Origin of the sequence: Segatella copri, assembly GCF_003465495.1 — a bacterium.
Lineage (GTDB): Bacteria > Bacteroidota > Bacteroidia > Bacteroidales > Bacteroidaceae > Prevotella > Prevotella copri_G.
The window spans coordinates 1-90,295 of sequence record NZ_QSAV01000011.1; the positions used below are offsets into that span (position 1 = coordinate 1).

Below are 90,295 nucleotides of genomic sequence, written 5' to 3' on the forward strand. Positions count from 1 at the left end.
TTTACGATAAAGGGCAAGGTATAAACGCGGAGCCGCTTACAAATCCGTGGCAATAGGTGGCAATAGGTGACAATAAGAATACGTCTTATTGCCACCCATTTCTTTCTGTGTATCAATTACTTACAATCTGCGTGGCAGATGTGGCAATAAAATAGAAAAACTTTTTCCTACATATACTGCAAAATCATATCAACCATCGTTTCCAGATAGCCTTTATCATCCTTAAACAGCACATGATTCTTTTGGAATTCACCTTTCTCAAATGGATTCTTCAACCAAAACTCAACCTGCTCCATTGGCGTATTGCTGATAATGAAACTGTTCAACATCAGATGAGCGTTGCCCAACTGAGAAGCCACTTCTGTCTGTAAATACTTGAAGAGTTGAATCTTATCATCCTCCAATCCTTTAAGATTGCGAATACCTTTCGGGTCGATGAAGGTGATGTATTGCTTCTCTCCATCCAATATCCATAAGATAAAATCAGGATAGAAGTTGTTTGCTTCAAAGAAACCTAATCCCCTCTTGCTCTCATTGCGAAGCAGATAAACCTGCTTACCAGCCAGCACATCGTCTTGATGACCCTTACAATATTCACGGAAGGAAGTAACAAAGTTCTGTTCTCCCAAGTTTAATGCCACAGGAGACACCTTCAACGTAGGCTCACCAGTTACAACATCCACATAAGGACGATTACCATTGGTATCTTTCTCTGCAAGGAAGACCAAAGGCTTATACAGATGTTCCTCCACATTCAATGCCTTGAAATAAGGAGCATCAAGAACTAAGTCTTCACCAAATTCATTGGCCTCCACCTGCGCCTGCAATGTTTTCAAATAATCTACCACATTATACAGGTCGTTACGAACCTCTATTTCATATTCATCAGGCATACCTATATTATAATAAGTAACGCGTGTCTCCTTCAGATGCTTTTGCTCTTCCTTCGACTTGGCCTTCTTGTAAGCCATATCCATATAGCCTCGAAGCAGACTGATTGTAACATCCTGCCACAACTCCACATTCTTTCCGAAATCATGAAAGTTCAAATGGTCTTCAGGAATAGACAATTCGTACCAGGAAGGATTTGCCATCAGATACTTCAAGTCTTCCAATCGCAACTCCAGATTATACCAACCACGCTCCGCCTTCATACCTTGCAAGGCAAAGAACACTTCCGTCCAGTCTATCCAATTCAGATGCTCCTGTCCCAAAACACCTATATAGCGACTTGCAGCATTAGCAGTTTGGACATTCTTGCTTCTCAGCAAATCCACCTTTGGATATTTGTCCAGTTTTACATTCACCTTTTTCATCAGGCTTTCGTCGGCAGGTTTCACGACGGCAGACTTCTTGAAATTATAGCCATCCACAACTTTAGGCAATGAGAGATGAAGAGCGTCTAAATCAACAGACTTAATGGTTTTGATGACAATCTTCTCATAGTCTATCTCATTGGTTGGCAAACCTTCATCCTCCAAATATGCCTTGAAGGCTTCCATATAATCAGCCCGCACGCCAAAGATATTCAGAGTCTCTATGGTTGACAAATTCTTTGGAATCATCTCGTCCTGATAGCAGGCATCCAGCATCTTGCTTCGCTTCAGCGAATACTTGTATCCCTTCAGACGAACGCCACGACCGAAAAGCTGAATTATCTCAGAACCTTCGCTGCGTCCCACATTCATCAGACCCATCACGGAAACTCGCCAACAGCTCCATCCCTCAGTAAACTTCTTGGATCCAATCAGGATGTTAACGGTTGAATCTTGAGAATTGATATTGTTGAAGAGGCTGGAAGTTCCGAAAGCTTTCGTTTCGCAAAGGAATCCTTTATCCTGCAAGAGTTTCAGCAATTCCTTACCATCTCCCACATTAATGACTCCGAAATAATCCTTAGTACTTCCTACTCTCAATCCAATCTCCTCAAAACCTCCTTTTTGAAGATCGATATGAAGTTGGGCACCATGGATATTGGAGTGGAAAAGATTCCGCAAGATAGCATCGTAGATGTTCTCGGCAAACTTCTGTTTGTCATCTTCTACGAGATAACCACCTTTAAGCGCCAGAAAAGAGTTGCCAAATACAGAATAACCATTCTTTGTTTTCAATCCATCTTCCGAACTGAGCAAACGACGGATATAACCTGAAAACTCTGTACGATTCCGGATAAAATCCTGCAAGAACAAGAGTATCTGAGTTACATCCGATACCTGATTCTTATTTTCCTTGCTCACAGCCTTTACGCTACTTCCCACAAATATTCCCAAAGGCTTTTCCACCAGAAACCTGTTATGAATCCGCACATCACTCTGATAGATTTTTGTCTGCTCATAAAGACATAGCAAATATGCCGTGAGATACATATTGAGCAAATCATCATCATTCCAGTCGTTCATATTCATGATACGGTAATCCTTGCCATATCCATCGGCATAGAAATAACGATAGGAATAATCAAAAAGTGTTGCCTTACCATATTGGTCGAACATCGCCTTCCGGTCTTTGGCATTACTTTTTGCAGAAATGGCTTGACCAAAGGTAGCGGAATACTCAAAAGAGAAGCCTTCCTCAGTCAACTTCTGGCGATACCCCATCCAGACATCACCACTGGAACCTTTGTGACCTTCATCTACCAATACCAGGTTGTTTCCCTCGAAAGCCTCAACAGCTACCGTTTTATCTCCATCCTTATCTGCCAATTTATTGATGTCAATGATTTCTACTGCCTTGCCTTGAAACAAACCACCAACACCTTGCTTGCTGAACATAGCAACATCCATATTAGAAGCCTTCAACTCTTCATAATGCTGACGGCTCAATCCTTCATTCGGAGTCAATACGATGATGCGGTTGAGTTTCTTGGCATGATGAATCCTGGCATACTCCTGATATTGCTTGATGTTGACATGCATCAGCAGAGTCTTGCCCGAACCTGTTGCATTCCAATAAGCCAACTTATTCAAGTCATCAACCGTAAAGTCGGGCAACTCGTGCCAGGTTTCTGCACGATGATTGAAGTCATCATGCAGAAAACGATTTAAGTTGTCGCAAAGAGCCTGCGGATTACTGAAATACTGGTCGAGATAGATTTCCGTGAACAAGAGGGATAGATACTGGAAGTACTTCCACTTGATAGGTTCACTTCGCTTCTCGTTAATCTCATCAGTAAACTTCACGATATGCTGGTCGTAAAAGTACAACTGTTCTATGGATAAAGGACCTGTAGCATAGAGCTTATGACAAAGCTCATGATAGAGTTTTGACTCGTGGTCATCATTCAATCCTTCGTATGCAGGATCCTTGAGGTCACGAGACAAAGCCTCCAAGTCCTTACAGCCAAACAGCTGCAAGATATAATGAAACAGGACCAGTGCCTGCTGCAGTTTTCCTTTTTTCTGTATTTTCTTAGCCATAATAAGACCTATTCAAACATTCTCTTCTTAAATTCTTCCTCAATGAGTACTACTTTCCAATGCTCCTCATCCGTCTTGATATTCGGTAATGTATTATCACCATTTACATAAATCTTATCGAACTCTGAGTCTGTGGTGCAGTAGGCTTGCTTACGGAAGAATTCATTCAAGTCTTCGTTGTTCACCTTGTTGCAGTTTCTCCAAATCACGAGAGTTCGCTCATTGCCGATATGGGTAGTTCCTTCCACCACACAGTAGCCATCCTTAGGATAACGGAGCGTCTCTACATTCAGACCGATAAGGTAGTTGAAGGTTTCCACCATATCAACATGGGTATCTATCAACTCATTATCCTTGGTTGTCTTGATAGACATGGCAAACGGATTCTTAAACCATTCCAGGTTGAAGAGATCTCCCTTGGTTTCTGTATCGAGCATATAACGGAGGAAATAGGTTTCCTCGAAATCTCCCTTGCCATTCTCGTTATCGAAGTCGAGTCGCTGGTTCTTTGGCTGCAAATTATTTAGGGTATCCTCGTATTGCTCCAGACGGATGTACTTGAAGCATTGAGAAATGCCTTTACGGGAAACAGGCTTGCCATCCTTCCAATCCTCGGAATAGATTACTTTTTCGATGCGAGGCTTGGTTACAGGAACAAAATACTCTGCCATCTCACAGAGGATATATTTTCGATTACCTTTGTCTTCTCGATTCAGATTGATTACTGCATGACCAGTTGTTCCTGATCCTGCAAAAAAATCTAAGACTGTATTTGAATAATCTCTGTTTGTAACTTGAACAACACCTTTTACCAATTCAATTGGCTTAGGGTTGCTAAACTTATTTTTCACTCCAAACAAATTCGTCATTAATGCATTTGCACCTTGATTAGAACCAAACAATTCGTGAGTCCACCAATTTGTAGCACATTGTCCCTCCTCTTCTCTTTCGGATTTAAAGTATTTCTTTCTTGGAGAACCTTTTCCATTATTTGGAAAATATATACGATTATCCTCTAATAATGATTTGTATGTTTTTTCTTCACCCAACCATTCTTCATCATATTTAACACCAGTTGGGGTTACAATACCATAACGACATCCCGATTGATCCGAACCTGCTTTCCAAGGTTTACTTGCCCAAGGACCTCTTACATCATTATCAGGATTTGAGAAATCACCAGTTAATGCAAGTTTTCCTACGCCTTCTGCTTTATTTCTCTCAAAAGACTTTGCATAGGAAAGAATATGTTCTGCAACAAGACCTATCATTTTTGTTTTATCATTTGGTTGATTAGACCTTCTACGCCAATGAATATGTCCTTCAAAATTATCTTTTCCAAAGACATCTTTAAGCAAAACTTTCAACTCACCAACTTCATTATCATCAATAGAAGAGAATAATACTCCAGATTGATTCATTATATTTTTACAAGCATTCAATCTGTCAAGCATCATTGTTAACCAAGAAGATCCCATAAAACTATCCTTATAGATAAAATCATTATCTCCTGTATTATATGGCGGATCAATGTACACGCATTTCACCGCCTCTCTATACTTCTCCTGCAACAATTCAAGAGCTTGGAAGTTCTCACTATTAATCAGCAATCCATTACACTCCTCATCTACTTTCTCCATACTTCCCACGAGCTTATGCTTGAACTCGGCACTAAAGAACTTAGTGTCAAGCACAAGGAAAGGATTGTCTTCTAGGAACTTTTCTGTTAATGGCTCACTATAACCATCTGTCATCATATCCCCTTTGATTTCATCGATGGCAAAGAGGCGAACCCATTCTTTACGCTGCTCATCATTAGCAATAATCTCTGGGTAAAGGGTACGAGGAATGCGGTCGAGCGTGATACAATAATCACAACCGACTACAAACTTTTTCTTGAGCCACAACTTCTTTTGGAAGTCTTCGAGCTGGGCAAGGAAGGTGATGATTTTCTCTCCTACCTGCTTGATGGCTTTCACTTGTGCCAAATGCTCCATGATATGAGTGGCATCCAAATCATCCAAGAACATCACCTCGTTTTTGATATAGAAATCAAGTTCTCTACGAAGGAAACCACCCAGGTCTTTGTGGATGAAATAATCAAAATTGTTCTTTGCCGTATAGTCTTGCAGATGCTTCATCAGCAAAGTACGATCCTTGTTTTTTTCAGTTGGTACCTTCTCATTGACCAACTCTGCAAAGTCGGTATATTTTCCTTCTGCAAACGAAGAAATAATCTTAGCCTCAGCATCCTTGATAAGTGCATCCTGCTTGGTAGTCTTCGGCATCAGCTCATAAGTAAAGAAGATGTATAGTTCACCATCTTCCTCTGCGATACAGTCCTCTTCGCAAAGTTGGAAACGGCGCTCCATATTGTAGGCAGCCTTGTTGTTGTTCTGCTCTGTATCCGCATCACGAAGAACAAAGTGTACCTTACGACGGCTGGTCGGCAACACGAACGAGTAATTCTTGAAATATTCAGAAGTCTTGATGTAATACTGGTCGGCATTTGCCCAATACAACTTCACTTCCTCACCACTATAAGGAATGGCATAGGCATCGTCCTTATAGCGACGTTTAGAGATAAAATCGCCACCCTCATAATAACGGCTAAAAAATTTAGCCAAATGAGAAAACACCTCATTCTCCATGGCAGAAATATCAGTTCCTGCAGCAGTTTGAGCCTTCAAAATCTTTGTAACTTCAGGAACAAGGCGATTGTTCAAGAACGCCTCGATATCCTTACGCTTCTGATTCATGATGCGATATATACCAAAGTCGAGTTCGGCTTGGTCGAGTTGCAGTATTTCTGCAAGTATATCTCTAAATTTCTGTTCGTATTGTGTCATTGTTTATATTATTGGTTATGTTATCTTGCTTTAATTCCGTTTCATTTCTTTAAAGTCCAATGCACGCAGAAGAGTTCTTCTTCCGTAATATGCTGCTGTATAAATGCCTTTACTTTGTCTATCATTCCGTCTCGCTTCTCCTCTATCTCATCTTCCAGATTAAAGATTTCGGCTCGCTTACGCTTCTGCTGACGAGTAAGGGTATTCAATTCCTTTTCCAGGGTCAATGTTTGCTGTGCATTCTCCGAACGACTCAAAAGTCTTTTCTTCTCCTTAATTTTAGCCTTGATGTCTTTCAGTTCATTCTCCAAAGTGAGCTGCTGGTCTTCTGCCCATTTCTCGATATGCTGGATTTCAGTATCAAGCAAAGCCTTGTTTCGTTCTTCTATCTGAACGGTCAAGGCTGCTCGCCGGTTATCATACAGGAAAGCTAACTTCTGGCTTGCTTCCTCCTGCACACAAACTTTTCCCGTACATTCCGATGGTATATTCAATAGCTTTTCAGCAAACTCCTGACCTAAAGCCGTTCCATCTTCCGCAAGTGCCATCAGCACAATGTGCTGTTCCTGTTGTCCTTCGGATATAAAAGAAACAAGATGAGCCTGTAGCCATCCACTTTCATAAGCACATTGTTCTATATCTGCCACTTTATAACGGTATAGGCTATAATCGAAGAGGAGATTCTGCTGGCTTTGTATATTCTGCTTACACAAAGCAATGACCTTTTGAGCCAAAGGATGCGACAAACGATAATTGATGTATTGCGATTGCAGCGTAGTTATCTGATACATGCCGCATTCTGCTGCCACATCAGGATAAGGATTGTGCTTCAAGCGAAAGACGAGATTGGTTTCATCTACCACTTCTACATTCTCCTTACCAAGCGTAGCAATGGTTATCGTCCAAAGCCAGCGATGGAACTTATTCAGATTTCCCATATCCTTGCCTTGGCGAATCTTCAGCAGTCCCACCACATCCTCATCAAAGTTTTCAAGCAGTTGCTTGCGCGTATCTTGCATCGTTGCCTTGATACTCGCATCCATCTCTTGCTGAATCTGGTCGAAGGCTGCATTGATTTCTTCGGGAGTACGACACTGCTGATAGATGTTGAGCATTCGCTTCTCGAAGTCAACACCCGACTCGATGCTGCCCAACACCTCATCACTGGAACCGAAGACACCATCAAAGAGATGGAACTTTTCTGATAGCAATTGGAACACTCGCACATCGGCAGCATTTGCCTTGTTGATGAAGTTGAAAACCACCACATCATTCTTCTGTCCATAACGATGGCATCTACCAATGCGCTGTTCCACCCGCTGAGGATTCCACGGCAAATCATAATTCACGATAAGTGAACAAAACTGAAGGTTGATACCTTCTGATGCCGCCTCGGTAGCAATCATGATTTCGGCTTTGTCTCTGAAATAATCTACAATAGCCTGGCGCTTGTTTGCCGACAAAGAAGGGGTAAAGGCTGATGTGCCTATATTCCGCTCTTTCCATGCCTTATATATCTTCCGGGAAGTTTCATCATTGTTGGAACCATTGAAGAGGACTATCTTGCCCATATACCCATTCTCCTCTAAAAGCTGTTTCAGATAGAGCTGGGTACGGGTACTTTCCGTGAATATCAATGCTTTGCGGTTGGCTCCCAACTCTTCCATCTTCTGAAAGCCGGTATGGAGTGCCGACAAGAGGCAATCACCTTTTTTATTGCTACTGATACTATTGGCTAGATCATATAGACGTTGGAGTTCCTTGATTTCATCCTTGATACCTTCTATCTCATCGGAAGTAAGGATTTCTCCTTCCTGTTCGTTCTCATCCTGCTCATTCCATTCATCCCAATCATCGCCCAACATATCTTCAGCAACCATAGCAATTTTTCCATCTTCCCCATACCAGCCTTGCGGTTTATCGGCAGAATATGGAGCAATTTTGGTCTGCAAACGGTCGATAAGCGTTTTGAGCGTATAGCCGATGGCAAAGGTAGATGAAGACATGAGTTTGCGGAATATCAGCGTAATCAACTGACGTTGACTGGTGGGTAATCCGTAAGTATCATCCCGACGAAGATACTCGCTGATTTGATTATAGAGTTTCTGCTCTTCAACGGCAGGATAATATTCCTGCGCCATCGGGATACGGGAAGTATATTTTACATACTCCGTAACCTGTTTGCGAAGCGTGCGATGCACGATGGGGCGAAGACGCCTGCGAAGATCACCAAAAGCAATATCATCGTTTTTATTACTATAGCAATACTGAGCTTTGAAACTCTTCAAGTCACCAAAGTAATGGTCATCGATGATACTTACCAGACCATATAATTCCTCAATGTTATTCTGAAGCGGAGTGGCGGTAAGGAGGAGTTTATGACTATCAGAAAAAGCGGATTTCAGACGGGAAGCCATCGAAGGGGTTGACTTATAAACGTTACGCAGTTTATGAGCCTCATCATAAACCACCAGGTCCCAATGAGTGCGCGACAAAATTTCGGCTTGTCTGGAAGCAAACTGATAAGAGCAGATATAGATTTGCTTGCCATCGGAAAGATGGTCTAAAGAAATCCCTTTTTTCTTTTCGAGAATAAAAGAATCCAGAAAGAACTTTTCCTCCAGCTCCATGCTCCACTGTCGGCGAAGGGTAGCTGGAGCAACGATGAGGATACGACGCTTACGTTCAGCCCAAAACTGGCTGATAACAATACCAGCCTCTATTGTTTTTCCCAATCCCACCTCATCGGCAAGGATAACACCTTTGGAGAAAGGAGATTGGAATGCAAAAAGAGCCGCCATCACCTGATGGGGGTTCAGATCGACACGTGCCTCCGACAAGACACCCGTCAATTTATCATCATCCGCACCGCCCCTATTGCGTGACAACTGCCAGGCATAATACAAGAGCTGCGCAGATGAATAAGGGATTTCCTGTTTCATCGTCGCTATAGAAAAAAATGAGCGTTGAACTTTATTCTGGAAGTACGAGCCACAAGCAAAAAATACCTGAGAGCATGATACAAAAGAAGCGTGAGCTTCACTTATCATACTCTCAGGCATTTGGCGTGGCCCGTAAAACCGATAAGTTCCGCCCACGCTATAGCGCAGGCGTTCACTTAATCTCGGTTTTACATCTTTTAATCGCCAAATTTCGAGAGTATTCCGAATATCGTAAACGCTTTGTATATTAATATGTTATATGTCTAAAGTTTATTCTTTCTGTTTCTTATTATTCTATTTTATTTGTTCAACTTATGTTACAAGGGAGCAGCCGCCTGCGGCAACCTCTCCCCTTTCGAGGGCAAAGTTACAAAAAATAAATGAAATATGCAACTTAATACCTCAAAATATCTTTTATCGAGTAAATTTTACTTGAAGCATCAAAGGAGAAATACTGGTCCCATAATCATATAATCCTCTCTCTGCTTCTTGCTCAGACTCTTAATGAATCTATACGACACATATCAAATCAGCTGAAGATAACTTATAGCCTTCTCTGTACCGAAAAAATACTGGCGATTCAGCTTTCTGTAGGTCAACTCTTTTGCCAGTTGCTCTAAAGTCATTCCTCCATACAAATATCTTTCCAACTGAAAAGCGACACCATCATCAGCAACGGGACCTACCACTATATCATAGTCATGAACAAATTTTTCCTTACTTCTTTTACGGTTAGCTAAGATAAATTTTGCCCATTCTATTGATGGACTATCAAAAGTCAACACTTTCAGACTTCCATCAATCAACAGTTTCTCGTCAAACAAGAATTTTGTTACGACAGGAGAACCTGAGCCAACAATACGAGTTCGCTTGATTGCCATCTCCATTGCCTGCGGAAAAATATCCGTCAGATAAAAACCTTGTCCAAAATCCTTATAAGGCTTACACTTAGTAAAATCAATCTTGTCTATAAACAGATTGGATCCATGATACAACTCTATCATACCAATGCCCCTCCATGCCTATGGCAAATGACTGACAAATCATCCACTGCATCATCTAAAGAAAGAAGATGCTCCGCTCCATAACATTCATACAAAAAATCCAATCCCTTATGCCTTTTCAGATAAGCATAGGATTGCTTCAAAGATATGCCAAACCGCTGTGCAAATTGGCTCACACAATATATAATGTAATAAGTCTTATTTTCTAATTCCATAATTCTCAACCTACCTTTCCATATTTAATTTCCTCCTTCAGCAACTCATAGTTGTAGCCAGAACTCTGATAATATAGCCCTGTCTCTAAATCCTGAAGTTTCTCGAATAACTCTGAATTATAAACACAATCTAAAGCTTCTTCAAGAGAATACTTGAAGTCTTCCATCAGCCACATTGCCATATCTTTGATACGGGCATTAATCAATATGCCTATCTGTCCGGCTGAAAGTTTTGTTTGTCCTTCCATAATTATATATTTTTCTTTTGTGGGCAAATTTACAAAGAAATATCGAGAATACCACATATTTTATATATAAAAGTTTGGAGAATACAAAGAAAACTTGTAATTTTGCCTGAAAGAATGGATTTTTAGTGACACGAACAAAATAAACAGAAGAAATCATGATAAACGACAGAAGACAACTGGCTGACGTATATCAGCAAACTATAGATATTGTACTGGATGGACATTACACCTCTGAGAATGGGGAGGAAGTGAAACTGCCCGACAACACGAAGATGTTGAAGGGAAGCAGATTCTATACCAAGCCACTGGATGCTTCAAACATACCTACCCTTGCAGATGGTTCTACCAAGATTATCGTGAAGAATGACGACAGCATTCATTGCGGTCATCTGTTGCAACAGGAAGGATACAATCCCGTGGTTCTCAACCTGGCAAGCCGTCGCAACCCGGGCGGTGGAGTGAAGAACGGAAGCCGGGCTCAGGAGGAGAGCCTCTTCCGCAGCACCAACCTCTTTCTCTCTATGTATCGCTATGCGGAATATGCCGAGGATTACGGTCTGGAGAAAAGCAAGTTCCAATATCCGATGCCTGTGAGATTCGGAGGCATCTATGTGCCAGATGCTACCGTGTTCAGAGCTGGAGCTAAGGATGACTTTGCCTTGCTCGATACTCCTTATTATATGTCGTTCGTGGCAGTAGCTGCCATCAATCATCCAGATTTAGATAGAGATGGAAACATCTGTGAAGAAGATGCCGCATTGACGAAAAACAAAATGAGAACGATGCTGCGCATCGGTTTGCTGAACGGACACGACAGCATCGTGCTCGGTGCATTCGGTTGCGGTGCCTTCCACAATCCTCCGAAACATATCGCAAGACTGTTTCACGAAGTCATCGACGAGAAGGAGTTCATGGACAAGTACAAGCTCATCGCCTTCGCCATCCTTGAAGACCATAACTCGCCAAGAGGTGGAAACCTGCAACCCTTCATCGAGGAATTCAAGTCATAAACTCCCACTGATTTGGCTTTCCCTTCGGCCGCCGATTTTCAATTCACAGATTCACACAGATGGGGCTTGATTAGCAGTAATCAATGCCTCGTTTCTCACACTCTCCTCGCAGGGCGGCGAGGAAGTAGCTGCGCTCGCTGCCCCAACCACGAACCTTGCGCTCGTGATCCACGGTCTGCTTCAAACGCTCATCGCTGTAAGCGGCAAAACGGGCTGCATACTCTGAAATTCTTGACTCGGCATAACCTGCACCAACAGTTGATGACTCGGCATTAGCTGCCTTAATTGTTGATGACTCGGCATTAGCTGCCATTACATTCTCATTGTTCTTTAAATCTGAATTTGGATTCATAAAGATAATTATTTTAAGTTGTTAAACACTTACACATTCTTTTACCACCGTGGTTATCTCTATGTGAAACTCGGTTGGTGTGCCACAACTGGGCAACTCTTAATGCTTGATTTCGGTTGCAAAAGTACATCATTATTCTGAAACCACCAAATTTTTTCGGGATTATTTTTTCTATTTTTTCCCTTCTTCTAAAGAAGAAGATTTTTCGGGGTAGCAGATAGTAAGGAAGAGAAATCCTTTAATGGTTAAACTTTCCTATATTTGCATTATAATAGCATTATAATAATAAAATTATAATTACCTTTGTAAATTGACAATCAGAAAGATACAAACAATTGAAATATAAAAACAAAGAATGATATGATACAGCAAGTAGAATTTTCATTGCGTCCGCTTCCTCGCGGCTTTCACCTCGTAACCAACGAGGTGATGAGGAACCTGCCAGCGCTGCCTAAGACAGGGATTCTGAATCTCTTCGTAAGACATACCAGTTGCGGATTGTCGCTGAACGAGAACTTCGACCCAGATGTGAGACATGACTTGAAGGGTATCTTCGAAAGACTGGTTCCGGATGGCGACCCAAGATACCTGCACCAGGATGAAGGACCGACGGATATGTCGGCTCATGCCAAATCGAGCATGGTGGGTGTATCGCTCACCATTCCCATTACCAACGGCAGATTAAACCTCGGAACATGGCAGGGAATTTACCTCTGCGAATTCAGAGAGGGAGGCGGAAGCCGACACCTCATCGCAACGATTATCGGGGAATAAAGATAAAAACGAGGATGTTCGCACATCCTCGTTTTTACGTTAACATCATCATTTATTCTATCGCGTCCAATTCCGCTTCATCCTCTTCCTTCTCCTCTTTCTTTCCGAAATTAGGGTCAATCTTCAGGAAAGCAGTAACCATGAAGGTGATGGCGCAACATGCCATCACGATGATGAAGAACATGCGGTAACCTACCATATCCTTCAGATATCCAGAAACCATGCCCGGCAGCATCAATCCGAGATAGGAGATGCCCGTACAGATAGAATAATGGGAGGTCTTGAACTTTCCCTGACTGTAGAACAGCATGTAGAGGGTAAGAACCGTGAAGCCCAGACCATAACCCAACTGCTCGACAAAAAGACAGCTGGAAACCACGATGAGGTTGCTGTTGAGCGAATAACTCAGATAGATGTAAACCACATCAGGCAAGGTAATGGCGCAAACCAGAGGCCAGAGCCATTTCTTCATTCCATCCCTGCTCACCAGAATACCACCAAGAATTCCACCCAGCAGCAAACCTATCAATCCCACAGTACCATTGGCAAAGCCATATTCCTGCGGCGACAAGCCTAATCCGCCCTGCGAATTAGGACGGAGGATGAAGGTCTTGGTCATGGTGTTCAGAAGTGCCTCTGGGAATCGGTAGAACAGGAGAAAGAGCATCACACAGACGGTTTCACCCAATCCGAACTTCACGAAGAAGGTGCGGAACATGTTCTTCAGTTCATGAGCCACTTCACCCACCGTTCTGTCGGTCTGCATATCATCCTTCGGGCGAGGCATGAAGCGGCTGTGGTAGAGCCACAAACCGATGAAGATACCTGCCAGTCCGTAAAAGATAAGCGCCCATGAGAAGCGAATCTGGTTGCGGAAGAGAACCTGAAGCACACCTGCCAGCATCACCAGAAAACCATTCACAAAGATGATGGCGAGGCGGTAGAAGGTATTTCGCAAGCCTACAAACTTAGTCTGCGTGTGCTCATCCAGCTCAATCATATAGAAACCATCTGCCGAAATGTCGTGGGTGGCACTACAGAAAGCGATGAGGAAGAAGAAGCACATCGTTGCCTGAAACCAGAAGGCGGTAGGCAGCGAGAAGGCGATGCCGGCAAGGGCAGCTCCGATGAGAGCCTGCATGGTGAGCACCCACCAGCGCTTAGTCTTCAGCAAATCTATGAACGGACTCCACAAGGGCTTGATGACCCAGGGAAGGGCGAGCCATCCGGTATAGAGACCCACCTCAGCATCGGTCAGCCCCAACTGCATGTACATCACCACAGAGAGGGCGGTTACGATGACGTTGGGGAGTCCTTCGGCAAAATAAAGGGTCGGAATCCATGCCCATGGACTCCGACTGTTTTTCTTTGTTACCATTTTACATCACTATTTATAAAGTTTCTTGATTTCAGCACCCTGATAGTAGTGCAGCAGGATGGCATCATAATGATAACCCTGCTCGCCCATCACGGCAGCACCAATCTGGCAGAGGCCTACTCCGTGCCCCCAACCGGCTCCGATGAGTTCGAAACGCTGAGGCACTCCCTGTTCATCCTTATCATACTTATCCACCACAAAGGCAGAACTCAGCAGATGACTGTCGCTCAGCGTACGGCGGATTTCAAGTTCCTTACCGATGGTAAAGGTCTTCTCTGTTCCGATGATCTGGAGTTTGCTGATTCTTCCACTCTTTCCGCGCTCCACGGCCTTCATGTCTAGGATGGCACCCAGGTCCATCTTCAGTTTGTCGGCGATGAGCTGCTGCAACTTCTCCTGGCTGAGCGTTTCCTTCCAGCGGTAGAAATTGACGGTTTCCTGATCATAGTCGTTGAGCACTTCTGACAGGATTTTCTTGTCCTGCGTGTTGCAGAAAGCTGGCGGATTGAAGCGGATCCATTTCTCTGCCTCTTCCTCATTGGTCAGATTAGGCAGTGTATGTTCCACGCCCAGGGCAATGTCGCGAACCGCCGTAAGATAAGTCTTCGGCGTATCCTCCCAGCAATACTGGAATTCCTCGGTTATTCCGCCGCAGCATTTCGAGAATCTTGCATCGCAGATTTCTTCGCCGTCCATCAGAATCTGTCCCTTAGTCTGGCGGATGGCTTCAGCTACATGGGGCGATGTTTCCTTGGTGATACCCTGGTAGCGCTGGCAGTGGTCGTCGGCACATACATCAAAGAGGGTGTGGTCTTCGCGGTCGTACCAGCGAATGAGCGTATCTTCCTTCTTGGTGAAGGAGAAGAAGTTGTTGCCGCTCTCAGCCACCTCTCGGCGCTTCTTCATCTGTGCCAGGAGCCATGAACGGGAGATGACGGCGTGCGCCTTCAGGAGTTCGAGACTCGAAGTGGCACTCATCTCACTGCTGATGACGCTCTCCAGATATTTCTCTACAGGCAACTCATTGATTGCCACAATCTTATCCGATTCTACCACAAAGCGGAGCGTTCCCAGGAAGGTTTGAGTTTCCTTGCGCTCCCAGTGGAAGTTGACACCGATGGTTACGTCGCTCAGCGAAAACGAGGCGTCGGCACTCTGCGGATGGAAGGTGAGCTGGCTGTACTGGTTGCCGTTCCAGAGCACACCGCCCTCTGAGAATTCTACCACCTGTTCGCCCAGCACCTTTTCGCCCTTGGCAAGATAAGGTTTGTTGAGCGAGAAATGAATCTTCTGCGCACTCACGATGCCCACCGTTACGTCGGGCTGCTTACCTTTATTATATAAGGTGGAAGAGGCTTCGGCTGCATCCTCGGCATCCTTAGATGCCTTCAGTTTGGCGATGATGGCGTTCATCTTTTCTTCCGAAACGCCACATTCCTGCAGCAGCGAGAGGGCTTTCTCCTCGGTCAGCTTTCGGAAATCTTCCTCACGAGGGGTGATGATGAGTCCGCTCATATCCAGTGCTCCCGGCGAAACCACAAACTGGGCGTCGCCTTCGGCAAAATAGGCTTCCGGACGGTGCTTTTCTCTCGGAATGACCACGCTGATGAATTCCTCGCCCTTGCGCCAGGAGATGATGTTCATCATCGGTTCGGTTTCGTCGCCACGCTGAGGCATTGCCTTGTAGAGACGGCGGAAGAGGGCCTCATCGCTCTCAGCACTCTTCGAGATGATGACGAAGGCGGGAACGATGAAGTCGCGAACCACTGAGATTTTCTCCTCATCATTGAGAGAGATGATGTCGGTCAAGTTGCGGGAGAGACGCTGCCAGTTGGTCTGAAGAGGAAGGATGCCGTTGGTTCCTGCCTGGAAATGAAGATGGTCTGGAGCCGATGCACCACACTTCGGACCGTTGTAGAACACCATCAGGTCGCTGTGCAGACTGATGAAGCGGTGCATCTCGCCGTAATTCTTGTAGATGAGCTGAGGCTGATGCTTGCGTGCCGGAATGGTGAAGTGGACTGGCAGAATCGGGAACGGATTCACCAGAAGATGGAATTTTTCGTCTATCTGCTTCGACATCTGTTCCTTAGGACGGTTCTTGTCGCAAAGGAAACAAGGGCGCTCGCCCAGGGTTTTCTTATCTATCTTGGCGCCCGTACTTACGATGCGGGCTGGGTTCCACTGCAGTTTCAGTTGGTCGGAGAACTGGCGGGTTTCTACATGCTTGAGGTCGCGGAAACGGTGGCGCGCATCGGTCCAAACCTCCAGCTGACGGTTGAAGAAACGCGAGATGCTGCTGTCTTCCATAATGTCGGCCTTGCCCTGCAGCAGGTGCTGGCGTGCCTTCAGTTCCATGGTGCGCAGGCGGTCCTTATACAGGTTGTTGGCGTTCACCTTCTCTACGCTGAGGGCTGCATCGCTGTTACCTCCCCAGCGGCGGCAGAGGTAGAGTTCGTCGTAGATTCTGCCGATGCGGTAACGGCGCGAAAATGCCAAGCCGAGCGCATAATCCTCACCATACGAGGTGTTAGGAAACTGGATCTGTCTGACCAGCGGTGTGAAAAAGGCGCGCGGAGCACCCAATCCGTTGATACGCAGCGCATTGTTGCATCCGTTTTCATCGGTCCACTCCTTGTGGTCTATCAGTCCCGGTGGCAGGGTGTTGAGGTCGAAGTCGCACATGCGGTACGAGCCGATAATCATGGCTGCCTTCTGCTTGTAGAAGGCATCTACTATCTTCTGGAGTGTCTTTGGTGAAGAATAGAGGTCATCGCTGTCAAGCTGTACGGCAAACTTTCCGCAGAAACTGCTGTTGATGGCTTCGTTCCAGCATCCGCCTATTCCCAGGTCGGTTCTCTCCGGCACAATCTGTATCAGGTTGTCGGCTTTAAGTTCATCCAGAATTTCGCCGGTGCGGTCGGTAGAATGGTTGTTCACCACGATGACGTTAAACTTGAAGTTGGCCTTCTGTCCCAGCGCACTCTTCACGGCATCAGCCACCGTCTTTTCGCGGTTGAAGACGGGGATGATGACAGATGCCTCGTATTCAAAATCCTGCTCACCGAAGTCGGGCTGGCGGTAGAAGGTGGTGTCTATCAGGGCGCCCACCTTGCCCAGATGCTGGGTGCATGCCTTTTCCATCTCAATCTGCACCTCGCGGTTGCGCGGGTTTACATAGTCAAACTGCTTCTCGCCGCTCTTACGGGTGTCGAGTTCGGCTTCAGAATAGAGGAATTCGTTGAGATGGAAGATTTCACCCACACGGCTCAGATAGAGACGGAGGTCGTAGAGGGCGGCAAACTGATACTCTTCGCGGTCGGATTGGGCGATGTAGTCGGCCAGCGCCTGTGCCTTGATGCACCAGAGGCTTCCAAAGTCGAAGTCATCTCGCAAAGAACCTGACTGGTAGTCAATTACCGGATGTTTCTCCATTTTGCCTTCCACCATCTTGTAGTGGTCGGCGTAAACCATGACGGCATCCGTATCATCTGCCACTCTGAGGAATCGCTCCAGCGTGTTGTTTCCCCATCCTATGGTGGTGTGGCGGGTACAGATCATCACGTAGTCGGCATCTGTATTTTCAGCGATGCTGACAATGGTGTTACTGCTTTCCAGGCGGTCGGTGATGACAAACGTACATCCTTCGGGCACCTGATGATGAGCGGCAAAATCAGCACTCACCATGAAGTGGATATGCTGTACAGTCTTGTACTCATGAAGCACCGACAAGGCATTCTGCGCATCGTCGATGTATTCGCAAGGCAAGAAAAGGTCTATTTTTTCTCTCATTTTCTTACGTTATTTTTGTTCACTTCAGCCCTTTTCGGGGGGCTAAATCTGTGTTTTTTATCTTTATTTTATCTTATTATATTAAAATATGTGGCAAAGATACTAATTTTTCGGCAAAAAACACTATCTTTGCAGTATGAATAATGAAAAAAAATATCTTTTGGGCCTTACACTTGCCGAATTGAAGCAGGTAGCAAAGGACTTAGGCATGCCCGCCTTCACCGGTGGGCAGATGGCGAAGTGGCTCTATGAGCAGCATGTGAAGAGCATTGATGAGATGACCAACATCTCGAAGGCGAACCGTGCCAAACTCGCTGCCGAATACGAAATAGGATGCTTCGGATATTCCGATGCACAACATTCGGTGGATGGTACCATCAAGTACCTCTTCCCTACCCGAAGCGGCAAATTTGTCGAGACGGTTTACATCCCCGACAAAGACCGCGCCACGCTGTGCGTTTCTTCGCAGGTGGGATGCAAGATGAACTGCCTGTTCTGCCAAACCGGCAAGCAGGGGTTTGAGGGCAGTTTGCCTGCAGGCGACATTCTGAACCAGATTTACTCGCTGCCGGAGGTGGACAAGCTTACCAACATCGTGTTCATGGGTCAGGGCGAGCCGATGGATAATCTCGACAATGTGCTGCGCGCCACAGAGATTCTCACCGCCGACTACGGCTGGGCATGGAGCCCGAAGCGCATCACGGTAAGTTCGGTGGGCGTGAAGAACAAGCTGAAGCGGTTTCTGGAAGAGAGCGACTGCCATGTGGCCATCAGCATGCACGACCCTATCCCTTCTGAGCGCGCTGAACTGATGCCTGCCGAAAGGGGCATGGGCATTGAGCAGGTAGTAGAACTGCTGAGGAACTATGATTTCTCTCATCAACGCCGCCTGAGTTTCGAATACATCGTGTTTAAGGGCGTAAACGACAGTATGCAGCATGCCAAGGCCATCATCAAACTGGTGAAGGGACTTGACTGCCGCTTCAACCTGATTCGTTTCCACCAAATTCCAGACATTTCTCTGCAAGGTGTGGATGATGAGAAGATGGAGCAGTTCCGTGATTATCTCACCCAGCATGGTGTCTTCACCACCATCCGTGCCAGCCGCGGCCAGGACATCTACGCCGCCTGCGGTCTGCTCAGCACCTCGAAGAAAATCGGAGAAATCCGTGAGCACGAGGATGAAGAGAAGATGAATAAGTAAGGAAAGGTGGGGGAAAAATGGTTAGAGCATCTTTAAAGATCCTACTTGCCGGCTGTCTTTTGTTCCTTTTTCTGGCAAGTTGCAGCCTGGGAGGAGGAAGAAACAGAAAACTGCCCAAGAGCACAGGACAGCCTTACGAGGTGGTGCTCGAGGGAGATACCGACAGCATCGTGACGAAGATACTGACGGAAGAGGTGCCTGCCCTGCCCCAACCCGAACCGCTCTGCCGGCTCATCCAGGTTAAGAAGGGCAAGATCCACGGCAGCTACCTGCTCGTAAGAACTCGCATCGTAGTGAACATCCCGGCAGCGGAATTCTCAGTCAGGCTGAGCCGCAACGAGAATGCTTCACCGCAGACCGTCATCCGCATCTCTGCACGCTCGCCGCAGCAACTCAGAGAGAAACTCAACCCCGAGAAACTGCGCCAGCTCGTAGATGAGACTGAACTGGAGCACCTCGCCTCCATCATCTCCACCAACCCGAGCAGGCAGAACCACGAGATGCAGCAGCTGGTAAAGAAGAACTTCGGCATCAGCATGATCATCCCTGCCGAAATGCAGGCAAGCAAGAAGGCCGGGAACTTCATTTGGATTTCAAACAACGCCAGTTCGGGCATGAAGAACCTCATCCTCATGAAAGTGAAGAGGGAAGAAAGAAGAGGGAAAGCCAATTCTAATGCTTTTCCTGCTCAAGAGAAGCAGCAGATTGACAGCATGCTCCGCACAAACATGCCCGGCGAAACCGACAGCATGTACATGATAATCCCGGTCCTTTCAGAAAAAGGACTCTGGGAGATGAAGGGCGACGCCATGGGAGGCCCCTACGTGATGAGGTGCATCCGCTTGAGAAAAACGGGGGATGAAATCATCATCATCGGCTTCGTCTATGCGCCCGAAATGAAAAAGAAAATATTAATCAAGCAGCTAGAAGCTGCGATTTCTACTATAAAATAAAACGATAAATGGACAGCAAAAAGATTAGAGTGGCCATCACTCACGGAGATACCAACGGTATCGGATACGAACTCATTTTTAAGGCATTCAGTGAACCAGAGATGTTGGAGTATTGTACCCCTATCATCTACGGTTCGCCTAAAGTGGCAGCTTATTACCGCAAGGCGATGAATCTGCCTGCCCAGTTCTCCATCATCCAGAAAGCAGAAGATGCTGAAGACGGAAGAATCAACCTCCTGCCAGCCGTAGACGAGGAGGTAAAGGTTGACATGGGCATGCCTACTCAGGAATCGGGTACGGCAGCCATCAAGGCACTTGACCGAGCCATGACCGACTACCGCGACGAGCTCTTCGACGTGCTCGTTACTGCACCGGTAAACAACCAGAACGCACAATTTGAGGGCTTCCAGTTCAAGGGCCACAAGGAATACATAGAAACTTGCCTGGGCGAAGGTGCCAAGGGCCTTTCCATCCTCTGCGGCGGCGACCTCCGCATCGCATCCGTAACCGGAAAGACTCCGCTCAAGGACGTGCCGGCAGCTATCACCCAGGAGCTCATCATCGAGAAGGTGAAGCAGATGCACACATCACTGAAGCGAGACTTCATGATTACCAACCCGCGCATCGCCGTGCTCGCCCTGAATCCTAGCAACAACGGTGAGGAGAGCTGCGGACCAGAGGAAGCCAGCATCATCATCCCAGCCATTGACCAGCTTGCCGAGCAGAAAATACAAGCTTTTGGTCCTTACCCTACTGACGAGTTCTTCGGCAACGGCCATTTCGTAGAATTCGACGGCATCATGGCCATGTATCATGATCAGGCTACTACCCCGTTCCATTCACTCTACACCGAGGATGGCGTACTCTTTACTGCCGGTCTGCCACTCGTGCACACCGCCGCCAACACCACTCCTTGCTACAGCATCACGGGCTGCAACGAAGCCGATGCAATCTCCTTCCGCCACGCCATCTACTTGGCGCTGGATGCCTTCTGCAACCGCGAAGACTATGATGAGGCCTACGAGAATCCACTGCCTAAACTCTACCACGAGAAGCGTGACGAGAGCGAGAAGGTAAGATTCTCCATCCCTAAGAAAAAGGGATAAGAGAAAGATTCCCTATTCCCGAGAAAAAGCGGAATAAAGAAAGATTCGGGAGGGCAGATGACGCAAAAAAGGCAAATCTGCCCTGTAATCAGACCTTCCGAACGTTAAAATTAAAAAAAAATGCAGATAATTCAGAAAAAATGAGTAATTTTGGCAGCTAAATGGATACTTCCGAACTACAAAAGATAAAACAACGCTACAATATCGTCGGTAACAGCGACGGATTGAACCATGCGCTCGACGTAGCCCTACAGGTAGCGCCGACCGATCTCTCCGTGCTCATCATCGGCGAGAGCGGTGTGGGTAAGGAAATCATTCCAAGGGTGATTCACGACAATTCGCCACGCCGCAGAGAGAAATATTTCGCCATCAACTGTGGAAGCATTCCGGAGGGAACCATTGACAGCGAACTCTTCGGACATGAGAAGGGTTCCTTCACTGGAGCCATAGGCGAAAGCGAAGGATACTTCGGTATTGCCAACAAGGGTACCATCTTCCTCGACGAGGTGGGCGAACTCCCGATACAGACGCAGGCAAGACTGCTGCGCGTGCTCGAAACGGGAGAATACATCCGCGTGGGTGGAACTGAGATAAGGAAAACGGATGTCCGCATCGTGGCAGCCACCAACGTAAACATGCGCAAGGCTGTGAGCGAAGGCCGCTTTCGCGAGGACCTCTACTACCGCCTCAACACCATCCCGATACAGATGCCTGCATTGAGAGAGCGTGGAGACGACATCCTCCTGCTCTTCCGCCTCTTCGCCATGCAGATGGCCGAAAAATACCGTCTGCCTAAGATTTCACTCTCAGATGAGGCTAAGCAGATCATGCTGAAATACAAGTGGCCGGGAAATGTGAGACAGCTCAAGAACATTACCGAACAGATGTCAGTGCTGAGCCGAGAAAGAGAAATCGATGCACAGACTCTCACCCAGTTTATTCCGAGAGATGAGGAGTCTACACAGCTCGCCACCATACAGAAGGATGGCAAGGACGACCATAGCTACGCCAGCGAGCGCGAACTGCTATACAAAATTCTCTACGAACTGAGGGGCAACGTGAGCGACCTGAGACGAGAGATGAACAGCCTGCGCAAGCAACTCGATGAGGCCCGCCAGTTGGGCGGTACAGGCGGATATGTTTCTCCGGTTCAGCCGAATACCCAGGTAGCTCCAGTATCATCTGTATCTCCGGTTTCATCGGTTTCTCCGGTTCCGTCCGTATCATCCGTTCCATCGGTTTCTCCGGTATCTTCCGTACCTCCGATTACCGATCTCGACGAGCTACAACACATCCGTCAGGAAATAGCTACAGGAGGCATTAGGGGCACTTACAAACCCGAAGCCGAGGATGCTGAGATTGAGGAGATCAAGGAAGAAAACGAGAATCTGAACCTCAGCGACCTTAGCAAGCAGATGATAGAAAAGGCACTGGAGAGAAACAACGGAAACCGCAAGAAAGCGGCAGAAGAATTGGGAATCTCCGACAGAACTCTGTACAGAAAGATTAACAAATATAAGTTATGAAGCATATACGCGCGTACCTATATATAATAGGAGTCACACTGATGGTGGCGGTCATGGCAGCATGCTCCGTGAGCTACAAGTTCAACGGTGCCAGCATCGACTACACCAAAACCAAGACCATACAGATAGCCGACTTCCCTATCAGAAGTTCGTATGTATGGGGGCCGATGGGTCCGATGTTCAACAACGAACTCAAGGATAAGTTTGCCAGCAACACCCAGCTCATACAGGTGTCACGCAACGGAGACCTGAAGATAGAGGGCGAAATCACCCAATATTCTCAGCGCAACAAGTCGGTTAGTTCTGAGGGATACTCAGCACAGACCGAGCTCAGTATCACCGTAAACGTACGTTTCACCAACACCAAGAACCATGCCGAGGACTTTGAAAAGCAGTTTACATCTGCCAAGACCTACGACACCACTCAGAGCCTTGCCTCGGTGCAGGAAGAACTGGTAACCCAGATTATCAAAGACCTGGTAGACCAGATATTCAACGCTACGGTAGCTAACTGGTAAAGTAAGTGAAGAACGAAAAGTGAAGAGTTAAGAATTCAACGGCTTTACTAATCATAAAGTTCAAAACTCAATGTTCAAAGTTCAAAGTAAAATAAAGTAAAGTAAAAATATCGTGGAATTAAGCAGATTGATACAACACCCGGAGGAAATGAACCGAGAGACGCTCTACGACTTGCGCGCCCTCTTGGCCTTATATCCGTATTATCAGACGGCACGCCTGCTGATGTTGAAGAATCTGTACCTGCTCCACGACCCGAGTTTCGACGAAGAACTGCGCCGTGCAGCCATCTACATCACCGACCGTAAGATTATCTTCGAGATGGTAGAGGCAGCCCACTATCAGATAAAAAACGCCCCTGAAGAGACTGAATCCGACAAGCAGCAAGGCGTAAGAGGAATAGGAGCAGAAAAACACGGGGACCGTACTAGCGACCTCATCGACCACTTCCTGGGATCCATTCCTATGGAAGAAGACGAAGAAGAGAAGAAGGAGAAACGTAAGCCTACACCTGCTGACGCGGCTGTAGACTATGTGGCTTATCTCATGGAGACCGAAGACCAGCAGGAGCCAGAAGATACTTCGCGCACCATGAGTCTCATCGACGACTTTATGGAGGATGGCGGTTTCAAACTGCCTAAAATCCAGCAGGACGAAGATTACAAACCAGAATTTACTCCCGAACTTCAGACCGATTCCGGCAAGGATGGCGAAGAGGAAAACAGCGGTGTATTCACCGAAACCCTCGCCCGCATCTACATCAAGCAGGGCAAGTATCAGAGGGCTTACGAAATCATCAGCCGCCTGCATCAGCAGCATCCTGACAAGAACGGATATTATGTTGACCAGCTCAGATTCCTTGAGAAACTGATGCTGAACAGCAAGAAGAAATAAAGAAGAATAATAAATAAATAAAACTAGTTTTAAAAAATGGCTTACACATTATTAGTAGTATTAATCGTCCTGGTAGCTATCCTGATGATTTTCATCGTGCTCATCCAGGAGTCAAAGGGAGGTGGACTTGCAAGTAACTTCTCTTCAACCAACTCAATCATGGGTGTTCGCAAGACCACTGACATTGTTGAGAAATTAACATGGGGCCTCGCTGCAGCCTTGGTTGTCATCAGCGTGGCATGTGCTTATGTAGCCCCTCAGGCAGCTGGCGAAAGCAGTGTTTTGGAGGGAGCCACTCAGGAGCAGACCGCTCTTCCTGCAATGCCAGGTGCTAGCAAGGATGCAGCAGCAGGTGCTCAGAAGGCTGTTCCTACAGCTGGTGCAGATGCCCAGAAGGCAGCTCCAGTTGTTCCAACAAGCCCTGCAAAATAAAAAATAAGAAAAAAGGTACGAAAAAATTTGGTAGAACCATTTTTTTTTCGTACCTTTGCACCCGCTTAACAAGAATATGGTGGACGTAGTTCAGTTGGTTAGAGCGTCAGATTGTGGTTCTGAATGTCGTGGGTTCGAGTCCCACCTTCCACCCAACTATTTTTGAAAAAGCAAAACATAACCAATATGGTGGACGTAGTTCAGTTGGTTAGAGCGTCAGATTGTGGTTCTGAATGTCGTGGGTTCGAGTCCCACCTTCCACCCAAGATAAACCCTGCAAGATTCATTTCTTGCAGGGTTTCTTGTTATATATCCGTATTGAGCGGAAATTCTTTTTTGTCATATAAACGAATTGCAATAGTACTTCGTTAAGTATATTATAGACTGAAAACATACAAAAAAGCCTGCTAAGGGAAGAAAATATCCCTCTAGCAGGCATTTCATATAAGGATGAATTGAAAACTTATCTGATTACTTTCACTTCACCATCCTTAGCAATCTTAACGATGCTGGAAGTCTGATGAGGTTTATGCTCCTGACGACGGCTCCAGCAAACATAATCTACAGCATTGAGGATTTCCTCGGAGATGTCGCGATAATTCTGTGCAGCAGGCTCACCACTCACATTAGCACTTGTACTTACAATAGGCTTCTGAAAACGGTAACAGAGTTGTTTGGAGAAAGGCTCATAGGTTATACGCATCGCCAGACTTCCATCCTCTGCTACCAGATTATTAGCCACTCCACTCGCATCATCAAGAATAACCGTAGTAGGCTTTACAGGCATGGCAGCATCGATGAAATCCCATGCTACCTGTGGCACATTGCGGAAATAACGCGCCATGCGGTCAGCAGAATCTATCAGGCAGATAAGCGCCTTAGAATCGTCACGTTTCTTTATTTCATAAACTTTCTTTACCGCTTCAGGGTTGGTGGCGTCGCATCCTATGCCCCATACGGTATCTGTAGGATAGAGTATCACTCCACCCTTTCGCATGCACTCTATAGCACGCTTGATGTCTTCTTCTACAGTCATAATACTATAAAACTAAAAATCAAAAATCTTTTGAATCTTAAAAATCGTCACTAACATCTTTCTTCAAACACTCATAATAAGCTATGTCCTTCATACCATTGAGAAAAGCAGAAGCATCCATACGTTTCTTGCCACTGAGCTGCAACTCCTGAATAATGAGCCATTCGTCAAGGCAGGCTACTTGTAACGACTTTCCCTCAACGCGGAACGATCCCACAGGCGCATCACCACGCTTCATACATGAAAGACGGGTAGAAAATATCTTAAGTACCTGAATTTTCTGTGTACTCTGCTTATGGGATGGATGAGTTGTAGGCTCAGGGAACCTCACATGATCATCATCTCCCTTAGGATCGTCAAAGAATACTACTGTCTCCTTCTTCTTAATTTCGGTCCATGCACCAGGGTATGGAGAAAGACCGCGGATAAAATCATACACCTTCTTGGCTGGCTGGTGGAAGTCGATGCGGCAGGTATCCTTGAAGATTTTCGGAGCCGGCTTGAGTTCGGCACCCTGTCCTATCATTTCGCTCTGAGGAATGGAACCGATATTGCCATCGGCAGCGATGAGCGCATCAATGGTTTCCAGCGCCAGTTCAGCACCAAGATGCATCAACCCGTCGTAAACATACTCCACATTTGCCGTCTCCGGAATAGGAAAACGTTTCTGCAGAATGATGCGACCGGTATCAATATCGTGGTCGAGGAAGAAGGTGGTAACACCCGTCTCCTTCTCGCCATTAATCACTGCCCAGTTGATAGGCGCCGCACCGCGATACTGCGGAAGGAGGGCTGCATGTACATTAAAAGTACCATATTTCGGCATCGCCCAAACCACCTCTGGCAGCATGCGGAAAGCAACTACCACCTGCAAGTCAGCCTGATAAGAACGCAACTGCTCCACAAAGTCAGGGTCCTTCATCTTTACAGGCTGCAGCACCGGTAAACCATGCTCTACGGCATACTGCTTAACCTGCGAAGGTTGCAGCGTATCCTGATGTCTGCCCACCGGTTTATCAGGCTGCGTAACCACAGCCACCACGTTGTAACCGCCCTCTACCAGGCACTTGAGGGATTCTACCGCAAACTCCGGTGTTCCCATGAAAACAATTCTCAAATCCTTCTTCTCCATAAAACACTAATATTTTAAAATAAAACCAGCAAAGCCGTTGAATTCTTCACTCTTCGTTCTTCACTCTTCACTTAAAACTCCTACTCTGCCGACATATCCGCTACAATCTGCCTGTACATGGAATAGATTCTAGTACGGCTGATGTAACCCTTCAGTACGCCTGCCACATCAATCACTGGCAGCTGGGCGGCATCGGTTTTATCAAATTTCTGCATCACCTCGTCCATACTGTCATGTTCGGTAAGAACGGCAGAAGGCTGCATCATCAGCTGACGCACGGTGAAATGCTGATACAGTTCGGTGCGGAAGATGATGTGGCGAATCTTCGTAATATCTATTACTCCCAACAGCACACCCGCCTGATCCAAAACAGGCAGAAAGTTGTTGTTACTGCGACTTATCTCACTCACCAGCTTGCTCATCGGCAGATCCGGACCTACCGGATGATAATCTTTCTCAATGACATCCTGCATGCCCAGCAGGGTGAGCGCAGCCTTGTCAATATGGTGGGTGAGCAGCTTACCCTCTCTAGCCAGACGCAGGGCGTAGATGCTGTGACTCTCAAAGATGCTGATGGTGAGCAGCGAAGAGATGCACACTATCATCAGCGGCATGAAGAGCTGGTAGCCGCCCGTGAGTTCGGCGATGAGGAAGATGCCCGTAAGCGGGGCATGCATCACACCCGTAATGAGGCCCGCCATGCCCAAGAGTGTAAAGTTTTGCTCAGGAATGTAGACGCCCACCTGGTTCACATTCCAGAGACGCGCAAAGAGGAAACCAGCAAAACCGCCAATGATGAGCGAAGGGGCAAAGGTACCACCGCATCCGCCACTGCCGTTGGTTGCCGAGGTGGCAAAAACCTTGGTAAAGGTTACCAGAGCGATGTAGAGGATGAGCAGCTGGTTGTGCCCGTAGAAGAGCGAACGGCTCATCACCTGCCCCCAGTCTTCCACATTCTGCCCCTTCAGCAGCACGTTGACTGCCGTATAGCCTTCGCCGTAGAGCGAAGGGAAGAGGAAGATGAGCGAACTCAGAATCAGTCCTCCAAACAGCAGTTTTACGTAGGGATAAGGCGAAAGCTTGGCAAAGAAGCCCTCGCACGCCGACATGGTGCGCATGAAATAAAGGCTCACCAAGCCGCAGAAAATGCCCAGCAAAAGGCAGGCAGGCACGCGGTCGAGCGCCCACGGACTGGTAAGCGTAAAATCGAAAAGACTCTTGGAGCCCATCAGGATGTAGGTAAAGCAAGTAGCTGTTACACAACTGATAAGGATAGGCAGCAAGGAAGCCATGCTCAAGTCTACCATCAGCACCTCAAGCGTAAACACGAGTCCGGCAATAGGCGCCTTAAAGATTCCAGCAATGGCTGCAGAGGCGCCACAGCCCACCAACAGAATCATGGTTTTCTTGTCCATGCGGAAGATTTGTCCCAGGTTTGAGCCGATGGCCGAACCCGTGAGCACAATAGGAGCCTCGGCTCCCACGGAACCACCGAAACCGATGGTGATACCTGATGCCACCACCGATGACCAGCAGTTGTGGGCCTTGAGCTTGGAATTTTTGGTAGAAATGGCGTAAAGCACACGGGTGATACCGTGGGAAATATTATCTCTGACCACATATTTAATAAAGAGCATGGTGAGGTAAATGCCCACAATCGGGAAGAGCAGGAAGAGCAGGTTATAGGTGCCCTTGTTAAATCCCGAAGTGAGCAGCAACTGTATTTCGTGCACAATGCCGTGCAGGAAATATCCTGCCACCGACGCCAGAAGGCCGATGATAAAAGCCAGGATAAGGGTCATCTGGCGGTCAGAAATATGTTTTTTCTGCCAATCCACCATCTTACTGACCCATCCCTCTTTCTGCTCGTTGTAATCTAGAATTTCTTCATCCATCTTTTTTACATTGATTTAGAATTCCGATGTGAAATGGAACTTGATGTGTTCAAAATCCTGCTGCGCCATGCTCAACACGTAGCCCGAATCGGCAAGAAAGACATCGCGCCCCTCAATATCCTTGGCCATGTACTGGTACTTGCGCTTCTTGAAGTTCTCGAGTTCCTTCTCGTCATCTGCCTCTATCCAGCAAGCCTTGTGAAGATGCACTGGCTCCCAGCGGCACTTGGCATTGTACTCGTTCTCCAGGCGGTACTGGATAACCTCGAACTGCAGCTGACCCACGGTGCCCACGATGCGGCGGCCGTTGAACTGGTTGACGAAGAGCTGCGCCACACCCTCGTTCATGAGCTGCTCCAATCCCTTCTGGAACTGCTTGCTCTTCATCGGGTCATCATTCTCGATGTACTTGAAAAGGAGTGGAGAGAAGCTTGGCAAACCGCGAAAATGCATCTTCTCTCCCTCCGTCAACGTATCTCCTATCTTGAAAATACCGTTGTCTGGCAAACCTACAATGTCACCCGGATAAGCCTCGTCAATGGTACTCTTGCGCTGTGCCATGAACTGGGTAGGCGAAGAGAAACGCACGTTTTTATCCAAGCGCACGTGGTAATATGGCTGATTTCTCACAAACTTGCCCGAGCATATCTTACAGAAAGCGATGCAGGAGCGGTGGTTTGGATCAATATTGGCTGTAATCTTGAAGATGAAACCACTGAACTTAGGTTCTTCCGGCTTCACCAGTCGCTCCTCTGCCTGGGTGGGTCTAGGAGATGGAGCAATATGAACAAAACAGTCGAGGAGTTCCTGAACACCAAAATTGTTCAGTGCCGAACCGAAGAACACAGGTGCTACCTCGGCCGAACGGTAGGTTTCTTCCTCAAACTCAGGGTAAACACCATCTACCAGTTCCAGTTCCTCACGCAGTTGTGCAGCCTCACGTTCACCAACCCGCTCGTCGAGTTCTGAACTTTGGATGTCTACCTCTACCTTCTCGGCAACTCGCTGTTTGTTAGGGGTAAAGAGGTTCAGCTGATGCTCGTAAATGTTGTAAACGCCCTTGAAACGGGCGCCCTGACCGATAGGCCAGCTCAGCGGGCGAACCTTGATTTTGAGCTCTGCTTCCAACTCGTCGAGCACATCAAACGGGTCGCGTCCCTCACGGTCCATCTTGTTGATGAAGATGATTACCGGGGTATTTCTCATGCGGCACACCTCCATGAGTTTGCGGGTCTGTGCCTCCACACCCTTGGCAGAGTCAACCACGATGATGGCTGAATCTACGGCAGTAAGTGTGCGGTAGGTATCCTCGCAGAAGTCCTGGTGACCTGGCGTATCCAGGATATTCACCTTATAAGGTTCTCCCTCCTGTCCGGCAGGGAGATAATCAAATTCCATTACAGATGTAGATACCGAGATACCACGCTGTTTCTCAATATCCATCCAGTCAGAAGTCGCAGTTTTGCGAATCTTGTTATTTTTTACGGCACCTGCCACCTGAATCTGTCCACCGAAAAGCAGAAACTTCTCGGTCAATGTTGTCTTACCAGCATCCGGGTGAGAGATAATGGCAAATGTTCTTCTTCTTTCTATTTCGTTCATCCTGTTGTAAATATATAATAATGTATATTCTTAAAAAGTAATCACTAATAACTAATCACTACATGTCGTCATCATCAAACTTGAGTCCCTCGGTTCGGTCTTTGATGTAATAATCGCTGAGCAGACCTATGAAGACGGTAATCTCCTTGATGGCCCTTTCGGTTTCGGGCGTAATTTCCTTCTTCTGCAGGCGCAACATCATCACACCATAGAGGGCATCGAGGCAGGTTTCAATCTCGTTGAGATCCTTGTCGCCCCGCTGGCGCAGCTCTACGATGAAAGGCAGCACCTTGTAATATTCGGCATTGTAGATAGGAAACTTGGTGCTCTGCAGCAGCATGCCGTGCAGGTCAATGACGTCCTTGAGTATCACCTTATTAATATTAAGGTGTCCTCCCTCGCGCTTTCCCTCCTCGTTCATCATGCGAATCAGGTTGCCAAACCAGTCGAGTTCTTCCTCGCGCTGCTCAGGTGTAAAGTCGAACCGGTCTACATAATTTTTCTTGATGACAGGCAGCGAGCATCCGTAAGCTCGGATGATGTCCTCAATCTGCCACATATATAATAAGTATTCTGCGATACTTTTCTTTCTTAATTCTTGTGCTACAAACATAAACTTTGAACTGTTAACTTTTGAACTTTATGCTTTGCCTTCTTCTGATTGAAGGGGTGTTTAAAGACCTGTTTAAGGACTTTTAAAATTCCGGCAGATGATACAGATTGAAAATCGTGCCGAAGAGAGCGATCATGGAGAAGATGATGACCACGCTTCCTATTACCTTATTGATAATGACGATGCCGTTGGTATCAAACTTGTTCCTAATCTTGTCGACGAGCCAGGTGAGTCCGAACCACCACAGCAGGGCTCCGAAGACGATGCTGAGATACCCTACTCCCATTTCTACCGGCATATCCGGTACGACGAAAGCAAACTGCGCGAAGGTGGCCATGAAGAGGAACACGATGAGCGGATTGGAGAGTGTTACGAGGAACGCCGTGATGCCGTTGTGCATCAGGGTACCCTGCTTGTTACTCGACTTGTGCATGTTCTTCATCGGGTCGCTTTTGAAGCAGTAGATTCCGAACACGAGGAGCATCAGACTGCCGAAAATCTGAAGATAGAACTTGTTCTCGGAGTTGCTCACAAAATCCATCACAAAACTCATGCCCAAGCCTGTAAACAGAGCATATACAATGTCGCTGCATGCGGCACCCACACCTGTTACAAACCCATACCAGCGACCCTTGTTGAGTGTACGCTGGATGCAAAGGATGCCTACCGGCCCCATAGGGGCTGAGGCAAGAACACCGATGACAATTCCTTTGAATATGAAGTCAAGGATGTTTATCTCAATTGGAAATGCTAAATTCATCTTAGTATCGTTACAATTTCTAACAGTCGGCAAAGTTACAAAATTTCGGGCACAAAGCACAATTTTTTCGCCTAAAAGTTCATTTTATATCCGTTTTTTATATTTTCGGGCACGGATTACACGGATTATGCGGATGTTCTGCATGAATATAAACAGGATTTAGGGCAACAGAGAAACTTCGGACAGCAAATCGTCTGGCAGAAAAAAAGAAAATTAAAATTTTTTATATTTAAAAATAAACGAGATTCAAAAGTTTTCAGTATCTTTGCCGAGAAATAAAATAATTCTAACTAATTTTAAATAATTAACATGACAGATAATACACTTAAACCGTACGTAATAGGCCTTGACCTCGGCGGTACAAATTCAGTTTTCGGCATCGTAGATGCTCGCGGAGAGATCAAAGCAACAACTGCCATCAAGACAGGCGGTTACAAAAAGGTTGAAGACTATGTGAAGGCAGCCGTAGAAGCTCTCCAGCCTATCATTGATACGGTAGGCGGCATTGACAAGATTAAGGCAATGGGTATCGGTGCGCCAAACGCAAACTATTATAATGGAACCATTGAATTCGCTCCAAATCTTCCTTGGGCACACGACGGAGTGGTACCATTGGCCAACTTGTTCAGCAAAGCCATCGGCGGCTTGCCTGTAGGTATGACCAATGATGCCAACGCTGCTGCGCTCGGCGAGATGACATATGGTGTAGCAAGAGGCATGAAAAACTTCATCGACGTTACACTCGGTACAGGCGTAGGTTCTGGTATCGTTATCAACGGACAGATGGTTTACGGCTGCGACGGATTCGCAGGCGAATTGGGTCACGTTACCATGGTACGTGGCAAAGAGGGTCGTATCTGCGGATGCGGCCGTACAGGATGTCTCGAAGCTTACTGCTCTGCCACTGGTGTGGCTCGCACAGCACGTGAGTTCCTCGAGAAGAGCGATGAGCCTTCATTGCTCCGCGAGTTGAATCCTGAGGATATTACATCTTATGATGTGAGCGTTGCTGCAGGCAAGGGCGACAAGCTGGCACTGCGTGTATACGAGTTTACCGGCAAGATGCTCGGTGAGGCTTGTGCTGATTTCGCAGCCTTCTCTTCACCAGAGGCTTTCGTCTTCTTCGGTGGTCTGACCAAGGCTGGCGACCTCATCATGAAACCTATCCAGAAGGCTTATGATGAGCACGTGCTCCGCACCTTCAAGGGTAAGGCTAAATTCCTTGTTTCTACCCTTGATGGTAGTTCTGCTGCCGTACTCGGTGCGAGTGCTGTGGCTTGGGATATGTAAATATTTTTAAAGATTAAGAAGGTTATTAGAGACCTTTCCTTTATTGGGAAAGGTACTCTTTCAGGTTAGATTCCACTCGTGAAACTCGTGAGAGGATTGTAGCGAGAATTAAAATTGTTAATTGTAAAAGCCTGGCACTCGAGAGAGCGTCAGGCTTTGCTTTTTCTTATCATAAAACAAAAAAAACTCAACAACCACCATGCGGTCATGGTGGTCATTAAGGTCATTGGTCATTAAGGTCATTAAGCTTTTTCCAACCAGTTTCTCACTATCTTCTTGCCGTCTGGCGTCAGCACGCTTTCCGGATGAAACTGGATACCATGAATATCATAGTTCTTATGCTTCAGACCCATGATGCAACCATCATCACTTACTGCCGTAACGTCCAAGCAGTCAGGGAATCCCGAGCGGTCTACCACCCAAGAGTGGTATCTGCCAATCTCTATGCGCTTGTCCAACCCGTCGAAAATAACATCGTTGCCAAACTGGGTGCAAGGGGTTGCCACTCCATGATACACCTCAGAAAGATTGGTAAGCTTGGCTCCAAACGCCTCGCCTATGGCCTGATGACCCAGACATACGCCCAGCATCGGCTTGCGGCCTGCATACTTGCGGATAACATCCATCAGCAGTCCCGCCTCCGACGGAATGCCCGGACCCGGACTCAGAATGATCTTGTCGAAGCGCTCCAGCTCCGGCAACTGGAACTGGTCGTTGCGGAACACCGTAACGTCAGCTCCCAACTCCTTTACCAGATGGGCCAGATTATAGGTAAAGGAATCGTAATTATCTATGATTACTACTTTCATCTTTTGTTATTTATTATTGATTAGTGAGTACAATCAGCGAGAAATAATCACTAATAATTAATCACTATTACAACTCTTCAGCAATGTGAATCGCCTTGGTCAGCGCACCGAGCTTGTTGTTACACTCTTCCAGCTCATACTCATCATTGCTCTTTGCCACTACTCCACTACCCGCCTGGAACCAGAGTTCGCCGTTTCGGCTAATGAAGGTACGTATCACGATGGCCTGATTCAGGTCGCCGTTCAGACCGATAAAACCGATACAGCCTCCGTAGGCACCGCGGTTGTGAGGCTCCAGCTCTGATATAATCTGCATCGCTCTCACCTTAGGCGCACCGCTCAGCGTGCCGGCAGGGAAGGTATCAATAAACTCCTTGATGTGGTCGGCATGCTCATCCAACTCTCCGCTCACACGGCTCACGAGATGGATAACATGACTGTAGAACTGCATGTCCTTGTAGAAATCTACTTTCACCCCATGACAGTTGCGGCTCAGATCATTGCGCGCCAGGTCTACCAGCATCACGTGCTCGGCATTCTCCTTCGGGTCGTTGCGCAGGAATTCGGCAGCCTTGCGGTCCTGCTCCATATCTCCTGTGCGTCGGGTGGTTCCGGCAATCGGGTCGATGAACGCCTTGTTGCCCACGATGCGGTTATGGGTTTCAGGCGAAGAACCGAAGATGCGGAAACCGCCGAAGTCGAAATAGAAGAGGTAAGGCGAAGGGTTGATGCTGCGCAACGCACGGTAGAGTTTGAAATCATCGCCCTCATATTTCTGTACGAAGCGGCGACTCACCACAATTTGGAATACATCTCCGCGCAGGCAGTGCAGTATGCATCGGCGTATGTTTGCCTTGTGCTCCTCATCGGTGAGCGTAGAGGTGGTATCGCCTACCGGGTGGAAATCGTAAGGCTTCACATTTGCCTTGTTCACCGCCTTGAGCAGTTCGTCGAGCTCTGGAAGTGAAGAGTGAGGATCTTCACTTTCCTGGAGCGCAATGAGCTCCATGGTGTTGTTGAAATGGTCGAAGACGATGATGTCCTTATACATGATGTAATAGATGTCGGGCGCATCATTCTTCTCCATGGTGGTATCCTTGACTGGGATGTTCTCAAAATATCTCACCGCATTGAAGGTGGTGAATCCGTAGAGTCCGCAGAAGTCCTTGCTCTCGCCCTCTACATGGAAGGAAGAGATGAAGTCGTTGATACTCTTTGAGATGGCGAGTTTGCACTCCTCGCCCTGACCAGCACCGAAGGCAGGAAGCTGCTCTTTCTCTACTCTTCCGTCGGGATAGGTCTTGATGACCTCACCATGACTCACGGCGATGCTTGCCAGCGGATGCACCCCGATGAAGGAGCGCGAATTCTCGGAACCATGATAGTCGGAACTCTCCATCAGAGCCGACTGCGGATAAATATCTCTCAGTCGCATGTAGACTCCCACCGGCGTATAGAGGTCGGCGAGAATCTTGCGGGTAACTGTCTTGTAACTAAACTTCATTTAATTTATAATTTACTGTATATAGTTTACAGCTTACTGTTTATAACATGAACCGCTTTGACAATCGTGCTCAACGGCGCAGCCTCTGTTAACTATTAACTATAAACTATTAACTATTTAAAAATTGCCGTATTCTCCCGCCATTTCCTTGTGCGCGAGATAGGTTTCTACATCCTTGTCGCCACGGCCTGATACGGTGAGCACCACCACATCATCCTTCTTGAACTTCATCTTCTTCAGGGCTGCCACGGCGTGCGCACTCTCAATAGCCGGAATGATGCCCTCCATGCGGGTGAGCTCGTAACCGGCGTAGATAGCCTCATCGTCCTTGATGGCGAGCACATGGCTCCTGCCCGATGTGGCAAGGTCGGCGTGCATAGGGCCGATGCCCGGATAGTCGAGACCGGCACTGATGGTAAAGGCTTCCTCTATCTGTCCGTCCTCGGTCTGCATCACGAGGGTACGGGCTCCGTGGATGATGCCTTCTGTGCCGCAGTGCATGGTGGCAGCGGTATAGTCGGTATCTATTCCGTGACCGGCAGCCTCAGCTAGGTAAATCTTCACGCGGTCATCATCAATGTAGTGGTAGATGGTTCCGGCAGCATTGCTTCCGCCACCCACACAGGCGATGAGGTAATCAGGATAGTCGCGGCCAATCTTCTCCTCAAGCTGCCATTTCAGTTCTTCAGAGATTACGCTCTGCATCTTGGCAACAATGTCTGGATAAGGGTGCGGACCCATGGTAGAACCTACGATGTAGAAGGTATCCTGTGGGTGGCAGCACCAGTCGCGTATGGCCTCAGAGCAGGCATCGCTCAAGGTCATGTTGCCGGTGCGCACAGGGTTCACCTTGGCTCCCAGCATCTTCATACGCTCTACGTTGGTATGCTGGCGTTCCACATCGGTGGCACCCATGAAAATTTCGCACTTCATGTTCATCAGGGCGCATACCGTAGCTGTAGCCACACCGTGCTGTCCGGCTCCGGTTTCGGCAATGATGCGGGTCTTGCCCATCTTCTTGGCCATGAGAATCTGACCGATGGTGTTGTTAATTTTGTGTGCACCGGTATGGTTCAGGTCCTCGCGCTTCAGATAGAGCTGGCATCCGTACTTCTCGCTCATGCGCTTGGCATAATAAAGAGGTGAAGGACGGCCCACATAATCTTTGAGCAGCGCACGGTATTCCTTCTTGAACTCCTCGCTCTCAATGATTGGCTTGTAAGCCTGCTGCAACTCGGTTACACATTTATATAATATCTCAGGAACATAAGCTCCTCCGAATTTTCCAAAAAATCCTTTTTCGTCAACTTGATACATAATACTTAGTTTATAATTTATTATTTATAGTTTATAGAGCAAGCCTGCTATACGGCGAAGCCGCTGTTACCAATCAACTACTTTTCGAGGCACTCAAAAAGCCCATCTAAAGCCTTATCCGGATCACCGGTTTCATTGAGCAGGGTTACAAACTTGCTGCCGATGATGGCTCCCGCCGCATTATCCTGCGCACTGGTAAGGGTCTGCTTGTTGCTGATGCCGAAACCTATCATGCGTGGGTTGCGCAGATTCATGCCGTTGATGTGGTTGAAATAAGCCAGCTTGGCATCGCCGAAACTGCTCTGGGCGCCCGTGATACTTGCCGAACTGACCATGTAGATGAATCCATCGGTATGCTCATCGATGAAACGGATGCGCTCCTCGCTGGTTTCAGGGGTAATCATCATGATGACACGGATGTCATACTTGTCAGCTATGGGTTTTACCACCTTCAGATAATCATCAAAGGGAAGGTCTGGGATGATGGTGCCGCTCACTCCGCTCTCTACGCAGCTCTTGAAGAAAGCCTCTATGCCGTAGTGCATGATAGGGTTCAGATAACCCATCAGCACGAATGGAAGCTGCACTTCATCCTTGATTTCCTTCAGCTGGGCGAAGAGTTTCTTCACCGTCATTCCGTTATTCAGAGCCACGGTTCCGGCACTCTGGATAACAGGACCATCAGCCAACGGATCACTGAAAGGGATTCCTACCTCAATCATATCTATCCCCTTGCGCTCCATCGCCTTAATTACATCACCGGTACCTTCCAAAGTTGGGCATCCGGCGCAGAAATACAAGCTCAAAAGCTTGCGGTCTTTATTGTTTGCAAATAATGCATTTATCTTATTCATTTTTTTTTACTTTTTTATTTTTTTACCTTTAAAAGGAATTCCTTGAGTTTCTCTACATCCTTCAGTCCCGGTTCTATCTCAAACCTGGAGTTGAGGTCGATTCCTACGCATCGGGGATGATGGAAAGACAGGATACGGGAAGCATCTTCCGGACCGATGCCGCCACTCAACAGGAATGGAACATCGCCATCATATTCATCCAGTACCTGCCAGTCAAACTGCTGACCACTTCCGCCCACCGTCTTACATTTGGTGTCGAAAAGGAAATAGTCAACAGCGCCTACATACTCCTTATATTTCTGAATGTCCCCGGCAGTGGAAACACTAATGGCTTTGATTATCTTCATATTCCCCTTTGCTGCACGCAGCTGCTCACACAGTTCCCTGCTCTCGCTTCCATGCATCTGCACCGCATTCAGAGAGAATGAATGAATCTTATCCAACATATTGGAAATGGAATCATTTACGAAGACTCCCACTCGGCACACATTGCGGTCAGCATCAGAGCGACCCACCACATGACTGGCATACCGTGGAGACTTAGGATAGAAGATAAATCCCATCATATCAACGCCGAGTTGCGCAACCTGCTTTACATTACCAGGTTCACGCATTCCACAAACCTTTACTAACATTTTCTTTATTGTTTCAACTGCTTAATAAACTCTTGAAGCGCCACGCCCGGGTCAGCCTGTTTCATGAACTGTTCGCCCATCAGGAAACCTCTGAAGCCGCCTTCTTCTCTCAACCGGAGAACCGTCTGCGGGTTGGAGATGCCACTCTCGCTCACCCTGCACACATCCTTCGGAAGTTTCTCTGCCAATCTGAAGCTGTTCTCCACATCAGTAAAGAAGGTTCCGAGATTTCGGTTGTTGATGCCGTACATATCCGGTTCCAGTTCAGCATACTCGAAGTCGCGCTCATTATGCATCTCGAGCAGTACCTCCATGCCCAGCTGGTGTGCCATGTTCATGAGTTGCTTACACTCCTCCTTGGTCAGGCAGGCCGCAATGAGCAGCACGGCAGAAGCTCCGCAGTATCTCGCCTGCAGCAGCTGGTATTCCTCTACCACGAAGTTCTTATATAAGATAGGTAGGGTAACGCCCACATGGCGCGCCTCCTGAATATACTCATCATATCCTCCGAAGTAATCAATGTCGGTGAGGATGCTGAGCGCCGAGGCTCCGTTCTGCTGGTAGGCGAGCGGGATGATGCTCGGCTTACCTTCCTGTTTGATCCAGCCCTTAGAAGGCGATTTGCGCTTGAATTCAGCAATGATTCCTGTTTCCGAGTTCATCAGCGACTCCTTCATGCTTCCGCCCGGCACCTTTCCCCCATCTTCCTGCATTTTCTGCTCGGTGAGGGTTATCATCTGCCGTGGCTGGATAAAGCGCTTGCGCTGCTCAATCTCTATTCTTTTATGAGCCACAATTTCCTCTAAAATATCAGCCATTTTTTTCGTTTTTTTATTTAAGATAAAGACTTGGGGAACCAGCGATGGAATCGCTGGGAACGGGGGGGGGACAAAGGGGTTAAGGCTCTTTTTACCTTTTTACCCTTTTACTTTTAAAAGCCCTTTTTACCTTTAACTGTTGATCTCTACGAATTTCTTGAAGGTAGCGAGCGCCTTACCCGAGTCAATGCTCTCTCTTGCTATCTCCACACATTCCTCTATGCTCTTCTGTCCCTTCTCCATTACCTGGATGCCGAAGGCTGCATTGGCGAGAACGATGTTCTTCTGGGCTGGGAGGGCACGGTTTTCAAGTACTGCATCAAAGATATCCTTAGCCTCTTCCTCGGTTGCTCCGCCTCGCACCTCTTCCGGTTTGGCTATCTCGAAACCGAGACCCTGAGGCTTGAAGAGCTTCTCATAGTTGTTGGTGGTTACCTTGAAGTCGCCGGTGAGTGAAATTTCATCATATCCGTCGATGCTGTTAACAATGCCGAAATCAATGCCTAGTTTCTGGTAAACCTGATTGTAAAGGCGCATCTGGTCGAGATTGGCTACACCCAGCAACTGGCACTTAGGCTGACTAGGATTAACAAGAGGACCTAACAGGTTGAACACGGTAGGAAACTGCAAAGCCTTGCGGATAGGACCTACAAACTTCATTGCCTTGGCGAAGAGCTGGGCATGAAGATAAACGATGCCTGCCTCGTTGATGCTGCGGTTCAGCTTGTCTATATCATCGGTAAACTGGACACCGTGGTTCTTGATGACGTTGCTAGCACCGCTCACCGAAGTAGCCGCATAGTTGCCGTGCTTTGCCACCTTGTAACCCGCACCCGCAATGACGAAGCAGGAAGTAGTAGAAATGTTAAAGGTGTTCTTGCGGTCGCCACCGGTTCCCACCACGTCAATGTAGCGGTCGCAATCCAGGATGGCTGGCACGCCTGTGGCAAGAATTCCGTCACGGAAACCGAGCAGTTCATCTACCGTTACGCCTCTCATCTGCAAACCGGTGAGCAGGGCTGTAATCTGTTCCTCAGGAAATTCACTCTTGGTGATTCCTACAATGATGTCTCGGGTTTCCTCACGGGAAAGTTCCTCATGGTTCAACATTCTGTTCAAAATGTCCTTCATTTCCATAGTTAATATCTCCTATATTTTTTGTTTTTATTTTTCGTTGTAAAAGAAAAGGGGCCTGTCGTAAGTTACGGCAGACCCCTAGTATATTATGTTGTTCACATCCACATACAGCGTCTCGACTCACGACTTCTGGAATCTTGAGTTACGCCACCACCATGATGTAGATACGAATGTATTCATATTGCTTTTTCTTTTAATTGTTTGTTACTACCAAAAACGAGGCGTTTCTTTCTTTTTAACGAAAAGATTCTCCTTCGTTCTTCATTTCTACTACAAAAGTACAGTTTTTCTTTTAAACTACAAACTTTTTATCGAGAAATTTTGAGATTTAACACTATTTTATCATCCAGCGCCCCTTTTTCTCCACTTTCGTCTCACGTTTTCTCCACTATACCTTATTACATATAGGGAGAAAGAAAAAATATTTCGCCGGAATGTAATAAATTTCCCAATACGCCGTTATTTATTTAGAGAACAGGTTACGGAAAGAGGAAAACTCATCCTCAAGGCATGCCCGTTCTAAAAACAAATAACAAGAAGTATTATTCAAATAAAAAGATTCACGCCTATGAAGCAAGTATTTACACCAAAGAAAATGAGACCTTCGGCTCAGACCATCTACTTCATCAAGCAGATAGCCTACTCCTATCATACCATGGTGCAAAATGGGAAGCTAAAGGTGTGCTATCCTAACTAAAAGAAGAAGAAAGATGAAAACAATGGTATCCCCTTCATTGCTCTCAGCCAACTTCATTGACCTGAAGAGTGATATAGAGATGATTAACAAGAGTGAGGCCGACTGGCTCCACCTCGATGTGATGGATGGTGTCTTCGTGCCCAACATATCGTTCGGCTTCCCTGTGATAGAAGCCGTGAGCAAGGTGTGCACCAAGCCCCTCGATGTTCACTTTATGATACAGCACCCGGAAAATTACATTGAGCAGACTGCCAAGCTTGGTGCCATGATGATGAACGTGCACTACGAGGCCTGCCCCCATCTGCACCGCACCATCCAGCAGATTCATGCAGCAGGCATGAAGGCAGGAGTTACCCTCAACCCTTCTACCCCGGTATGTGTGCTGGAAGATATCATCTGCGATGTAGACATGGTACTTTTGATGAGCGTTAACCCAGGCTTCGGCGGACAGAAATTCATCGAGAACACCATCAAGAAGATAGGCCGTCTGCGCCAGCTCATCAAAGAGAGCGGAAGCCAGGCACTCATCGAGGTAGATGGCGGCGTGCAGTCAGAAACTGCTCCAAGACTGGTGAAAGCCGGAGTAGACGTGCTGGTAAGCGGAAGTTATGTATTCAAGAGCACAGACCCTTATGCTACCATCCATGCCTTGAAAGAACTCCACTAATCAAGATTCAGATAGATATTGTGCTCCTTAGCCATCTTGCGGAGGTTAAGGAGCGCATAACGCATTCTTCCCAGACTCGTATTGATACTCACATTGGTACACTCGGCTATATCCTTGAAAGACATCTGCTGATAAAAACGCATATAAACTACTTCGCGTTGTGGAGCCGGCAGAAAGTCTACCAGTTTCTTCACATCACGGAGCACCTGTTTGCGTACCATCTCCTGCTCAGCACAGTCTGCCTGAAAATCTTCGCCTCGCAGACAGGAAAGATCATTGTCGTTCCCCTGTTCAACCATGCGGAATACACACTGACTGCGATAACCGTCGATGATGACATTATGCGCTATACGCATTAACCACGAAATAAATTTGCCAGAACAGGAATACTGGCCAGCATGTAAACGACTGATTGCCTTCACGAATGTCTCCTGGAAGATATCATTCGCCAGATCCTCATCGTGAACCACGAAAAGGATATAAGAGAACAGTTTCACCTCGTTGCGGGAAAGCAACTGATCAAAGGCTCTGTTGTCGCCCCCGACATAAGCCAAGGCCAACTCTTCGTCTGTCATTTCATTGAGTTTACTCATTTTCTTAATCTTATTTTATTCATTAAGTAAATGTCTATCTAATAGGCTACCCAGTATTTATTGCGTTAATAATGTTAATTATCGTTGCAAAGGTAACATTTTTTTTTCAAAACGCCAAACTTTTTTCCAAAAACATTTAATTTTAACATCACCCGTACTTGTTTTCCAAATAAAATTCGTAACTTTGCACCGATGTGTTAAGCATCAAACCCAACAAACGAATAAATACATTTAAAAATCATAAAACTAGAACAAAGACAATGAAGAAATTCTTTAAGACCCTACTCGTTGCTCTGCTCCTCATCCCTACCTGCGCTTGGGCAGATAATGGATGGAACGATGCTGAATATCAGCGCATTGAACAGAGCATACAGTTGCCTAACATCAAGCAGGCAACCAAGAAGTATGTTATTTCTGCCTATGGAGCCAAGCAGAACGCTTCGGCTGCACAGAACCAGAAGGCAATCAACAAACTCATCGCTCTCGTTTCTAAGAAAGGTGGCGGTACCGTAGTCATACCGAAGGGTACTTGGCGCACAGGAGCCATTGAGATGAAGAGCTTCGTAGAACTGAATCTCGAAGAAGGTGCCGTACTGCAGTTTGCCTTTGAGCCAAAACTCTATCCGCTGGTTCGCACCGCATGGGAAGGACTGGCATGCTGGAACTACTCTCCATGCATCTATGCCTACAAGGTTTCCGACATCGCCATTACCGGTAGAGGTACCATCGACGGAGGCGGCAACAATGATACATGGTGGCAGTGGAACGGCAACCCTCACTTCGGATACAAGGAGGGCGTAACCAAGGAACACCAGAAGATGGGCTCCCGCGCCAGACTGCAGAAAATGGCAGAAGACGGCGTGCCTTTTGATGAGCGTAAGTTCGGTATGGGACAGGGTCTCCGCCCTCAGCTCGTCAACTTCGTACGCTCTGAGCGCATCCTCATCAAGGATGTAAAGATGATCAACTCGCCTTTCTGGGTGATGCACCCTCTGCTCTGCAAGGACATCACGGTAGACGGCGTAACTGTCTGGAACGAAGGACCTAACGGAGACGGATGCGACCCTGAGGCATGCGAGAATGTACTCATCCAGAACTGTATCTTCCACACCGGCGACGACTGCATCGCCATCAAGAGCGGACGAAACAACGACGGTCGTCTCTGGAACAAACCATCCAAGAATATCATCATCCGCAACTGCCGCATGGAAGACGGACATGGTGGCGTAGTCATCGGTTCTGAGATTTCAGGCGGATGCGAGAATGTATACGCCGAGAACTGCGAGATGGATTCTCCTCACCTGGAGCGCATCCTCCGCATCAAGACCAACAACTGCCGCGGCGGACTCATCCAGAACATCCACATGCGCAAGGTTACCGTAGGACAGTGTAAGGAAGCCGTGCTCAAAATCAACCTCGACTATGAGCCAAGAGAGGCTTGCTACCGCGGATTTGAACCTACCGTGCGCAACGTGAGCATGGAAGATGTTACCTGCCAGAAGAGTAACTACGGTGTGCTCATCATCGGTGGAAACAAGGTAGAAAACGTATACGACATCCATGTAAAGAACTGTAAGTTCGACGGTGTCATCAAGCAGCCTACCAAGGTTACCGGCAAGACAAGAAACGTGAAGTTTGACAACCTCATCATCAACGGCTCCCTGGTTCTCAACAAGGAAGACCGTCCTTACCAGACCTACTCAGAGTGGCTCACTCACAGCGAGATGCAGCGCGTACCTCAGTCTTACCTGCTCGACTTCAGCAAGAAGCCAAAGTGGAGCTACGTAATGGGCATTGAGATGGAAGGTATGCTCGACACCTACCTCCATTACAAAGGCGGAAAGAGCACCTTCAAGGGAGCTGATGCCGAAGCCAACAACGAGGCAATCATCAACTATCTGAAAGAATATCCAGCCAAGATGATTGACGAAAAGGGAAACATCACAGGCTACAAATATGAGGATTTCAACCTCGACAATGTGCGCACTGCGAAGTTCATCCTCCGCATGCACAACCTCTTCCCTAGCAAGAGCAGCGAACTGGCACTGAAGACGCTCTTCAAGCAGTTGCAGAACCAGCCTCGCACCAAGGAAGGCGTTTACTGGCACAAGGCAATCTACGCCAACCAGGTTTGGCTCGACGGCATCTTCATGGGACTGCCTTTCTACTGCAACTACGCCGTTCAGAACCTCAAGCCTAAGAAGGCGAAGAAGATTCTCGACGATGCGGTAGACCAGATTGTGAAGACCGACCTGCGTACCTACGACGAGAAGACTCAGCTCTGGAAGCATGCTTGGGACGAAACCCACAGCCAGTTCTGGGCAAACAAGGAAGATGGAAAGAGCCAGCATACCTGGGCAAGAGCCCTCGGATGGTACGTCATGGCGATGACCGAATGCCTTGATGCCATGCCTGAAGATTATGCTCGCCGCGGCGAAATCATCACCTTATTAAATAAGGCTATGAAGAGCGTGGTGAAATATCAGGATAAGAAGACGGGTGTATGGTACGATGTGATGGACGTAAAGGATCCTCGCAACTACCTCGAGAGCACCGCTTCAAGCATGTTTGCCTATGTTCTCCTCAAGGGTTACCGCAAGGGATACCTCGGAAAGGAATATCAGGAAGCAGGTATCAAGGCTTATGAGGGTATCCTGAACAACTTCATCAAGGTAAACCCAGACAAGACCATCAGCCTTACACGCTGCTGTGCTGTCAGCGGACTCGGCCCTGGCCCTGGTCCATACGTCAAGAAGCCAAACTTCAAGCGCGATGGAAGCTTCGACTATTACATGAGCGAGCCTATCCGCGACAATGATGCCAAGGGCGTAGGTCCTTTCATCTGGGCTAGTCTGGAAATGGAAATGCAGGGACTGAATAAGTAAACTGCTAAGATTTGAATACATCATTTTTAAAATGAATAACAAGAAAATATTAACAAGTATGGCAGCAGCGCTTATGAGTGCTGCTGCTTTGGCACAAGCTCCAGCCTTTCCGGGCGCAGAAGGTCACGGAAGATACGTAACCGGCGGAAGAGGCGGAAAAGTAGTACACGTAACTAACCTCAACGACAGCGGAACGGGTTCTTTCAGAGAGGCTGTCAAGTCGAGTAATAGAATCATTGTCTTCGATGTGGCTGGCGTCATCGCCCTGAAGTCTGATCTCAAGTTTGCTGACAACATCACCATTCTCGGACAGACAGCCCCATCTCCGGGCATCACCCTGCGCTATTATACAGTTCAACCGGGCAACAACAATATCATCCGCTTCCTCCGCATACGCCGCGGACAGGAAAAGAACATCAATGACGGTGCGGATGCTACCTGGCAGCGCAACAAGACCGGCATCATCTTCGACCACTGTTCCTTCAGCTGGAGCATCGATGAGGTGGCTTCATTCTACGACAACAACAATTTCACCATGCAGTGGTGTACTGTAGCCGAAAGCCTCACCAATCCGGGCCACTCCAAAGGAGCACACGGCTATGGTGGTATCTGGGGCGGTAAGCTAGCCAGCTTCCACCACAACTTCGTAGGCCATCTCATGAACCGCGGTCCTCGATTCAATGGTGCCAGATATGGATGGACAGGCTATACTTCCAACAAGGAATACAGCACCTACAAATGGCAGAACGCCGTACAGGCAGAGAACGTCGATTTTCGAAACTGTGTGATGTATAATGCACAAGGAACCTGCTATGGCGGTCCGGGCGGAGGACAGATCAACATCGTGAACAATTACTACAAGGCTGGACCTAGCCAGGGACTTAAAGTATCACCCTGGTTACCTTATCTAACAGCAGCAACTCCGACAAGAATCATCCTGAGTTATACGACATGACCAGCCGTTACTTCATCAACGGAAACACCACCGAAACCACCAAGGGTTCTGTTACCAAGAATCAGGATTGGAAAGGTATCAGCTACGACAAAGGCATTCCAAGCCTGAACGGAGAATACTACAGTCCGGATGCCAAAAACTTTTATGGTGACAATGTTGCCCATGTAACCATCAGCGGCAAGTCTTGTGTCAAGATCAAGATGGACGCTCCTGCTCCAACAGGAGAGGTTACCACCCACTCTGCTGACGAATCCTTCAGCAAGGTTCTGGCATACAGCGGAGCCTCACTCTACCGCGATGAGATTGATGCGCGCTACATGGAAGAGGCTAAGACCGGTACAGCCAAGTATAAGGGAAGCATTACCCAATCACCTGGCATCATCGACAAGGTATCAGATGTAAACGGCTACACCGAGGCAAACTTCGGCACCGCTACTCGCCCAGCCGACTTCGACACTGATAAAGACGGAATTCCAGATGCATGGGAGATTGCCAACGGCTTAGATCCAAACGATGCCACTGACGCCCTGACCTACTCGCTTGACAGCAAGGAGTACTACACCAACCTTGAGGTTTACGCCAATTCGCTGGTTGAGGACATCATGAAGCAGGGCAATGCTGATGCCGAGAGCAATGTAGATGAATACTATCCTGCATGGAAGAATCCTACAGGCATCTCACAAATCACCGGTTCCAATCCAAGTGAACTGTTCAAAGTAACGTATTACAGCCTCAACGGCACCCTCCTTTCTGCTCCTCAAAAAGGCATCAACATCCGCAAGATGCTGTTTCAGAACGGAAAGACCATAGTGGATAAGGTAACAAAGGAATAAAACTTCTTATAAAACAAAAAGGGCATCCCCTCGTTTGGGAATGCCCTTTTGTTTTATCTGTTTACACAATCTGTTACTTTACATACTTCTTACCGTTCTTGATTACCAAGCCCTTGTAAGAGTCAGAAACCTGCTGACCAGCGAGGTTATATGTTTTTCCATTTTGAGCAGCCTCAGATTTTACAGAAGAGATGCCTGTTGGTGTGCCAGCCTCATACGTGAAGCCGAAGAAGCCCATCTTAGTACCTGCAGCGAAAACATAGTATGTACCACCTTCAGCAACGCTGAAGGTTACAGTACCATTAGACTTCTCTGCAATAATGTTCTCGCCCTTTTCATTCTGTTCTAAAGTCTGAGAATCGCCATCCTTGGCACTTGGCAAATTGTAAGAAGCAGGAGCTACCTCAGCAAAATCTGCATCCAAGATATGGAAGCCCTTGTTTCCATTCAATTGAACTGCTACTGTTAAAGAACCTGCTTTTGTGGTCTCGAACTTGTAAGCGCATCCAGTAGGCTCTGCACCAGACACCAACTTACCACTGTTCTTACCAGATACATAAGCCACAAAATTGGCATCAGCCCAGTTATCCACAGCCTTACCATCTGCAAAAGCAGTACCAGCATTCTCCATATAAGTCAAAGTGACATTTTTTACTGACGTAATCCTATCACCAGCATTTACCTTGTCACCTACCTGCACAGCATAAGTTCCCTGAGCATTAACACTTGCAGCCAAAGCTACGGCTGCGATAAGAGTAAAGAATTTCTTCATAATCGTTTTATTTTAAGTTTATATATTATTAATTAGTTGCTGAATAACTTTATTTTAGTTTGATTCATTTACTAGTTGGTTTCGTTGGCAAAATTAGCAAATCATTTTGAGAATCTCAGAAAAATTTGAACCAAAATGAGCTAAAACTACGAAAACAATTACGTAAATTCAAACGTCAAGTACCAGGATATAAGAGAGTTTTAGCTAGCAGACACCAAACGGGCTGAAGAGATAGCAGTCCCTTCAGCCCGTTGCAGAACTATATACTAAAGTACAGTATTTTATCCTTCCTTTATCTTCCAATCACTAATTGTCCGCTGATTACTATCGTAATTAACACCAATTTTGAACAAGCGTTTACCATCAGCAGAATATGGAATCAGATATCCCTTTTCATCTATCTGTTTGATTGCTTCTTCGGCAGAACCATCATACTTCAATTCGAAAACAAATACAGCATCAGGCATATATACCACTGCATCAGCCCTGCCTATTGCACTATCCTCCTCTACCCTCATATGAGCGCCCATCAGGTTGAAGATAAGATAGAACACCGTCTGGAAATCCCGTTCGTTCTTATTGCTCAAACGGTTGGAGATGCTGGCAAGATATGCTTTCAATCGAATCATTGCTCCCTCTACATCTCCATCATAAAGCATTTCCAGGAAATCACCCACCAGGCTGTTATTATCCAAAGATATTGGTGAAAGATAGTTAGGTGCAAGACTCTTGAGCATACCAATCTTTACCTCCCTGTTAGGATATTCCAAAGTATAACGATGCAGCATCGGATTATACTTCTTGATAGTGAGATAACCGCTCTGATAGAGCAACGGAAGCGCAGAAGTCATCATTTCCGGCGAAACATCAAAGTCATCCACATCACATGATTTCTTCTCAATATCCATCACATTGACGTGATACTTCTGCAATGTCTTAATAAGATAAGACGGAGTACCCGAGCCAAACCAGTAAGGAGCAATATCCCGTGCATTCAGTGCCTTTACCAGGCTGAACGGATTGAAAACATCTTCAGATTTCTTACTGAAATGATAGCCGTCGTAGAATCTTGTCAGCTCTGACAGGCACTCCTCATACGTCATACCCAGGTCTTCTCCCAAAGCCTCAATATCCGGTTTCATCTGCGTGATAAGCTCCGTCTTGCTGATACCGCAGATGGCGGAGTACTGGTCGAACATGCTGATATTGTCGAGGTTATTCAGCTCGCTGAAGATGCTGAGCTGCGAGAACTTGGTGATACCCGTGATGAAGGTAAACTCCAGGTATGGGTCGAGCTTTTTCAGAGGACTGTAGAAGTTCTGCATGATGCGGCGGAGGGGCTGCAGGTTCTCCTTCTCATGTACCACATCCAGCAATGGGGCATCATATTCATCGATGATGACAACCGCCTTTTCGCCCGTTTGCTCATAAGCACGCTTTACGATACCATCCAGTCTTTCATTAGGATATTTTTCACCTTCTCCCTTACCGTATAGCTTTTCATAGGGCAAAAGCTGCAGATTCAGATAACTGTTCAAGGCATCAGCATCAAAGTGCTTGGCACCGCTCATATCAAAATGAAGCACAGGATGCTTCACCCAATCCTTCTCATAATCTGCTATTGCCAATCCCTCGAAGAGTTCCTTTCTACCCTCGAAATAAGCTTGAAGAGTAGAGGCAAAGAGCGACTTTCCGAATCGTCTTGGACGACTCAGAAAGACATACGACATCTGCTTTTCTCTGAAATCCACGATATATTGGGTCTTATCTACATAGAGATAACCTTTCTCACGGAGTTTTTCGAATGTCTGTATCCCCACAGGGTATTTATTTACTATTTTTGCCATAATCTTACAAACTTTACGTTTTGCGCGGCTAAATTACAAAGAAAATCTGAATTAACCAAAGAAAAAATCAAATAACTTAACTTTCACTTATCAAGAAATGAAAGGAGATAAGGAAGTACTGTAAAGATAGCAAGTATTGCCCCACACGCCATGGGCTAGGAGCTTTTGGACCTTCAGCCCGTTCTTGAACCACTTGCGAAAGTTCTGTGATTTATTATTATAATTTGGTTTAAAATTCGTTTGTTTTACGCCTGCAAAAGTACGACTTAATTCTCATTTGGCAAAAGGAAAGAGAGATAAAAAGACGGAAATGTACGAAAACGATTACGTAGCTTTTACAACAAAATTGAAACAAAAAGTTCTTAAATAGAAATAATAAGTGTATTTTTGCACCAACAAACTTAAAATATAAACTGAAAATAAAAATTATAATAAGTATAACAACCTAAAAGGCAAACAAATGAAAAGAAATCTACTCAGATTGGGGCTCTCACTCATAGCCCTGTTTGTTATGGTAGTGGCAAATGCGCAAACCTACCAGAACGAAGAAGCTAGCATTTCATGGCCGTTTAATGACGACAACTACGCTACGCAGTACACTAAATCACCAGAAAATGGTTTCAGTCTGGTTTCCGTAAACACCGGTGACTTGAAGTATTCTCTCAAGACATCACAGACTACAAAAGACAAAGACGGAAACAAGATGGTCATGGCTGGTTTCGGTCCTGTTGGCACAACAAAAGCCGTAGAATGGACCGTAAAACCAAGCAAGGGTCTTACATTCACCCCAACATCTATCAGTACCTATGTAAACCGATTCGGTACAGATGCAGAAAATGGAGTAACCGTAACCGCAAAACTTAGCAACGGAACTTCTGTAGACTTGGGTAATTTCACGGCATTAAGAGACAACAAAACTACAGCGGATGACAAATATAAGGATCACGAAAACCTGACCAACCATATCGTCATCCAGCTCACTGCCGAGCAGCAAGCCCAACTGACATCAGCTGAAGGCTTCACGCTAAGTTGCACTGTCGGTGTTGGCTCTGCTAAGCAGCAAGGCTTTGCCGATGTACACATCAATGGTCTCTTGAACGGAACCGTTCAGCAGGTTGAGCAGTACACCCTGTCGGCTGCCGTTTCAACCGTAGGAGCAGGAACAGTCAAAGTATCTCCTGCAGGAACCGTATTTGATGCAGAGACATCAATCACCGTAACAGCAACAAAGAATTTCGGCTACAAGTTTATCAACTGGACAGATGCCAACAACCAGGTGGTATCTACAGATGAAGCATACACCTTCTCTATCTCAACCAACACAGCATTGAAGGCAAACTTTGAGAAGATAAACACCTACGCATTGAATTACAAGGTTGAAGGTGGAGCAAAAGACTATATGATAAGTGCCTCTCCTGTCCCAACCATTGTTGAAGGAAAGAACATGTATGAAGAGGGAACAGAAGTAACCCTCACAGCCAGCAGCAACGACATCCTCACCTTTACCAACTGGAATGATGGTGAAACAGGAGCAGAACGCAAAATAAAGATGAATGTCGACCAATCATACACTGCTGCATATTCTGCAAAAGACTTCATCGCAGGCTGGGACTTCTATAAGTCAGCAAGAGAAGGTCGTACAGCAGACTTCGCTGCAGAAGACAACGATGTAGACCAGCTCATTCTGCGCGATGCAGACGGAAATACATACACATGGCTCGACAAGAGCAACAGTGCTGGCGGCTACGAAGGAAAGAATGCAGCTGTAAACTGGACCTCCAAGAAAACCAAGCCACTGGGTGAGACCTACTGGCAGACCAAGGTCAACGCAACAGCCTTTACCGACATCAAGGTAAAGAGCAGCATGCTCTACAATTATAACGCATACGAAACATATAATGTAGAATACTCTCTCAACGGAACCGACTGGACCAAAGTAGGTGCCATCAAAATGCCAGGAGCCAAAGCCTGGACAGACGGAGAGTTCACTCTCCCATCCGATGCCAACAACAAGGCAGAAGTATACATCCGCTGGATTGCCGACAAGACTTCTTCCATCAAGGGAGCAACAGGCGACAACGACGGAATCTCTATCACAAATATCTACATCACAGGCACTGCCCAGCTCGTTAACGACGGCAAGGCCCCTGTACTCGTAAGCACCATACCAACAGAAGGCGCAACCAACGCATCTGCCAACGGCAAGATTGTACTGACTTTTGATGAGAAGGTAAAACTCACCGACAACGCAGCCGCTACACTCGGCACACAAAAGATTGAAGGAGCCGTATCCGGCAAGACCATCACCTTTGCATACAAAGGCTTGAACTACGCTACAGCTTATACCTTCACACTCGCTGCAGGTTCGGTAGCCGATTTGACAGACAATGCCACAGACCAGGAAATCGTTCTGAACTTCACTACCAAGACCAAGCCAGCTGTAACCAAGGCTCTCTACGACTTCATCGTCCCAACCGACGGCGACTTCAAGACAGCACTTGATGCAGCAGCTAAGCGTACAGATACTAGCAAGCGTTTCCGCATCTTCATCAAGCAGGGCGACTACAAGATTCCTGCAGACGAGAAGAGTAAGGTAACAGGTAGCGACGGCAAGAGTTATGCTAACCCAACCACCTATATGAATACGCCAAACGTATCAATCATTGGTGAAGGCATGGACAACACCTCACTGACCAACACCGTTCCAAACTCAGGCCAATCAGCCAACGTATTGGAAGGTATCGGCAAGGGTGACGTACTCTGCTTGCAGAAGGGAGCAACAAACACCTATTTCCAGGATCTGAAGATGTACAGCAGTATGGGTGATGCCAAAGGTCGCGACATCGTACTCAACGACCAGAGCAACAAGACCATCTGTAAGAACGTAAGCCTCTGGGCTTACCAGGACACCTACGTATCAAACAACCAGAACGGTAAATTCTACTTCGAAGACGGAATCCTTCGTGGTCGTACCGACTACCTCTGCGGTAAGGGTGATGTATATTATAATAATGTAGAACTCTGGATTTGCGAAAAGGGAGGCTATCTCGCAGTTCCTTCTCAACCAAAGAAGTATGGATACATCTTCAAAGACTGTACCATCAAGGATGCTACTGAGGCAAAAGACCTGAATGGTAACTACACCTTAGGTCGTCCATGGGGCAAAGGCACACCTATTGCACTCTACATCGACACCAAGATGGAAGCTATCCCTTCAGCAGCAGGATGGAACGAGATGAGTGGCGGTTACCCTAAGCGTTTCGCTGAATACAACTCATACACATCAACAGGTAGCGTAGTAAACCTCAAGGACAGAAAGAAAGTTTACGATGCCTACGATTCAAAGGATGGTGACAATTATGTAAACCGTCGTAATGAAACAGCAGGAGACCCTATCCTCACAGCAGAGGAAGCAGCAACCTACACCATTGAAACTGTAATGGGTCAGGATGATGACTGGGATCCAACTGCAGCTACCGAGCAGGCATCAGCACCTAGCAACGTTAAGCTGAACGGCACAACCCTCGCTTGGGACAATAACGACTACGCTCTTCTCTGGGCAGTATGCAAGAACGGCAAGGTAGTAGACTTCACCATCACTCCTAACTATATCGTTGATGACGCCACTGCAACATGGAGCGTACGTACAGCCAACGAGATGGGCGGTTTGAGCGAAGCTACAGTTGTTGGTCAGGGCACCGGCATCCAAAACATTGCCTCAGCTACAGATGCAGCAGTCATCAAGACTGCCATCTATGCAGCCGACGGCACCCAGCTCTCAAATCTTCAGAAGGGTATCAACATCATTGTGAAGACCCTGGCAGATGGCAGCAAGAAGACAAGCAAGGTCATCGTAAAGTAAAGAAACAGAGACCATAAGTAATTAGATTGACAGATAACATTCGGAGTGCAATATCCCCATCTTCTTTCAGAAGGGTGCCGGATATTGCACTTTTTTTTGTTCCCTCAACTTCCGAAACAGCAAAAACGGGAACTGAGAAAACAGACCGTCGAAATGTAAAAAACAGAGTATTTACTCAAAAATCTGTAAACGTTTACGTAATTTTTTACCCCCAATATACCTATATTCTCATATTTTTTATATACTTTTGCAACAAGAAAACCAAGACTTAGCTATTGCTACGCATCTAGGTAGCCCCATCGGAGTCTTCGGGTTCCAAGAGGAACATCCCTTCAGCAGGCATTTGCTCAGAACTGGAATTCTACTTAAAAACATTAAATAAAAACATTAGAATATTAGTAATTTAGAATAAGTTTTATCTAAACCTAAAGTGTATGTCTGGTAATTTTAGAAAAAAGAAAATTGCTTTGGCAGGCGCACTGATGTTCGTAGTAACAAGTGTATCTGCACAAACAGTAAAAGGTGTTGTTACTGACAATACGGGCGAGCCAATCATCGGCGCATCTGTCATGGAGGTAGGTGTAGCTGGCAATGGTGGCGTGACCGACCTTGACGGTAACTTCACAGTAAACTTAAAAGGCAAAAGCAAGAAACTGAAGATTTCATACATTGGTATGAAAGCTAAGGAAGTAAGCGTTGCAGGTAAAGAAACGATCGATGTAAAGCTTGAGGATGACAACACCACCCTCAACGATGTCGTAGTAATCGGTTATGGTACGATGAAAAAGAAGGACCTTACTGGTTCTGTGGCTTCCATCGGTTCCAAAGAGCTTGCAGACATCCCTGTCTCAAGTGTAGGCGAGGCCATGACTGGTAAACTTGCCGGTGTAAGCATCACAACTACAGAAGGTTCGCCTGATGCAGACATCAAAATCCGCGTGCGTGGTGGTGGTTCTCTTTCACAGGATAACTCTCCTCTCTACATCGTTGACGGCTTCCCTGTAAGTTCTATTAGCGATATCGCTCCAAGCGAAATCGAGACTATCGACGTATTGAAGGATGCCTCTTCAACAGCTATCTATGGTGCCCGTGGTGCCAATGGTGTTATCATTGTTACTACTAAGAGTGGTAAGGAGGGTAAGACTCAGGTGAGCTTTGGTGCATCTTTAGGTTTCAAGAAGATGGCTAAGGAGACCAAGGTTATGGATCCTTACAACTACGCTCTCTATCAGTATGAAGTAGGTAACACTGAGTATGGTGACTACGATGATATGGGAATTTGGAAGTCTGTAAAGGGTAACAACTGGCAGGACGACCTCTTCGGCCGCACAGGCTTGCAGCAGATTTACAACGTAGCTGTAAATGGTGGTACCAAGGAGACAAAGTACAACATCAGCTATGCCCGTACTGACGACAAGAGCATCATGAAGGCTTCTGACTATACCAAGGACAATATTAACGCTAAGCTCAACAGTAAGTTGAACAAATGGTTGACATTGGACTTCAATGCTCGTTTGGCTTATACCAAGATTAATGGTTTGGGGTCTGGTGCTGATACCAACGAGAGCAATGCCTCTAACTCTATTGTAGCCAAGACAGTTACATTCCGCCCAGTAGATCCTCTGTTCATCAGCGGCGATGACGATGATGAAAGCTCAAACAGCACAGAGGCTTGTCCTACACAGCGTATGGATGATACCTACAAACAGCAGCGCCGTTTCCGTCAGAACTACAATGCCGGCTTGAACTGGAAGCCATTCAAGGGCATCACCTTCCGCTCTGAATTTGGTTACTCCTGGAGCTATGAGAAGACAGAACAAGCTTGGGGTACATACGCATCACGCAACTCTAAGTTCGGTTACTCAGGTCAGCCACAGACTCAGCTTATACGTAAGGACAACAAGAACTGGCGTAATGCCAACACCTTGACATACGATACAAAGAACGCCCTGCTGAAGGGTGACAAGCTCAATGTACTCGTAGGTCAGGAGTGGTCGTCATCTCAGGATGAGAGCTACACCTCTACAACCGTAGCCTTCCCTACTACTTTCGGTGTCAAGGAAGCTTTGGCTAACCAGGCTGCCGGTACAGCTCTCCCTAACGTTAACACCATCGGCCGTAAGGACAACCTCCTGTCTTACTTCGGCCGTATCAACTACTCTTACGCTGAGAAATATCTCTTCACAGCTACTCTCCGTGCCGATGCATCTTCTAAGTTTGCTGCAGGCAACCGATGGGGTTACTTCCCATCAGCAGCTTTCGCATGGCGTGTAAGCGAGGAGGAGTTCATGAAGAGTACAGCCAGCTGGTTATCAAACTTGAAGTTCCGTCTCTCTTATGGTACTGCAGGTAACAACCGTATCAAGAGTGGTTTGATTGATGCAACTTACTCATTGTCTGATGCTACTGCAAAATTGCCATTCTTCGATGGCAATTTCACTACCATGCTGGAGCACAAGACTTTGTCTAATCCAAACCTGAAGTGGGAAACAACCATCACCCGTGACCTCGGTCTCGACTTCGGCTTCTTCAACAGTCGTATCAATGGTACCCTCGACTTCTATTGGAATACAACCAAGGACTTGCTGATGCAGACCAACATCCCATCTATTTCGGGATATGCTAACCAGTATCAGAACTTCGGTCAGACCTCCAACAAGGGTTTCGAGTTCACCATCAATGCTGACATCATCAACAAGAAGGACTTCACACTCGGTTTCACTGGCAACATCTCTTACAACCGCAACAAAATAGACAAGCTGAACAGCCAGGCTGAATTCCAGGAGTATAAGTGGGCAGGTTCTCTCTGCAATGACAACCAGAACTTCCGAATCGTAGAAGGTGGCCGACTCGGCGAGGTTTGGGGTTACAAAATGAACGGTTTCTATACTGTTTATAACCCAGAGACAGGCACAGGCGACTTGAAGTGGAACGGTACAGCTTGGCAGTTGGCAGATGCCAGCATCGCAAATACCGTAGGTACCATCGGTGGAACATTGGCTCCAGGTGCCATCAAGTTGGAGGCAGACGAGAACGGCAAGGCTATCAAGCAGCGCTTGGGTAACACCATCGCACCTTGGACAGGTGGTTTCGGTTTCAACGCAACCTTCCATGGCTTCGATGCATCTGTATTCTGCAACTACTCATTCGGCAACAAGATTGTAAATGGTACCAAGTTGGCTTCTAGCTTCTATCAGGGTTCTCGCAAGGGCTACAACCTGAACAACGACTTCATCAACCGCTATACATGCGTTGATCCAGCCACAGGTGTCAACCTGACAAAGCCTTCTTCAACTGTCATCGCTCAATATGGCGGTATCGAGAATATCTACAACACCCTGAATGCCATCAATGCCAACGCAAGCGTATTCAACCCTTGTGTAACAGGTACCATGTCTATCACAGACTATGCTGTAGAGGACGGTTCATTCCTCCGTTTGCAGACATTGACATTGGGTTATACCTTGCCAAAGTACCTTATCAAGAAGGTAAACTTGAGCAACGTACGTTTCTATGCGACAGCCTATAACCTGTTAACCATCACAGGCTACTCAGGTTCTGACCCAGAGACAGATACAAGTTCTAAGAAGAATCCAATGTGCCCAGGTATCGACTATGCAGCTTATCCAAAGAGCCGCTCATTCGTATTTGGTGTGAACGTTTCATTCTAATTCAAGGGAGGATATAACAATGAATAATAAGAATATTTTTAAAGCATTATTGATAAGCGGATTGTTGCTCGGTACAACAACATCATGTAGTGACTTCCTCGACCAGCAGTCACCTTCGGAGCACACTCCTGATGCGGTAGCAACTTCACCTTACTATACTAGTCTTGTATTGAACAAGGCATATGGTGAACTGACAGAAGAGGGTATCTACGGACAGTTGATGGGTATCACCCTCGGTACCAACTCAGATATAGAGCTGATAGATGGTCAGGACGCATCTACCACTTCACAGACCAACAGTGAGCGTGGTGCCTGCAACTTCAACATGGTAGCTGGTAGCTGGTCTAAGATTCAGACCACCTGGGACAAGCTTTACGAGGGTATCGAATACAGCAACAATGTAATCGAGCTCGTAAACAACTTCGACACACAGAGTGGCAATGAAACCAAGAGCAACATCAAACTGATGCATCGCTACCGTGCCGAGGCTATCACAGTAAGAGCACTCCTCTACTTCAACCTGGTAAGAAACTTCGGTGACGTGCCAATGAAGCTGGAAGGAACTAAGACAGACTTGAGCAACATCTACGTAGGCAAGACTGACCGTGATGAAATCATGGACAGCATGATCGTAGAGTTGGAGCGAGCTATCCCAGACCTTTGCTGGGTAGGCGAGAACTCATATACCACAGAGCGCATCACTAAGGGCTATGCTCATGGCTTGCTCGCACAGATTGCCTTGCAGCGTGCTGGATGGGCTATCCGAGAAAGTCAGAAAGACGGATATGAGACTGCTGCAGAGAACAGCGACCCAACCTATCCTACACAGCGTCCAGGTGCAGCTGAGCGTACCAAGTATTATCAGTTGGCACAGACTCATCTCAATGAAATCATCAGCAAGGGCATTCACCAGTTGAACCCAAGCTATGAGAACGAGTGGTATCTCATCAACCAGAACAAACTTGATGACAAGTACTACGAGAATCTCTTCGAGGTAGCACTGGGTGTTAACAGAAGTGGTGAGTTAGGCTACACCATCGGTGTCCGCATCAATGGATCTTCTTCACGCTATGGTAAGAAGGGTAACTCATCAGGTAAGGTTAAGATGACAGCTCCTCTCTTCTGGTCATACGACCACAAGGACCAGCGGCGTGACATCACGTGCGTTCCTTATACCCTGAAAGAGACTGATGGCGTAATGAAAGAGTCATTCGACAAGAACTCACCATTCGGTATCTACTGCGGTAAGTGGGATATCCGTAAGATGAGCGAGGAATGGCGCCAGGCTGCCTTGGGAAGTACAGAAAAGGTATGTACAGGTATCAACTTCATTACCCTGCGCTACTCACAGGTTCTCCTGATGTATGCAGAAGTAATGAATGAGCTTAACGGCAATCCTGACGCGACTACAGGCGGCGTAAACGGATTGAGTGCCCGCGACGCTCTAGGCTTGGTACATGAGCGTGCATTCGCTGATGCCAACAAGGCTGATGCCAAGGCATACGTAGCTGGCATTTCTTCTGACAAGGATGCATTCTTCAATGCCATCGTTGACGAGAATGCCTGGGAGTTTGCAGGTGAGTGTGTACGTAAATATGAGTTGGAGCGCTGGAACCTCCTGAGCAAGAAGATAGACCAGTTTAAGGCAGACTATGAGGCTCAGATTAATGAGTATCCTGCCAAACTCTATTACAAGACCATCAAGACTGCTACAGATGTAAAGATTGATATGAATTCTGTATGCTGGTATGAGGCTCCTGAAAATACTGCCGATTACGAGTATGTAACCTGGTGGGGCGCTGAGGTAACCGATAAAGACCAGAAGAATCTGAAAGGCAAACTGCCATTCATCAGTTCATATCTCAATACAACTGTAAAGAACCGCTACCTCTTCCCTATCGCTACATCAAGTATCGCCGATTCACAGGGCAAGTTGAGTAATTCTTATGGTTATTAATAAGCGATTGCTACAGAAAAGCAATTCATCAACCATTCTAATAAAAGATAAAATTTGAATAATCATGAATTTATCTAAAATAAATAAAAGCGCAATCTCCGGAGCATTGATGCTCCTGGGATTTGCCTCATTGACATCTTGTACCGATGACAATGACTGGAGTGTTGACGCCAGCTACGACCGCCTGTTCCACTCTATCGAATTTTCGGTTACTCCTCTGGACGACCGTGCTGAGGTGAGCTTCAAGAAGATGCCAAACACCGACTATTACATCGTTGAGTACAGCACAGACTCTCTCTACAACGATATTCCTATGGGCGGCACCGACCATAGCGTTGTTGACTCTTCATTTGTAGATACTCCAGACAGCATCTACAATCTGGATGGAAATACAGAGTACTACATCCGTATCAAGGGTCGCAGCTTAGACGGCAAGTCTTCTAACTGGAAATACTTGGACAAGTTTAAGTTCAAGACCAAGGCTGAACAGATTATCACAGGCGTTGATGTAACATCAACCACTGCTACCGTCAGCTTCATTGCCGGCAAGACCATCGATGCTGTTTACTATTACAAGAGTTCAGAAGATTCTACCAAGGTTGACTTCACTGCCGAGGATGTAGCAGCTGGTAAGCTGACCATCACAGGCTTAAAGGCTAACTCTTCATACAAGGTGAAGTTGTGGAACAAGGAGAACCTGAGAGGTACTTACTCTTTCAAGACTACAGAAGCTTACCCAGAAGGCTATGATGTCATGACTCTTGCCGAGGGTGAGGACTTGGGTACCATCTTGGAGGAAGCTACATCAGACAAGGTTGTTATCGTGATGCCTAAGAATGCAACTTACCAGATGACAAGTTCTGATACTGGCGAACAGAAGGGACTCACCATCCCAGCCAACATCAAGAGCATCTACTTCTGGGGAACATCTGGCGCCGTTTCTACATGGAAGGTAAAGGAAATCAAGATTGAGGGTGCTAAAGACCTCATCCGTTTCTACAACCTTAACTTGGAGAACAAGGACAATAGCGCAGACTACATCATCAACTTGAACAAGAACGATAACATCGGTTCTATTCAGTTCGAGAAGTGTAACATTAAGAATACCCGTGGTATCATCCGTCTGCAGAAGGGAATAGCACCTGCCATCAACAGCATCAACTTCAAAGACTGCCAGATAAATAAGATTGGTTCTTACGGTGTGTTGGCAGCAGGCAAGGATACTCCTGAAGCACAGCTGGGAGAAGTAAACCTCACCAACTCTACCATCGCCAACCTCTCTGCAGGTCCTATGATTGCTGTAGCCAACAGTATGACAAAGGTGAATGTAGATCACTGTACATTGTATGACGCAGTTGTGGGCGGTAAGTATCTCATCGATACCAACAAGAACGCCAATATTATTCCAAACGTTAGCAACACCCTCATCGGTCAGAGTGCAGCATTGACAGATGCAACTGCAACAAGCTACAAGAACGCTCCATTCGTTGATGTATATTATACCAATGAATTCACTTGGAAGTCAAAGTTGCATATTGGAGATCCTGTAGATATTTCATCTGCAGAACTTTGGCTATCACCTTCAACAGGTGATTTCACTATCCAAGACAAATACCAGAGTAAGTATGGTAACTTCGGCGACCCACGCTGGATTGTACAGTAATAGTACTTACATCTGATAAATAATATGATTAAAGGTGCAATGTCCTCATCAAAAGTCGGGCATTGCACTTTTTTATTTTCTATTATTCTCTATCTCATTTTTACAATTAATTTCTTGGAAGTTACGAATAAAAAGCGTATCTTTGCAACGAGAACATAAAATCGCAAAGATATGGCAAGATACATCAACCCATTCTCAGACTGGTCGTTCAAACGAATCTTCGGCCAGGAATACAGCAAAGACTTGCTGATAGAGTTCTTGAACCAGCTGCTCTTGGGAGAGCAGCATATCACTGATGTGAAGTTTAAGGACAAGGAGATGTTGCCAGAAACGAAAGACCAACGAGGTATCATCTACGACGTCTTTTGCGAAACTGACACAGGTGAGCACATTATCGTTGAAATGCAAAACAGGAGCCAGTCCTATTTCATCGACCGGTCTCTCTACTATGCATCGAAAACGATAGTAGACCAAGGCATAAAAGGACAATGGGATTATCATCTCACACCTGTTTATGTTATCTGTTTCATGAACTTTGATGTAGATGAAAATACGCCAAAGAAGTTCAGAACAGACGTTGTGCTGGCAGACAAGGATAGCGGAGAGGTTTATTCTAACAAAATCCGCTTCATCTACTTGGTAATGCCTCTTTTCAAGAAGAAAGAGGAAGAGTGTACTACGTTTTTAGATTGTTGGATTTATAATTTGAAGCATATGGAGACTTTAGAAAAAATGCCTTTCGAGGCTCAGCATAAGATATTCAAGAGATTGGCAGAAATCGCCGACTCCAAGAGCCTGACCAAAGAGGAACAGGAGAAATACGACAACAGTATGATGGTCATGTGGGACAATTATGCTGTATATAAGCATGCTGAAGAGAAAGGAATAGAAAAAGGTAGAAAAGAAGGCAAAGAAGAAGGTAGAATAGAAGGTAAGAAAGAGGGCAAAGAAGAAGGTAGAAAAGAGTTTGCTTTGAAGTTGTTGGCGCACAACTTTCCATTAGACGAAATTGCCAATCTCACCGACTTATCTATCGAAGAGATTAAGAAATTGGAACAATAAAATGAGTTCTAAACGTGTACTACGTTTTTAGATTTTTGGATTTATAAATTGAAATATATGGAGATAGTAGAACAATTCCCTTGCGAAGCTCTTGATAAGATATTCAAGAAATTGGCTGAATACGCTGACTCCAAAACCTTGACCAAAGAGGAACAGGAGAAATACGACAACAGCATGATGGTCATGTGGGACAATTATGCGGTATATAAGTATGCCGTGGAGAAAGCCTATAAAAAAGGATACGAAGAAGGGAGGAAAAGGGTAAGCAAAAAGATTGCTTTGAAATTGTTGGCATACAATACTCCAATAGACGTCATTGCAAAATCCACCGGCTTATCTATCGATGAAATCAAGAATTTGGAACAATATAATTAACTGAACTTTCGCAAATTTTGCCCCACACGCCCTGGGCTAGGAGCTTTTGGGTCTTCACCCCGTACTTAAACCACTTGCGAAAGTTCAGTAGAATAATAGAGGGCGTGTCATAAGTGCGATAACATCCCCTCTTTTTGGGGAACTTCAGCCATTTCATTCAACTAACTCAGGCACTTCAGTCAACTAACTCAGGCACTTCAGTCAACTAACGCTGCCACTTCATTCAGCGAACTCAGCCGCTACATTCTATCAAATAAAGTGCCTCATTCGAGCTACGAATACACCTCTTCAAGCCAACGCAGTCGAATCTACAAGCCAACGCAGTCGAATCTACAAGCCAGCGCAGCCATATTTGGGTGCCAGCCCAGCGGTATGTAGCGACTCTATGAAACGTAAGAACTCATGCTATGAAGTGCATGGTTTCATCAGCTTACTTCAAAGCCCGAATTTATTGAACCGATTTTTTCTTCGATTCTGTTGTCACATCTGCCACTCGTACTATAACACTCTGATTATAAATGAATAACGGGTGGAAATAAGCGGTATTTTTATTATCACCTATTGTCACCTATTGCCACGCCCCATGGTAAGCGGCTCCGCTTACCATGGGCTGCTGAAATTACGTCACGACGTAGCATTTGCTGCGTCCCGACGTAATAACCAGTGCGTCGCGACGCAGCAACAGATACGTCGTGACGTAATTCCGGCTACCTCCTGCCCCATCAAATAAGCCTCACTTGCAAGCCAGAATCAACACCATTAAAGGCTATATTGTAAAAACAACACTTCCGAAAACGTTTACGTTAGATTTTTCGTTTATTTTATTCAACCTTTAAAAATTTTAATTACCTTTGTAGCAGAAATCTAAAGATTATTATCAAAAATCTAAGATTTCTTATGATCTATTGAGAATCAAACACGACAACAACTAATCGCGAATAAGTTCAATTAGACCAAAACTTAACAAGAAATAATAATAACCTACAAAACAAACATCGTTATGTATCAACAACTGAAACGTGCCAGCATGGCACTGACCTTGAGTTCGGTTTGTTTCCTCGCTTTTGCGCAGAAAACAATCCAAGGTACCGTTAAGGATGCTAATGGCGACCCAATGATTGGTGTAACCATTACTGACCAGAATGGTAAAGCAGGTGGCATCACCGACCTTGACGGTAAGTTTACCATTCAGAACGCAGACCCTAATGCGGTCTTGACTTTCAGCTACATCGGCTGCAAGCCTAAGAAAGTTAAAGTAGGAAGTCAGAAAACATGGAACATCGTACTTGAAGATGACAATGCAGCCCTTGACGAGGTCGTTGTCGTTGGTTATGGTACTATGCGTAAACGCGACGTAACTGGTTCTATCGCATCTGTCAACTCAGAAAAGATAGCCGCTCGTGGTACTACCAATCTTGCAGAGTCTCTGCAGGGTTCTGTTCCAGGTGTCAACATCACCCAGTCTGGTAGCCGCGCAGGTGCAGGCTTCAATATTCAGGTTCGTGGACAGGCTTCTATCAACAAGCAGGCACAGCCATTGTATGTTATCGATGGTGTAGTTTGCGACAACATGGACTTCCTCAATCCTGATGATATCGACCGCATCGACGTATTGAAAGATGCATCTTCTACCGCCATCTATGGTTCCCGTGCCTCTGCCGGTGTCATCATGATTACCACCAAGGGCAGCAAGGGTGCAGACAAGGCACAGAAGGCAACCATCTCTTATGACGGATATTATGGTATCAAGAAGTTGGCGCGCATGCCTGAGTTTATGGATGCCAACGAGTTTATGGATTACCGATTTGCCAGATATACCACGCTTAATGGAAAGAGCTACGATGGTTCTAGCCGCAAAGGTGTAGATGCTGATGGACATCCACATTACATCATCAAGAATACCGACTTGAATTCTGCCTTCCTGACCCGCAAGGGAGCAACCAGCTACAAAGACTCCAAACTTTATGACCTGATGATGGATCCAAGTTTCGACGGTTACGACTGGAAGAAGATGGTTACCCGCACAGCCGCCCAGCAAAACCACTTCATCAGTGCTGCCGGTGCTACAGAAAAGGTAAACTACCGTGTAGGTATGGGTTATCAGGGAGAAGAGAACGTATTCAAAGGCAACGACTATGAGCGTTTCAACTTCAAGGGAGCAATGGATGCCAAGCTCTCCAAGATATTCGAGGCAGGTTTCTCTACCAACATGTCAATGAGCCGCACCCAGGATGTATGTACTGATGGTACTTATTCTCCATACGTGAATGCATTCTATTTTAACCCATTCGTATCTCCAACAGATGCAGATGGCAACCTGATTCCTAACCCGGGAGCAAAGGCAGCCTTTGGTTCAGATGCACAGTTTACATCTACATATAACCCACTCATCGATTTGAATGACGGCAACTACACCAATGAGACCAAGATGTACCGACTGATGGGTAACTTCTACCTGCGTGCCAACATCATCAAGGGATTGAAGTTTACAACCACCTTCTCCCCAAACTACTCTCACAAGCGCCAGGGTATCTTCTATGCAACAGGTCTGAACGAGGGTAACGACGTAGGTTCAACTTACTACCAGAAGAACAAGACCAACTTCGGTTCAGTAGCCAATACAACCCGTGTAGACTGGACGTGGGACAACCAGTTTGACTACAACCGCACATTTGGCGACCACACCGTTGGTGCCATGGCACTGTTCTCACTGTACAAGAGTAACACAGAATATCAGTACGAAGAAGGCAAAGGTATCGCCAGCGACCATACTACATTCCACAACCTGGGAACAGCCAGCGGCGACAAAACCCTCTCAAGTTCTTATACTGAGTCATCATTGGAGTCATTTGCTTTCCGTGCCAACTATTCCTACAAGGGCCGTTACATGGCTACAGCTACACTCCGTACCGATGGCAGCTCACGCTTCGCAGACGGCAACCGATGGGGCTGGTTCCCTTCTGTAGCTGCAGCATGGCGTATCTCTGATGAAGCTTGGATGAAGCAGTTCAACAACTGGTTAGACAATGCTAAACTCCGTCTGTCATATGGTGTTACCGGTAACAACAATGTGGGTGACTATGTAACTATCGCTTCTGCTACAGGTCCATCTTATGTAACCATAGATGGCAAAGAGGTACAGGGTTATCATCCTAACGGATTGGTAAATACAGAACTCATCTGGGAGAAGGTAAAGGAATTTGATGTAGGTCTCGACCTGAGTTTCCTGAAAAACCGCATCAATGTAACAGCCGACTTCTATAACCGTCTTTCTGATGGTCAGATTATGTCACGTTCAGTGCCTATCGAAACTGGTGAGAAGACTTCAACCTTCAATGTAGGTTCTGTCCAGAACAGAGGTATAGAACTCGGTTTGAACTTTAACATCATCAACAAGAAAGACTTCTCCTGGAGTGCGAACGTAAACTTCGCCCGCAACTGGAACAAGATTAAGGAGTTGAGTAATGGTAAGGTTGATGAGGTAGCCAACAACTGGTTTATCGGCGAGCCACTGAATGTACTCCGTGACTATACCCATACCGATGTCATCACCGACAAGGGTGTAACCATGCACACCATGAATGGTGACAAGCACTATACCCTGAAGGAATTCTACGAGAAGTATGGCACTAAGTATAAGTGGTATGAAGGTCAGGTAGCCGTAAACGACTGGAACGATGACGGTAAGATTGACGACAACGATAAGCAGATTTATGGTTGTACCGATCCACGCTGGACCGGTAGTTTCACTACCAATGTTTACTTCAAGGGCTTCGACTTCTCTATCATGTTCTATACAAAGAGCGGATTCTGGTCACGCAGCTACTTCCATGAGAAGTATATGAAGTATGGCGACCGTGGTAATGCCCACATGCAACTGGACTACTACATACCAAAGGGAGCACCAATCATCGATCATGCAACAGGTGAGATTACAACCGCCACAGAGACCCACTACGGAAAGTATCCTTATCCAAACAACAGCGATACTTCGATGGGTGGTTACTTCGGTGACAAGGGTTCAGCCAAGGGAGAAGGTTTCCAGTATCAGAAGACCTCTTTCACCAAGGTTAAGAACATTACCCTGGGTTACACATTGCCTAAGAGCGTAGTAAACAAGGCAGGTATCAGAAATCTCCGTGTTTATGTAAACGTTCTGAACCCATTCTGCTTCACCAACTACAAGGGCTTCGACCCAGAGTGGGCATCACAGAATCTGCAGAATGGCGGTCCATCATCTGTAACCTACCAGTTTGGTGTAAATCTTAAGTTCTAATCTCATTAAATGAAGTAAACAATTATGAAAAAGATATTATATAGCGTAGCATTGGCGGCCTGCTGCATGGGAACCATGACAAGTTGCAGCGACTTCCTGGATGCTAGCAACAAGTCGAATGTAACTGATAAACAGACTTTTGCGACAAAAGAGGGATTAAACAACCTCGTCAATGATGCCTATCAGCATCTGCAAAACGTTTATGCAGCTCCTCTGTTCACTAGCTGTTTCTCAGCAGGTACAGACATGTATGCCGATGCCCGTAACAAGATGAACGAGGCATTGAACACTTACGAGACCTTGACTCCAGAAAATACGGATATCAAGAATCTCTATACTTACCTCTATTCAGGTATACGTGCAGCCAACTCTGTGTCATATTATGCACAGACAGCCCAAGTTGATGACAAGACGAAAGGTCAGCTTGTAGGCGAAGCCCGTGTATTGGCTGCTTACGAGTATTATCTCCTGGTAAACAACTTCGGTGGTGTGCCTATCATGAAGGACTTCCTCACCACAGCAGACACAGGATATCCTAAGTCTTCTGCTGCAGATGTATATGCCTATATCATCAGCGAGCTCGAAGATGTTATCAGCAAGAATGTGCTTCAGGCTTCAACAGCTACCAAGGGTGGCGGCAGAATCAGCCAGGAAACAGCCAAGGCTATCCTAGCCAAAACCTACCTTTCTGCAGCATGGGACCTCAACAAACAAGACTACTTCTCCAAGGCAGCAGCTCTTGCCGATGAGGTGATTGCAGGCAGAAAACTGACTACCCCATTTGCCAAGCTCTGGAAGGCAGACGGATCGGGCGATGACAACGAAGAGTTCCTTTGGGATGTGGAATATGATTTGGCTACAGCCAACAATACAACATCAGGTGGTACAGAATGGAGCGGTTACTACTGCAACTATCTGGGTGGAAACGAGGATAACATCAAGGCTACAACCTCCAGCTATGTACCAACCCTCTATGCCTTGCATTGTTTCAAGAAGGGAGACCAGCGTTACGATGCTACCTTCATGAAGGAATTGCCAGATATAAACAAGGGAAATGCTGCAGGTACCGGTTACTGGACCTGGTACAAGAATGGTGAGAGTCTGGTAGGTAAGCCAGTAACGCGATACTATTCTGCATGGTATGAAACAGATGCCGACTTTGAAGCATGGAAGGCTATAGATCCTGCAAACAGAGCAAACACCTATCGCATTCCGATGGATTCACAGAGCAAGGAAGCACAGAATATGGACGGCAGAGATATGGAATATTACGATAACCAGCAACTGGTATATGGTTCCAGTCCATGCAAGAAGTTTGACGACAGCAAGACTGCTAAGACAGAGAAGAACACCTGCTATCGCGACATCCATATCATCACTTTGCCAGAGATGTATCTCGTAGCAGCTGAGGCTTATCTGAAGGCTGGTGATAATCCTAAGGCATTGGCACGACTCAATGAGGTTCACCAGCGCGCTGGTCTTTCTGCACTTACAGGAACTATCACTATCGATGACATCCTTGATGAGAATGCATGCGAGAACTTCGGTAATGAGGCACGCTGGATGGATCTTCGAAGAACCCAAACCCTGGTAACACGTTGCACCAAATATAACCATGAGATGGGAGACAAGGCTGCCCAGTATATCGGCAAGAAGCTTCTTCGCCCTATCCCACAGGCTGCAATTGATGCCAATGACCAGCTGACATTAGCCGACCAGAATCCTGGTTACTAATCAAAGTCATTATGTTGATAAGAAAACTTATCAGGACATACGTTAATCATTAGGTTTAAGACCGTATTCTAGGGAGATAATTCCTGATGGATACGGTCTTTCTTTTGGTTCTATCGGCAAGGTATACGTAATCGTTTTCGTAGTTTTTCGCCCACTATCTGCATGCGGTAAGCAAAAATATCGTAACTTTGCAGAAAATCTTATAGAATACAATAATAATAAAATAAATAAACCTAAGAAGAAATGAAGAAATCAATCATTAAGACAGCCGTGCTGGCTGCGCTCATGGCTCTGCCAATGTTCGCTAAAGCACAAACTTTCGCAGGTATCACAGCCGAGCAGAACGCACAGAACACTCCAGAAGGATGGACTCCCGTAGAACTGCCACAGTTGCCAACCATCACTTCGGAAAACACGTTCAACATCAAGGATTATGGTGCTTCCACTACGGCAGAAGACAACACCAAGGCTATCCAGAAAGCACTTGATGCTGTGCCTACAACAGGTGGTATGGTCGTGATTCCTGCCGGTACCTGGATGTTTGGTAGTACAGATCAGATGACAAGCAAGACCGAGGTACTCAGCATCAAGTCAAAGACTGTGCTCCACCTTTGCGCAGGAGCGACTCTGAAACTCGTTGAATATGGTAAGGCACCTAACAACAAAACGCTCTTTATCGGTTGTAAGAACAAGAACCAGAGCGACATCGTTATAGAGGGCGAAGGTGAAACTTCTATTATCGATGGACAGGGAACCCGCTGGTGGGAGGCTCGCGACAACAAGGAGACTTTCAATCCTGGAGCCATGATCCGATTCGAGAAAGGCAGCCGATTCCTGATTCGCAATCTCAAGGTTCAGAATACTCCGGGTGTCAACATCACCTTGAGTAACAGCAATGGTGCGAACCATGGTACCATTCATGATGTAACCATCTATAACCCTTCTTCTGAAACCAAGACTGAACAGCCTTCTCATAACACAGATGGTATCTCGATCTGGGGACACCACATGAACATCTATAACTGCAACATCAGCACAGGTGATGATAACGTAGTTTGCGACAATGATGCACAGTACATCCATGTTTGGAACTGCGACTTTGGTACAGGACATGGTGCTTCTATCGGTAGTTTCACCAAAAACATCAAGCATGTATGGTTCGACAACATCACCATGAATGGTACAACTGCCGGTATCCGCATGAAGACGGGTATCAACAGCAATGGTACACTGCGTGGCGGTGGCGAGGAGGACTGGAAGTTCACCAACTTCACCATGACCAAGGTGAAGAACCCATTCTCTATCGATTGCTACTACGACAAGAACTACAACAGCGATCCTGCCGTAGACAAGGCAAATGCCAGAGCTCTTGATAGTACTACCCCTACCTACAACGGCATTCTGCTTCAGAACGTGAAGACAACAGATGTTTGCGATGGCAAAGCCATCTTCCTGATTGGCCGTCCTGAGAGCCATATCAAGAATGTAACACTCGACAACGTGCAGATTTCAGCAAAGAAGGGTATCGATATCCGCTTCGTAGATAATCTCGTGTTCAAGAACAACTCTAAGATTACCGTCAGCAGCGGTTCAATCTGGCTCAAGAAGTTTGATTCTACTTGGACAGACGAGTGTGGTGCTACGTCTACAGGTTCAGGAGTAGTAGATACAAAGGGACCTTTCACTTTGAACTCAAAGACTTTAACAGATAAGACAGCCGGTTCTTTTAGCAACGGCTTCGCTATCAGCAATGAGAAGGGAAAGACATACGATACTGGTTCTGGTACCAACTATATCAAGTATAGCGCAAATCAATACACCATCATCATTCCTGACGGCATAAAGATTGTCAAAATGGATATCGAGGGAAAAGACAATTACTCTGATGCAGATGCCTATCTCGGCGAGATAAACGGCACAAGCTACGATGCTTCTACCTATGTTTTTCCAAAAGACAAAAGTCTGAAAAAATATACAGTAGAGTTTGATTCACCTGTAGAGCACACGCTTACTTTCACTCCAAAGGTAAAGCAGTGCATCTTGCAGTTCACTCTCTATACAGAGACTTCTACAGGCATCCAGCCAATTGCTACCATCGCCAAGGTAGACAATAACAACATTTACGACCTCAGCGGTCGCATGGTGAAGCTCAATGCCAAGGCGGAAGACCTGCAAGGTCTCAAAAAAGGGATCTATATCTACAACAACAAGAAATACGTAGCTAAATAATTCATTTAAACATCGGTAACAATGAAAATAAAATCGCATTCACTCCTGTGCCTTCTCGCAACCATCGCTTTGAGTTCTCCGCTCTCTGCGGTGAGCGTGAATGCCCAGAAAGCGGTATCCAAGACATGGAATCCGAACCTGAAGAACGGAATGTACCGCAACCCGGTTATTGACGCCGACTACTCAGACCCAGACGTATGCCGTGTGGGCAATGACTACTATATGACCTCCTCTTCCTTCCAGTGTTTCCCAGGCCTTCAGATTCTGCACAGCACCGACCTGGTAAACTGGGAGATTATAGGTGCTGCCCTACTCGATGACTATCCTGTTTTGCCTGAATATCAGGGCACCGAACTGGACTGGCGCAAGAAGGTTCAGCATGGTAACTACGTATGGGCACCCTCCATCCGCTATCATGACGGATGGTTCTATATCTACTGTGGCGATCCTGACCAGGGACTCTTCATGACCAAGACACAAGATCCTCGTGGTCCTTGGGAGCCTATCACCTGGGTGATGAAGGGAAAAGGTCTTATGGACTGCTGCCCTCTCTGGGATGAAGACGGCAAGGCTTATCTTTCGCATGGATGCGCCGGTTCAAGAGCCGGTATCAAGTCTGTACTCTTCGTAGCTCCGATGTCACCTGACGGCACCAAGGTTATCGGTCCTTCACGCATCGTATATGATGGTCATGAAGACCAGCCTACCATCGAGGGTACCAAATTCTACAAGCGCAACGGATATTATTATATCATGAGTCCTGCGGGCGGAGTAAAGTATGGCTGGCAGGTAGAACTGCGTTCCAAGAATCCATACGGTCCTTACGAGGAGTATGTGGGTATGGCACAGGGAAAGAACAAGAAGGTAAACGGCCCTCACCAGGGTGCATGGGTAGATACCCAGAACGGCGAAGACTGGTTCCTCCACTTCCAGGACAAACATGCTTATGGTCGTGTGGTTCATCTGCAACCAGCCAAATGGGTAAACGACTGGCTCGTCATCGGTGACGACAAGGATGGTGACGGCTGCGGTGACCCTGTTCAGCAATGGAAGAAGCCAAACCTGCCATCAAGCGGTAACTTCCAGCCTAAGGAATCGGATGATTTCAACAGCGTAGATTTAGGTCTGCAATGGCAGTGGAACGGTCCTTACAGTCAGTACTGGTACTTCTGTGATGCCAAAAACTCCAAGTTGCGTCTCTATGGTGTGCAGCAGGCTGAAGATGTAAAGAACCTGTATGATTTGCCAAACCTCCTGCTCCAGAAACTCCCTACCGAGAACTTTACTGCTACTGCCAAGGTGAAGTTCATACCTAACCGCACCGAGGCTTACAAGGAAAAAGATAAGGTATTGGGCGAAAGCGCCGGCATGATCATGCAAGGCATGGACTATGCGGCACTCAAGTTTGTTGATACCAAGGAAGAGGGTGTTGTATTGCAATATGTAACCTGCGAGAAGGCTGAGAAGGGAAAGGCTGAGAAGGTGGTGAAGCAAGTAGCCATCAAGACCAGTAAGCTGCCTAAACCTTACACCGTGAAGTATGCCGTAGATGATATTCCTTCTTCCCGCATCGCTACCCAGGATGTATGGCTTCGCGTGAAGGTTCATAGCGAAGGTATCGCCAACCAGATACAGGCTATCGCTGAATGGAGTTACAGTCTGGATGGTAAGAAATTCACCAAGATAGGCAATCCTTTCACTGTGCGTGAAGGCAAGTGGATTGGTGCCAAGCTCGGTTTCTTCAACACCCGCACAGCCAAGAAGAACGATGCAGCCTTCTTCGACGTAGACTGGATTCATTTCGAAAAATAACGCTTTCCAGCTAATGCGTTATTTCAGAGAATATTTTGGGAAACAAAAAAATCCCCCTCATTGCAAATCAATGCAGCGAGGGGGATTAATCTTTATGAGTAATCTAAAAATTCTAATCTTTCTTTTCTTCTGTAGGCTCTGCCTTTGTTGTTTTCTTGGCAGGAGCCTTCTTGGCTGCAGGCTTAGCTGCGGCCTTCTTGGCAGGAGCAGCCTTAGCAGGCTTCTCGCCATGGTGCTTCTCTGCCTCCTTCTCTATCTTTTCAATCTTAGCCTGAAGACGGACAATCTCCTTGTCCTTCATCTCAAGCTCTTCATCCTGATTCTTGATGGTAGTAAGCAGGCCCTCAAGCTGATCGTTATCAACATCAGCAGGATAGAGGTCGTTTACTCGGGTGATGAAGTCGCCAAGAATGTTCATATAGTTAGTGAAAGCATCGAAAGGACTTGAATAGATACCTCTGTCAAGACCCACATTGCTTGGCTTGGTAGTCATGAAGCGGAAGTTGTTACTTGCCTGCAGGTAATCCCAGTCCTGATTGATACGTGGATCGTTGGCGATACGTACACGGTCTGCCACACTGTAAAGTTTGTTGAAAGCCTCACGCTGCATCGGGTTACCCAACCATGAACTTACATCACGCTCCTCGTCTACCCAACTCAAGGTATCAGGCACATTCACCTCGCCTACCGACTTGATCTTCTTGCAGATTTCTGAAGGTGTTGAGAAGGTGATGCCACGGTCCTTGGCACACTGAGGCAGTGCCTTCATAAACTCGAGGATGTTGCTTGACAGAGGCTGGGCAATACCAAGAGCAGAAAGCTCCATGAAGATATTGATAACCTGCTCTTCCTCTGGGAAGGCAGCAATCTGGTTCATATAGTTGTCGGCAAAGAGTGGATAACCGTCCCAATCGCTGTTGCTGAAGCGCAGAGAGATATCATCGCTCAGGTTCACATCGCGCAAAAGGAGCTTCAACTTAGGGTTCAGGGCGCAATGGTAAACATAGTGAGGAGACTTCCAGCCGAGCACGTGCTTGGCACCCTCGGTGAGCATACCAATGAATCCCATGTTGGCAACATCGTTACCGATATCATCGCTGTAGATGAGCGAAGAGTTGCGCAATACGGTAGGTTTCTTTCCGAAATATTCCTCAATCTTAGTACACTGGCGCATCACCTCATCCTTGAAACTTGCCTCATTAACCAGAGAAGCAAGTCCGTGAGAGTAAGGCTCAGCCAGGAACTCTACACAACCCGTATTGTTGAGCTGCTGAAGCTTCTCCAGCACCTGAGGAGCATGAAGTTCCAACTGCTCCATACCCACACCCGAAAGCGAAAAAGCTATCTTGAAATACTTGCCGTTCTTTTCAATCATCTCCTGAAGGGCATTCAAGGCTGGCATATAAGAGCGCTCAGCAATCTCGTTGATGCTACGGTCGTTCTCGTAGTCATCATAGTAATAATGGTCGGTACCGATGTCGAAGAAGCGGTAGCGTTTCAGATGGGTAATCTGATGTATCTCGAAATATAAACAAATTGTTTTCATAAAATTTGAAATTTGAACGTTTAACTTGTAAGATGAGTAAAGCCTCAAAATTATTCATTCTTCGTTCTTCACTCTTCACTTAACCTACTTCCACCCTAAGGTTTTGAGGTACAGGTCTTTGATGCGGGCTCCCACTTTCTCCCAGGTAATCTGGTCTACTTCTTTCTTGCCTTCCTCTGAGAGATAATCGAAAAGACTCTCGTTGTGACAGATGCTGTAGATGGCATCAGCAAGGGCATGGATATCCCAGTAGTCTACCTTGATACAGTTGGACAGAATTTCTCCACATCCACTCTGCTTGGAGATAATGGTTGGTGTGCCGCACTGCATAGCTTCCAAAGGTGAGATACCGAACGGCTCGCTCACAGATGGCATCACGTAGACATCACTGTCTTTCAGACATTCATAAACCTGTTTGCCGCGCATAAAACCAGGGAAGTGGAACCGGTCGGCAATGCCTCTTTCGGCAGCGAGATAAATCATCTGGTCCATCATATCGCCCGAACCTGCCATACAGAAACGCACATTGCGGGTACGGTGCAATACCATGTTGGCAGCCTCAACGAAATATTCAGGTCCCTTCTGCATGGTAAGACGTCCCAGGAAGGTTACTACCTTCTCCTTGCCCTTATGATTTGGGCGTGGAATATCCTGCCACTCCTGCTTCAATGGGTATACGGCATTGTGCATGGCAAAACACTTGCGTGGATCCTGGTGATACTGGTGAATCACCGTCTGGCGGGTCAGTTCGGATACACACATGATGCAGTCGGCATTATCCATACCGTCTTTCTCGATTGCGTAAACGGTAGGGTTCACCTTTCCACGGCTACGGTCGAAATCAGTAGCATGAACGTGGATGCACAATGGTTTGCCACTCACGCGCTTGGCATGAATTCCGGCAGGGAATGTAAGCCAGTCGTGAGCATGGATAATATCAAATTCTTCTGAACGGGCTACAACTCCGGCAATGATGCTATAGTTGTTGATCTCGTCATGAAGATTTGACGGATAACCACCGGCAAAGTCCATACAGCCGAGGTCATTTACATGCATATAGTTAAAATCGGCATAGATGTGGTCACGGTAGCGGAAATAATCGTCCGGATTCATGATATTGCCTACGCGCTGCTGCACATAGTCGTGATTTACATCTCGCCAGGCGATAGGCACACTGTTCATTGCCACAATCTTGCAGGCACTGCGGTCCTCATCACCGAAAGGATGAGGCAGACACAATGTGATATCAACATCGCCCTGGGCATGAAGTCCCTGGGAGATACCAAAGTTGGCAGTTGCCAAACCACCAAATACGTGAGGAGGATACTCCCATCCAAACATTAAAACTTTCATATAGCAGTCCTCCTATTATTAATATTGATATTTTTCAAGTAACTCGAGCGCACGCAGAATCTCAGCCACATTCATGGCGAAAGAGATGGCACCACGACCTGCGAATGGAGGGTTTCCATCGAAGAGTTCGCTGATGGTACCGAGACAGTGGGAAGACATTTCGTCCTCATAACCTACCATCTGGCGTTCGATAAAGCTCAAACGGGTACGCTTATAGAGTTTCAGACTTGCCTCCATATAGAAGCCACCGAGCCATGGCCATGCCGTACCCTGATGGTAAGCATAGTCGCGCTGGGTCTGCGGACCTACATAAACAGGATTATATCCACCGCTCTTTGGCGAGAGTGAACGCAATCCCTTAGGAGTAAGGAGTTCGCGTGTACAGATATCAAGAACCTGCTTCTTCTGGTCTTGCGACAATGGAGAATAGTCGAAAGCCACTGCAAATATCATGTTCGGGCGAACGCTCCAGTCCATCATATTTCCATCAACATAATCGTAGAGATAGCCATATTCATTGAGGAAGGTATCGAGGAACGCCTGCTTTGTCAGCTCAGCCTGAGCCAGGAGTTTCTGCTGGCTGTCTTCTTCGCCAACTATTCCAGCGAGAGAAGCACAGAAGCACAAAGCGTTATACCACAAAGCATTAAACTCTACGATATAACCTGTACGTGGAACCACTGGTCTGCCGTTGGCAGTAGAGTTCATCCAGGTAACTGCCTTGTCCTTACCATCGGTATAGAGCAATCCGTTCTCTTCGAGCTTCAGGTTCGGATGCTTGTTATCCTGGATAAAGTTGATAACATCCTTGATAAACTGTCCATACTTCTTGAAGCATTCTTCCTTGCTGGTTTCCTTGGCATACTGCTGCAAAGCCCAGATAGCCCACAATGGCACGTCAGGCTGCTCTATCTCAGCAATATGAACGCTGACCGGCTTGCCTTCCATAAACTCGTAGTATCCCTTCATGGCAGTCTTCATCACCAGTTCGAAGTAGTCATCTTCCTCGATAGAGAGGGTGAGACCCGGAAGAGCGATGAATGTATCGCGGGCTCTGCACTTGAACCAAGGGTAACCTGCCAGGATATAACGGTCATCGTTCTTTTCACGACGATGGAACTGATGAGCCGCATTGACCAGACAGTGGAAGAAATTGTCACGAGGCGAACGCTCATCCACTTCCTTGTCGAAGAGCTTCTTCAGGCTGACTGCCTTGATTTCTGATGTAGAAGCAGCAAAGACGATGGTTTCGCCTTTCTTGATATCCATTTCAAAATAGCCAGGAACATAGAGGTCTTCGTTAGAAGCATAACCTCTCTCCTGCTCCTTTGGATATTCCACGCCACGATACCAATCTGGACAGAATTTAAACTCGTTTTTCTTGGAGAACTGCATATAGAGATCAGGATAACCTGCATACATACAGGTCTTGATACCATGATCTACCTCAGCATAATCACGAGATGCGGTAGCATTCTCATGAGTAAACTGACGGACACTGCGGAAAGCCAGAAAAGGACGGAAACGAAGGGTTGTAGCCGAATGGCCGTCTACCAGGGTATAGCGAATCAGAATGCGATTCTCATAATGCTGGAATACAACTTCCTTTTTCAGGATAACACCACCTACGCGATAAAGGGTAGTTGGCACTTTATCACAATCAAACTCACGAATGTACTTGTGGCCCATCGGACTGTAGTTGTTGCCCTGGTACTTGTGCAAGCCGAGGTTAAACTCTGCTCCATGCTGAATCACCGTAACATCCAGCGAACTCAAGAGCACATGATTCTCATCGTCCAGTTCAGGAACCGGCACGACAAGTAATCCGTGATACTTGCGGGTATTACAGTCTACAATCGTTGAGCACGAATATGCACCCGAGCGATTTGTTCTCAACAACTCCTTAGGCAACGACTCTTGAAGATTCGTCATAAGGGCCTTTTCGAATTTTAGATAACTCATAGATCTATATTAAGGTTCTATATTTTTGTTGACTAAATTAATTGCTTTCAAAGGTAACACTTTTTTGTGGTATAACAAAGTTTTTTGTATGCCATTTTTAGAAAAAATTGCCTTTTTATGTTTTAAAACATATTTTTAGACAAAAATGCTTGATTATTTCGAGAAAAAGCATTACTTTTGCACTCAGTTTTCAGTTTAAAAGATTTGTACACATGGCAGCTAGAGGAAAATACGATAAAGAAAATATAGCAATGCTGATTGCTAAGCTATGGGGAGGCATCACTGATGACCAGTTCGATTTACTGAAAGAACATCTGGAAACCAAGAAGTATAAGAAGAACGAAATCATCTACAAGAACGAGGGTACTCCCGAATATGCACTATGTCTCATAGCGGGAAAAGTGAAGATATACAAAGAAGGTATCGGTGGCAAGAGCCAGATTATCCGTGTTATCAAACCGATTGAATTTTTTGGTTTCAGAGCCTATTTTGCGGATGAGATATACAAGACGGCAGCCATGTCGCTGGAAAACTGCGTCGTTGCCCAGTTCCCGCTGGCAGTTCTCATGAAACTGATCTCCAAGAGTTTCAACATCGGCTTCTTCTTTATCAAATATCTCAGTGTGGAAATAGGTAAATCGGACGACCGTACCGTGAACCTCACCCAGAAACATATCCGTGCCCGACTTGCCGAGGGACTGATATTTCTGAAAGACTCTTATGGGTTAGAAAAAGACGGAAAAACTCTTGACATCCGATTGAGTCGTGAAGATCTGGCAAATCTCTGTAATATGACAACGAGCAATGCCATCCGTACGCTCTCAGCCTTTACGGCAGAAGAACTCATCAATACAGAAGGAAGGAAAATCAAAATCTTACAGGAAGAAGAAATCATAAAAATAGCAGAACTCGGATAAAGTTCTGCTATTTTTTATTTATATGTTTTACATTATACGTTTTTATTACCTTATTACGGGCATACCGGTTATACAGGTATCAGAAAGTTGATAACCTCCTGAATTACAGTAATCTGGAATGGGCCTACCGGCGTATTCATCAATCTGCCATCAATACCTATCAGGGCATGCTGGGCATCGAGCACCTCTACCTCTCGGGTACGGTAAGGATGCACACTCTTATGGTTGAGGAACTTACCTTTCACAAAAAGATAGATTCCCTCGAAGAGCTGGGTTGTCTTAGGATGAGATACCACCGACACATCGAGCAGTCCGTTATATGGCACAGCATTCGGGGTCTGTCCATATCCAGTTCCATTGCCTATACACATCGTCATCACTCTACGCTTGATAACATCCGAATTGATTTTCACATGCATCTTATAGTCCAGACGCTGGAATATCATCAGGATGAAGGAACAGAGAAACGACAGGGTACGTGAACCGAAGATATGATGGGTTTTTCGTCTCAGGTTCATGATGGCGGCAATGAGTCCGATATTGATACAGTTGAGGAAATAGCGACGGCATTTCTCCCCCTTCTTATTCACATAGCGGATACAACCGAGGTCAATCTTTCTGATACGACGTTTTTTCAGCGACGCCACCGTCTTCTCGATATCGCTGTCGCTGAATCCCCAGAAGTGGGCAAAGTCGTTCATCAGTCCGTTAGGAATAACACCCAGTGCCACCTCTTCTCTTTCTTTCGGATCTATCTGCATCAGACAGTTTACGGCATCATTGAGCGCAGAATCTCCACCAACGATGACAATGGTCTTATAACCATTGTTGATAAACATTCTGATGAGCCGTTCTACGCTCTTCTGATTCTCGCTCTGCACAAAGTCGTAATCTACGCTCTGCTGCTTGAGCACCTTCTCTATTTTTTCCCAGCGCTTGTTACTTCGCCAGCCTCCTCTAGGGCAATAAAGCAGCCCCCATTTATTCTCGTTTACCATTGTCTCTTCTTTGTAATTAGAAAAATATTACTTCCGTCTAGCCATCGTTGCATCCGATTCCATCGGATGCCAGCCCTAGCCAGATTCCAGGCCGCAGCCTAGCTCCTCATCAGCTCCAAAACCGTCTCCACCTTTTTCTCCATTGGCTGCAATGCATCTACCCAATGGATAGTAAAGCCTCTGCGCTCCATACCTCTGAACCACGTCATCTGCCTTTTGGCAAACTGATGGATTGCTATTTCCAGACCGCGATACATCTCATCGTATGAAGTCTTACCGATTACATATTCTGTAATAAACTTATATTCCAAACCATAATAGATGAGATTTTCGGCAGGAATACCACGATCTAGCAGTCCCTTGATTTCATCTACCATTCCCTCATCCAATCGCTGTTTCAGTCTCCGTGAAATTTTCTCCCTTCTTGCGTCCCGGTCTATGCTGACACCGATAATCAGCGAATCAACCGCAGGGAGTTCACGTTCGGGCATCGGATGCTCCAGATTATAGCTTTCAATCTCTATCGCCCGGATAGCTCGCTGTGCTGTATCCACGTCTGTGCGATTGTGCATATTAGAACCCGTTTTCGCCTTCAGCTCTTTCAGTATCAGCGTAAGTTCCTCTAAACTCTTATGAGCCAATGATTCACGGAGTTCCGGGTTCTGCGGAACAGGTGAGAGATGATAACCTTTCAGCACCGACTCAATATAGAGTCCTGTACCTCCACATAATATCGGAAAAGCCCCTCTCTTCTGAATATTCTGATAGGCATCATAAAAATCCTGCTGATATTCAAAGAGATTATATTTCGTACCAGGCTCACAGATGTCAATAAGGTGATAAGGTATCTGCTTGCCATGGATGGTATAGTCAGCCAGATCCTTACCCGTACCTATATCCATGCCGCGATATACCTGGCGGCTGTCAGCACTAATGATTTCAGCGCCCTTGGCAGGGGTACCCGACAAATGGGCACCCAGGCTATTGATCCTGGCTGCAAGAGCGGCAGCAAGACTCGTCTTACCACTCGCCGTAGGTCCCAATATGGTTATCATCGAATATTTCATGCCGCAAAGTTAAATGAAATTATTGAGAAAACAAAATAAAATGAAAAGAAATTCTCACTTATAAAAACAAAAAGCCGTCCAGCATTGAAAAAATGCTGGACGGCCATATACTTAATCGTTAAGAGGCAAAGAATTAACCGTTGTGCTTCTTCATGATCTTGATCAACTCAACAACCTTGTGTGAGTAACCAATCTCGTTGTCATACCAAGAAACAACCTTAACGAAGTTGTCTGTCAAATAAACACCTGCGTTAGCGTCGAAGATAGATGTCAAAGCGCAACCCAAGAAGTCAGAAGAAACAACAGCATCCTCTGTGTAACCGAGTACACCCTTCAACTCACCCTCAGAAGCAGCCTTCATAGCAGCGCAGATAGCCTCCTTAGAAGCAGCCTTCTTCAAGTTAACTGTCAAGTCAACAACAGATACGTCCAAAGTAGGAACACGCATAGAGATACCTGTCAACTTACCGTTCAACTCAGGGATAACCTTACCTACAGCCTTAGCAGCACCTGTAGAAGAAGGGATGATGTTGCCAGCAGCTGCACGGCCACCACGCCAGTCCTTCATAGATGGACCATCAACAGTCTTCTGTGTAGCAGTTGTAGAGTGAACAGTTGTCATCAAACCTGTCTCGATACCGAAGTTATCGTTCAATACCTTAGCGATAGGAGCCAAGCAGTTTGTTGTACAAGAAGCGTTAGAAACGATCTTCTGACCATTGTACTTGTCAGTGTTAACACCGCAAACGAACATATCAGCCTGGTTACCGTTAGCGTCAGCCTTAGAAGGAGCAGAAAGTACTACGTACTTAGCACCAGCCTTCAAGTGCTTCTCAGCCTTGTCGTAAGCGAGGAAGAGACCTGTAGACTCAACTACGTACTCAGCACCAACCTCATCCCACTTCAAGTTCTCAGGATCACGCTCAGCAGTAACACGGATGTGGTTACCGTTAACGATCAACTCGCTCTTCTCAACGTCAGCCTCGATAGTACCGTCGAACTGACCGTGCATTGTATCATACTTCAACATGTAAGCCATGTAATCAACTGGGCACAAGTCATTGATAGCTACTACCTGTACTTCCTTTGCGTTCTCAGCCTCAACTGTAGAACGGAATACGAAACGACCGATACGGCCAAATCCGTTAATACCAATCTTAATCATTGTTCTTAATATTTAAATTAAAAGTTTAATAAAAATTACTTTTTCAACTGCTTTCGAGCGTTCATCCGATGCTGAAACATTCAAAATTTTACGCCTTAGAGCATTTTTTCTTCTTTTCGAGCGCAAAGTTACTAATTTTTTTCTAACTTTGCAACCAGAATGAGTATTAAATAAGTTAAAAAAGAATAGTAGAGTTTTAATATTGGCATTATTTTCACTCATTACATGCCATACTGACAACTCCATATTGCAAAAAGCAAAGGAAAAACTCAGCATTCTATACCTTATTATATATATAAGAAAAGAGAAAAAGAAGAACAATCAAACTATAGTTATAATTAAAAAGATAAAAGTATGAGTAAATTTTTGAACGAATTCAAGGAATTCGCCATGCGTGGCAATGTGCTCGACATGGCTGTCGGTGTTATCATCGGTGGTGCCTTTGGCAAAATCGTGAGCTCCGTTGTAGATGATGTCATCATGCCTCCTATAGGATGGCTGATTGGCGGCGTGAATTTTGCCGACCTCAAACTCACCCTACCTACCGTCAATGTAGCGGGTGAGGAACTGAAGGCGGCTACCATCAACTACGGTAACTTCCTCCAGACCTGTTTCGACTTCCTCATCGTTGCCTTCTGTATCTTCATGCTCATCAAGGTGGTGAACAAGATTTCCAAGAAGAAGGAAGAGGAAAAACCGGCAGAAGCACCTAAGGCTCCGGAGCCAAGCAATGAAGAAAAACTTCTCATGGAAATACGTGATCTCCTGAAGAACCAGAAATAAGAATAAAAAAAAGTCGCCCTCTTTGAAGGCGACTTTTTTATTCAGTTTATTCCCACTCAATTGTCGAAGGTGGTTTTGAAGAGATGTCATAACATACACGGTTTACACCCTTCACCTTATTAATAATCTCATTACTTACCTTAGCCATGAAATCATAAGGAAGATGTGCCCAGTCAGCAGTCATCGCATCAGTACTGGTTACAGCACGCAAGGCAACCGGGTGCTCGTATGTACGCTCATCACCCATCACACCTACTGAACGGACAGTAGAAAGCAATACGGTACCAGCCTGCCAGATCTGATCGTAGAGAGAAACCTCGATCTCGCCATTCTGCATGTCAGCAGGAACACCGGCAGCCAGGACGCGACGAGCTTCCTCACCACTCAACTTCACCTTATACTCACGCAAGCCACGGATATAGATATCGTCAGCATCCTGAAGGATACGTACCTTCTCAGGAGTGATATCGCCCAAGATACGGACAGCCAAACCAGGACCTGGGAATGGGTGACGAGTAATCAGGTGCTCTGGCATACCCATAGAGCGACCTACACGGCGAACCTCATCCTTGAACAGCCACTTCAAAGGCTCACACAACTGAAGGTTCATCTCCTTAGGAAGACCACCTACGTTGTGATGACTCTTGATCACCTTACCGGTGATATTCAAGCTCTCGATACGGTCAGGATAGATGGTACCCTGAGCCAACCACTTGGCACCAGTCTGCTTTTTAGCCTCAGCATTGAAAACCTCCACGAAGTCGCGGCCGATAATCTTACGTTTCTTCTCAGGGTCAGTAACACCAGCCAGGTCAGCAAAGAACTTCTCTGATGCATCCACGCCGATTACATTCAAGCCCAAGCACTTGTAATCTTCCATCACGTCACGGAACTCATTCTTGCGCAACATACCATGATCTACGAAGATACAGGTAAGGTTCTTGCCGATAGCCTTGTTCAGGAGAACGGCAGCCACACTGGAGTCAACACCGCCAGAAAGACCGAGGATAACCTTATCGTCGCCCAACTGTGCCTTCAACTCAGCAACTGTTGTCTCAACAAAAGAGTCAGCACTCCAGTCCTGCTTACTTCCGCAGATATCAACCACGAAGTTCTTCAGCAACTGTGTACCCTGCAAAGAGTGGAACACCTCTGGGTGGAACTGTACTGCCCATACAGGCTGTTTGGTAGAAGCATAAGCAGCATACTTCACATTAGCAGTAGAAGCGATGCACTTGTAATCATCAGGGATATCAGTGATGGTATCACCATGGCTCATCCAAACCTGAGAGTTCTCGATGAATCCCTTGAACAAAGGATTCTCCTTATCGAAATGCTCCAAGTTGGCACGACCATACTCACGGCTGTCAGCAGCCTCCACCTTACCGCCCTGGGCGTAAGAGAGGAACTGAGCACCGTAGCAGATGCCGAGTACAGGAATGCGGCCGATAAACTGGCTCAGATCTACCTTGAAAGCTTCCGGATCATGAACGGAATAAGGGCTACCGCTCAAGATGACACCAATGACTGATGGGTCATCCTTTGGAAACTTGTTGTAAGGCATGATTTCGCAGAAGGTATCGAGTTCACGGACACGACGGCCGATGAGCTGTGTGGTCTGTGAACCGAAATCCAAAATAATAATCTTCTGTTGCATAATATCTAATTTTAATTTACAGTTTACAATTTATAGTTTATAGTAATCTTGCTATACGGCATAGCCGCTATTAACTATAAACTATTACCTAACGATTTCAGGAATGCTTCCGCCTCTTTCAGCGTCTCCTGCTTTCCCACATCCATCAGCTTGAGGTCGTTCTTTACATATCCCTCTATGCGCACCTTGTCGCAATGCTTCAGATAGAAGTCCATGATAGGGAACTTGTCCGGTTCCTCCTCCATCAATGGAAAGAGCGATGGGGCAACCATGTGAATGCCCGAGAAAGCATACATCTTATAATCTTTGGGATTGAGATCAGGATAAGGACTCTTCACCTCGCCCGTTTCTATATTCGTCCATCCCACCAGTCGCATACTGTCATCAAAGAGCAGATAGCGCTTGGTCTTGCGTTCGCTCACCATCAGGCGGGCAGCAATCATATCCCTACTCTCCATCTGGTAGAATTTCTTCAGATCTACATTACTCAGAATATCCACGTTGTGGATAAGAATAGGCTCTGACTGGTTGAAGAGCGGCCATGCCTTCCGGATACCTCCACCCGTTTCGAGCAGCTTTTCACTCTCATCACTGATACGGATGTCCATACCGAAGTTGTCATGTGCTCTGAGATAATCGATAATTTGTTGGGAGAAATGATGCACGTTCACTACAATGCGAGTGAAACCGGCATCCTTCAACTGAAAGATGACACGTTTGAGCAAAGGTTCTCCCCCGACACTTACCAGAGCCTTCGGAATGCGGTCGGTAAGTGGCTTAAGGCGAGTGCCCAAACCTGCTGCGAATATCATTGCTTGCATCATTGCTAAATAGCTATTTTAAAATGTGCGTGCAAATTTACTAACTTTTTGCGAGATAGCCAAATTTGCACGCTATTTTCTATTGTTTTGCAGGTAAAACCTGTTCAATATGCTGTTCACGATGACAAATATGCACTTCTACACCAAACTTCCGGTGAATATGTTCGGCAAGATGCTGCGCAGAATATACACTGCGATGCTGACCGCCTGTACATCCGAAACAGAACATCAGAGAGGTGAAACCACGCTGCATGTAGCGGTTTACATGATGGTCGGCAAGTGCATAGACATGATCCAGGAACTTCAATATCTCACCATCATCCTCCAGGAATCGGATAACAGGCTCATCCAGACCCGTCAACTTCTTATAAGGCTCGTATCTTCCAGGGTTATGGGTACTTCTGCAGTCGAAGACGTAACCTCCACCATTGCCCGACGGATCCTCTGGAATGCCCTTACGGAAAGAAAAACTATACACTCTTACCACCAGCGGTCCCTTACCATCATATTTAGAATAGGTGGCAGGTCCGTCCTGCGGATGCGCACGATAGATATTATTGTCGGTAGTCTTATAGCCGTCTGCACGACTCAGCGCCACACTCTCTATCACCTTGAACTGTGGCAATTCGGTCAGTCTTCTCAACATATCCATCATATAAGGATAAGGGAATACCTTGTCACCCATCTTCAGAAGATCTCGCAGATTCTGGATAGCTGGCGGAATACTGTCGATGAAATGCTTCTTGCGTTCGAAATAGCCGCGGAATCCGTAGGCGCCCAAAACCTGTAAGGTACGGAAGAGCACAAAAAGACTCAACCGGTTTACAAAATGGCGCACCGATGGTACCTCGGTATAATGCTTCAATGACTGGTAGTATTCCCAAACCAGTTCTCTGCGCAGTTTGAACGGATACTTAGCAGATGCCTGCCAGAGGAATGAGGCGAGATCATAATAGAACGGTCCTTTTCTACCACCCTGAAAATCAATAAAGTATGGATTTCCCTTATCATCCAGCATGATGTTGCGCGCCTGAAAATCGCGATAAAGGAAACAATCCATCGGTTCTGATGTCAGATCCTTGGCAAAAAGCCGGAAGTTGGCTTCGAGCTTCAGTTCGTGAAAATCCAAATCGGTAGGCTTCAGGAAACAATACTTGAAGTAGTTGAGGTCGAAGAGTACACTGTCTACATCGAATTCTGGCTGCGGATAGCAGTTCTGCCAATCCAATCCTCTTGCACCGCGAATCTGGATATTCGGAAGTTCACGAATGGTTTTCTTAAGGAGTTCCTTCTCTTTCTGATTGTAACGTCCGCCCGCATCTCGTCCGCCCTTGATGGCATCGAAAAGCGAAGTACCGCCAAGGTCTGTCTGAAGATAGCAGAGTTCATCATCGCTCACCGCCAGAATCTGGGGAACAGGCAACTGTCTGAGCTGGAAATGCTGAGCCAGATATACAAAGGCATGATCCTCATCACGACTGGTTCCTATCACACCAATTACCGTATCACCATCATGCCCAATGATACGGAAATACTGCCGGTTACTCCCCTGCCCTGCCAATTTTATGACATCAGCCGGTTCTTCACCCGCCCATTTCTTATATAGATCAATCAGCTTTTCCATCATTATTCAGTTTACGTCGTTTCCGATCATCATCAATCTTCTGTGCGAAGTTATCTCCGATAAAGAGAAGCAATAAGATACCCAGCGTAGTAAGGAACGAGTTTGTAGTAGTCATTCCCAACTCTGCCTTTGTAATATAAATGAGTCCTCCGATAACAATCAGAAAGACCACTGCTTTTTTCCAATCAATATTGTTCATGCTATGAATTTTCTATTATGCTGCAAAATTACACAATTAAATTGAGAAAACAAAATAAAAACAAAAAAAAATCGGATGTCTCACGACAACCGATTTCCAAAAACAAACTACTTAAAAACTAATCTACTAAAACAAATCAAAAAAATATCTTTGCCATCCCTTCGGATGATACTTTCTTTTATTTACGATGCAAAGTTACAAAAAAAGATTATTCGAACCAAATAATTTTGCTATTTTTTGCATCTTTATGACTAAAAAAATAAAAAAATAGGGATAATTCGCTGAGAATCACCCCTATTTGATATTTTCGCTTTGCAAACTCGCAGTCTTACGATGTGCTTTGTTTGCTCAAATTATTCATCTAATTACATCATGCCACCCATACCAGGTGCTGCAGCTGGTGCAACTGGTGCAGGCTCTGGTTTGTCAACCAACACACACTCTGTTGTCAGGAACAAGCCTGCGATAGAAGCAGCATTCTCCAAAGCTACACGCTCTACCTTGGCAGGATCTACGATACCAGCCTGACGCATATCTTCGTAAACGTCCTTGCGGGCATTGTAACCGAAGTCACCCTCGCCCTCGCGTACCTTATTTACTACTACAGAACCCTCGCCACCGGCATTGGCAACAATCTGACGGAGAGGCTCCTCAATAGCACGCTCTACGATACGGATACCGGTTGTCTCGTCAGCGTTATCACCCTTCATATCCTTCAATGCCTCGAGAGCACGGATATAAGTAGTTCCACCACCAGCAACGATACCTTCCTCGATAGCGGCACGGGTAGCGCAGAGTGCATCGTCAACACGATCCTTCTTCTCCTTCATCTCAACCTCAGAGTTGGCACCTACATAGAGGACAGCTACACCACCGGCGAGCTTAGCCAGACGCTCCTGAAGTTTCTCCTTATCATATGAAGACTTGGTATTCTCAATTTCGTTCTTGATCTGAGCTACGCGATCCTGGATATTAGCCTTCTCGCCATGACCATTAACGATAGTTGTATTGTCCTTGTTGACGGTAACCTTGTCTGCTGAACCCAGCATATCCAAAGTTGCCTGCTCCAACTTCAAGCCCTTCTCCTCAGAGATAACAACACCGCCAGTCAACACTGCGATATCCTCCAGCATAGCCTTGCGACGGTCGCCGAAGCCAGGAGCCTTCACAGCACAAATCTTCAAACCGCCACGCAAACGGTTAACAACCAAAGTAGTCAAAGCCTCAGAATCAACATCCTCAGCGATAACCAACAAAGGACGACCACTCTCAGCAGCAGGCTGGAGAATTGGCAAGAACTCCTTCAAGTTAGAAATCTTCTTATCATAAAGAAGGATGTATGGGTTATCCATTACACACTCCATCTTGTCTGCATCAGTCATGAAGTAACCGCTCAAGTAACCACGGTCAAACTGCATACCCTCAACAACACCAATGTTGGTATCACGGCTCTTGCTCTCCTCGATAGTGATGACACCATCCTTAGAAACCTTGCGCATAGCGTCAGCCAAGAGCTTACCAATCTCAGCATCATTGTTGGCAGAAACAGTAGCCACCTGCTCAATCTTATCGTAGTTGTCGTCTACCTGTTCAGCATGTTCCTTGATGAAGGCAACAACAGCAGCCACAGCCTTGTCAATACCACGCTTCAAGTCCATTGGGTTTGCACCTGCAGTAACGTTCTTCAAGCCCTCTGTTACGATAGCCTGAGTCAGGATAGTAGCAGTTGTTGTACCATCACCGGCATCATCACCAGTCTTGCTGGCAACGCTCTTAACAAGCTGAGCACCAGTATTTTCGAATTTATTTTCTAACTCTACTTCCTTAGCCACGGTAACACCATCTTTAGTAATCTGAGGAGCACCAAACTTCTTTTCGATTACCACGTTGCGGCCCTTAGGACCGAGAGTTACCTTTACTGCATTTGCCAACTGATCAACACCCTTCTTCAAGAGGTCGCGGGCATCCATATTATATTTAATATCTTTAGCCATTTTCTTTTATCTTTTTAATGTTGAATGTTAAATGTTGAATGTTGAGTTAAAACAAAGCAATTGAATCCTTCACTCTTCGTTCTTCACTCTTCACTTATTCTTACTCTTCTACTACAGCGAGTACATCGCTCTGACGCATCATGATATATTTAGTACCATCGAATTCGAGTTCTGTGCCAGCGTACTTACCATAGAGTACGGTATCACCTTCTTTGAGAATCATCTCTTCGTCTTTCGTACCCTTACCTGTAGCAACGACCTTACCACGCTGTGGTTTCTCTTTTGCTGTATCAGGGATAATAATTCCACCTACTTTTTCTTCAGCTGGTGCAGGAAGTACCAGCACTCTGTCTGCTAATGGTTTAATGTTCATGATTCTATAATATTTTAATTGTTATACATTTATTTTGTCGACAGGTATTGCTACCCGTCACCCCGCCAGTATACGAAAAACGTGCCAAAGCATCCATACTGACACTTTGACACGTTTAAATACTGACATTATATCACAAAAACTTGTGTTTTATTTCATTTTCCATTGATAATCGAATCTTTCAATATCCTCCTCAACCAGTGGATTACCATTCTGAACTTCGATGAAAGTCAGCTGTGTAATCGCCTTGATGGCATGATAATGCTCCAGAGGAATCACCACGGTATCACCAGCCTTCACATATTTCTCCTCACCATCAAGTACAAAGATGCCCTCACCTTCTACGAATGTCCACACCTCTGAACGATGGTGATGAAGCTGATAACTGATATTCTTACCTGGCTTCAAGGTAATACTCTTGGTGAGTGAATGATTGCCGTCAGCATACTCAGAATCGTCTATCACCCGATAAGTACCCCACCTTCTTTCCTCATACATCGGACGCGGAGTAAGATGTTCTACCGCCTTCTTGATGTCCTCGGAATATTTCTTTGCACAGACGAAGATGCCATCAGGACTCGCTGCGACAACTGCATCCTTCAAGCCATCCACATACAGAGGCAACTGGAGTTCGTTGATGACATGCGTATTCTCGCAATGACTTCCCATCACCGCATTACCGATGCTGGCATGATGCAGCTCATCAGTGAGTGTATTCCAGGTACCCAGGTCCTTCCATTCACCATTAAACGGTACTACCGCTACCGATTCAGCCTTCTCCGCCACCTCGTAGTCGAAAGAGATTTTTGGAAATTCGCTATATCTTGCACGAGTATCTTCAAAGTTCTCACTCTGCATATACTTACGTACAATCTGCATCATATAGCCCAAACGGAAAGCGAAGACACCACCATTCCAGTAAGCACCCTCCTCCAGGAGTTTCTCTGCTGTAGGCACATCCGGTTTCTCGGTAAATCTCTTCACTATCTGATACTTCTCTCCTTCAGCAAAAGGAACCACATAACCATATTTTGCACTTGGATAAGTAGGTTTGATACCCATCAGCACGAGGTCGGCGACGTTTTTCTCCACACACTCCACCATACGGGCTATGGTATGGAAATATTCCAACTCGGTATAAGGATCACAAGGCATAATAACCACAACCTCGTCATCCTCACATTTCTTCTTCAGTTTCAGATAACTTGCAGCTAAAGCGATAGCAGGGAAAGTATCACGCCTCTCCGGTTCGGTAACCACAGAAACCCGCTCTCCCAGCTGGTTCTGGATGATATCCAGCTGACTGGCATTTGTAGCAAGCGTAATATCGTTGGTCAGATTTGCTTCCTGAGCCTGACGTACCACGCGCTGAACCATACTTTCCATCTCCCCATTCTCCTTTTCGAGCAATGGCAAGAACTGTTTGCTTCTAGCATTATTGCTAAGTGGCCAGAGCCTTTTACCCGAGCCACCCGATAATAAAATTAATTGCATATTATTACTATCTAAATCGTTTATTGTTCATACTTAAGATTTCACAAATTAACAGTGAGAGACTGCACCACATCAGGAGTTTACTCCCAGTACCAACAGGTCTCAAAGAAGAATCATCCGTGATAATCCGGCTGCAAAAGTACGTTTTTCTTTTGAAACCACCAAGCAATTTCTAAAAAAACTACCTATTCATATAAAAATACCTAGATATGCGCAAGAAAGTAAAAAGGAAGAAAAAACATCATTTAAACAGTTTAAAAACAAGAAAAGCTGGTTCAAGTTGGTTCAAGTTGGTCTATTTCGATATTTTTTTGCTGATTTATTTCCGATTTTCAACTATTATTATTACCTTTGCGACCAAATATCAGTTTAAGCAAACCTCAAATAACTTAAAAAGATATATAACAATAGTTCGTTAATAATTCAATAATGTGCTAAG

63 protein-coding genes, 2 tRNA genes, 1 pseudogene and 1 riboswitch are annotated in these 90,295 nt (G+C 46.1%); of the genes and pseudogenes, 28 read left to right on the forward strand and 38 right to left on the reverse strand.

Translation table 11 applies throughout. The annotated features are described in order from the left end of the window. Positions 1-167: 167 nt before the first annotated feature. From DWV53_RS04615 to DWV53_RS04640, 6 genes are all read right to left on the reverse strand, one after another. The gene (locus DWV53_RS04615) at positions 168-3,416 is read right to left on the reverse strand and encodes a DEAD/DEAH box helicase family protein (protein ID WP_118151949.1); all 3,249 of its coding nucleotides are present in this window, start codon (positions 3,414-3,416) and stop codon (positions 168-170) included. An 8-nt stretch (positions 3,417-3,424) separates the two neighbouring features. Beyond that, positions 3,425-6,265: a site-specific DNA-methyltransferase gene (locus DWV53_RS04620; protein ID WP_118151951.1), complete on the reverse strand. Its 2,841-nt coding sequence runs from the start codon at positions 6,263-6,265 to the stop codon at positions 3,425-3,427. Between the two features lie 41 nt (positions 6,266-6,306). Continuing rightward, on the reverse strand, positions 6,307-9,207 hold the full coding sequence (locus DWV53_RS04625) for an SNF2-related protein (RefSeq protein WP_181992411.1): 2,901 nt from the start codon (positions 9,205-9,207) through the stop codon (positions 6,307-6,309). Between the two features lie 524 nt (positions 9,208-9,731). Continuing rightward, on the reverse strand, positions 9,732-10,211 hold the full coding sequence (locus DWV53_RS04630) for a DUF3990 domain-containing protein (RefSeq protein ID WP_262912837.1): 480 nt from the start codon (positions 10,209-10,211) through the stop codon (positions 9,732-9,734). Continuing rightward, positions 10,208-10,426 (reverse strand): DUF3791 domain-containing protein, encoded by a 219-nt coding sequence (locus tag DWV53_RS04635; protein ID WP_181992412.1) that lies wholly within the window; start codon positions 10,424-10,426, stop codon positions 10,208-10,210. The genes DWV53_RS04630 and DWV53_RS04635 overlap by 4 nt, the downstream gene beginning before the upstream one ends. A gap of 5 nt (positions 10,427-10,431) precedes the next feature. Then, complete coding sequence (locus tag DWV53_RS04640) at positions 10,432-10,674, reverse strand: hypothetical protein (protein WP_117586144.1); 243 nt, start codon at positions 10,672-10,674, stop codon at positions 10,432-10,434. Positions 10,675-10,829: 155 nt separating this feature from the next. Between DWV53_RS04640 and DWV53_RS04645 the strand changes: the two genes are divergently transcribed. Continuing rightward, positions 10,830-11,684, forward strand: coding sequence for a TIGR02452 family protein (locus DWV53_RS04645; protein ID WP_118151957.1), 855 nt, complete (start codon positions 10,830-10,832; stop codon positions 11,682-11,684). Between the two features lie 70 nt (positions 11,685-11,754). Here DWV53_RS04645 and DWV53_RS04650 read toward each other — a convergent pair whose 3' ends face one another. Then, entirely contained in the window at positions 11,755-12,036 is a 282-nt protein-coding gene (locus DWV53_RS04650) for a hypothetical protein (RefSeq protein WP_117586146.1), read from the reverse strand. Then, positions 12,036-12,147, reverse strand: a riboswitch (SAM-I-IV-variant riboswitch). It overlaps the preceding gene by 1 nt. A gap of 249 nt (positions 12,148-12,396) precedes the next feature. Between DWV53_RS04650 and DWV53_RS04655 the strand changes: the two genes are divergently transcribed. Further along, the gene (locus tag DWV53_RS04655) at positions 12,397-12,810 is read left to right on the forward strand and encodes a secondary thiamine-phosphate synthase enzyme YjbQ (protein WP_006846346.1); all 414 of its coding nucleotides are present in this window, start codon (positions 12,397-12,399) and stop codon (positions 12,808-12,810) included. Between the two features lie 52 nt (positions 12,811-12,862). On the opposite strand, the gene DWV53_RS04660 is transcribed toward DWV53_RS04655, so the two are convergent. Beyond that, positions 12,863-14,188, reverse strand: coding sequence for an MFS transporter (locus tag DWV53_RS04660; RefSeq protein ID WP_118151959.1), 1,326 nt, complete (start codon positions 14,186-14,188; stop codon positions 12,863-12,865). A 9-nt stretch (positions 14,189-14,197) separates the two neighbouring features. Continuing rightward, the gene (locus DWV53_RS04665; RefSeq protein WP_118151961.1) at positions 14,198-17,980 is read right to left on the reverse strand and encodes a DUF4922 domain-containing protein; all 3,783 of its coding nucleotides are present in this window, start codon (positions 17,978-17,980) and stop codon (positions 14,198-14,200) included. A gap of 136 nt (positions 17,981-18,116) precedes the next feature. On the opposite strand from DWV53_RS04665, the gene rlmN reads away from it, so the two are divergent. From rlmN to DWV53_RS04710, 9 genes are all read left to right on the forward strand, one after another. Then, complete coding sequence (rlmN, locus tag DWV53_RS04670; RefSeq protein WP_118151963.1) at positions 18,117-19,184, forward strand: 23S rRNA (adenine(2503)-C(2))-methyltransferase RlmN; 1,068 nt, start codon at positions 18,117-18,119, stop codon at positions 19,182-19,184. A gap of 17 nt (positions 19,185-19,201) precedes the next feature. Continuing rightward, on the forward strand, positions 19,202-20,137 hold the full coding sequence (locus tag DWV53_RS04675; protein WP_118151965.1) for a DUF4837 family protein: 936 nt from the start codon (positions 19,202-19,204) through the stop codon (positions 20,135-20,137). A gap of 8 nt (positions 20,138-20,145) precedes the next feature. Next, positions 20,146-21,243 carry a PdxA family dehydrogenase gene (locus DWV53_RS04680; protein WP_118151967.1) on the forward strand — a complete coding sequence of 366 codons (1,098 nt, stop codon included), beginning with the start codon at positions 20,146-20,148 and terminating at the stop codon, positions 21,241-21,243. Positions 21,244-21,404: 161 nt separating this feature from the next. Further along, entirely contained in the window at positions 21,405-22,769 is a 1,365-nt protein-coding gene (locus DWV53_RS04685) for a sigma-54 interaction domain-containing protein (protein ID WP_022121008.1), read from the forward strand. After that, positions 22,766-23,287, forward strand: coding sequence for an LptE family protein (locus DWV53_RS04690; protein WP_006846339.1), 522 nt, complete (start codon positions 22,766-22,768; stop codon positions 23,285-23,287). Before DWV53_RS04685 ends, DWV53_RS04690 begins: the two co-directional genes overlap by 4 nt. 112 nt (positions 23,288-23,399) lie before the next feature. Beyond that, positions 23,400-24,179, forward strand: coding sequence for a tetratricopeptide repeat protein (locus tag DWV53_RS04695; RefSeq protein ID WP_117727130.1), 780 nt, complete (start codon positions 23,400-23,402; stop codon positions 24,177-24,179). A 36-nt stretch (positions 24,180-24,215) separates the two neighbouring features. Continuing rightward, positions 24,216-24,611: a preprotein translocase subunit SecG gene (gene secG / locus DWV53_RS04700; RefSeq protein ID WP_118151969.1), complete on the forward strand. Its 396-nt coding sequence runs from the start codon at positions 24,216-24,218 to the stop codon at positions 24,609-24,611. A gap of 78 nt (positions 24,612-24,689) precedes the next feature. Beyond that, positions 24,690-24,765 (forward strand) — tRNA-His (locus tag DWV53_RS04705). Positions 24,766-24,799: 34 nt separating this feature from the next. Further along, positions 24,800-24,875 (forward strand) — tRNA-His (locus tag DWV53_RS04710). A gap of 199 nt (positions 24,876-25,074) precedes the next feature. On the opposite strand, the gene DWV53_RS04715 is transcribed toward DWV53_RS04710, so the two are convergent. From DWV53_RS04715 to DWV53_RS04740, 6 genes are all read right to left on the reverse strand, one after another. Then, positions 25,075-25,647 carry an L-threonylcarbamoyladenylate synthase gene (locus DWV53_RS04715; RefSeq protein ID WP_118151971.1) on the reverse strand — a complete coding sequence of 191 codons (573 nt, stop codon included), beginning with the start codon at positions 25,645-25,647 and terminating at the stop codon, positions 25,075-25,077. Positions 25,648-25,684: 37 nt separating this feature from the next. Beyond that, entirely contained in the window at positions 25,685-26,779 is a 1,095-nt protein-coding gene (gene fmt, locus DWV53_RS04720) for a methionyl-tRNA formyltransferase (RefSeq protein ID WP_118151973.1), read from the reverse strand. Between the two features lie 80 nt (positions 26,780-26,859). Next, on the reverse strand, positions 26,860-28,620 hold the full coding sequence (locus DWV53_RS04725; protein WP_118152044.1) for a chloride channel protein: 1,761 nt from the start codon (positions 28,618-28,620) through the stop codon (positions 26,860-26,862). Between the two features lie 69 nt (positions 28,621-28,689). Next, positions 28,690-30,276, reverse strand: coding sequence for a peptide chain release factor 3 (locus DWV53_RS04730; RefSeq protein WP_118151975.1), 1,587 nt, complete (start codon positions 30,274-30,276; stop codon positions 28,690-28,692). 58 nt (positions 30,277-30,334) lie between these two features. Beyond that, the gene (locus DWV53_RS04735) at positions 30,335-30,889 is read right to left on the reverse strand and encodes a DUF4924 family protein (RefSeq protein ID WP_006846332.1); all 555 of its coding nucleotides are present in this window, start codon (positions 30,887-30,889) and stop codon (positions 30,335-30,337) included. A gap of 82 nt (positions 30,890-30,971) precedes the next feature. Beyond that, on the reverse strand, positions 30,972-31,649 hold the full coding sequence (locus DWV53_RS04740; RefSeq protein WP_117692055.1) for a LysE family translocator: 678 nt from the start codon (positions 31,647-31,649) through the stop codon (positions 30,972-30,974). Positions 31,650-31,958: 309 nt separating this feature from the next. On the opposite strand from DWV53_RS04740, the gene DWV53_RS04745 reads away from it, so the two are divergent. Beyond that, positions 31,959-32,939, forward strand: a complete 981-nt coding sequence (locus DWV53_RS04745; RefSeq protein WP_118151977.1) for an ROK family protein — start codon at positions 31,959-31,961, stop codon at positions 32,937-32,939. Positions 32,940-33,181: 242 nt separating this feature from the next. Here the strand turns inward: DWV53_RS04745 and DWV53_RS04750 are convergent, their stop codons facing one another. The 7 genes from DWV53_RS04750 to trpD all read right to left on the reverse strand — a co-directional run bounded on the left by DWV53_RS04750 (position 33,182) and on the right by trpD (position 40,013). After that, complete coding sequence (locus DWV53_RS04750; RefSeq protein ID WP_118151979.1) at positions 33,182-33,748, reverse strand: anthranilate synthase component II; 567 nt, start codon at positions 33,746-33,748, stop codon at positions 33,182-33,184. A gap of 67 nt (positions 33,749-33,815) precedes the next feature. Beyond that, complete coding sequence (locus DWV53_RS04755; RefSeq protein ID WP_118151981.1) at positions 33,816-35,252, reverse strand: anthranilate synthase component I family protein; 1,437 nt, start codon at positions 35,250-35,252, stop codon at positions 33,816-33,818. A 117-nt stretch (positions 35,253-35,369) separates the two neighbouring features. Next, positions 35,370-36,569, reverse strand: coding sequence for a tryptophan synthase subunit beta (trpB, locus tag DWV53_RS04760; RefSeq protein ID WP_118151983.1), 1,200 nt, complete (start codon positions 36,567-36,569; stop codon positions 35,370-35,372). A gap of 77 nt (positions 36,570-36,646) precedes the next feature. After that, on the reverse strand, positions 36,647-37,423 hold the full coding sequence (trpA, locus tag DWV53_RS04765) for a tryptophan synthase subunit alpha (protein ID WP_118151985.1): 777 nt from the start codon (positions 37,421-37,423) through the stop codon (positions 36,647-36,649). 14 nt (positions 37,424-37,437) lie between these two features. After that, positions 37,438-38,058, reverse strand: coding sequence for a phosphoribosylanthranilate isomerase (locus DWV53_RS04770; protein WP_118151987.1), 621 nt, complete (start codon positions 38,056-38,058; stop codon positions 37,438-37,440). A gap of 5 nt (positions 38,059-38,063) precedes the next feature. After that, positions 38,064-38,876, reverse strand: a complete 813-nt coding sequence (gene trpC / locus DWV53_RS04775; protein ID WP_118151989.1) for an indole-3-glycerol phosphate synthase TrpC — start codon at positions 38,874-38,876, stop codon at positions 38,064-38,066. Positions 38,877-39,008: 132 nt separating this feature from the next. Next, entirely contained in the window at positions 39,009-40,013 is a 1,005-nt protein-coding gene (gene trpD / locus DWV53_RS04780) for an anthranilate phosphoribosyltransferase (protein WP_181992413.1), read from the reverse strand. A 568-nt stretch (positions 40,014-40,581) separates the two neighbouring features. On the opposite strand from trpD, the gene DWV53_RS16060 reads away from it, so the two are divergent. Together DWV53_RS16060 and rpe are read left to right on the forward strand one after the other, a co-directional pair. Then, entirely contained in the window at positions 40,582-40,710 is a 129-nt protein-coding gene (locus DWV53_RS16060) for a hypothetical protein (RefSeq protein ID WP_022120798.1), read from the forward strand. A gap of 13 nt (positions 40,711-40,723) precedes the next feature. Then, complete coding sequence (rpe, locus tag DWV53_RS04785; RefSeq protein ID WP_118151991.1) at positions 40,724-41,377, forward strand: ribulose-phosphate 3-epimerase; 654 nt, start codon at positions 40,724-40,726, stop codon at positions 41,375-41,377. Here rpe and DWV53_RS04790 read toward each other — a convergent pair. Beyond that, positions 41,374-41,970 (reverse strand): sigma-70 family RNA polymerase sigma factor, encoded by a 597-nt coding sequence (locus DWV53_RS04790; protein WP_118151993.1) that lies wholly within the window; start codon positions 41,968-41,970, stop codon positions 41,374-41,376. The two genes, rpe and DWV53_RS04790, sit on opposite strands and share 4 nt — an antisense overlap. A gap of 260 nt (positions 41,971-42,230) precedes the next feature. On the opposite strand from DWV53_RS04790, the gene DWV53_RS04795 reads away from it, so the two are divergent. Together DWV53_RS04795 and DWV53_RS04800 are read left to right on the forward strand one after the other, a co-directional pair. After that, positions 42,231-44,855, forward strand: a complete 2,625-nt coding sequence (locus tag DWV53_RS04795) for a glycoside hydrolase family 88 protein (RefSeq protein WP_118151995.1) — start codon at positions 42,231-42,233, stop codon at positions 44,853-44,855. A 31-nt stretch (positions 44,856-44,886) separates the two neighbouring features. Continuing rightward, positions 44,887-46,643: pseudogene (locus tag DWV53_RS04800) on the forward strand (pectate lyase). A gap of 73 nt (positions 46,644-46,716) precedes the next feature. Here the strand turns inward: DWV53_RS04800 and DWV53_RS04805 are convergent. Then, complete coding sequence (locus DWV53_RS04805; protein WP_118151997.1) at positions 46,717-47,415, reverse strand: hypothetical protein; 699 nt, start codon at positions 47,413-47,415, stop codon at positions 46,717-46,719. Between the two features lie 281 nt (positions 47,416-47,696). Continuing rightward, entirely contained in the window at positions 47,697-49,262 is a 1,566-nt protein-coding gene (locus DWV53_RS04810) for an ATP-binding protein (RefSeq protein ID WP_118151999.1), read from the reverse strand. A 460-nt stretch (positions 49,263-49,722) separates the two neighbouring features. Here DWV53_RS04810 and DWV53_RS04815 point away from each other — a divergent pair, with 460 nt between their 5' ends. The 10 genes from DWV53_RS04815 to DWV53_RS04860 all read left to right on the forward strand — a co-directional run bounded on the left by DWV53_RS04815 (position 49,723) and on the right by DWV53_RS04860 (position 71,903). After that, positions 49,723-53,124 carry an Ig-like domain-containing protein gene (locus DWV53_RS04815; RefSeq protein WP_118152001.1) on the forward strand — a complete coding sequence of 1,134 codons (3,402 nt, stop codon included), beginning with the start codon at positions 49,723-49,725 and terminating at the stop codon, positions 53,122-53,124. 434 nt (positions 53,125-53,558) lie between these two features. Continuing rightward, positions 53,559-56,795: a SusC/RagA family TonB-linked outer membrane protein gene (locus tag DWV53_RS04820; RefSeq protein WP_118152003.1), complete on the forward strand. Its 3,237-nt coding sequence runs from the start codon at positions 53,559-53,561 to the stop codon at positions 56,793-56,795. Between the two features lie 19 nt (positions 56,796-56,814). Then, on the forward strand, positions 56,815-58,752 hold the full coding sequence (locus DWV53_RS04825) for a RagB/SusD family nutrient uptake outer membrane protein (RefSeq protein WP_118152005.1): 1,938 nt from the start codon (positions 56,815-56,817) through the stop codon (positions 58,750-58,752). 64 nt (positions 58,753-58,816) lie between these two features. Then, positions 58,817-60,415, forward strand: a complete 1,599-nt coding sequence (locus tag DWV53_RS04830) for a DUF5123 domain-containing protein (RefSeq protein WP_118152007.1) — start codon at positions 58,817-58,819, stop codon at positions 60,413-60,415. A gap of 171 nt (positions 60,416-60,586) precedes the next feature. Continuing rightward, entirely contained in the window at positions 60,587-61,477 is an 891-nt protein-coding gene (locus DWV53_RS04835) for an Rpn family recombination-promoting nuclease/putative transposase (protein ID WP_118152009.1), read from the forward strand. A 57-nt stretch (positions 61,478-61,534) separates the two neighbouring features. After that, on the forward strand, positions 61,535-61,852 hold the full coding sequence (locus DWV53_RS04840; RefSeq protein WP_118152011.1) for a hypothetical protein: 318 nt from the start codon (positions 61,535-61,537) through the stop codon (positions 61,850-61,852). Between the two features lie 1,000 nt (positions 61,853-62,852). Beyond that, positions 62,853-66,128 carry a SusC/RagA family TonB-linked outer membrane protein gene (locus DWV53_RS04845; RefSeq protein WP_118152013.1) on the forward strand — a complete coding sequence of 1,092 codons (3,276 nt, stop codon included), beginning with the start codon at positions 62,853-62,855 and terminating at the stop codon, positions 66,126-66,128. 24 nt (positions 66,129-66,152) lie between these two features. Then, entirely contained in the window at positions 66,153-67,862 is a 1,710-nt protein-coding gene (locus DWV53_RS04850) for a RagB/SusD family nutrient uptake outer membrane protein (RefSeq protein WP_118152015.1), read from the forward strand. 243 nt (positions 67,863-68,105) lie between these two features. Then, entirely contained in the window at positions 68,106-70,091 is a 1,986-nt protein-coding gene (locus DWV53_RS04855; RefSeq protein WP_118152017.1) for a glycoside hydrolase family 28 protein, read from the forward strand. Positions 70,092-70,112: 21 nt separating this feature from the next. Next, on the forward strand, positions 70,113-71,903 hold the full coding sequence (locus tag DWV53_RS04860; RefSeq protein ID WP_118152019.1) for a glycoside hydrolase family 43 protein: 1,791 nt from the start codon (positions 70,113-70,115) through the stop codon (positions 71,901-71,903). Between the two features lie 112 nt (positions 71,904-72,015). Here the strand turns inward: DWV53_RS04860 and DWV53_RS04865 are convergent, their stop codons facing one another. The 3 genes from DWV53_RS04865 to DWV53_RS04875 form a co-directional block, all read right to left on the reverse strand. After that, complete coding sequence (locus DWV53_RS04865) at positions 72,016-73,449, reverse strand: glycoside hydrolase family 57 protein (protein ID WP_118152021.1); 1,434 nt, start codon at positions 73,447-73,449, stop codon at positions 72,016-72,018. Between the two features lie 84 nt (positions 73,450-73,533). Then, complete coding sequence (locus DWV53_RS04870) at positions 73,534-74,802, reverse strand: glycosyltransferase family 4 protein (RefSeq protein ID WP_022121648.1); 1,269 nt, start codon at positions 74,800-74,802, stop codon at positions 73,534-73,536. Positions 74,803-74,820: 18 nt separating this feature from the next. Then, the gene (locus tag DWV53_RS04875) at positions 74,821-76,764 is read right to left on the reverse strand and encodes a glycogen debranching enzyme N-terminal domain-containing protein (RefSeq protein WP_118152023.1); all 1,944 of its coding nucleotides are present in this window, start codon (positions 76,762-76,764) and stop codon (positions 74,821-74,823) included. Between the two features lie 212 nt (positions 76,765-76,976). Here DWV53_RS04875 and DWV53_RS04880 point away from each other — a divergent pair, with 212 nt between their 5' ends. Beyond that, positions 76,977-77,681, forward strand: a complete 705-nt coding sequence (locus tag DWV53_RS04880) for a Crp/Fnr family transcriptional regulator (RefSeq protein ID WP_118152025.1) — start codon at positions 76,977-76,979, stop codon at positions 77,679-77,681. Between the two features lie 68 nt (positions 77,682-77,749). Here DWV53_RS04880 and DWV53_RS04885 read toward each other — a convergent pair whose 3' ends face one another. The 3 genes from DWV53_RS04885 to gap form a co-directional block, all read right to left on the reverse strand. Next, on the reverse strand, positions 77,750-78,679 hold the full coding sequence (locus DWV53_RS04885; protein WP_118152027.1) for a diacylglycerol/lipid kinase family protein: 930 nt from the start codon (positions 78,677-78,679) through the stop codon (positions 77,750-77,752). Between the two features lie 98 nt (positions 78,680-78,777). Continuing rightward, positions 78,778-79,734 carry a tRNA (adenosine(37)-N6)-dimethylallyltransferase MiaA gene (miaA, locus tag DWV53_RS04890; protein WP_259318909.1) on the reverse strand — a complete coding sequence of 319 codons (957 nt, stop codon included), beginning with the start codon at positions 79,732-79,734 and terminating at the stop codon, positions 78,778-78,780. A gap of 145 nt (positions 79,735-79,879) precedes the next feature. Then, complete coding sequence (gap, locus tag DWV53_RS04895; RefSeq protein ID WP_118152030.1) at positions 79,880-80,911, reverse strand: type I glyceraldehyde-3-phosphate dehydrogenase; 1,032 nt, start codon at positions 80,909-80,911, stop codon at positions 79,880-79,882. Between the two features lie 354 nt (positions 80,912-81,265). On the opposite strand from gap, the gene mscL reads away from it, so the two are divergent. After that, positions 81,266-81,694, forward strand: coding sequence for a large-conductance mechanosensitive channel protein MscL (gene mscL / locus DWV53_RS04905; RefSeq protein WP_118152034.1), 429 nt, complete (start codon positions 81,266-81,268; stop codon positions 81,692-81,694). Between the two features lie 46 nt (positions 81,695-81,740). Here the strand turns inward: mscL and guaA are convergent, their stop codons facing one another. From guaA to DWV53_RS04940, 7 genes are all read right to left on the reverse strand, one after another. Beyond that, positions 81,741-83,351 carry a glutamine-hydrolyzing GMP synthase gene (gene guaA, locus DWV53_RS04910; protein ID WP_118152036.1) on the reverse strand — a complete coding sequence of 537 codons (1,611 nt, stop codon included), beginning with the start codon at positions 83,349-83,351 and terminating at the stop codon, positions 81,741-81,743. 74 nt (positions 83,352-83,425) lie between these two features. Then, positions 83,426-84,175 carry a nucleotidyltransferase family protein gene (locus DWV53_RS04915; protein WP_118152038.1) on the reverse strand — a complete coding sequence of 250 codons (750 nt, stop codon included), beginning with the start codon at positions 84,173-84,175 and terminating at the stop codon, positions 83,426-83,428. Between the two features lie 76 nt (positions 84,176-84,251). Next, complete coding sequence (locus DWV53_RS04920) at positions 84,252-85,796, reverse strand: RapZ C-terminal domain-containing protein (RefSeq protein WP_117692142.1); 1,545 nt, start codon at positions 85,794-85,796, stop codon at positions 84,252-84,254. Beyond that, complete coding sequence (locus DWV53_RS04925; RefSeq protein WP_006846290.1) at positions 85,780-85,995, reverse strand: hypothetical protein; 216 nt, start codon at positions 85,993-85,995, stop codon at positions 85,780-85,782. The genes DWV53_RS04920 and DWV53_RS04925 overlap by 17 nt, the downstream gene beginning before the upstream one ends. Before the next feature lie 365 nt (positions 85,996-86,360). Next, entirely contained in the window at positions 86,361-87,989 is a 1,629-nt protein-coding gene (gene groL / locus DWV53_RS04930) for a chaperonin GroEL (protein ID WP_117692011.1), read from the reverse strand. A 100-nt stretch (positions 87,990-88,089) separates the two neighbouring features. Continuing rightward, positions 88,090-88,362 (reverse strand): co-chaperone GroES, encoded by a 273-nt coding sequence (locus DWV53_RS04935; protein ID WP_006846288.1) that lies wholly within the window; start codon positions 88,360-88,362, stop codon positions 88,090-88,092. Between the two features lie 150 nt (positions 88,363-88,512). Beyond that, on the reverse strand, positions 88,513-89,856 hold the full coding sequence (locus tag DWV53_RS04940; protein WP_118152040.1) for a sugar phosphate nucleotidyltransferase: 1,344 nt from the start codon (positions 89,854-89,856) through the stop codon (positions 88,513-88,515). Between the last annotated feature and the right edge of the window lie 439 nt (positions 89,857-90,295).

Coding starts and splice junctions, on each gene's coding strand:
- DWV53_RS04620 (WP_118151951.1), bottom strand. CDS start 6,265: ATGACACAATACGAACAGAAATTTAGAGATATACTTGCAGAAATACTG.
- DWV53_RS04830 (WP_118152007.1), top strand. CDS start 58,817: ATGAATTTATCTAAAATAAATAAAAGCGCAATCTCCGGAGCATTGATG.
- miaA (WP_259318909.1), bottom strand. CDS start 79,734: ATGATAACCATATTGGGACCTACGGCGAGTGGTAAGACGAGTCTTGCT.
- trpD (WP_181992413.1), bottom strand. CDS start 40,013: ATGGAAATGAAGGACATTTTGAACAGAATGTTGAACCATGAGGAACTT.
- DWV53_RS04715 (WP_118151971.1), bottom strand. CDS start 25,647: ATGACTGTAGAAGAAGACATCAAGCGTGCTATAGAGTGCATGCGAAAG.
- DWV53_RS04725 (WP_118152044.1), bottom strand. CDS start 28,620: ATGGTGGATTGGCAGAAAAAACATATTTCTGACCGCCAGATGACCCTT.
- DWV53_RS04865 (WP_118152021.1), bottom strand. CDS start 73,449: ATGAAAACAATTTGTTTATATTTCGAGATACATCAGATTACCCATCTG.
- DWV53_RS04645 (WP_118151957.1), top strand. CDS start 10,830: ATGATAAACGACAGAAGACAACTGGCTGACGTATATCAGCAAACTATA.
- DWV53_RS04870 (WP_022121648.1), bottom strand. CDS start 74,802: ATGAAAGTTTTAATGTTTGGATGGGAGTATCCTCCTCACGTATTTGGT.
- DWV53_RS04810 (WP_118151999.1), bottom strand. CDS start 49,262: ATGGCAAAAATAGTAAATAAATACCCTGTGGGGATACAGACATTCGAA.
- DWV53_RS04655 (WP_006846346.1), top strand. CDS start 12,397: ATGATACAGCAAGTAGAATTTTCATTGCGTCCGCTTCCTCGCGGCTTT.
- DWV53_RS04650 (WP_117586146.1), bottom strand. CDS start 12,036: ATGAATCCAAATTCAGATTTAAAGAACAATGAGAATGTAATGGCAGCT.
- DWV53_RS04825 (WP_118152005.1), top strand. CDS start 56,815: ATGAATAATAAGAATATTTTTAAAGCATTATTGATAAGCGGATTGTTG.
- DWV53_RS04805 (WP_118151997.1), bottom strand. CDS start 47,415: ATGAAGAAATTCTTTACTCTTATCGCAGCCGTAGCTTTGGCTGCAAGT.
- DWV53_RS04730 (WP_118151975.1), bottom strand. CDS start 30,276: ATGAACGAAATAGAAAGAAGAAGAACATTTGCCATTATCTCTCACCCG.
- DWV53_RS04790 (WP_118151993.1), bottom strand. CDS start 41,970: ATGAGTAAACTCAATGAAATGACAGACGAAGAGTTGGCCTTGGCTTAT.
- mscL (WP_118152034.1), top strand. CDS start 81,266: ATGAGTAAATTTTTGAACGAATTCAAGGAATTCGCCATGCGTGGCAAT.
- DWV53_RS04845 (WP_118152013.1), top strand. CDS start 62,853: ATGTATCAACAACTGAAACGTGCCAGCATGGCACTGACCTTGAGTTCG.
- DWV53_RS04935 (WP_006846288.1), bottom strand. CDS start 88,362: ATGAACATTAAACCATTAGCAGACAGAGTGCTGGTACTTCCTGCACCA.
- DWV53_RS04855 (WP_118152017.1), top strand. CDS start 68,106: ATGAAGAAATCAATCATTAAGACAGCCGTGCTGGCTGCGCTCATGGCT.
- DWV53_RS04635 (WP_181992412.1), bottom strand. CDS start 10,426: ATGGAATTAGAAAATAAGACTTATTACATTATATATTGTGTGAGCCAA.
- DWV53_RS04745 (WP_118151977.1), top strand. CDS start 31,959: ATGACAGATAATACACTTAAACCGTACGTAATAGGCCTTGACCTCGGC.
- DWV53_RS04875 (WP_118152023.1), bottom strand. CDS start 76,764: ATGAGTTATCTAAAATTCGAAAAGGCCCTTATGACGAATCTTCAAGAG.
- rlmN (WP_118151963.1), top strand. CDS start 18,117: ATGAATAATGAAAAAAAATATCTTTTGGGCCTTACACTTGCCGAATTG.
- DWV53_RS04770 (WP_118151987.1), bottom strand. CDS start 38,058: ATGTTAGTAAAGGTTTGTGGAATGCGTGAACCTGGTAATGTAAAGCAG.
- DWV53_RS04795 (WP_118151995.1), top strand. CDS start 42,231: ATGAAGAAATTCTTTAAGACCCTACTCGTTGCTCTGCTCCTCATCCCT.
- gap (WP_118152030.1), bottom strand. CDS start 80,911: ATGATTAAGATTGGTATTAACGGATTTGGCCGTATCGGTCGTTTCGTA.
- DWV53_RS04615 (WP_118151949.1), bottom strand. CDS start 3,416: ATGGCTAAGAAAATACAGAAAAAAGGAAAACTGCAGCAGGCACTGGTC.
- DWV53_RS04640 (WP_117586144.1), bottom strand. CDS start 10,674: ATGGAAGGACAAACAAAACTTTCAGCCGGACAGATAGGCATATTGATT.
- DWV53_RS04885 (WP_118152027.1), bottom strand. CDS start 78,679: ATGGTAAACGAGAATAAATGGGGGCTGCTTTATTGCCCTAGAGGAGGC.
- DWV53_RS04860 (WP_118152019.1), top strand. CDS start 70,113: ATGAAAATAAAATCGCATTCACTCCTGTGCCTTCTCGCAACCATCGCT.
- DWV53_RS04755 (WP_118151981.1), bottom strand. CDS start 35,252: ATGAAGTTTAGTTACAAGACAGTTACCCGCAAGATTCTCGCCGACCTC.
- DWV53_RS04850 (WP_118152015.1), top strand. CDS start 66,153: ATGAAAAAGATATTATATAGCGTAGCATTGGCGGCCTGCTGCATGGGA.
- DWV53_RS04940 (WP_118152040.1), bottom strand. CDS start 89,856: ATGCAATTAATTTTATTATCGGGTGGCTCGGGTAAAAGGCTCTGGCCA.
- DWV53_RS04820 (WP_118152003.1), top strand. CDS start 53,559: ATGTCTGGTAATTTTAGAAAAAAGAAAATTGCTTTGGCAGGCGCACTG.
- DWV53_RS04915 (WP_118152038.1), bottom strand. CDS start 84,175: ATGATGCAAGCAATGATATTCGCAGCAGGTTTGGGCACTCGCCTTAAG.
- DWV53_RS04685 (WP_022121008.1), top strand. CDS start 21,405: ATGGATACTTCCGAACTACAAAAGATAAAACAACGCTACAATATCGTC.
- fmt (WP_118151973.1), bottom strand. CDS start 26,779: ATGGAGAAGAAGGATTTGAGAATTGTTTTCATGGGAACACCGGAGTTT.
- trpB (WP_118151983.1), bottom strand. CDS start 36,569: ATGTATCAAGTTGACGAAAAAGGATTTTTTGGAAAATTCGGAGGAGCT.
- guaA (WP_118152036.1), bottom strand. CDS start 83,351: ATGCAACAGAAGATTATTATTTTGGATTTCGGTTCACAGACCACACAG.
- groL (WP_117692011.1), bottom strand. CDS start 87,989: ATGGCTAAAGATATTAAATATAATATGGATGCCCGCGACCTCTTGAAG.
- DWV53_RS04660 (WP_118151959.1), bottom strand. CDS start 14,188: ATGGTAACAAAGAAAAACAGTCGGAGTCCATGGGCATGGATTCCGACC.
- DWV53_RS04735 (WP_006846332.1), bottom strand. CDS start 30,889: ATGTTTGTAGCACAAGAATTAAGAAAGAAAAGTATCGCAGAATACTTA.
- DWV53_RS04840 (WP_118152011.1), top strand. CDS start 61,535: ATGGAGATAGTAGAACAATTCCCTTGCGAAGCTCTTGATAAGATATTC.
- DWV53_RS04815 (WP_118152001.1), top strand. CDS start 49,723: ATGAAAAGAAATCTACTCAGATTGGGGCTCTCACTCATAGCCCTGTTT.
- DWV53_RS04920 (WP_117692142.1), bottom strand. CDS start 85,796: ATGGAAAAGCTGATTGATCTATATAAGAAATGGGCGGGTGAAGAACCG.
- DWV53_RS04675 (WP_118151965.1), top strand. CDS start 19,202: ATGGTTAGAGCATCTTTAAAGATCCTACTTGCCGGCTGTCTTTTGTTC.
- DWV53_RS04925 (WP_006846290.1), bottom strand. CDS start 85,995: ATGAACAATATTGATTGGAAAAAAGCAGTGGTCTTTCTGATTGTTATC.
- DWV53_RS04630 (WP_262912837.1), bottom strand. CDS start 10,211: ATGATAGAGTTGTATCATGGATCCAATCTGTTTATAGACAAGATTGAT.
- secG (WP_118151969.1), top strand. CDS start 24,216: ATGGCTTACACATTATTAGTAGTATTAATCGTCCTGGTAGCTATCCTG.
- trpA (WP_118151985.1), bottom strand. CDS start 37,423: ATGAATAAGATAAATGCATTATTTGCAAACAATAAAGACCGCAAGCTT.
- DWV53_RS04880 (WP_118152025.1), top strand. CDS start 76,977: ATGGCAGCTAGAGGAAAATACGATAAAGAAAATATAGCAATGCTGATT.
- rpe (WP_118151991.1), top strand. CDS start 40,724: ATGAAAACAATGGTATCCCCTTCATTGCTCTCAGCCAACTTCATTGAC.
- DWV53_RS04835 (WP_118152009.1), top strand. CDS start 60,587: ATGGCAAGATACATCAACCCATTCTCAGACTGGTCGTTCAAACGAATC.
- trpC (WP_118151989.1), bottom strand. CDS start 38,876: ATGGCTGATATTTTAGAGGAAATTGTGGCTCATAAAAGAATAGAGATT.
- DWV53_RS04750 (WP_118151979.1), bottom strand. CDS start 33,748: ATGAAAGTAGTAATCATAGATAATTACGATTCCTTTACCTATAATCTG.
- DWV53_RS04680 (WP_118151967.1), top strand. CDS start 20,146: ATGGACAGCAAAAAGATTAGAGTGGCCATCACTCACGGAGATACCAAC.
- DWV53_RS04665 (WP_118151961.1), bottom strand. CDS start 17,980: ATGAGAGAAAAAATAGACCTTTTCTTGCCTTGCGAATACATCGACGAT.
- DWV53_RS04625 (WP_181992411.1), bottom strand. CDS start 9,207: ATGAAACAGGAAATCCCTTATTCATCTGCGCAGCTCTTGTATTATGCC.
- DWV53_RS16060 (WP_022120798.1), top strand. CDS start 40,582: ATGAAGCAAGTATTTACACCAAAGAAAATGAGACCTTCGGCTCAGACC.
- DWV53_RS04690 (WP_006846339.1), top strand. CDS start 22,766: ATGAAGCATATACGCGCGTACCTATATATAATAGGAGTCACACTGATG.
- DWV53_RS04740 (WP_117692055.1), bottom strand. CDS start 31,649: ATGAATTTAGCATTTCCAATTGAGATAAACATCCTTGACTTCATATTC.